Origin of the sequence: Opitutus sp., assembly GCA_024998815.1 — a bacterium.
Classification (GTDB): domain Bacteria; phylum Verrucomicrobiota; class Verrucomicrobiia; order Opitutales; family Opitutaceae; genus Rariglobus.
This window is the reverse complement of sequence record JACEUQ010000002.1, coordinates 976201-1091543: the sequence shown is the minus strand read 5'-3', so window position 1 is coordinate 1091543 and position 115343 is coordinate 976201. Positions and strand designations below refer to the sequence as shown.

Annotated in this window: 102 protein-coding genes and 1 pseudogene (2 of these 103 only partly in view); 55 read left to right on the top strand and 48 right to left on the bottom strand. The window is 60.0% G+C overall.

The features are described from left to right. Window positions 1–735, bottom strand: the 5' end (the start) of a protein-coding gene (locus H2170_12530; protein MCS6300904.1) for a SpoIIE family protein phosphatase. The gene continues 1044 nt to the left of window position 1, outside the view; 735 of the gene's 1779 nt are visible here — the first part of the coding sequence; the start codon lies at window positions 733–735; its stop codon lies beyond the left edge, outside the window. A 323-nt stretch (window positions 736–1058) separates the two neighbouring features. Between H2170_12530 and H2170_12525 the strand changes: the two genes are divergently transcribed. From H2170_12525 to H2170_12445, 17 genes are all read left to right on the top strand, one after another. Then, entirely contained in the window at window positions 1059–1991 is a 933-nt protein-coding gene (locus tag H2170_12525; protein ID MCS6300903.1) for a phosphatase, read from the top strand. Between the two features lie 94 nt (window positions 1992–2085). Beyond that, window positions 2086–3444, top strand: coding sequence for a hypothetical protein (locus H2170_12520; GenBank protein MCS6300902.1), 1359 nt, complete (start codon window positions 2086–2088; stop codon window positions 3442–3444). Next, entirely contained in the window at window positions 3441–4625 is a 1185-nt protein-coding gene (locus H2170_12515) for a GTP-binding protein (protein ID MCS6300901.1), read from the top strand. Before H2170_12520 ends, H2170_12515 begins: the two co-directional genes overlap by 4 nt. Before the next feature lie 69 nt (window positions 4626–4694). Further along, window positions 4695–5036 (top strand): HIT domain-containing protein, encoded by a 342-nt coding sequence (locus tag H2170_12510; GenBank protein MCS6300900.1) that lies wholly within the window; start codon window positions 4695–4697, stop codon window positions 5034–5036. Window positions 5037–6202: 1166 nt separating this feature from the next. Then, the gene (locus H2170_12505) at window positions 6203–6562 is read left to right on the top strand and encodes a hypothetical protein (protein ID MCS6300899.1); all 360 of its coding nucleotides are present in this window, start codon (window positions 6203–6205) and stop codon (window positions 6560–6562) included. After that, complete coding sequence (locus tag H2170_12500) at window positions 6559–8025, top strand: IS21 family transposase (GenBank protein ID MCS6300898.1); 1467 nt, start codon at window positions 6559–6561, stop codon at window positions 8023–8025. Before H2170_12505 ends, H2170_12500 begins: the two co-directional genes overlap by 4 nt. Further along, entirely contained in the window at window positions 8022–8789 is a 768-nt protein-coding gene (locus H2170_12495; protein ID MCS6300897.1) for an ATP-binding protein, read from the top strand. The genes H2170_12500 and H2170_12495 overlap by 4 nt, the downstream gene beginning before the upstream one ends. A 529-nt stretch (window positions 8790–9318) precedes the next feature. Beyond that, entirely contained in the window at window positions 9319–9945 is a 627-nt protein-coding gene (locus H2170_12490; GenBank protein MCS6300896.1) for a hypothetical protein, read from the top strand. 831 nt (window positions 9946–10776) lie between these two features. After that, window positions 10777–11595 (top strand): flagellin, encoded by an 819-nt coding sequence (locus tag H2170_12485; protein MCS6300895.1) that lies wholly within the window; start codon window positions 10777–10779, stop codon window positions 11593–11595. Between the two features lie 223 nt (window positions 11596–11818). Then, complete coding sequence (locus H2170_12480) at window positions 11819–12637, top strand: flagellin (protein MCS6300894.1); 819 nt, start codon at window positions 11819–11821, stop codon at window positions 12635–12637. Between the two features lie 201 nt (window positions 12638–12838). Beyond that, window positions 12839–13657 carry a flagellin gene (locus H2170_12475; GenBank protein ID MCS6300893.1) on the top strand — a complete coding sequence of 273 codons (819 nt, stop codon included), beginning with the start codon at window positions 12839–12841 and terminating at the stop codon, window positions 13655–13657. Window positions 13658–13790: 133 nt separating this feature from the next. Continuing rightward, entirely contained in the window at window positions 13791–14609 is an 819-nt protein-coding gene (locus H2170_12470) for a flagellin (protein MCS6300892.1), read from the top strand. Between the two features lie 261 nt (window positions 14610–14870). Continuing rightward, window positions 14871–15689, top strand: coding sequence for a flagellin (locus tag H2170_12465; protein MCS6300891.1), 819 nt, complete (start codon window positions 14871–14873; stop codon window positions 15687–15689). A gap of 260 nt (window positions 15690–15949) precedes the next feature. After that, window positions 15950–16768: a flagellin gene (locus H2170_12460; protein ID MCS6300890.1), complete on the top strand. Its 819-nt coding sequence runs from the start codon at window positions 15950–15952 to the stop codon at window positions 16766–16768. A gap of 193 nt (window positions 16769–16961) precedes the next feature. Then, entirely contained in the window at window positions 16962–17219 is a 258-nt protein-coding gene (locus H2170_12455; GenBank protein MCS6300889.1) for a hypothetical protein, read from the top strand. Between the two features lie 62 nt (window positions 17220–17281). Continuing rightward, window positions 17282–18628, top strand: a complete 1347-nt coding sequence (locus H2170_12450) for a transposase (GenBank protein MCS6300888.1) — start codon at window positions 17282–17284, stop codon at window positions 18626–18628. A gap of 242 nt (window positions 18629–18870) precedes the next feature. Further along, window positions 18871–19692: a flagellin gene (locus tag H2170_12445; GenBank protein MCS6300887.1), complete on the top strand. Its 822-nt coding sequence runs from the start codon at window positions 18871–18873 to the stop codon at window positions 19690–19692. 196 nt (window positions 19693–19888) lie between these two features. Here the strand turns inward: H2170_12445 and H2170_12440 are convergent, their stop codons facing one another. The 4 genes from H2170_12440 to H2170_12425 all read right to left on the bottom strand — a co-directional run bounded on the left by H2170_12440 (window position 19889) and on the right by H2170_12425 (window position 26433). Further along, window positions 19889–21142 (bottom strand): hypothetical protein, encoded by a 1254-nt coding sequence (locus H2170_12440; GenBank protein MCS6300886.1) that lies wholly within the window; start codon window positions 21140–21142, stop codon window positions 19889–19891. 137 nt (window positions 21143–21279) lie between these two features. Further along, on the bottom strand, window positions 21280–22515 hold the full coding sequence (locus H2170_12435; protein MCS6300885.1) for a proprotein convertase P-domain-containing protein: 1236 nt from the start codon (window positions 22513–22515) through the stop codon (window positions 21280–21282). A 327-nt stretch (window positions 22516–22842) separates the two neighbouring features. Further along, window positions 22843–24537, bottom strand: coding sequence for an iron ABC transporter permease (locus H2170_12430; GenBank protein MCS6300884.1), 1695 nt, complete (start codon window positions 24535–24537; stop codon window positions 22843–22845). A 312-nt stretch (window positions 24538–24849) separates the two neighbouring features. Continuing rightward, window positions 24850–26433 carry a hypothetical protein gene (locus H2170_12425; protein ID MCS6300883.1) on the bottom strand — a complete coding sequence of 528 codons (1584 nt, stop codon included), beginning with the start codon at window positions 26431–26433 and terminating at the stop codon, window positions 24850–24852. A 240-nt stretch (window positions 26434–26673) separates the two neighbouring features. Here H2170_12425 and H2170_12420 point away from each other — a divergent pair, with 240 nt between their 5' ends. Continuing rightward, window positions 26674–27198 carry a hypothetical protein gene (locus tag H2170_12420; protein MCS6300882.1) on the top strand — a complete coding sequence of 175 codons (525 nt, stop codon included), beginning with the start codon at window positions 26674–26676 and terminating at the stop codon, window positions 27196–27198. Window positions 27199–27408: 210 nt separating this feature from the next. On the opposite strand, the gene H2170_12415 is transcribed toward H2170_12420, so the two are convergent. The 6 genes from H2170_12415 to H2170_12390 form a co-directional block, all read right to left on the bottom strand. Beyond that, window positions 27409–28368 carry a group II intron reverse transcriptase/maturase gene (locus H2170_12415; protein MCS6300881.1) on the bottom strand — a complete coding sequence of 320 codons (960 nt, stop codon included), beginning with the start codon at window positions 28366–28368 and terminating at the stop codon, window positions 27409–27411. Further along, window positions 28365–29618 carry an ISL3 family transposase gene (locus H2170_12410; GenBank protein MCS6300880.1) on the bottom strand — a complete coding sequence of 418 codons (1254 nt, stop codon included), beginning with the start codon at window positions 29616–29618 and terminating at the stop codon, window positions 28365–28367. Before H2170_12410 ends, H2170_12415 begins: the two co-directional genes overlap by 4 nt. A 2-nt stretch (window positions 29619–29620) precedes the next feature. Next, window positions 29621–29950: a hypothetical protein gene (locus H2170_12405; protein ID MCS6300879.1), complete on the bottom strand. Its 330-nt coding sequence runs from the start codon at window positions 29948–29950 to the stop codon at window positions 29621–29623. 952 nt (window positions 29951–30902) lie between these two features. Next, window positions 30903–33635 carry a PAS domain-containing protein gene (locus H2170_12400; GenBank protein MCS6300878.1) on the bottom strand — a complete coding sequence of 911 codons (2733 nt, stop codon included), beginning with the start codon at window positions 33633–33635 and terminating at the stop codon, window positions 30903–30905. Window positions 33636–33849: 214 nt separating this feature from the next. Next, entirely contained in the window at window positions 33850–34143 is a 294-nt protein-coding gene (locus H2170_12395; protein MCS6300877.1) for a hypothetical protein, read from the bottom strand. 230 nt (window positions 34144–34373) lie between these two features. Beyond that, window positions 34374–35456: an Mrp/NBP35 family ATP-binding protein gene (locus H2170_12390; protein MCS6300876.1), complete on the bottom strand. Its 1083-nt coding sequence runs from the start codon at window positions 35454–35456 to the stop codon at window positions 34374–34376. A gap of 112 nt (window positions 35457–35568) precedes the next feature. Between H2170_12390 and H2170_12385 the strand changes: the two genes are divergently transcribed. Continuing rightward, a complete protein-coding gene (locus H2170_12385; GenBank protein ID MCS6300875.1) occupies window positions 35569–36762 on the top strand; it encodes a PD40 domain-containing protein in 1194 nt (397 codons plus the stop codon). Window positions 36763–37106: 344 nt separating this feature from the next. Here the strand turns inward: H2170_12385 and H2170_12380 are convergent, their stop codons facing one another. From H2170_12380 to rpiB, 11 genes are all read right to left on the bottom strand, one after another. Then, a complete protein-coding gene (locus H2170_12380) occupies window positions 37107–37739 on the bottom strand; it encodes a superoxide dismutase [Mn] (GenBank protein MCS6300874.1) in 633 nt (210 codons plus the stop codon). Window positions 37740–37846: 107 nt separating this feature from the next. Beyond that, on the bottom strand, window positions 37847–38005 hold the full coding sequence (locus H2170_12375; protein MCS6300873.1) for a hypothetical protein: 159 nt from the start codon (window positions 38003–38005) through the stop codon (window positions 37847–37849). A gap of 20 nt (window positions 38006–38025) precedes the next feature. Next, window positions 38026–38481 carry a GNAT family N-acetyltransferase gene (locus H2170_12370; protein ID MCS6300872.1) on the bottom strand — a complete coding sequence of 152 codons (456 nt, stop codon included), beginning with the start codon at window positions 38479–38481 and terminating at the stop codon, window positions 38026–38028. Window positions 38482–38520: 39 nt separating this feature from the next. Then, window positions 38521–39525, bottom strand: coding sequence for an HPr(Ser) kinase/phosphatase (gene hprK / locus H2170_12365; GenBank protein ID MCS6300871.1), 1005 nt, complete (start codon window positions 39523–39525; stop codon window positions 38521–38523). 24 nt (window positions 39526–39549) lie between these two features. Continuing rightward, entirely contained in the window at window positions 39550–40326 is a 777-nt protein-coding gene (lptB, locus tag H2170_12360; GenBank protein ID MCS6300870.1) for an LPS export ABC transporter ATP-binding protein, read from the bottom strand. Continuing rightward, window positions 40323–40913: a hypothetical protein gene (locus H2170_12355; protein ID MCS6300869.1), complete on the bottom strand. Its 591-nt coding sequence runs from the start codon at window positions 40911–40913 to the stop codon at window positions 40323–40325. The genes lptB and H2170_12355 overlap by 4 nt, the downstream gene beginning before the upstream one ends. After that, a complete protein-coding gene (lptC, locus tag H2170_12350) occupies window positions 40910–41356 on the bottom strand; it encodes an LPS export ABC transporter periplasmic protein LptC (protein ID MCS6300868.1) in 447 nt (148 codons plus the stop codon). The genes H2170_12355 and lptC overlap by 4 nt, the downstream gene beginning before the upstream one ends. Then, complete coding sequence (locus H2170_12345) at window positions 41353–41865, bottom strand: HAD-IIIA family hydrolase (protein ID MCS6300867.1); 513 nt, start codon at window positions 41863–41865, stop codon at window positions 41353–41355. Before H2170_12345 ends, lptC begins: the two co-directional genes overlap by 4 nt. 133 nt (window positions 41866–41998) lie before the next feature. Then, complete coding sequence (locus H2170_12340) at window positions 41999–44074, bottom strand: transketolase (protein MCS6300866.1); 2076 nt, start codon at window positions 44072–44074, stop codon at window positions 41999–42001. Between the two features lie 63 nt (window positions 44075–44137). Then, complete coding sequence (locus tag H2170_12335; GenBank protein ID MCS6300865.1) at window positions 44138–44656, bottom strand: hypothetical protein; 519 nt, start codon at window positions 44654–44656, stop codon at window positions 44138–44140. Between the two features lie 18 nt (window positions 44657–44674). After that, window positions 44675–45115, bottom strand: coding sequence for a ribose 5-phosphate isomerase B (gene rpiB, locus H2170_12330; GenBank protein ID MCS6300864.1), 441 nt, complete (start codon window positions 45113–45115; stop codon window positions 44675–44677). A 234-nt stretch (window positions 45116–45349) separates the two neighbouring features. Here rpiB and H2170_12325 point away from each other — a divergent pair, with 234 nt between their 5' ends. Further along, window positions 45350–46234 (top strand): 5'-3' exonuclease, encoded by an 885-nt coding sequence (locus H2170_12325; GenBank protein ID MCS6300863.1) that lies wholly within the window; start codon window positions 45350–45352, stop codon window positions 46232–46234. Between the two features lie 9 nt (window positions 46235–46243). Here H2170_12325 and H2170_12320 read toward each other — a convergent pair whose 3' ends face one another. Then, complete coding sequence (locus H2170_12320) at window positions 46244–47626, bottom strand: 4Fe-4S dicluster domain-containing protein (protein MCS6300862.1); 1383 nt, start codon at window positions 47624–47626, stop codon at window positions 46244–46246. A gap of 27 nt (window positions 47627–47653) precedes the next feature. Beyond that, a complete protein-coding gene (locus tag H2170_12315) occupies window positions 47654–49027 on the bottom strand; it encodes an FAD-binding protein (GenBank protein ID MCS6300861.1) in 1374 nt (457 codons plus the stop codon). A gap of 303 nt (window positions 49028–49330) precedes the next feature. Between H2170_12315 and clpB the strand changes: the two genes are divergently transcribed. Then, on the top strand, window positions 49331–51922 hold the full coding sequence (clpB, locus tag H2170_12310) for an ATP-dependent chaperone ClpB (protein ID MCS6300860.1): 2592 nt from the start codon (window positions 49331–49333) through the stop codon (window positions 51920–51922). Between the two features lie 196 nt (window positions 51923–52118). Here clpB and H2170_12305 read toward each other — a convergent pair whose 3' ends face one another. Next, entirely contained in the window at window positions 52119–52475 is a 357-nt protein-coding gene (locus tag H2170_12305; protein ID MCS6300859.1) for a hypothetical protein, read from the bottom strand. 387 nt (window positions 52476–52862) lie between these two features. Here H2170_12305 and H2170_12300 point away from each other — a divergent pair, with 387 nt between their 5' ends. The 4 genes from H2170_12300 (at window position 52863) to H2170_12285 (ending at window position 59884) form a co-directional block, all read left to right on the top strand. Beyond that, the gene (locus tag H2170_12300) at window positions 52863–54818 is read left to right on the top strand and encodes a hypothetical protein (protein MCS6300858.1); all 1956 of its coding nucleotides are present in this window, start codon (window positions 52863–52865) and stop codon (window positions 54816–54818) included. Between the two features lie 31 nt (window positions 54819–54849). Further along, entirely contained in the window at window positions 54850–57081 is a 2232-nt protein-coding gene (locus tag H2170_12295; protein MCS6300857.1) for a hypothetical protein, read from the top strand. Window positions 57082–57154: 73 nt separating this feature from the next. Next, window positions 57155–58669, top strand: coding sequence for an ABC-F family ATP-binding cassette domain-containing protein (locus H2170_12290; protein ID MCS6300856.1), 1515 nt, complete (start codon window positions 57155–57157; stop codon window positions 58667–58669). A 222-nt stretch (window positions 58670–58891) separates the two neighbouring features. Further along, the gene (locus H2170_12285; protein ID MCS6300855.1) at window positions 58892–59884 is read left to right on the top strand and encodes an aspartyl protease family protein; all 993 of its coding nucleotides are present in this window, start codon (window positions 58892–58894) and stop codon (window positions 59882–59884) included. Between the two features lie 172 nt (window positions 59885–60056). On the opposite strand, the gene H2170_12280 is transcribed toward H2170_12285, so the two are convergent. The 3 genes from H2170_12280 to H2170_12270 are packed head-to-tail and all read right to left on the bottom strand — an operon-like array spanning window position 60057 to window position 61358. Further along, window positions 60057–60566 (bottom strand): VOC family protein, encoded by a 510-nt coding sequence (locus H2170_12280; GenBank protein MCS6300854.1) that lies wholly within the window; start codon window positions 60564–60566, stop codon window positions 60057–60059. A gap of 45 nt (window positions 60567–60611) precedes the next feature. Further along, window positions 60612–61115, bottom strand: a complete 504-nt coding sequence (locus H2170_12275; GenBank protein ID MCS6300853.1) for a hypothetical protein — start codon at window positions 61113–61115, stop codon at window positions 60612–60614. A 42-nt stretch (window positions 61116–61157) separates the two neighbouring features. Continuing rightward, the gene (locus H2170_12270; protein ID MCS6300852.1) at window positions 61158–61358 is read right to left on the bottom strand and encodes a hypothetical protein; all 201 of its coding nucleotides are present in this window, start codon (window positions 61356–61358) and stop codon (window positions 61158–61160) included. Between the two features lie 243 nt (window positions 61359–61601). On the opposite strand from H2170_12270, the gene H2170_12265 reads away from it, so the two are divergent. Continuing rightward, window positions 61602–62579 (top strand): M48 family metallopeptidase, encoded by a 978-nt coding sequence (locus H2170_12265; GenBank protein ID MCS6300851.1) that lies wholly within the window; start codon window positions 61602–61604, stop codon window positions 62577–62579. A 118-nt stretch (window positions 62580–62697) separates the two neighbouring features. On the opposite strand, the gene H2170_12260 is transcribed toward H2170_12265, so the two are convergent. The 5 genes from H2170_12260 to H2170_12240 form a co-directional block, all read right to left on the bottom strand. Next, window positions 62698–64284, bottom strand: coding sequence for an IS1634 family transposase (locus H2170_12260; GenBank protein MCS6300850.1), 1587 nt, complete (start codon window positions 64282–64284; stop codon window positions 62698–62700). Between the two features lie 9 nt (window positions 64285–64293). Beyond that, window positions 64294–65061 carry an ATP-binding protein gene (locus tag H2170_12255; protein MCS6300849.1) on the bottom strand — a complete coding sequence of 256 codons (768 nt, stop codon included), beginning with the start codon at window positions 65059–65061 and terminating at the stop codon, window positions 64294–64296. Further along, window positions 65058–66524, bottom strand: coding sequence for an IS21 family transposase (locus H2170_12250; protein MCS6300848.1), 1467 nt, complete (start codon window positions 66522–66524; stop codon window positions 65058–65060). Before H2170_12250 ends, H2170_12255 begins: the two co-directional genes overlap by 4 nt. After that, window positions 66521–66880, bottom strand: coding sequence for a hypothetical protein (locus H2170_12245; protein MCS6300847.1), 360 nt, complete (start codon window positions 66878–66880; stop codon window positions 66521–66523). Before H2170_12245 ends, H2170_12250 begins: the two co-directional genes overlap by 4 nt. 556 nt (window positions 66881–67436) lie before the next feature. Beyond that, window positions 67437–67913, bottom strand: a complete 477-nt coding sequence (locus H2170_12240; GenBank protein ID MCS6300846.1) for a hypothetical protein — start codon at window positions 67911–67913, stop codon at window positions 67437–67439. A gap of 208 nt (window positions 67914–68121) precedes the next feature. On the opposite strand from H2170_12240, the gene H2170_12235 reads away from it, so the two are divergent. Next, window positions 68122–69615 carry a hypothetical protein gene (locus tag H2170_12235; GenBank protein MCS6300845.1) on the top strand — a complete coding sequence of 498 codons (1494 nt, stop codon included), beginning with the start codon at window positions 68122–68124 and terminating at the stop codon, window positions 69613–69615. Between the two features lie 439 nt (window positions 69616–70054). Here the strand turns inward: H2170_12235 and H2170_12230 are convergent, their stop codons facing one another. Next, window positions 70055–70756 (bottom strand): hypothetical protein, encoded by a 702-nt coding sequence (locus H2170_12230; GenBank protein ID MCS6300844.1) that lies wholly within the window; start codon window positions 70754–70756, stop codon window positions 70055–70057. A gap of 618 nt (window positions 70757–71374) precedes the next feature. Then, window positions 71375–72271: a LysR family transcriptional regulator gene (locus H2170_12225; protein ID MCS6300843.1), complete on the bottom strand. Its 897-nt coding sequence runs from the start codon at window positions 72269–72271 to the stop codon at window positions 71375–71377. An 87-nt stretch (window positions 72272–72358) separates the two neighbouring features. Here H2170_12225 and H2170_12220 point away from each other — a divergent pair, with 87 nt between their 5' ends. Continuing rightward, window positions 72359–73054: a pirin family protein gene (locus H2170_12220; protein MCS6300842.1), complete on the top strand. Its 696-nt coding sequence runs from the start codon at window positions 72359–72361 to the stop codon at window positions 73052–73054. A 27-nt stretch (window positions 73055–73081) separates the two neighbouring features. After that, the gene (locus H2170_12215) at window positions 73082–73633 is read left to right on the top strand and encodes an NAD(P)H-dependent oxidoreductase (protein MCS6300841.1); all 552 of its coding nucleotides are present in this window, start codon (window positions 73082–73084) and stop codon (window positions 73631–73633) included. A gap of 202 nt (window positions 73634–73835) precedes the next feature. Here H2170_12215 and H2170_12210 read toward each other — a convergent pair whose 3' ends face one another. Then, entirely contained in the window at window positions 73836–74546 is a 711-nt protein-coding gene (locus tag H2170_12210; GenBank protein ID MCS6300840.1) for a helix-turn-helix transcriptional regulator, read from the bottom strand. Window positions 74547–74723: 177 nt separating this feature from the next. Between H2170_12210 and H2170_12205 the strand changes: the two genes are divergently transcribed. Together H2170_12205 and H2170_12200 are read left to right on the top strand one after the other, a co-directional pair. Beyond that, the gene (locus H2170_12205; protein MCS6300839.1) at window positions 74724–75740 is read left to right on the top strand and encodes a phytanoyl-CoA dioxygenase family protein; all 1017 of its coding nucleotides are present in this window, start codon (window positions 74724–74726) and stop codon (window positions 75738–75740) included. Beyond that, window positions 75737–76600, top strand: a complete 864-nt coding sequence (locus H2170_12200; GenBank protein MCS6300838.1) for a xylose isomerase — start codon at window positions 75737–75739, stop codon at window positions 76598–76600. The genes H2170_12205 and H2170_12200 overlap by 4 nt, the downstream gene beginning before the upstream one ends. 601 nt (window positions 76601–77201) lie before the next feature. Here H2170_12200 and H2170_12195 read toward each other — a convergent pair. The 4 genes from H2170_12195 to H2170_12180 form a co-directional block, all read right to left on the bottom strand. Continuing rightward, window positions 77202–77504: a type II toxin-antitoxin system RelB/DinJ family antitoxin gene (locus H2170_12195; GenBank protein MCS6300837.1), complete on the bottom strand. Its 303-nt coding sequence runs from the start codon at window positions 77502–77504 to the stop codon at window positions 77202–77204. 191 nt (window positions 77505–77695) lie between these two features. After that, a complete protein-coding gene (locus tag H2170_12190; protein MCS6300836.1) occupies window positions 77696–79924 on the bottom strand; it encodes an NADP-dependent isocitrate dehydrogenase in 2229 nt (742 codons plus the stop codon). 231 nt (window positions 79925–80155) lie between these two features. Continuing rightward, a complete protein-coding gene (locus tag H2170_12185) occupies window positions 80156–81223 on the bottom strand; it encodes an IS630 family transposase (GenBank protein MCS6300835.1) in 1068 nt (355 codons plus the stop codon). Between the two features lie 538 nt (window positions 81224–81761). Then, the gene (locus H2170_12180; protein ID MCS6300834.1) at window positions 81762–82154 is read right to left on the bottom strand and encodes a response regulator; all 393 of its coding nucleotides are present in this window, start codon (window positions 82152–82154) and stop codon (window positions 81762–81764) included. A gap of 201 nt (window positions 82155–82355) precedes the next feature. On the opposite strand from H2170_12180, the gene H2170_12175 reads away from it, so the two are divergent. From H2170_12175 to H2170_12165, 3 genes are read left to right on the top strand one after another with little or no spacing between them, the layout of a single operon-like run. Beyond that, window positions 82356–83246, top strand: coding sequence for an AAA family ATPase (locus tag H2170_12175; protein ID MCS6300833.1), 891 nt, complete (start codon window positions 82356–82358; stop codon window positions 83244–83246). Further along, a complete protein-coding gene (locus H2170_12170; GenBank protein MCS6300832.1) occupies window positions 83243–84232 on the top strand; it encodes a hypothetical protein in 990 nt (329 codons plus the stop codon). Before H2170_12175 ends, H2170_12170 begins: the two co-directional genes overlap by 4 nt. 3 nt (window positions 84233–84235) lie before the next feature. Beyond that, window positions 84236–84937, top strand: coding sequence for a hypothetical protein (locus H2170_12165; protein MCS6300831.1), 702 nt, complete (start codon window positions 84236–84238; stop codon window positions 84935–84937). Between the two features lie 80 nt (window positions 84938–85017). On the opposite strand, the gene H2170_12160 is transcribed toward H2170_12165, so the two are convergent. Together H2170_12160 and H2170_12155 are read right to left on the bottom strand one after the other, a co-directional pair. Next, window positions 85018–85698, bottom strand: coding sequence for an SAM-dependent methyltransferase (locus tag H2170_12160; protein MCS6300830.1), 681 nt, complete (start codon window positions 85696–85698; stop codon window positions 85018–85020). After that, complete coding sequence (locus H2170_12155) at window positions 85695–85940, bottom strand: hypothetical protein (protein ID MCS6300829.1); 246 nt, start codon at window positions 85938–85940, stop codon at window positions 85695–85697. The genes H2170_12160 and H2170_12155 overlap by 4 nt, the downstream gene beginning before the upstream one ends. A 207-nt stretch (window positions 85941–86147) precedes the next feature. On the opposite strand from H2170_12155, the gene H2170_12150 reads away from it, so the two are divergent. The 8 genes from H2170_12150 (at window position 86148) to H2170_12115 (ending at window position 94056) form a co-directional block, all read left to right on the top strand. Further along, the gene (locus H2170_12150) at window positions 86148–86888 is read left to right on the top strand and encodes a transposase (GenBank protein ID MCS6300828.1); all 741 of its coding nucleotides are present in this window, start codon (window positions 86148–86150) and stop codon (window positions 86886–86888) included. A 60-nt stretch (window positions 86889–86948) separates the two neighbouring features. Then, a complete protein-coding gene (locus tag H2170_12145; GenBank protein MCS6300827.1) occupies window positions 86949–88289 on the top strand; it encodes an ISAs1 family transposase in 1341 nt (446 codons plus the stop codon). 47 nt (window positions 88290–88336) lie between these two features. Beyond that, window positions 88337–88771 carry a hypothetical protein gene (locus H2170_12140; protein MCS6300826.1) on the top strand — a complete coding sequence of 145 codons (435 nt, stop codon included), beginning with the start codon at window positions 88337–88339 and terminating at the stop codon, window positions 88769–88771. A gap of 97 nt (window positions 88772–88868) precedes the next feature. Beyond that, on the top strand, window positions 88869–89372 hold the full coding sequence (locus H2170_12135) for a PEGA domain-containing protein (protein ID MCS6300825.1): 504 nt from the start codon (window positions 88869–88871) through the stop codon (window positions 89370–89372). A 78-nt stretch (window positions 89373–89450) separates the two neighbouring features. Beyond that, window positions 89451–90551 (top strand): glycine cleavage system aminomethyltransferase GcvT, encoded by a 1101-nt coding sequence (gcvT, locus tag H2170_12130; protein ID MCS6300824.1) that lies wholly within the window; start codon window positions 89451–89453, stop codon window positions 90549–90551. Between the two features lies 1 nt (window position 90552). Beyond that, window positions 90553–90936 (top strand): glycine cleavage system protein GcvH, encoded by a 384-nt coding sequence (gene gcvH, locus H2170_12125; protein MCS6300823.1) that lies wholly within the window; start codon window positions 90553–90555, stop codon window positions 90934–90936. Window positions 90937–92389: 1453 nt separating this feature from the next. Further along, window positions 92390–92647 (top strand): hypothetical protein, encoded by a 258-nt coding sequence (locus H2170_12120; protein MCS6300822.1) that lies wholly within the window; start codon window positions 92390–92392, stop codon window positions 92645–92647. Window positions 92648–92709: 62 nt separating this feature from the next. Further along, entirely contained in the window at window positions 92710–94056 is a 1347-nt protein-coding gene (locus H2170_12115) for a transposase (GenBank protein ID MCS6300821.1), read from the top strand. 124 nt (window positions 94057–94180) lie between these two features. Here H2170_12115 and mfd read toward each other — a convergent pair whose 3' ends face one another. The 5 genes from mfd to H2170_12090 form a co-directional block, all read right to left on the bottom strand. Further along, a complete protein-coding gene (gene mfd, locus H2170_12110; GenBank protein ID MCS6300820.1) occupies window positions 94181–97768 on the bottom strand; it encodes a transcription-repair coupling factor in 3588 nt (1195 codons plus the stop codon). Between the two features lie 281 nt (window positions 97769–98049). Further along, a complete protein-coding gene (gene rnc, locus H2170_12105; protein ID MCS6300819.1) occupies window positions 98050–98739 on the bottom strand; it encodes a ribonuclease III in 690 nt (229 codons plus the stop codon). A 926-nt stretch (window positions 98740–99665) separates the two neighbouring features. Next, window positions 99666–100460: an ABC-2 family transporter protein gene (locus tag H2170_12100; GenBank protein ID MCS6300818.1), complete on the bottom strand. Its 795-nt coding sequence runs from the start codon at window positions 100458–100460 to the stop codon at window positions 99666–99668. A 426-nt stretch (window positions 100461–100886) separates the two neighbouring features. Beyond that, window positions 100887–101696 (bottom strand): ABC-2 family transporter protein, encoded by an 810-nt coding sequence (locus tag H2170_12095; GenBank protein ID MCS6300817.1) that lies wholly within the window; start codon window positions 101694–101696, stop codon window positions 100887–100889. Window positions 101697–101873: 177 nt separating this feature from the next. Continuing rightward, the gene (locus H2170_12090) at window positions 101874–102659 is read right to left on the bottom strand and encodes a ParA family protein (protein MCS6300816.1); all 786 of its coding nucleotides are present in this window, start codon (window positions 102657–102659) and stop codon (window positions 101874–101876) included. A gap of 1542 nt (window positions 102660–104201) precedes the next feature. Between H2170_12090 and H2170_12085 the strand changes: the two genes are divergently transcribed. Continuing rightward, window positions 104202–104738, top strand: coding sequence for a transcriptional regulator (locus H2170_12085; protein ID MCS6300815.1), 537 nt, complete (start codon window positions 104202–104204; stop codon window positions 104736–104738). Between the two features lie 437 nt (window positions 104739–105175). Here the strand turns inward: H2170_12085 and H2170_12080 are convergent, their stop codons facing one another. After that, entirely contained in the window at window positions 105176–106759 is a 1584-nt protein-coding gene (locus H2170_12080) for a transposase (GenBank protein MCS6300814.1), read from the bottom strand. Between the two features lie 213 nt (window positions 106760–106972). Here H2170_12080 and H2170_12075 point away from each other — a divergent pair, with 213 nt between their 5' ends. The 12 genes and pseudogenes from H2170_12075 to H2170_12020 form a co-directional block, all read left to right on the top strand. After that, entirely contained in the window at window positions 106973–107122 is a 150-nt protein-coding gene (locus H2170_12075; GenBank protein ID MCS6300813.1) for a DUF2283 domain-containing protein, read from the top strand. Between the two features lie 1316 nt (window positions 107123–108438). Further along, window positions 108439–108657 (top strand): DUF4160 domain-containing protein, encoded by a 219-nt coding sequence (locus H2170_12070; GenBank protein MCS6300812.1) that lies wholly within the window; start codon window positions 108439–108441, stop codon window positions 108655–108657. 2 nt (window positions 108658–108659) lie between these two features. Further along, window positions 108660–108911 carry a DUF2442 domain-containing protein gene (locus tag H2170_12065; protein ID MCS6300811.1) on the top strand — a complete coding sequence of 84 codons (252 nt, stop codon included), beginning with the start codon at window positions 108660–108662 and terminating at the stop codon, window positions 108909–108911. Window positions 108912–109738: 827 nt separating this feature from the next. Then, window positions 109739–109951, top strand: a complete 213-nt coding sequence (locus tag H2170_12060; GenBank protein ID MCS6300810.1) for a hypothetical protein — start codon at window positions 109739–109741, stop codon at window positions 109949–109951. Beyond that, entirely contained in the window at window positions 109948–110205 is a 258-nt protein-coding gene (locus tag H2170_12055; protein ID MCS6300809.1) for a hypothetical protein, read from the top strand. Before H2170_12060 ends, H2170_12055 begins: the two co-directional genes overlap by 4 nt. Before the next feature lie 431 nt (window positions 110206–110636). Further along, window positions 110637–110837 (top strand): annotated as a pseudogene (locus H2170_12050) (hypothetical protein). A gap of 104 nt (window positions 110838–110941) precedes the next feature. Further along, window positions 110942–111199: a hypothetical protein gene (locus H2170_12045; GenBank protein MCS6300808.1), complete on the top strand. Its 258-nt coding sequence runs from the start codon at window positions 110942–110944 to the stop codon at window positions 111197–111199. 62 nt (window positions 111200–111261) lie between these two features. Further along, the gene (locus H2170_12040) at window positions 111262–112608 is read left to right on the top strand and encodes a transposase (GenBank protein MCS6300807.1); all 1347 of its coding nucleotides are present in this window, start codon (window positions 111262–111264) and stop codon (window positions 112606–112608) included. 98 nt (window positions 112609–112706) lie between these two features. Continuing rightward, window positions 112707–112907 carry a DUF2283 domain-containing protein gene (locus H2170_12035; protein MCS6300806.1) on the top strand — a complete coding sequence of 67 codons (201 nt, stop codon included), beginning with the start codon at window positions 112707–112709 and terminating at the stop codon, window positions 112905–112907. Between the two features lie 443 nt (window positions 112908–113350). Then, the gene (locus H2170_12030; protein MCS6300805.1) at window positions 113351–113647 is read left to right on the top strand and encodes a hypothetical protein; all 297 of its coding nucleotides are present in this window, start codon (window positions 113351–113353) and stop codon (window positions 113645–113647) included. Between the two features lie 157 nt (window positions 113648–113804). Continuing rightward, on the top strand, window positions 113805–114077 hold the full coding sequence (locus tag H2170_12025) for a hypothetical protein (protein MCS6300804.1): 273 nt from the start codon (window positions 113805–113807) through the stop codon (window positions 114075–114077). Window positions 114078–114162: 85 nt separating this feature from the next. After that, window positions 114163–115343: the 5' portion of a transposase gene (locus tag H2170_12020; GenBank protein MCS6300803.1), read on the top strand. The gene runs 403 nt beyond the window's last position; only the first 1181 of its 1584 coding nucleotides appear in the window; the start codon lies at window positions 114163–114165; the stop codon falls past the right edge of the window.

Sequence of the window (115343 nt, the reverse complement as noted above, 5' to 3'; positions counted from 1 at the left end):
CAGGGCGCTGCCGACGGGATACAGAACCAGTGCGTCGCCCTCGATGAAGCGCAGGGTTAGCTGGTCGTGGCGTACCATCATGCGCAGGCGTTCATGAACCCGTTCGAGCAGTTGCGCGAAGGTCGCGCTGGTGGCGAGTAATCCGGAAAAATACGTGAGGCCGAGCACGGTTTCGCAACTGTTGGCGAGGTCGGCTGTGAGGTGTTCGAGGGTGTGTTCACTTGCGGCGGCGGCGACCAAGCCGTAGCCGGCTAAGGGCCGTGTTTTCCACCGCAGGGTAAGGGTGTGGCCGGCCGCGGTTCGGGTGTTCGTGAAGTCATCCGTACCGTTTTTTATGAGGAATCCGCCACGCCCGCTTTCGGCCAGTGGATCTTTGGGGAGCAGGGTCCAGTCGGGCGCCGGCGCGAATGTGCCCGGATCCTGGATTTCGGCGAAAACGGCCTCGGCGGTGACGCGTACGGTGAGCCGGACCTGGGGAGTGGTGTGGGCGCCGCAGCCGTGTTCGATGGCGTTATTAAGGGCCTCGACCAAGGGCAGTTCGATACGGTCGCGGGTGGCCTGCGCGACACCTTGCAATGTGCACCAGGCGAGCGCGCGCTCGCTCGCCTTGCGGACGTGGTCCAGCCGGGGCGGCAGCGTAATGATCACTGTCTCCTCAATGTCGCTCAGGCAACAGGCCGCTTCGGGGGTGGGGGGCCGTTCAAGTCCTGATGCGGGGGCTGTGAGGTAAGGCATGGATGTGCGGGTTTACGGTGGTTTATTCCGGGTTAGAGCATTTCAAAAAATGATTTAGCCTAGACCGGCTCGTCCTAGCGCAGGCTTCTAGCCTGCTTTTCTGATGAGCAGACTGGAAGTCTGCGCTACTTCATACGGCTACAGCTTAACTTGAAATGCTCCAGGCGGCTCCCTGTGCACAAAATGGTCCGCCGATTCCGGCTTGGGTTCCGCGCTACTTTCAGCGGGCCGCAGGGGGGGTAATCCCAGCGGTCGCCCGGTTTGCGCGAATCCGTTGAAAAGGCGTCTTCACTTCGCCGAGCGACGCGTATTGCGTGGGTGGCATGTCATCACCCGTCGTCGCGGTCATCGATATTGGCTCCAACTCGATCAAAGTTCTGGTCGCTGCGCGCCGAGCGGACGGTCGCCTTGAGGCGTTAAAAACCCAGACCATAGACGCGCGTATCAGCGCGGGGATCAGCCGCGCCGAGCCTAAATTGAGCGAAGAGGGCATGGTGCGCGGCCTTGCCGCAATCGTTGATTTACTCGCCGTGGCTAAGCCTTTCGCGCCAACGCACACGGTGCTGGTTGCCACCAGTGCGGTGCGCGATGCGCTCAATGGCCCCGAGTTCCAATCGAGGGTGCTGGCTGCGACCGGACACCCCATCCGCATCCTCACCGGGGATGAAGAGGCCGATCTTATTGGGCGCGGGCTGACCTGTGATCCCGAGTTGGCGCATCTGCGTGATTTTTACGTGTTCGATTTGGGCGGGGGGAGTTTGGAGTGCCTCGCCTTCCGCGATCGACGGATCGAGCAGGGCATTAGCCTGCGCCTTGGGTGTGTACGTATGACCGAGGCGTTTATTAAGAATCCGGCCGCCCCGTTGGAGTCGGCTGAATGCGCTGCGCTCGCACGGCATGTTCGCGACACCCTTAAACAGTCAGGTTTTCGCTTTAATCTGCCGGGTGCAGAAGCTGTTTTTACGGGTGGGACAATGACCAGTGTGCGCATGATGAACGGTGCATTGCATGGAGTCGGGTTGGAGGACACCCCAGCGGTGGTTCTCGCTGCCACGTTGCACGCCCTTTTGGACGAAGTCGGCCCGAAGGATTTGGCGGAGCGGCGGAAAATGCCGGGCATGCCGGGGGCCAGGGCCGATGTGTTTCCCGCTGCGTTGGTCACGGCGGTCACATTGGCGGAGTTCGGGCTGTTTGAACGGTTCCACCATTCGCTCTATAACCTGCGCTGGGGCCTGGCGGCGCAGGCGTTGGGCTGAGCGGGGTGTCGGCGTGGGTAACTTTACAGCTGTTGGCGGATGCGTTGATTCAGCCCTTGCCGACGGCTTAAACGCAGGCCCCAATCACCCCACGATGTCGTCGCCTTTACCTCCTTCTCCTGCTGAGTTGCTCGATACGGTTCGTGGTCATGCCGAGGTGGCCGAAGCCGCCTGGCGCTCGGGTGATCCTGCAAAGTTGGGCGATGGGTTACGCGCGTGTGACGAAGCGCTCACGAGTGTGCAGTCAGGGTTGGTTAAATCAGGTCCGGATGAGACGGCTGTGCTGCCGATTGCGCTCGCGGAGGTGGCTCAGCACGTGTGGTTGCAACGCGGGCACATGCTCGACGCGTTGGCCTCAATTCAGGGCGAGACGAAGTGGGTCGTGGAAGCGTTGCGCAGCTATGATCAGGCAATCGGTTTGGGCCAAAAGTTGTCATCCGAGGTTGGCTTTATGGTGGTGGCCTGGATCAGCCGGGGCAAAGGGTTGCAGCGCCTGGGCTCCCCTGAGGCGCTCACTGAGGCGCTGCGGTGTTACGACGAGGCCATCGCGGTGGTCGGCGAGCCCAACGACGCGATGCCCTTTGAGCTGCGGAATAGCTTGGGCGCGGCCCTGATGGGGCGTGCAGGGTTGTTGCAGCGCACGGGTGGTGCAGCCGGTTTGGGCGGCGCGCGGCAGGCGTTGGAGCAGGCGGTCGCTTGCCTGCAAGGATGCGGGGAGCATCCCTTGGCGCGGCGGAACCTCGCCTCGGCTTTGACAAATCTCGGGCTCGTCCGGCAGGAAGCCGGCGAAGTCGCCGCTGCGGTCGATGCGCAGGCGCAGGCACTGGCGATCATCGACGGGTTTTTGGCAACGGAGCCGGAGTCTGTGAGGGTGGAGCGGGCGACGATTTTGCTCAATCTGGGGCAGGCCCAGTGCGCGGCTCACGACACGCAGGCGGGGTTGGCGAGCCTGCGTCTTGCGGTCACCAGTGCGGGTGAGCGCGCGGCGGCCGAACCTGCCGCTGCCGATACGGTTTTGCGCTCGCTGCATGCACTCGCCGTTACCCTTGGCGCTCAGGTAGCCGCTGCGGCCCCTGCAGAGGCCGCCAGGGCCAGTTGGCTGGCGGAGGCCAGCGACGCGGTCGAGGATGGCCTCAAGTTGATCAACGGCTGGGGCGAGCGCGCGGGTTGGTTTACCGCCATCGGTAACCGGCTCTTTGATTTCGGCGCGTGGTTTTATCGCACCCAGCAGCCGCAATTTCTGGGCGAGTTTCTATTGGAGCACCTCGGACAGGATCCGGAGCGTGCGCGGATCGCCACCTCGGCGGTGCAGGCGACGCGGGAGGCGATTACGCAGCGTAGTTTTAGCGGTGTTACCCTCGATGCCATGGAGCGTGCGCTGGAGGTCCTGCAGTCCATGAGTGAGGTCGATGCGCGGATTAAATCCCTCACGGTTCCGGCGGTAGCGGTATGAGCAACCGGCCCGGTGTCACGGTGCTGTGTGGGTTCCTCGGTGCGGGGAAAACGACGTTGCTCAACCACGTGTTGCGCCAGGCCGAGGGCCGTCGTTGGGCAGTGGTGGTTAACGATGTGGGCGCGGTGAATATCGATGCGGCCGTGGTGCGCTCTGGCGCCGAGACGGCTGCCGCGCGCGACATCGTCGAATTGGGCAACGGGTGCGTGTGCTGCTCAAGCAAGGACGACCTTGCGGAGACGGTGGCTGAACTCGCCGGGTCGGGTAGCTACGAGCACATTTGGGTGGAGACCACCGGGGTGGCCGAGCCGCGCGGGGTAGCGAATTTGTTTACGCGCAAAAATCCGTTCGGGCGCACGCTGGGGGAACTCGCGCCGCTGTCGGCGCTGGTCTCTGTGATCGATGCAGCGGGGTTTTTAAACGAGGCGGCGAAGGCCCAGTCGCTCAACTCCGGTGGCGTGCAGGCGGGTGAGCCGCGCGGTGGGCGCCTGGAGCCGGCTACAGGCGATCGCCCGCTGTTCGAGTTAATGCTCGAGCAGGTGGAATGCTCGGATGTTTTGGTGGTTAACAAATGTGATCTGGTGTCTGTCGCGGCGGTTTCCCAGTTGGAGGAGGTGTTGCGCGGCTTAAACACGCGCGCCGAAATCGTTCGCACCGAAAACGGACAGGTGCCGAGCGAATTTTTTCTGAGCCGCGCCCGCTTCGATGCCAAGGAAACCCTCGGTGCTGCAAAATGGGTTCGGGCACTCAATGCCGTGGTTCCGGGGGCGCTCGTTTTGCCCAACCCACTGGCAAAGACGCGGCCGGACTACACGGTTAAGTACGGCATTGGCTCGTTCGTTTATCAGGCGCGATCGGCGTTTGATCAGACGAAGTTCCGCCAACTTCTGGCCTCAGGTATCCCGGGGCTGTTGCGCGCAAAAGGGTTTTATTGGACGCGGGAGCAACCCGACGAAATGGGGTTTGTTTCCATCGCCGGAGGCGTGGTGCGTTATGACGCCTTAAATTATTGGTGGGCTGCATTGATCGAAAACGGCAAGGCGCGCCTGGATGAACGCCCGGAGTCGATCCGTGCGGCTTGGGTCGAGCCTCACGGTGATCGACGGCAGGAGTTGGTCTTCATCGGCATTGGCTTGGACGAACGCGCGATTCGGGCTGCCCTCGCAGCCTGCCTCGTTTGAGTGGGGGTGATTCTGGTGGGCGGATTTTATTCCGTGTCTTCCCCCGTTTTGGCGTTAGACACTCCGGCCATGTCGAAAACCCTTTTTCAGCGCATCATTGCGCGCGAGATTCCAGCTGTCATCGAGCACGAAGACGAACGCTGTATCGTCATTCATGATATTGATCCGCAGGCGCCTGTGCACCTGTTGATCATTCCGAAGCAGGTGATTGCCCGTGTGGGCGATGCCGTTTCCACGGATGGAGCTGTACTGGGGCACTTGCTGCTCATGGCTGGGGTGGTGGCGAAGAAACTCCAGTTGGCGCGCGGGTTTCGGCTCGTCATTAACAACGGCCTGGATGCCTGCGAATCCGTGCCGCACCTACACGTTCACCTCCTGGCGAAACGTCAACTCGCCTGGCCCCCCGGTTAAGTTGCCCCCTTTTCCTCGGTTTCGGGCAGGACTGCCTCTGGAGTTTGGCCCTAAAACGCGTTGTTCCTCCCAGCTCAGCTGGAAGCTTACTGCAAGGTAGCATCGGCATGAGTTGCGATGAGTTTGTAGACGCGAGGGAGTCTGCTGTGAAGCCTGAGAAACGCTCCGGAGTGATCAGCTCAGATCGCCATACATGATGCGCCGCACCTGTGTGGTTCTTGGTACTACTTAAACGGCCAAACTCCAGACCTTGAGCTCACGCTCAAGGCCACGTTCGGGCGGGTGCGGCCTGGAGTGTGCCTTTGCCTGGGTGGCTTTGGCTCGGTGTGGCTTCGTACGTGAGCACGAGGTGTTTTTATCTGGCTGCGGTGCGCCGAATCCTTGAGCTCACGCTCAAGGCCACAAGGAGTGTGTTCGCGAAGAGTGTGGCCTTGAGCGTGAGCTCAAGGATTCGGCTGATCTGCGTTCGACTTGTGAGCGGCGAGCGGGAAAGCGTCTATTTCTGGCGGTTAGGAATGCACTTCTTCTTCGGTGGATCTTCTTCCCCTTAAAAAGAGTAATACTCTTCTTCCGTGGGTGGGTTTTCTTCCCTGTCCGGCTGGGGATATGAGGGGTGCGAATGGGTGGAGATTGAACCGGCGGGACGCTTGGCGGATGCACAGCGATGCATCCAACCGGTTCACGCAAGTGTTTGCACTGTGCCGATTTCTTTCTGCCCGACGCGCATAACCGCGAGCGTCAGCGCTACTGCGGGAAGCCGGGATGCCGACGGGCGAGCCGGGCGGCCAGTCAGGCCAAATGGTTGGCGAAGCCGGAGAACCTCGACCACTGGAAAGGCCCAGAAAATGTCCAACGGGTGCAGGAGTGGCGGAAGGCCAATCCGGGGTACTCAAGGCGGAGGGGGCCGCGACGGCGGGTGGCGTTACAAGACATCCCAACTACGCAATCCGTTGTGCACCAGCCTAAAGCCGAGCCGGTCGCCGAGGTGGCGTTACCGAATCCCTGCGCGGCGTTACAAGACAGCTGGGAGTCGCAAAACCCTGTGCTCGTGGGGCTTATCGCGCAGTTCGCCGGAGTGACGTTACAAGAGGACCTCGAACCCATGCTGCGACACCTGCAATCCCGGGGGCGGGTGATCCTGGGCATCGACGTCCAGCCGCCCGATTATGCAAAAACAACCGATCGATCGCGAACAACTCCGGCGCACGCCGGCCCAGTTTAGCTGGCTGGACCACCGGCTGGTGCGGGGCAATTACCTGGGGCGGGCCAGTGCCCCCGCCTGGGGACTTTATCTGGTCCTGGTAACCGTGGGTGACGCCGACGGGCTGAGTTACTACGCCACGCGCACCCTGGCCCGGCTGCTCACGCTCAGCGAGGACGGCCTGGTCGAGGCGCGTCGGCAGTTAATCGAGGCCGGGGTGATCGCCTACGCCGCGCCACTTTACCAGGTGCTTTCCTTGGACCGGGGCAGGCCATCGCACACGCTGGCGGTAACGCCGTCGCCGAGCCGGGAGGTGGGGGCGTGATCAATTACGAACTGTATTGCCGGATAAAACAGGCGGAGGCTGCCGGTCACAGTGCGCCGCAAATCACCCGCTCGCTCCAGTTGCACGTGCAGACGGTGAGGCGCTGGCAGGCGCAGGAAAAGTACGCGCGCAGCCAGGCCGCGCAGGTGCCTAGGCCAAGCAAGCTCGACGTGCACAAGCCGGCGATCGCGCGGTGGCTGGAGGCCCATCCGTTCACCGCCATGCAGCTCTGGCAAAAGGTGCGCGAGCGGGGGTACACGGGCGGGTATTCAATTTTGAAAGACTACGTGCGGCGGGTGCGGCCGAGGAACCTGGAGGCGTTTCTTACCCTCAAGTTTGCCCCCGGCCAGACCGCGCAGGTGGACTGGGGCAGCTTTGGCTCGGTGGAGGTGGACGGCACCCGGCGGGCTTTAAGTTTTTTCGTCATGGTTTTGGGCTACAGCCGGTTCCTGCATGTGGAATTTACCCTCGGGCAGGGCCAGGAGTGGTGGCTGGGCTGTCACCGGCGCGCCTTTGAAAAACTCGGCGGGGTGCCGCGCGAGGTGATGGTCGATAACTGCAAGACGGCCGTCCTCTCGCATGTGCCCGGGACCGACCCGGTGTACAACGCCCAGTACCTGGACTTTGCCCGGCACTACGGGTTTACGATAAAAGCGTGCGGGCCGGGGCATCCGCAGTCCAAGGGCATGGTGGAAAACGCGGTGGGTTACGTGAAAAAAAGCTTCCTTGGCGGGAGGCAGATGAATGGGTTTACCGAGCTGGGGCCGGCCGCCAGCTTGTGGCTGGAAACGGTGGCCAACGTGCGCGTTCACGCTGAAACCCAGGGCCGGCCGGTGGACCGGCTGCCCGAGGAGCGCGCTGCGCTCCTGCCGCTTAACCCGGTGGCCAGTCCGGCGGTGCGCACCTTAAGCGTGCGGGCGTCGCGGCGGTGCCGGGTGAGTATCGAAACGAACCGCTACTCGGTGCCCACGAAGTTTGCCGGGGCGCTACTCACCGCGCAGATCGAGGGGGCGCAGGTGAGGTTTTATGCGGACCGCACCCTGGTGGCCGAGCACGCCCGCAGTTTTGCCCGCCGCGCCGATGTGGAAAACCCCGAGCACGTGCGCGAACTCGAAGAGCGCAAACGGCAGGGAGCGCGGCAGCGCCTGCGGCTACGGTTTTTGGAACTGAGCCCGGCGGCACCCGCCTACCAACGGGGGCTGGAGGAGCGCCGGCTCAACGCGGGACACCACCTGGCGACTATCGTGGGTTTGGTGGCCCTGTATGGAACGGAGGCAGTCGGCCGGGCGATCGAAAGCGCCCATGAACTCGGCGCCTACTCCAGCGATTACATCCTCAACTTGCTCGAACAACGCGCGCGGGCCTTGCCGCAAGCCGGGCCGATCCACCTCACCCGCGCCGACGCGGTGGCCGCGTTGGAACTCGAACTGTGTCCCCCGGATTTAAGCCCCTACACTCTATGAAAACAGAACCCGAAAAACCCGATTTATTAAAAGACCAGCTTAAGTATCTGAAACTCGGTTACCTGTTGCGTCACCACGGCGAACTGACCGCCGAGGCGGCCAAGGCGCGCTGTTCGCACGCCGAATTTTTACGCCGACTGGTGCAGGCCGAGACCCAGGACCGCCAGATCCGGGCGCTGGAGCGGCGCATCCAGGCAGCGCGCTTCCCGGTCAAGAAAACCGTCGACCAGTTCCAGTGGGACTGGCCCAAGGAGTTGAACGAAGCGCAGGTACGCCACCTCTTCGAACTGGGTTTTGTGAAGGAGCGCACCAACGTGGTGTTTTGCGGTGGTGTGGGGCTTGGGAAGACACATCTCGCGAGCGCGTTGGGCTACGCGGCCTGCCAGGCGGGTTACACGGTGCTGTTTACGACGGCGGTGGACGCGATCAACGCTTTGGTCACCGCCCAGTCCCTGCACCGGTTGCAAGCCGAGTTGAAGCGTTACATGACCCCTGCGGTGCTCGTGCTCGATGAGGTCGGCTACCTGCCGCTCGACAAGTCGGGGGCCGACCTGCTCTTCCAGATCGTCAGCCAACGCTACGAACGCGGCTCGCTGATCGTCACCACCAACAAGGCCTACAAACACTGGGCAGGGATCTTTAACAACGACGCTGGCATCACCGCGGCGATCCTGGACCGCCTGCTGCACCGCGCTCAGACCGTCGTCATCGAGGGCAAATCCTACCGCATGAAAGACCGCCTAGCCGACGAACCTGCAAGCTGACCGGGCCTGATGATCGGCCCCTGGCGGGGCCGGTCATCGGCTTTTACGACAGGTGATTTTGTAACCGCCAGAAATAGACGGTGTTCGCGCCGCCGCTCACATTCGACTAGTCAGAGGCCAAACTCCAGGGGCAGGACTGCCTGCTCGCGAAGGCGTGCTGGTGCAGCTGGGCGGGCCGGTGCCTTTTCGCGGTGGTGAGCGAATGCAGGGGATCCGGCGCTGATCACTGAGAATAATTTTTTTGAGCCTGACTGCTGTGTCGTTGCGGCGTGAATCGGCATCCCAAGGGCAAAGCGTCTTCGCCCCTGAATAGGGTAACTGTACTCAGGCTGGTCGCTTAAGGGACTGGTTTTCGGATTTTTGTATTCAGGGGTTGGATTAAAAAAACAGCCCAATCGGGGTGTGGTTTTTTCAGGCAAAAATAAGCGCTAAAGTTTTGATGGTTTAGGCCGATATTACCTCTCATAGGCGGTAGTTGAAATTTGGTTAAACAGGGCCGATTTTGTAACCAACCGTTTGTTATTAACCTATGAATACGCGCACCAAAAAAACCAACAAAGCGGCCCTGGTTGATCTTCACTGGTCGCATCTGGGTATCCCTCACCGCGTTACGGCCTGGCCCGAGGCTTATTTGGAACGGAATGAGGATACCCACTGGGATTCCACTGAAGCAGGTGAGGATGAACTCGCCTCGGGAATGGTGGAGGTCGATGCAAGTTCGTGGCAGCAGTACCTCGAATATATGCCGACCCCCGAGCGCACCTTTGTTCAACGGTTCAATTACGGACGGCTTGCGGCCCTGGTGATGGTGGCACGTGGACCTCAATTACTTGCGGATTTGGATGAAAATCCAGCGCTGGTGCCTTTTTTGGCGGCCCACGCCAGTTTACGCGGTATGACCTGTTCGCATTGGGCTGAAGTCGCCGCAGTCCATGAACGCGGGGGTATTTATGCGGTGCTGGAGTGGTTGGGGCTGCCTGCCAGTCGTGAGACCTTTTTGATTTTGCACAACATGAGCGATCCCGATGTTCCTCGGCGTTTGTTGGAGCCGTTAAGAATGCTTTTGTGGCACCCCATGGCTCGTTTCATACTTCAGCGCACCCCGCATCTGACCGATCGTCAGTTGTCTCATTATTGCCAAGAACTTGCAGCCTAAGTGGCTGCGATTTTTTTGGTTCCTCGAGGTTTCCAGTGGTTCGCGAGGTAGAAACCAAACCTTCGGCAGGTATCACAGAGGGCACGGAGCCCAGCCCACAGAGTCCAGACATGGGGGGCCTTGACGCCTTCGACTATTCAAAATCAGTCGCACATCCTTGGGTCGCATGGTTTGCCAACTCTTTGTTCATCGACAATCTGATTTCGATGTCGACGTTTGGTTGTCGTTCGACAACTCCCTCCGGATAAAGGGTTAGCTGGCTTTTTTATGGACTTATCGACAATTTCGGTGGGTCGCCCTCAATCCATTGGCCACAAAAAAAACAAATGACACAAAGACGAAGGCATCGATCGGCGGTCGTCTGGTGTCTGATCGGTTTCGGACTCAAACCGTTAACCACTGATGTGCCTTGTCCGTCTCAGCCGACCCGCTGAAACTGTCTAGGAACCATTTCTGGGCACGGAATCCGTGTTTCTTTAGCGTCCATTAGCGTTCATTAGCGGTTAAAAAACAGTTCGTTTGTATTTCTTTGAGTGCGAAATGGTGTTACTCCCGCGTATTCGGGGAGTGTTTAAGCTTTTAGGCGTTTTTTTTATGTGATTTTGTGGTTTATTTAATATATTGATTTATAGTGTTTTAAGTTAAATTTGTCGTGGATTTTTACGCCTTTTCGCGATTATTTTTAAAAATAATTCAACTGCGCGCTAAAGTTTCCGCCGAAAGCGTCGTTATTATAGGCATCTGAGGGAAACCCCTCAGCTGGATCGGCCCGAATCCTTCTTCGGCCCGTCGCCCTACGGACAGGGTCGTTTAATCAAGGAAGAAAACATCATGTCTGTCGTCATTAACACCAATTACGCGGCTACGGTCGCTTCGAATAACTTAGCCACGTCCAATAGCATGCTGCAGAAGAGCCTTAACCGGCTTTCTAGCGGCTCGAAGATCGTTTCCCCTTCTGACGATGCGGGCGGTCTTGCTGTATCCATGAAGCTCAGCGCCACGGCCAAGCGCCAGGGTGCGGTCAACAACAACATCGGCAACGCGGTTTCCCTCCTGCAGACCCAGGACGGCGCGCTGAAAGTCACTGGCAGCGTCCTGGCCCGCATCAGCGAGCTGAAGGTGCTCAACAGCGATGTGACCAAGAGCACGAGCGACAAGGATAACTATAACACCGAATTTATGTCCCTGCGGGCTCAGTTGACTGCGCTCACCAGCGAGAAGTTCAACGGCATCAGCCTGTTCGGCACCAGCACCATGTCGATCGCCACCACCGAGGACGCATCGACCTCCTCCGCCGTGACGGTTGCCGCCCGCGATTTGTCCAGCACTTCAGGTGGCATCGGCGCCATCGCCACCACCGCCACCAGCTTGACCGGCCTGCTGCTGACCGATGTGACCACCGCCCTGGAAAATGTCGCCAACATGCGCGCTTCCAACGGCGCCGAGCAAAGCCGCCTGGGCTTCGCCTCCGAACTGTTGACGATCAACAAGGCCAACCTCGAGGCCGCCACCAGTCGGATCACCGATGTGGATGTGGCTCAAGAATCTACCAATCTCGCCCGGTGGAACACGCTGGTCTCGGCAGGCACCTCGATGCTCTCGCAGGCCAATCAAAGCGCGCAGACCGCGCTCAAGCTGCTACAGGGCTAATCGTAACCACCGCGTCCGCCGCCTTCGCCTCAGGCGCGGGCGGGCCGACGGGGGGATAAAGCGGTGGGTTTCCCACCTGGCCGGTTGCCTCGGGCGGCTCCTCCGCCCTGCACTTTATAAATCCCAACAAAAGGGGCGCTGCCCCTGCATAGCCTGATCCGGACCGCTCCGGATCCGTGACGACACCGGATGTCGTGTAAAAATATCAAGGAAAGATACTCCCATGGCTGTTGTATTAAATACCAACTACTCGGCGACGATGGCGGCCAACAACCTGGCCACGTCGAGTTCGATGTTACAAAAGAGCCTCAACCGGCTCTCCAGCGGTTCAAAAATAGTAAACCCCTCCGACGACGCCGGCGGTCTGGCCGTCGCAATGAAACTCAGCGCCACCGCCAAACGCCAGGGCGCGGTTAATAATAACATCGGCAACGCCGTTTCATTACTCCAAACCCAGGACGGCGCCCTTAAGGTGGCCGGCAATATATTGGCCCGCATCAGCGAGCTGAGAACACTCAATGATGACGTGACCAAGAGCACGGGGGACCGGGCCAATTATAATACAGAGTTCGCCGCCCTGCAGTTGCAGCTCACCGCGATCACCTCGGAAAAGTTCAACGGGGTGTCCATGTTCGGCACCGCCTCAAACATGACGGTCAATGGAACCGAGGATGGTTCAACCGGCAGTCAGATTGCCATCGTAACCCGTGATTTGGGTCACACCAGCACCGGTGTGGGGGCGGTCACGGCAGCCGCTTCTCTCAGTGCAATTACATCGGTTACAACGATTAACACTGCCTTGGAAAATGTGGCCAACATGCGGGCCGCGAACGGCGCCGAGCTCAGCCGGCTCGGGTTCGCCTCGGAACTTTTGATTATCAACAAGGCCAACCTGGAGGCCGCCACCAGCCGCATTACCGATGTGGACGTGGCCCAGGAATCCACCCAGTTGGCAAGATGGAATACGATGGTCTCGGCGGGCACCTCGATGCTCTCGCAGGCCAACCAGAGTGCGCAGACCGCACTCAAGCTGTTGCAGTAATTTTTTATAAAGTAGCGCAGGCTTCCAGCCTGCTGGTTTGTAAATTCGGGCAGACTGGAAGTCTGCGCTACTATAACGCCCCCTCGCGTTCAGCGATGAGCGCACCCCCTTTATATTAGATATTCCAAGGCCTGATCAGGACCCCTCCTGATCCGTGGCGACGACGGATGTCGCGGTTATAAATCAAGGAAAGATACTCCCATGTCTGTTGTATTAAATACCAACTATTCAGCGACGATGGCGGCCAACAATCTGGCCTCCTCCAGTTCCATGCTGCAAAAGAGCCTCAACCGGCTCTCGAGCGGATCCAAAATCGTAAACCCCTCTGACGACGCCGGCGGTCTGGCCGTCTCGATGAAACTCAGCGCCACATCCAAACGCCAGGGCGCGGTTAATAATAACATCGGCAACGCGGTTTCGCTCCTGCAAACGCAGGATGGCGGACTGAAGGTGGCCGGCAATATTCTGGCCCGCATCAGCGAGCTGCGCACCCTCAATGACGACGTCACCAAGAGCACTGGCGACAAGGCAAATTATAATACCGAGTTTTTGGCCCTGCAGAGCCAGTTGACCGCGATTGCCTCGGAGAAGTTCAACGGAGTGGCGCTGTTTGGCACCAGTTCCGCGCAAACGGTCAATGCCACCGAGGATGGCGCGACTAGCAGCCAGATTTCACTGGCATCACGTGATTTGACGCATACGAGCTCGGGTGTGGGGGCGGTCACCGCAGCGACTTCGCTCGGCGCCATCAGCTCGATTTCGACGATTACCACCGCGCTGGAAAACGTGGCTAACATGCGAGCCACCAACGGCGCCGAGCAAAGCCGGCTCAGTTTTGCTTCGGAATTATTGACCATCAACAAGGCCAACCTGGAGGCCGCCACCAGCCGCATTACCGATGTGGACGTGGCAGCGGAATCCACCCAGTTGGCGCGTTGGAATACGATGGTCTCTGCGGGCACCTCGATGCTCTCGCAGGCCAACCAGAGTGCGCAGACGGCACTCAAGTTGTTGCAATAATAAATGAGTATAGGCGCGGGGCCACCCCGGTGGACCCGCTTTCCGTCCCTTTTTCATAACGGCCTGATCGGGGCCTCTCCCGATCCGTGGCGACTCCGGAAGTCGTATAACAAAATCAAGGAAAGATACTCCCATGTCAGTCGTACTTAATACCAATCAGACGGCCACTATGGCCTCGAACAACCTGGCGGCTTCAAGTTCGATGCTGCAAAAGAGCCTGAACCGGCTCTCCAGCGGTTCCAAAATTGTCAATCCCTCGGACGACGCCGGTGGTCTTGCCGTGTCGATGAAACTCAGCGCTACGTCCAAGCGCCAGGGCGCGGTTAATAACAATATAGGCAATGCGGTGTCACTGCTGCAGACCCAGGACGGCGCCCTGAAAGTCACCGGCAAGATCCTGGACCGCATCAGCGAGCTGCGCACGCTCAACGATGACGTCACCAAGAGCACCAGCGACAAGGCAAATTATAATACCGAGTTCCTCGCGTTGAAGAGCCAGTTGACGGCGATCACCTCGGAGAAGTTCAACGGTATTGCGCTGTTCGGAAGCAGCACCAGCACGGTGTATGCGACCGAGGATGCCAGCACCAGCACCCAGATCACGGTCTCGGGGCGCGATTTGGGTAATACCACCAGCGGCGGCGTGGGTGCGATTACCACGGCGGCCTCGCTCAGTGCGATCACCTCGATTGATACGATTAAAACAGCGATCGAAAACGTGGCGACGATGCGCGCGACCAACGGCGCCGAACAGAGCCGGCTCGGCTTCGCCTCGGAGTTGTTGACTATAAACAAGGCGAACCTAGAGGCCGCGACGAGTCGGATAACCGACGTCGACGTGGCCGAGGAGTCCACCCAGTTGGCGCGCTGGAACACGATGGTCTCGGCGGGCACCTCGATGCTCACGCAGGCAAACCAGAGTGCACAGACCGCACTAAAGCTCCTGCAGTAATTAGATTATTTATATAATATAACGGCCGGCACGTAGCGCAGGCTTCCAGCCTGCAGGATTGAGTTACAAGAAGACAGGATGCCTGCGCCACTTGTCGACCGTTCCCTATATAAAATCCCTAAACCCAATTTCATCCCATTCCCAACGGACTAGGGATATCCACTTTAGGGCTTAAGCCCCGAACGGTTTGATCTGAGCCGCTCCTTTTCAGATTCGTGGCGACGACGGACGTCGCAATCAAAATCAAGGAAAGATACTACCATGTCAGTCGTACTAAATACCAATCAGACGGCCACTATAGCCTCCAACAACCTGGCGACCTCCAGTTCGATGCTGCAAAAGAGCCTCAACCGGCTCTCGAGCGGTTCGAAAATCGTCAACCCTTCCGACGACGCCGGCGGCCTTGCTGTGTCGATGAAACTCAGTGCCACGGCCAAGCGTCAGGGTGCTGTTAATAGTAACATCGGCAACGCCGTTTCATTGCTCCAAACCCAGGATGGTGCGCTTAAGGTGGCCGGCAAGATCCTGGACCGTATCAGCGAGCTGCGCACGCTCAACGATGACGTCACCAAGAGCACCGGCGACAAGGCCAACTACAACACCGAGTTTACGGCGTTGCAGAGTCAGCTCACGGCGATCACCTCGGAGAAATTCAACGGCGTGGCCTTGTTCGGCAGCACCACCAGCACGGTGTTCGCTACCGAGGACGCCAGCACCAGCACCCAGATCACGGTCTCGGGTCGCGATTTGGGCAACACCTCCAGCGGCGGGGTGGGGGCGATCACCTCGGCGGCCTCGCTCAGTGCAATCACCTCGATCGACACGGTGAAAACCGCGATCGAAAACGTGGCGACGATGCGTGCGTCCAACGGCGCCGAGCAAAGCCGGCTCGGCTTCGCCTCGGAACTGTTGACGGTGAATAAAGCCAACCTGGAGGCGGCGACGAGTCGGATCACCGACGTGGACGTGGCGGAGGAATCCACGCAGCTGGCGCGTTGGAATACGATGGTCTCGGCGGGCACATCGATGCTTTCGCAGGCCAACCAGAGTGCGCAGACCGCCCTGCGTCTGCTGCAGTAAGTTGGTTCGTTATATAACAGGATCGACCGAGAAGTAGCACAGGCTTCCAGCCTGCAGGTTTGAGGACGGAGCAGACTGGAAGTCTGCGCTACTTTCGGCCGTTTCATAATATAAAAACTCACACCCATTTCCTCCTGTTCCCATCGGAATCGGGATATCCACTTTAGGGCTTAAGCCCCGAACGGTTTGATCTGAGCCGCTCCTTTTCAGATTCGTGGCGACGACGGACGTCGCAATCAAAATCAAGGAAAGATACTACCATGTCAGTCGTACTAAATACCAATCAGACGGCCACTATAGCCTCCAACAACCTGGCGACCTCCAGTTCGATGCTGCAAAAGAGCCTCAACCGGCTCTCGAGCGGTTCGAAAATCGTCAACCCTTCCGACGACGCCGGCGGCCTTGCTGTGTCGATGAAACTCAGTGCCACGGCCAAGCGCCAGGGTGCTGTTAATAGTAACATCGGCAATGCGGTCTCACTGCTGCAAACTCAGGACGGCGCCCTCAAGGTTGCCGGTAAGATCCTCGATCGTATCAGCGAGCTGCGCACGCTCAATGATGACGTGACCAAGAGCACTGGTGATAAGGCTAACTATAACACCGAATTCGTGGCATTATCCAGTCAGTTGACGGCAATTGCCTCGGAGAAGTTTAACGGTGTAGCGATGTTCGGAACCAGCTCTGGTGCCACGGTCAACGCAACCGAAGACGCCTCCACTGCCAGCCAGATATCGATTTCGGCTCGTGACTTGACTAGCACCGCTACGGGTATGGGCGCGGTCACCGCAGCCACCGCGCTGAGTATGATCACGGCGATCTCCACGGTGACAGCCGCGATCGAAAACGTGGCCACCATGCGCGCCTCCAACGGTGCCGAACAAAGCCGTCTCGGCTTCGCCTCGGAACTGTTGACCGTCAACAAGGCCAATCTGGAGGCCGCGACCAGTCGGATCACCGACGTGGATGTGGCCGAGGAATCGACCCAGTTGGCGCGTTGGAATACGATGGTATCGGCGGGTACGTCGATGCTCTCGCAGGCCAATCAGAGTGCGCAGACCGCGTTGCGGCTCCTGCAGTAAGCCGGGTCGTTATATAGTAGGATACGCCGAAAAGTAGCGCAGGCTTCCAGCCTGCATGTTTGAGGACGGAGCAGACTGGAAGTCTGCGCTCTGGAGTTTGGCCTCTGACTAGTTGGCCCGGAGAAGGCCGTAGAGATAAATGGGGCGTCGGGCCCATGGGAAAAAGCGTGGCCATGAACGATGGTGTCGGACCATGAGCACCACCACCAAAGTTCAGCGCATCATCCGCAAAAACAGTGAGCAGTGGTATGTGACATTACCCGCTTCCATCGCCCAGACGATGGGGTTCGCCAAGTCGGAGGCCGTCGAGTGGACCGTCACCGACGCGCATCATTTGGTCCTCTCACGCAGTCTGGTCGCGCCCGTTATGCCGGTCACGCCCGAGCTGGTGGACGTAGGCGTTAAAAAAAAGTCCAGTTGGGTTTATCCGATCGGCTGGGACGACTTATGAAACGGGCTTGTGCTGCGGCTTGCGCCGCCCCCGAGTGCGCCCGGAGACTGCAGGGGCATCTCATGGCGGCACTGGTTTCACCGTGCCGGGGGACTCTTACCAACCTGATTTGTCTGTGCGGGCGTGCCCAGCAGGACTGGACGGCCGACTACCGGTTGTATTCGCGTGACCGGGTGAAGCCGGCGGGGCTTTTCCGCACGGTCCTCCATGAGCTTGAGGTAAACCTGCCGGCGCTTACCCCGTTGGTGGCCGCCATCGATGACACCCTGGTACGCAAAACCGGGGTCAAGATCGACGGCGTCGGCTGGAAACGCGATCCGCTCGGCCCCGCGTTCCAAACCAACCTGGTGCGCGGCCAGCGCTATGTGCAACTCTCTGCGGCCTGGCCTGGTTCCGACGGACACGCCCGGATGATTCCGGTGGATTTCACCCACGCGCCGACGCCGCCAAAGCCGGGTAAAAAAGCCACTACCGACGAGGTTCAGCAGTACACGGAGAAGAAAAAACAGCAGCGGCTTAATGTCGTCGCGCTCGCCCGCATCCAGCAGCTTCGCCAGGCGCTGCCAGACACGCGCAAACTGGTGGTCGCCGGCGATGGCAGTTACACCAATGCGGTCGTACTCAAGGGCCTGCCCGCCAAGACCGTTTATATCGGCCGGATCCGCCGGGACGCCGTGCTCAACGCCCTGCCTGGACCACCCGCGGCCACCGGTCGCCCGCCGGTCTATGGCGCGCCGGTCCAGACCCCGGAAGAGCTGCGCACCGACGACACCGTGGCCTGGCAAAGCGTCGAGGCTTATGCGGCCGGAAAAAAGCACACCTTTAAAATCAAGACCCTCGGGCCGGTGCTGTGGCGTAAAGCCGGGGCGACGCTCCCGTTGCAAGTCATGGTGATCGCCCCGGTGGGCTACCGATTGCGCGCAGGCTCGAAGCTGCTCTATCGCCAGCCTGCCTTCTTGGTTTGCACCGACCCGGATATGCCCGTGGGTGACCAACTCCAGTATTACCTCTGGCGTTGGGGCATCGAGGGAAACTTCCGGGATGAGAAAACCCTGATCGGCACCGGCCAGGCACAACTGCGCACCGCCGCCTCCAACCGCAACCAACCCGCCGCCACCGTCGCCGCCTATGCGCTGTTGTTAATCGCCGCCCTGCTCTTCGGCGATCCTGCGGGGCAAACCCCTGATCCGCCGCCGCATCTTCGCCCGCCCAAATGGCGCACGCACTCTTCGGGCGCCTCGCCTGCGACCAGTTCCACGGGGGACCTCTTGCGCACCCTGCGCAGCGAATGCTGGGCCGACCAGATCGCCCCAGAGAGTTTCTCCGACTTCACGTCGACCGACCCTCCCTCCACGAACTCATCAAAAGCGCCACCCTTCTTGGCTGAAGCACTCTTCCGCGCTGCGTAACCGGGCCTCCGGCCGCTTCGCATCCACCTGCTTTTGGGGCCAAACTCCAGGGAGCAGACTGGAAGTCTGCGCTACTTTCGCCTGTTCTATAATATATAAAACACACCTCATTTCGTCCCATTCCTATCAGAATCGGATTGCCAACTTGGAGTTTATACTCCGAACGGTTTGATCTGAGCCGCTCCCTTTCAGATTCGTGGCGACGACGGACGTCGCATTAATAATCAAGGAAAGATACTACCATGACAGTCGTACTTAATACTAATCAGACGGCCACAATGGCCTCCAACAACTTGGCGACCTCCAGTTCGATGCTGCAAAAGAGCCTGAACCGGCTCTCCAGCGGTTCGAAAATCGTCAATCCTTCGGACGACGCCGGCGGTCTGGCCGTGTCGATGAAACTCAGTGCCACGGCCAAGCGCCAGGGCGCGGTTAATAGTAACATCGGCAATGCCGTTTCATTACTGCAAACACAGGACGGCGCCCTTAAGGTGGCCGGCAAGATCCTCGACCGTATCAGCGAGCTGCGCACGCTCAATGATGACGTCACCAAGAGCACCGGTGACAAGGCTAACTACAATACCGAGTTCGTGGCGTTGAAGACCCAGTTGACCGCCATCACCTCGGAAAAGTTCAACGGGGTGGCCTTGTTCGGCACGGGCTCCAATACGGTGAACGCGACCGAGGATGCCAGCACCAGCAGTCAGATCACGCTGTCGGGAAGAGATTTAGGTTCTACTACCACGACTGTGGGCGTGGGTAACATTAGTGCTGCTGCTTCGCTCAGTGCGATCACCTCGATCGATATTGTGAAAACCGCGATTGAAAACGTGGCGACGATGCGCGCCTCAAACGGCGCCGAACAGAGCCGACTCTGCTTCGCCTCGGAGTTGTTGACAGTGAATAAAGCTAACCTGGAGGCGGCGACCAGTCGGATCACCGACGTGGATGTGGCCGAAGAGTCCACCCAGTTGGCGCGTTGGAATACGATGGTCTCGGCGGGCACCTCGATGTTGTCGCAGGCCAATCAGAGTGCGCAAACCGCGCTGCGGTTGCTTCAGTAATAACAGGATTCGTCCTGGCCGGGTTCAAAGCAACCCCGCCCGCATTATGCGGGTGGGGTTCTTTTTACTTTTATACGGGCGGGGGAGGGACGACCTCCGTGTCGTTCGAAGCGGTACCGAAGAAAAGGCGACGGGCGTGACAACGAGTAGGCGTAAGAGAACGAGACCGATTTTGGCCGACGCGGTAGCTTCCAGCTTAGAGCGCGGGCATCAAACCCACCGGGGGTGCAGCGCTGGCCGGCGGTGTCGCCGTGGGTGGCGATACGCGTTGAAGAATGGTTTCTATAGACGGGGCCACGCCTTTGAAGCCGGGCTCGGCTAGCAGGCCTTCCATTAACTTGCCCGCTGCGGCGTCACGTTCGGGGATGGTTTGCGCCGGGTTAACGGTTTCCCAGTCCGTGACTAAGCGGTTTCCTTCGAAAAAGTTGGCCAAGGGATAAATGGAGGCGAAATACCCCAGCTCCGTTTCCGCATGGGGCGTTTTGAGCAGGTAGTTTCTTAATTGTTCAACGTGCGCCGGATTCGAGGGATCCAGGCGGGCGAGTAACGAGGCGCGCCAGTTGGGTTGGTCGGCCAAAAAGCGCGGGTCGGCCGCGAAGGCGTCGAGAATCGCGTCAGGCGTGCGCAACATGATGCGGTCAAGGGCGATAAAGGTCGTGCGGCTGAGCACGTCATTGGCGAGCTGGGTGCTTTGGTTGGCGAGGAGCGCGCGGACGAGATCGGCGTTGGCCACCGCTACGGCCACGTCAAAGGATTCGAGGTAGCCGGGGGTGGGTTGCGCCGAGAGCGCGGGGTCGGTGAGCAGGGCGAGGACGGACTGCCGAATCAGGGCGGTCTGCGCGCCGTCGGGGTTGAGCCAGGCGAGGTTGCGCAGGGCCAGCGCGTATTCTTCGGGGCCGGGTTTCGCGGCAAGCAGGTCCTGACTGTAGCCGAGGCTGGCCACGGGGTCGGTTTGGCCGAGCAAATCGAGCAAAGCGGTGCGCAACGTGGGAGCTTCGTCCATCACTCCCTCGGCACCGACCACAAAGCCCAGCCGCGTGGGGGCGTCGGCTCCGCTATCGAGCCAGGCAATGAGGGTGGCGGCGGCCACATCGGGCGGCAGGGCGTGGATGCTGGCTTTAAGGGCTTTGAGGCGGGCTAGGAGCGCGGTGCGCTCGATGGGACCTTTTTTGAGGTCGGCCAAGAGTGTGCCGATGACCGCGTAAACGGCCGGGTCGGGTGGGGGCAGGGCGATTTCCCGGCGCGCGGCGGTGGGCGTGGATGCAGGTGAGTTAACTGCAGCAGGGGAGTCGGCAGGAGTGGGTGCAAAGGCCGGATTCTCGGTTGCCGTCGCAACCGACGCCGTGGGTGCGGTCGGGGTGGGGGCGAGGGCAAAAAAAAGACCCAGCGCCACCGCTCCTATCATCAGACCGAGGGTGATGAGGGGGAGTCGGCGGCGCTGGGGTTTCATGAATATGATTCAGCGTGAGGCGAACGCTGGGGGCGAACTTAACCGGGTTGAAAAGTAGCGCAGACTTCCAGTCTGCTCGGGTGGATAAAAGCAGGCTGGAAGCCTGCGCTACTTTTTTCGAATTGGACGTAGCCTGCTTAGAGCTTGGTGATCGTGAGCGCGGTGGAGTTGAAGGTGGACGGGTTGCCCTTGACCACGTCGCGCATGAACAGGCCCCAGGTGCCGACACAGGCGGAACCGGCGAAGGTGGTCGTGAGGTTGGCGTTGGTCAGCACCACGTTGGAGGTTTTGTTCGCGGTACTGTTTTGGCGGATGATCGCGACGCGGCCGTTGGGGGAGCGTAGGAAGACGTCGAGGTCGCCGGCGACCTTGGCGGTGATGTTCAGGCTGAGCGTCACAGTTTTAACGGTGCCGGACAGGGTGGTTACCGGCAGGTTCAGCAGTGAATAGGCCGTGTTACCATCGGGAATCGCGTACTTGCCGTTGTAACTCAGGGTGACGCTCACGGGTCCCTTGGGGGCGGGCGCGGGTGCGGATGGGGTCGAGGGGGTTGACGGCGTGGCTGGGGCGGTACCGGTGACGCCGATGGCGCTCAGGGCGGACTGGGCCATGGTTTCGGCCGTGGCGGTGAGCGCGTAAACGCCGGCGGCGTTGGTGGCGCCGGAGGTGAGCACACCGGCGATTTTTTGCGTGCCGTTGTCGGCGACAAACACCGGGCCGCCGCTGTTGCCGCCACCGGTGGAAACTCCTGAAATGTTCAGGTACGTCGGGTAAACACTAAACATGGCCGCTGTGAAGGGGCCGGTGTAATACTGGAAGGCGCCGCCGGCCGCCCCGGTGAAATCGATCTTGGCGGGGTAGCCGACGATGAGTTTGGAGGTGCCGGCGGTGAGCAGCTTGGACGCACCGTCGACGTAGGTGGGCAGCGGGGTACCGAAAGTGTTGGTGGCGTCGTAACCGACGATGAAGTCCTGGCTAAACGCGAGGTTACCGGTCGGGCCTTGGTAGTCGGCGTACTTTTTGTAGCCGCGCACCGCTTTCATCTGCGAGAGCGCGGGGATCGAACTCGAATTCCATGCGCGCAGGAAATACAGCTCCGAGGCCCACACGCCGTTGGAGGCGATCATGTGGCCGCACGAGTAGATGAGTTGCCCATGGCGGGCGACCGCACCGCTGCCCCGGTAGTAACCGGTGCCGATCTTGGAAACCACAATACCGGTGGACTGGGATGCCGGGGTGGCGAGTTGGGTCGCAGTCTCGGCGATGGGGTGAATTTGGCCGAACGCGGCTGGGGTTAAGGCAAGTCCGGCGAGGAGGGGGAAAACAACGGAACGGGTAAGGTGACAAGGGGCGGGGGTAAGGGGCTTCGTCATGGGGCTTGTGATGAGCGAAAGCGGGATGTTTTCAACCCCGTTCAGGCCGTATCGGGAATCAACCCTAGATGAACGGGGTGATCGCCTAGGGCAGTAACGGGAAAATCATAGCCATACCGGAATCGGATTTTTAGCCGCAAAAGAACGCAAGGAGCGCAAAGAGGAGCCGGAATTGATCTGGTTTTTGCGTTCCTTACGTTCTTTTGCGGCCAAACGGCATTGGTTTTCTTTGAAACTTTAAACGTTTGTTTTGCCGGATGGTTGCGCCCGAAACGGCGTGGGCGACGGTGTGGTTAATGACCACCGGCTTCGCCGCGCACCGCGCTGTTACACGCGGAAGATCGCGCCTAGTTTTTTGCCCAGAATCACACTCAGGCCGACGATCGTCACTCCGAGAAAAACCATCGCCCACATGCCGAGGGCGCTGGCCATGAACTTGCCGTCTCCGAGTAGCTGAAACAGCTCTAAAATGGCTTTGGTGATCGGGTAAAACGCCTGCTTTTGCGCCAGGATCAGCGAGTCGCTCACTTCCAGCATGGCGAAGGCGAAGGCCAGCAGTCCGCCGGCGATCAGGTTGGCGGTGATAAGTGGCAGGGTGATGCGGAAAACCGCCTTGAGCGGGGGGCAGCCGAGGTTTTGCGCGGCTTCTTCGAGGGTTTCACTGGTCTGCTGAAATCCGGCGGCGGCCGAGCGCACCACGTAGGGCAACCGGCGCACCGAGTAGGCGATGATGAGCAAAATTGTCGGGTCGGCGATTGGGTTGAGGAAGGCGAAAAATTTGCCCTCCTGGCTCATCGCGAGGTAACCGAAGGCGAGCACCAGCCCGGGCACGGCCAGCGGGAGCATAGCGAGGGCGTCGAGCACTTGGCGGCCGGCCAATTTCGAGCGCACCACCACGTAGGCGATCGCGATGCCCAAAACCAGGTCGACGAGCGTGGACAGGCTGGCGAATTTGAGGGAGTTGGCGATGGCGGGAACGGTGAGCGGGTGGCCGAGGGCGAGCTCGAAGTTGGCCAACGTGAGGTGCTGCGGAAACACGCTCGCGTACCAGTCGCTGGCGAAGGCCACCAGCACCACGCCCAGGTGCGGCAGCACCGCCAAAAACGTCACTCCGGCAAACGCCGCCGTGCAGCCCCAGGCGGCCAGGCGGGGCAGCTCTCGCGGGCCACCCGAACTGGTGGCCTTGGCCATCATCGCGTGCTGTTGGCGGCCAAAAAGGCCTTTGCCCACAATGTAGATGACGGTGGTGCTCACCAGCATCACCGTGACCAGGGCGTAGGGCGCGGGACTGCCGCCGAGGTCTTTGAGGCCGTAAAAAATCTGCACGGCGATCACCCTCGGGTAGTCAAAAATCAGCGGCACTCCCAGTTCGGTGAACGCCCAGATGAACACGATGGTGCCGCCGGCGAACAGGCCGGATTGGATCAGCGGAAGGGTGATCTTGAAAAAACGCCGCCAGCCGGTGCAGCCGAGGTTTTGCGCGGCCTCTTCCATGGCCGGGTCGATGTTGGCGAGGGCGGCGGTGGCGTTGAGGTAAATGATGGGGTAGAGCGACAGGGCGTTGACCACCGCGATGCCCCAAAACGGGCTGGCCGCAAACCAGTCGTAGGTCCAGCCGGCGGGGCGCAGGCCGAGTTCGAGGATCAGGGCGTTGAGCGCGCCGTACTGCCCAAAAATCTGTTTGATGCCGATCGCGCCCACGAAGGGCGGCAGGATCATCGGTAGGAGCACGACCGATCCGAGCAGGTTTTTAAGCGGGAAGCGGAAGCGGTCGCTCAAAAACGCGAGCGGCAGGGCGATGAGGAAGGTCAGGGTGGTGGAGGCGCAGGCGAGCAGGAAGGAGTTGCCCAAGCCGCGCAGGTAGACCGGGTCGGAGAGCAGCGCGCCGATGTAGGCAAGCGTGAGGTGGCCGTCGGCATCGATGAAGCCGCCCTTGAGGATTTGGCACAGGGGCCAGACGAAGAAGGCGGCGAAGAAAACCGCAGTGACCGCAAAGACGATACGGGCAAACGACTGGGACATCGGCGCGCAGTGTGTTCGCCGCGCGCAAGGCCGGGCAAGGGGGAAGTGGGCGGCGGGGCTTGGCGCCGGGCTAGAGCCTCCTCGAAAAGCCTTTCGCAACGGGCGTATTCCCGCCCCGGCCGGCCACTGGGGGCGCAAACAGCCCTGAACGAACTCGGTTTACGTGTTCACGAAGGGGCGGCGGCCTAAAAACAGCCCCGGCCCCATCACCAAGGTCGCTTTTCCAACGGCGAAGTCCACGGCGGTTCGCTCCGGGGCTTTTGCACCGAACTAATTGAACCGATTTGGGTTAGCCGCGACGAGCGAAGCGACTCAGGCCGCCAAGGGCAGCGGCTTTTCCTGAGACTTCCTCGCGCGCACCAAAATCATCCGGTCAAAGTTGTGCGCGAGGATCTTCAGGGTCAGTTCGCTGCGCACCGCCGCCAACCCGCGACGACCCGGCCGGCCGAACCCGTGGTTGAACTTGAGCGTAAACATCAGCGACTCGATCGCGCTGCGCTCGGCGCGAAGCGTGATATAATCCTGGTGGTTCCACAGTTCCTCGCCGAGCAAGGCGCGCCCCTTGGCGCCGGAGATGCTCACCTTGGCCACCTTCAGCTCGTATGCCTGCGCCAGCCCTTCGGCGCTGGAGTAGCCGTCGTCGACGTTCGCGCTCGCCGGCACCAGGCCCGTGTTGGCGATATTCTGGATCAGCAGGGGCACCAGTTGCTTGCAATCAGCCGCGTTGCCCGCGTCGAGAATCAGCGCGGTGACAAAACCGCCGCGGCTGCGGGCCAATTGCGGCTTGTAGCCAATCACCGGTTCCCGCCCGCCTTTTTCAATAAAAGCAGCACTGCGATCGGCCAGGCTGAGGACCCTTTCCCTCGACTTGGTCTTCACCCCATCATGCACCCGCGCAATGCTTTGCTGGATCGTCGTAATCACCGCGACCACGTCCCCGTGGATGCAGTCCAGTAGGTCTTCCGCGATCCGGCGCTTGGAGGGCCGCAGCTTGGCCAGTTTAACATTTGCTTCGGCCTCTGCGGCTTCTACTTGGGTGAGCAACTTGCCGCCCAACTTGCAGGCGATTTGGTAAAACTGGTCGTAGAGCAGCCGGAGTTTTTGGGCTCGGCGGGGACCACCACCCAGCAGGGCGATGGCGCGGGCGCTCTTTCGCAACTCCTCCAGCCAGTGGTCTTTGAAGCCATCCTGCAGCGAGTTAAGCCCGACCTGGTCGAGCTTGCCGCCCATGCGGTAGGCTCGCTCAAAGAGGCGGTAAATGATACCGGAGTCTGTTGGCCAGCAACTGGATGCCTTGATCGCCGTGCTGTCCAGGGTGATATCGGTAAACGAATCGAGCCCTTCGGCCAAAATATCGGCCAATTGGGCCCGGTGGATCAGGGCGAGAGTACTCTCACTCAGGCGATTTATCAGGGGGCCAACGGTATTAGGTGCAGGCAGCGTGTACCCCAAATCATCGAGCAAGGTGCGCAACGATGCCGATTCAAGCAGCACCATCCGGGGGCAGGCACTGTATTGCGACCCCAAGTAACCGGTGGCCATGGCCGTGATAAAAACCACAACAGCGGGGGTGCGCGGACGCCCTGCGGCGAGGAACTCGGCTTGCGTTTTTTCCGCCGTGCCTGACGCCGGCACGGCGAACAACGCCTCGGTCTGCGCCAGTTCGAACTCCCGGTCCTTCCGCCGTTCGCGCTTTTCCGCCATGGCGTGGGCGTCGAGATCGGCGGTCATGGCCACTTCGATTTCGGGGTGGGACCGCCAAAAGCGCTGTAATTGCAGTAAGAAATCACCAAAATCACTGCGCGCCGGGGTTGAAAAGAAGTCGCCGGAGGGATAAACGATCGATTCGTTACTTGATAATTTAACGCCGCTACTTATTTTGTTTCCTGTTTTCATGCAGTATAATACGGCACTTTTACAGTAAACTTAAATCACATAAGTTGTTTTTACTAGAAAAAACCAAAAACCTTTTCGAGGAGGCTCCAGCTAGGGATGAGCGCATAAAACCGCTTTTTTTGAGAAAAACCAAGGTATTGCGGCCGCCAACAACGCTTCCTTATTTCGCGCCAGCGGCGACTATTTATGCCTCGGCGCCTGTGATGATTTTGTGATCAGCGAGGATTTTTTGGTGATGCGGTGGCCGCCCTGGAAACCCGTCGCGACGTGCCGCTATATTATGGGATTTGTCGGATATATCAGGCGGAAACCCGGAAGTTGACGGGCGGCATGGGCACGGCGGAGGTGGAAGGGTGTAATGCGCCTGAGCAGTGTGCCCGCGGGTTTTTGCGTTACCGGTCGATTATAACCGGTACGAGCACGGTGTTCCGCGCGACCACGTATTACGAAGCGGGAGGCAAAGAAATGGACAAGCTGCTGCCCGTATTAGGGCCGCAAGTGGACTATTGTATTACTCATCGAATGGCGTTTGAAGGCGGTGCTATATATAAAGCAAAACCCTACACTTGCATGCGGGTGTTTGACGCGAATAGTAATTTTTCCGGTAAGCCCCATTTATGGCGTTACACCGAACGGCTGACGCGAATGGAAGCCATGTTACGCGCCACCGGCATGGACTATGTCGGAATCGAGGCGGATTGGGAGTATTGGCGCGCAGCCAATACATTGGACACCATCAAAAAGAGCGGCGTGATTCGGTTCTAATATCATTCACGTTTCGATTTTAGGCGTTAACCTAAATCCGGCAGTTGAAATTAACCACGGATTGCACAGATTGCACGGATTGAGTAGAGTAGAGAGAGCCGCGCGTCGGTAACCCGTCAGCGCGACCCTCCCCCTCGTCAAACCGTGCAAGCGGTTTTCCCGCACACGGCTTACCGAGTCCCCATTCTTTCGGTTTGGTTTCAGCGGAGTTCATTGCTTCCAAGCCGCCGTAAGCGGCCAGTGCCATAGTTTGTATTGACCATGCAAACGGTCGTCGGTGAAGAACTCGAAGAGTCCGTGGGTGCGGCTATACTTTCGCCACAGCCACCGCCGCAACCGGTTGCGCACAAAAGCCTGCTGGTTACTAAACACGTGCGTGCTGTTGCCGTAATGAAACGCCGTCGCCCAACCGCGAGTGATTTGGTTGACCTTGCGGACCACCGCCACCGCCGGTTGGTTGCGCGTTCGCACATCTAGCTCCATCCGCACTTTGTCGCGTAACTTGGCCAGACTTTTCGCACTGGGTTCCACGTGCGGATACCTTCGTTTGCTCTTCATGCCTTGCCGCCATGCGACGGAAAAACCGAGGAACTCAAAGCCTTCCTTTCGTGTATCCACCAGTCGGGTTTTCTCTTCGTTGAGCTTTAACTTACGTGCCTCCAGCCACCGTTTCAGTCGCGTTTGCAGCCCCGCCCCTTGACCCGGTTTGCACAGGATCAGGAGGTCGTCGGCGTAACGCACCATCGTCGGCTTTTGTTCGCACTTCTCATTCACCGCATGATCGAGGTCGTTGAGGTAGAGGTTCGCCAGCAGAGGCGATATAACTCCGCCTTGTGGCGTGCCACACCGGTTCGCGCTCACCTTGCGGCACCCCGTGTCCCGGTCCTCTTCCACGATGGGTGCGCGCAGCCACGTTTTTATTAAACGCAACACGCTCCCATCGCTCACCCGTTTGGCCACCAATTGCAGGAGTTCGCGGTGCGGGATCATATCGAAGTAGCTCGATAAATCCGCGTCCACCACCTCCACCTTTCCGCTCAGCATGGCTTCCTTGACCTTATCCATCGCCTGATGGGTCCGACGTTTCGGCCGGTAGGCGTAGGAATGGTCATGGAAGTCCGCCTCTAGGATTGGCTGCAACACGATCACCGCCGCGCTTTGGTTCTTCACGGAATACTGTGGGTTAGGGCTGGGGGGAAATTAGGCTCGAGGTCGAGTTTACCACAAAAGAAAAGAATACGGGTGCGATAGTTTTCGAACTTACGGAAGCCACGAGCATCGGCTTTAATTGCTTGGATTTTTGAATTAAAACCCTCGGTGAGTGCATTCGAAATACGGTGCTTAAAGTAAGTCAGTAATCCGGCCAGATGGGCTTTTAGTGACTTTGCTACTTTTTTGACTCTGGGCAGGCGGCTACTCATAACCGAGCGATACCACAGCTGGAAGAAAGTATTACCCGCATCGGCGTTGGGTTGTCCCCAAAACTCGACCAGCTGCTCTTTATAAGCCCATGCCTTGGCCGTACGAAGATTGGACTCCAGCAGCGCCTCGAAGTGCTCTTTGCGGTCATCAGGAACGATGCCATGCAGCCAAAGAAAGCGAGTGCGTTTTAAGATGTCATCGCCTTTGGCAGCGAGTTCAGCGGCCTCATCCCGGCGGGTATGATCGACCGCCTCGTTCATAGGCTTTGAAACATGAAAGCGGTCGTGAACGATGTCAGCGTTGGGCGCGGCCTGGTGGGTGGCGGCGATGAAGGATGCACCCATGTCCATCGCGACGGCTTCAATCCCGTCAATTTGCTCCTTTGATAATGATGCCCAAAGCTTTAACCCACTCCCTGTATCCCGGCCTGGAACCACGTCCAGTACCCGCCGACCGGTGAGATCGGTCATCAATGAAACGTAGCTTTGACCGCGCAAAAAACTCTTTTCGTCTAAGCCAACTCGGGTGATGCCGTCGAGGTTTCGCCGCGCCAAGCCTCGCTCAACAGCCTGATCGATTATACGTTGTACACTATCCCAATGAAGTCCCAGCAACTCGGCGGCTTGGCTTAGCGATCGGCTAGAGGCGATCACGGCCACGGCAAAGCTTTCAAAAAGCGAGGTGAACCGCGAGCCTGGTTCGGCCCACGGCACGTGCATCGTTTTAACACCATGCTCCTCGCAATCGCAGCGGGGCACCGCGCACCGCAGTTCGAGTCGATATTGCATCACATCACGGTGACGCCAACTCCGCTCCTTCATTCGGTCGTAAATAGGCATCAACTGACCGCACACTGGGCACGGCACCTTGGCCCCGTCTGGCCATCGTAACCAGACCGTCACGTTTAGTCCGAGAATGTCTTCCTCCACTTTGGTTACTTCCCACGGTTCCGGCAGCAACAGCAACCGCCGGTAATGTTCATGTGCGCTTATGCTCATCTTTACTTTTTAGCTGCTTTTATGCCCGAACCCACAACAAAACGGGAAGAACCCGCGCTTTGCACCACCCGGTCTTTCACCGTAGGGATGCCCAGCGCACGACGTTTGGTCCTGGCCTGATCCTTCCATATATAGACGCGCAGGACCGGACTGGGTCGGTAGGTTTTCGTTCGCATTTCCTCCGCCAGCGCAAGCAGCCATGCCGCCCGATAGGCTTCGTTCTTTGCGAGCGTTTCCACCTCGAACCCGTCCACTCCCGGCACGCCGTCATTGGCGATCACCTGATCGAGCGCATCCGACAGAATGTCCTGCCGATACAGCTCTCCATACAAACTATAGAACCGCCAATGCGGCTCCGCTTTTGCTTTCCGATATAGCACACGTTGCAGCTTCCGAACCTTCGGTGACGTTTTTATCCAGAGTTCATCACCCCAGCCATCGTCGGGTCCTTTGCCGCTCTGTGATGCGTGGGAACAAGTGCCCTCCCTTCGCTCCCCGGCGGTTTTAATGTCCGCTAGATCATCACTACTATGGAGGTCTCCGACTCCTGCCACGGCCCGTCCGGCCTTACGAGGTTTTGCCGCGCTTGTGCCGGTGGTTGAGGCATCGCAAGACGCCCCACCGCCGCAGGTCTCACCACTTAACCTAACGACCTTTCCCACCCCGCCGCCCCCGCTGACTCCGCCGACGTGTTGATCGGAAATCAACGATTTAGGTCCTACGTCTTTGCGAGACTGCCTTTTCCGATCCTTGCAGGCTTCACCGTTCAGGTAGCGGCTGGACTCGTCGGTTGTTTCGGTAACGGAGCTCATTGGATGGGGTTCACCTTCGTTGCGGCTGACTGGTTCGGGCACACGGTCGTGCTTTCCGGCGAGGCCTCGCGGCCTGCGTCCGTGACCGGGCCCTTCGACCGCGAATCGTTAAATTCGGTCGAACAGACTTTCACTGTTATGGTTGTTAGTTTCATGGTCGCACACCCGAACGCCGAAGTTTTAACCACGGAATTCACAGATGAGCACAGATAACAGAGTGTTACTGAATTTGAAGACAGGATGAAAAAAAGGGGATCAAGCTGAGTCCGTTTACCTCCTAAGGGATTGTATCTGTGCAATCTGTGTAATCTGTGGTTGGTTTTAACTTCGGAATTCAGATTGAAATGTTTGCATATTACTACGCGCTAAAATGCAACTCGCCCCTGTGGTGTTCATGAGGAGGGTTTAATGCATTGGTAATCTGTGTATTCCGTGCAATCTGTGGTTCTAATGCTTTTTCTCGGTTCAAAACTCAGGCCTTGCCGAGGGCGACTTTGAGGATGCGGGCCAGGTCGCCTACGCGGTAGGGTTTTGTCAGATACGCCGCAAAGCCCATAGCATGGCAGCGGCGGATCATCTCCTCGCTGTCGTAACCGCTGTTGGCAATGGCTCGGACCTCGGGATGCAGCACCCGGATTTGTTTGAAACACTCCTCGCCGCCCATGCCGCCGATGATATTAAGGTCTAAAATGACGGCGTCGTACGGGCGGCCGATATTCAGGTAGCGACGATAAAAGGTGAGGGCGTCCTCGCCCGTGCGTACGACGTCGTAGGTGTAGTCGAGGCTGGCCAGCATGGCCCCCGTCAGTTCGCCGATCTTGGGGTCGTCATCAAGGAAGAGGATGCGTCCGGTGCCAAACCGCAGCGAAGGAACGGTGCGGGCAACCGCTACGACGGGTCGTTCGGCGCGGGGAAAATAGAGGCTGAACGTCGTGCCGGTGCCCACGGTAGAGGCAACCGTGATCTGGCCCCCTTGTTGGTGCACGATTGAGCGCACGGTAGACAACCCCAGGCCCGTGCCGTGTTTCTTGGTGGTGTAGTAGGAGTCGAAAATCTTTTCCAGGTTCTCCGCTGGGATGCCACTGCCGTTGTCCTGTACCTCGAATTGCACGTAATCGCCGGCAGGCAGAGGCGGCACTGCGTTGGCTTCGAGGCGCACCTCGATGGCGAGCAATTGTACCCGGCCTTTACCCAAATCGGGCATGGCTTGCAGTGCGTTGATGATCAGGTTCTGGAAAACCTGAATGATTTGCCCGCGATCCACTAGGATCGGGGCAACCGCCTCAGCCACATTGACCGAAACCAGGGCGTTGCTGCCCGGGGTGGAAATGCGCACCGCGTCGGCCAAAATGTCGCCGGGGGCGACGATCTGCTGTTCGCTCGCGTTGCCGCCCTTGGCCACGGTGAGCAACTGGCGGGTGAGCGTCTTGGCCGCAAGACAGGCGCTCTCGGCGTCCGCCAGTTTGGTGTAATCGCGGTTGTCTTTTGCGGTGGAAATACCGCCGAGAATCGTGGTGAGTAGGTTGTTGAAATCGTGCGAGATGCCGCTGGCTAACTGGCCGAGGGATTCGAACCGGTTGGCGCGGATGCGCTCCTCGGGGCTGAGCGTCATCGCCTCGGGGTCGCGGAAAACCACGACCACGCCCTCGATTCCTCCTGCGGGTGAGGTGACCTGGCGCGGGCTCCAAGTGATGCCGCGGGGTGTCCCTCCCGTGGCGGCGACCAGTGCGTGTTCGGCGTGGAGTCGTGGCGCGGCGCCGGCGGCGAGCACCAGATCGATTGCGCTGTCGTCGGGGCGAGCGTTGTCGGCTCGCACCAGTTTGAACACCTCGTTGAGCTTAACCGCACGCGCCGCCCTCGATGACCAGCCGGTTAACTGGCTGGCGTTGGAATTCAGGTAGATGACCTGCCCGTGTGCATCGGCGACGATGACGGCCTCGTTGAGCGTATCGAGCACGCCGTTGATCAATGCCTCCGATAGCCGATTCGTGTTGGCCGGGAGCGTTTGGATGAAGCCGATCACCCGGTTGAGCGTGCGTTTGCGCGACCACTGGCGGTGCACGCCGAGCACAGCAGGGATTTGGCGTCCGTCGGCCATGCGCAGTTCGAGCGCGAGGGAGGCGTAGGGCTCGCCGGTGGAGAAGCTGGCGAAAAACAACTCCAGTCCCGACTCCATCGCGTGGGCGGGCAATGCCTGTAAAAGCATTTCGAGTGCGGGGGAAGCTGCGCGGCCTTCGCTGATAAGCGCGGTACAGGCCGGGGAAAACCAGTGCTTGCTGCTGGAGAAATCGAGGTCGAACAGCGCAAGCCCTGCGGTATCGGAAAGTCGCGCGATGCGGTCTTCGCTGGTCAGGCCGATCTCTTCGATTTCTTTGCGTTCATGGATGTCGGCATTCAGGCCGAGCACGCGGATCAGGCTGCGGTCGGGGCCGAAAAGTTGGATGCCCGAAGAGTGCACCCAGATGTAGTGGCCGAGGCGGTGGCGCAGCCGGCATTCAAAACTGAATTCGCGGTGGTTGGTGAGCGGGGGCTTCGCGACCTGGTCGGGCAGGGCGGAGGTGTCGTCGGGGTGGATCAACGCGCGCCATGCCTCGTGCGTTTGTGGTAACGCATCGGTTTCATAGCCGAGCATTCGCTTCCACGCCGGCGAGCTGACGAGCCGACCGGTTTGCAGGTCGAGGTCGAAGAAGCCAAAGGGGCCGAGGGCGGCCAGAAGCCCCGCGCTCTCCACGGCTGGCGCGTTTCCAATCACGTGCTGGGCAGGGGTGGGCTGGGCGGCGGGTTGGGCGGCGGGCTGAGCGGCGGTTAACACCGGAACCGTTGCGTGTGCTGCAGGACGTGCGTCAGCCGTGGCGGGCGGCTGTGCCTCGATGCGGGCAAAATAAACGGTGTCGGGGCCGTGGGCGGCTTGCAGCTCGATGACCACGGGTACGGCGGCGACCGGTTCGAAGGGTTGGGCCAGCAGTCGCAGCGGACGTGCCAGAGCGGTGGCGATGAGCACCTCCCAGTGCGAAGTTCGCAAGCCGGCAGAGTGGACCGAAACGTCGAAGGCGAAGAGGCTGACCACGGGCTGGCCGGCGAGGTCGGCGGGCTGAGTTTGCCAAAGCTTACCGGCGAAATCATTGGCGGCTCGAACCGTACCGCTGGCGTCGAGTACCAGCAGCGCAAGTTCAGTCGGTTGAGGGGTAGAGACGGGGGTATTCACAAAACTACCGGCAAACGTGAGGGGCTGGGCGCTGATTGCACGCACCGTTTATCGGCACACGGGCTAATGGCGGGGTTTAAAGCGGTCTGAGCCGAGTGACCCGCAGCCGAAGCAGCCACGCGGTGGATTCCAATTTTCAGCAAACAAAAGGCGTTTTAGCCGAAAACGGCTCAGTGACGGAGATCGGCACCAAGGGTGGTGCTGATCCGATCCATTACTTGGCGTTACTGGCAATTTTAAAGGGGGCGGTCGAGTATTGAATCGATGCTGCGCCACCGTGGCTGGAGGAAGGCGTCGAACGGCGGGCGACGCGCCAGCTCTCGCGGTGCTTACGAATCCAGTCGAGCAGGGCGCGTTCAAAACCGATGTCGTGTCCAAGACGTTCGGACTCCAGCCATTTATGGCGGAGAACCTCTTCTCGCTCAGCTAGAAACTCTTGATACAGAATCGATTGCTTAACGAACTCACGTGAGGAGGAGTCGGTTGTATTTGGCTGGGATTGATTCATGGCGACCATGGCGAGGGATGGAGTCGGTCAACTAGCTAACACTACTTGTTAAAATCGGCTCTGAATGGATTCCCTTAAGCATAAAAGAGTGCGAAGGCCTAAATAATTTGATTGAAAGGGAGCGTCTCGTTTGTGGTTCGGGCTGACAATAGTTCGGGAAAAATAGGCCGAGCCTACGGCGTGTCAATTGAGAGGAATCAATACGCGTCTTTCGCGTTTTTTTTACAAAATCATGGCGTTGTGGCCATTGGCTTGCGCGAAAGCTGCAGCAGGAGGCGGTCGCCGATTTCGCGGAAAATACCTGCTGAGAGGCTTTCCGGGGCGTTGATGACAATGGGTTTACCCGTATCGCCACCAGCGCGGATCTCACTGATCAGGGGGACTTGGCCGAGCAGAACCGTTGCGAGCGAATCTGCGGTTTTCTGCCCGCCGCCTTCGCCGAAGAGGTGGTGTTTCTGGCCGGCGGGGTCGATGAAGTAGCTCATGTTTTCGGCGACACCGAGCAGGGGCACGTTGACCTTTTGGAACATCAGGCCGCCCTTGCGGGCCACGTTGGTCGCAGCTGGCTGCGGCGTGGTGACGAGTACGGCTCCGTCCAAGGGGAGTGTTTGTACCAGCGAAAGTTGCGCGTCACCGGTACCGGGAGGCAGGTCTACAAGGAGGATGTCCAGTTCGCCCCATTTCACGTTTTGCACGAACTGCTGGATGGTCTTCATGATCATCGGGCCGCGCCACACTACCGGCGTGTTGTCGTCGACGAGGAAGCCCATGCTCATGACCTTCACGCCATAGTTTTCCAGGGGAAGCAGGTTGTCGCCTTCGACTTGGGGGCGGCCGTCGATGCCCATCATCAGCGGCACCGAGGGGCCGTAAATGTCGCAGTCCATCAAGCCCACGCGGCCTGGACGGCCCTGAGCGGTGAGCAGTTGCGCCAGAGCACAGGCCAAATTGACCGCGAAGGTGCTTTTGCCGACGCCGCCTTTGCCTGAGGCAATGGCCACGGCGTATTTGATGGTCTTGGGAGCGGCGGTGTTGCCGCCGAGATTGCCACCGGCTGCGGCAGGGGTGCGCGCGGGGGACACGGCGATGTCGATCACCGTGGCGGTCACTCCAGGGATAGCGCGCAGGCATTTGTCCACCTCCTGTTTGAGGTGCAGGGGGATCTTGGGGTCTGAGGTGGTGAGTGAGAGAGAAACCTTGGCGGTTTCGCCAACCAAGGCGGCCGAGCGCACCAGCCCAAAGGAAACGATGTCACGGCTGAAGCCGGGATATTTTACTTGTTTGAGGGCTTCTTTGATGTCGTCGGGAGTCACGGTAATAATAAGGAAATTTGGGAACGGTGAAGGGTTTTACGTTGTTATAGGTGGCGGTGCTGTAAATAGAAATGGCCTGTCCTCTCGCAACTATCCGTATCACTTTTTTGTCATGAAACACCTGCTCCGATCTCTCGTCGCACTGGCGATCCTCGCGCCAACCGCAGTTTTTGCCCAAGCCAGCCGTAATCTCGGCGATGTTGTCATCTCCGCAGATCTTAAAACCATCGCGGTGAGTGTCTCCGGTTCCACGCCAGAACTCACCAGTCTCGCCAATCTTGCCTTCAAGGCCCACGGCCGCATCCGTCTGGTTCCCAGCGGCGGCAGCTTCGAGATCAAGTTCGCCCCGGTAGCCGCCAACCAAGTACAGGTCACCGTGACCAAGGCCGGCGCAGTGGTGCTCAACCAGGTCGCCCAGGGCACCAGCACGCGCAACGCCTTTTTCCGCGCCGCCGATGCGGCGGTCACCGCCAGCACGGGACTCAAGGGCTTCTTCGCCTCGCGTCTGACGTTCATCAGCGAATATTCCGGCAAGTCCGAGGTCTTCACCAGTGACTTGTTCTTCGGCGAGGTCCGCCAGATCACCAAGGACAACGCCCAAGCCATCACGCCGCGCTGGTCGCCGGACGGCGGTAAGATCCTTTACACCAGCTTCTACAAGTCGGGCTTCCCGGACATTTTCCTGCTCGATTTAAACAGCCTTCAGCGCACCACCTTCGTGAGCTTCAAGGGGACCAACAGCGGCGCACGTTTTAGCCCCAACGGTTCACAGGTTGCGCTGGTGCTTTCCGGCGAGGGCAACCCCGAGATTTATGTGAGTAATGCCCAGGGTCGCGGCGTGGCTCGCCGCACACGCTCGTCCTCGGTCGAGGCCTCGCCGGCCTGGTCGCCAGACAGCTCGCGCCTCATCTTCACTTCGGATGCGGCCGGTGGCCCCCAGCTTTACACGATGTCTGCTGCCGGTGGCACTATGCAGCGCGTGCCAACGAGCATCAGCGGTTACTGCGCCGAGCCGGACTGGAGCGTGGGTGATCCCAACAAGATCGCGTTTACCACCCGCATCGGCAGTGGCTACCAGATCGCCGTCTATGACATGGCTAAACGCGGTCCTGCAAAAGTTGTTTCCAAAGCCCCGGTGGACGGCGTCGAGCCGAGCTGGCTGGCCGACGGCCGCCACTTGGTTTACACCGAGCGCGCCGCCAATAGCCGCAGCATCAGCATTCTCGATACTGAGACCGGTAAGACCACGCGCCTGAGTTCTTCCCAGCTCAAACAGACCTCGCAGGCCAGCGCTTGGCTGCGCTGAGGTGGGCCTAAGTTAACCGGTGCACAAAAAAGCCGTCCCGCATAGTGCGGGACGGCTTTTTTGTGGGTGGACGCTAATCAGCGTTTGAGTTCGAGACGAGTAACGCTCATTCACGTTCAAGCTGCGCCTGCCGAAATCGGCAAGAACCCTGCGCTCACGCGCAAGGCCACAAGGAGCTTGTTCTATCGGCGGGTGGCCCTGAGCGTGAGCTCAGGGAATTGGCGTAGTTGGGCGAAGGCCCACCTTGAGCTCACGCTCAAGGCCACGCCCTTCGGGACCCTATTCCGCGTGGCCCTGAGCGTGAGCTCAGGGATTCTGAAAGCCGCACGGTGGTGGACTACAACTCAGGCGGTGGCCTTGAGGTAGTTGGCCTCGGCGGCGTCCCAATCGACCACGTTCCAGAAGGCGGCGATGTAGTCGGGGCGGCGGTTCTGGTAGTTCAGGTAGTAGGCGTGCTCCCAGACATCGAGGGCTATGACCGGTTTGCCTTCGATACCGGCAACGGCCTTGCCCATCACCGGGCTGTCCTGATTGGCGGTGGAACCGACCGCGAGTTTCTTGTCAGCGGTGACCACCAACCAAGCCCAGCCGGAGCCGAAGCGGGTGGCGCCGGCCTTGGCGAACTCTTCCTTGAGTTTATCGAAGCTGCCAAAGGTGGCGTCGATGGCGGCGGCGAGCTGGCCCTTGGGGGCGCCACCCTTGCCGGGGCCGATGATCTTCCAGAAGAAGGCGTGGTTGGCGTGGCCGCCGCCGTTGTTGCGAACCGCACCACGAATGGCCTCGGGCAGCTTGGAAAGGTCGGCGATCAGGTCACACACACAGGCGGGGGCAGCGACACCCGCGTCGGCCAGAGCCTTGTTCACATTGGTGATGTAGGCTTGGTGATGCTTGGAGTGATGGATTTCCATCGTCTTGGCATCGATGTGGGGAACGAGGGCGTCGTAAGCGTAGGCGAGTTTGGGCAGTTCGTAGGACATGGTTGTAGGTGTTGGGTTAAAAGAAATGGGTCGGGGTGGAACTTGGCACCTCGGGCAAATGCGTCAACTGTACTGACACTTTTGCCGACCGGCGTTCGCGGTTGCACTTACAGGCCGAAGTGGCGCGCGGTTTTCCATCCCAAATAAACGCCCACGAGTGAGGCAACCCCGCTGATGGCAAACGCCCAAAAAAAGCCCAACGGCTCACCCAGCGCCCAGCCAACATAGCTCAGAATGGCCGAAAAAAGCAGGGGCAGGATTTTCATGATATGCCGGGCGTTTCGGGTTAAAGCCAATGGGTCAATAGGTCGCGCTGTTCGTCGCGGAATCCGTTGTTTTGATAAAGCGAGCGGGCTCGAGCGTTGGTCCGGCTGACTTCAAGGCGAAGGGTGGCGACCGTTGTCGTGCGGACCCATGCCTTGATTAACTCCAGTCCGTTCCGGCCAAACCCGTGGCCGCGCTGGGCGGGTACGAGGTAAAACTCGTCGAGCAGGGCCAGGCGGCCGCGGAATTCCAGACTGAATCCAAAGGTAATGACCGCATAGCCGATCACGCTGCCGGTTGACTCGAAGAGTTGGATACTGCCGAGGTCGGGCTGGGCGAGCAGTTCAGCCAGTGCGCGCTGGGCGACGGGTTCATTAAAGACTAGGTGCTCCTCCGCGTAGAAGTCCCGCATGAGGTCGAGGAGCACGCCTGCTTCGGCGAGCGTAGCCGATCGAGCCTGAAGCGGGACTGGTGTCATGGTGCGGCGGGGTTAATGAGGCACCCGACAGGCTTTGGCTTAAAACTCGAAAGGGGGGCGGGAGCGCTCGGTGGGCTTGATGGTGCGCGGCTTTTCCTCGGCCTGTTGAGCCATGAATTTGATCAGGCGATCATTGAAGGTTTTGGCCGGGTCGTGGCCGATCTTCTTAAGCGCCTGCACCAGCGCGGCCACCTCGACCAAGCGTGCGATGTCACGGCCGGGGCGCACAAACAGTTCCACGTGGGGGATGTTCATGCCGAGGATTTCGTAGTGGTTTTCCTCCAACCCGGTGCGCTCCTCGATGGCCTCCGGCGTCCATTCGCGCAGCGAAACGACCAAGTCGATGCGTTGCTCCACGCGCACGCTTTTCACGCCGAACATTTCGGCGATATTGATAATGCCGATACCGCGGCACTCCATGTAACCGCGGTTGAGCGGGCGGCTGGAGGCGATCAGGTCGCGTTCGTCGAGCAGCTTGATGCAGGTCAGGTCGTCCGAGACGAGGGAGTGGCCGCGTTCGATCAGCGCGAGAGCGCACTCGCTTTTACCCACGCCGGAGTCGCCGCGCAGCATCACTCCCACGCCCTTCACATCGAGGGTGGTGGCGTGCTCGGTGGAGGACGGCGCAAACTCGTTGTCGATGCACAGCGTGGCCAGATTCACCCAGTGCATGGTGATCATGGCGGTGCGGAAAATGGGGAGCTTTCGCTCGCGCGAGATCTGCTCCATCGCCGGGGTGGGGTGGAAGTTGCGCGTGAGCACCAAGCAGGGGATGCTGCGGTCCACCATCTCGTTGAGGATGGTGACCTGGGTCTCGTGCGAGAGCGTCTTGAAGAACGTCATCTCAGCGGCACCGAGCACCTGAATTCGCTTGTTCGCGAAGTACTTGAAGAAACCTGTAAGGGCAAGAGCGGGGCGGTTAATGGAGCCTTCCTTGATGAGCCGGTGGCGGCCCTCGGCACCAGAAATGAGGTCCAGCTTGAGCTTGTCGCGGTAGCTTTCTTCGAAGTGGGCGACAGTGATTCCGTGGATGGCCTTTGACATGGGGGAGGGGGCTTTAAAGCGGGGTTAAAGGTTGAAGTCTTTGCCGAGGTAAAACTCGCGGGCTTGCGCGTCGTTGATGAGGAACGCGCCGGTGCCTTCGCTGAGCACGCGTCCTTGGTGGATAAGGTAGGCGCGGTCGACGATACGCAGGGTTTCGCGCACGTTGTGGTCGGTGATGATGACACCAATCCCGCGGGATTTGAGCTGAAGGATGATTTTTTGAACCTCGGAAACCGAGATCGGGTCGATGGCGGCGAAGGGCTCGTCGAGCAGCAGGAATTTCGGGTTGGTGACCAGCGCGCGGGCAATCTCCAAGCGGCGGCGCTCGCCACCCGAGAGGGTGTAGGCGGGCTGCTTAGCCACGTGGGTGAGGTGCAACTCTTCGAGGTGCTGGGTCACCACGGCGGCGCGCTGGGCGCGGGGGATTTTGATGGCCTCGGCGATCGCCAGGATGTTCTCGGTGACCGTGAGTTTGCGGAAGGTGGATGGCTCCTGCGGCAGGTAACCGAGCCCGAGGCGGGCGCGTTCGTGCATGCGCAGGTGGGTGATGTCCTGGCCGTTGAGCAGAACGCGGCCACGGGTGGCCGGAACCAGCCCGACGACCATGTAGAACGTCGTGGTCTTGCCGGCGCCATTGGGCCCGAGCAGGCCGACGATTTCGCCGGCGTGCACCCGCAGGTCGATGCCGTTGACCACGGCGCGTTCACCATAGGTTTTCACCAAGCCATGGGCTTGGATCTCGGAGCGAGAGGATTGCAATTCCGCTGCGGAAGACGGTGCTGGTTGCGCGGTGGAACTCATGGTTTGCTCGTAGGACGGGGCAGTGCTGCGGGGGCCTGGACGGGCTTGTCTTTCTCGAAGCCGAGGTCGCGGATGGGCGGGCCTTGAAGGCGGATGTTGTCGCCAAAAATCCGCCGCTCGCCGCGGAGCAGCACGATGCGATCGCCGGTGGCAACGTACGGGCCGTCGTTGTCGATCACCACCGGCTTTTCGGTGAGCACCACGCGGTCCTCGCCGGGGAAGACCTCGGCTTTTCCGCAGGTGACCTCGCGCTCGCCTTGCACGATGTGGACGTTGCCGGTGGCCACCAGGGTCTTGAACTTTTCCACGGCTGGAATGGCGGCGTTTTTGTCGTCCTTTCCGTGCATGCGCACGACGGTCACATCCAGCTTGTCGCAGGTGAGGCGCAGGTTGTTGCCGGTCACGGTCACGTTTTCTTTGAAAATGGAGCGGGTCTCGGTGTCGGTGCTCCACATCTCCATCGAGGTGCTGGTGATGACGGTGGGCACCGAGGCGGCGGCCGGTTTCTTGTCGGCGGCGCTGAGCAGGGCGGGGGCGGTGAGGAGAGCCAGCAGTAGCGTCGGCAAACGGGGGAAAGGGCGGTTCATTTGATGATATCTTTTAGCTCTTCTTGGAAAATAACGCGGGTGTTCTTGGCGATTATAACCCGTTTCTCGGGGTGATTGTACGACCATTGCTCGCCGGTGACTTCTACATCGAGGCGGATCAGGCGAACCTGGTCTTTGCCACTGACGATCTGCTGGTCGGTTTGAAAGGTCGCGCCTGGGGCCAGCAACACGGTGTCAAAGCCGCCGGTGCCATCCTTGGTGAACAAGGTGAGCTGCAGCTCCTTCACGTCGACCTGCGTGGCGGTGATGAAGAGGGCCTCGGCCGCGCGCATGAACGAGGTCTTTTGGCCGTCTTTGTCGAAGGAGGGCAGGCGGAATTCTTTGATCGGCGCACTGGGCCGGATCTGCGCAGGGGGTTCAGCCGCGATGAGAGCCGATGTCCCTGCCAACAGGGCGATAAAAAGGGGCTTTATTGGGTTCACGCGGCGGTGGCGGAGCGGTGGGCGGCAAGGATGTGATCGCAGACTTCGCGCACGGCTCCGCGACCAGCCGGGCGGCGGGTAACGTAATCAGCGGCGCCGAACGGTTCGGCCATGGCGTCGGGTACGCTCACACCAATACCGGCCCATTGGATGGCTGCGGTATCGATGAGGTCGTCGCCCATGTAAACGATTTGTTCGGCGGTGAGGCCGAGGGTGGCGGCGAGTTCCTGGAGCGCAGTGATCTTGTCGGTACGGCCTTGTACGAGGTGGGGGATTTGCAGCTCGGTGGCGCGCACCGTGGTGGCGCCGGATGCGCGTCCGCTGATCCAAGCGGTGGCAACACCTTGCTTGCGCAGTTGCACCAAGCCCATGCCGTCGAGGATGGAAAACGTCTTGGTTTCGACGCCGTCGGAGGACACGTGGATGGTGCCGTCGGTGAGGACGCCATCGACGTCCATGGCAAACAGGCGAACGGCGGCCCAGCGGGCGGGGGGGATGATGGCTTTCATGTTTTTTAAAAATCCCAAACTCCAAGCGGCCAAATCCCAAGAAGGAATCAACCCAGGGCGCAGTCGGCGTTTTTGCGATTTGGATGTTTTGGTTTTTGGGTTTTTAAGTTTGGGATTTCGCGCGAAGCGCGTTTTAGCCGATCCAGTTGGCGATTTGCTCGATGAGCTTTTCTTTGGTCGGGCGGTAGACTGCCTCCAGCTCGGGGGCGAAGGGCACGGGCATGTCGGCGGCGGCAATGCGCAGCGGGGCGGCTTCCATGGAGAAAAAATGCTCCTCGGTCAGGCGCGCCACCAGTTCGGCGCCGAAGCCGTGCGTGCGGCGGCCTTCGTGTAACACGATCAGGCGGTGGGTACGCTCCAGCGAAGCCTTGATGGCGTCGAGCTTGAGCGGCGCCAGCCCGCGCAGGTCGAACAGGTCGAAGGTCATTTCGTATTCGCTCTCGAAGTAGTCGCAGACTTCGGCCGCCGGAATCGTCATCTCGCCGTAGGTGACAAAGGTCGCGTAGCTGCCGGCGCGCAGGTGCTTGGGCTGCCAGACGTCGCGGTAGTTGGCGTCCCAGCTCACCGCGTGTTTGCCGCGCCGATACAGGCCCTTGTGCTCAAAGATTAGCACCGGGTTGTTGTCTTCGTAGGCGGCGAGGATGGCGTTGAACGCATCCTGCGGGGTGCTCGGGTAAATCGCCTTGAGGCCGGGCATCGAGAGGAACAGCGACTCGAGCTCCTGCGAATGGAACGAGCCCATGGTGAGCCCGCCGCCGCAGGGCAGACGGAAGACGATCGGCACCGCCGCGCCGGAGCGGAAGTGGTAGGTCGCCGCGTTGAGCGTGATCTGGGTAACCGCCTCCGTGGAGAAGTCCGCAAACTGGAACTCCTCGATCGGCCGGTGGCCGTTGAGGGCGAGGCCGATCGCCCAGCCCGTGCAGGCGCTCTCGGCCAGCGGAGTGTTGAAAACGCGGGCACGGCCGAAGTCTTTTAACAGGCCGTCGGTGACCTTGAACGCGCCGCCGTAGGTGCCGATGTCCTGCCCGAGCAGGAGCGACTCGGCGCGTTCGGCCAAAACCTTGCGCAGGGCGGCGTTGATCGCCTGCGCGAAATTGAGCTGGGCGGTGGGAGCTTTGAGCTCAGAGCTAGGAGCTGGGAGCTCAGAGTTGACGGAGGGATGCCAAGGCAGCGCCGGGGCGGCGGGCGCGAAGACGTCCGCCAGCATTTGGGCGTCAGGTGCGGGGCGCGGTACCGCCAGCGAAATCTGGATACAGGCCTCCAGGTAGGCGTGGAGCTCGGTCTCGATTTTTTCGATGGCGGCGGTGTGGCCGGCGGCGACGAGTTGGTCGCGGAACTTGGGCAGCGGGTCCTGGATGAGAATGGTTTCGAGTTCACCCGGTGCGAGGTAGTCGCAGGTGTCGTAGGCGGCGTGGCCGCGCATGCGGATCGTGTGGGCCTCGATGAGGACGGGGCGCGAGGTGATGCGAACTTTGTCGATGGCGGCCGCGAGGGTACGGGTGACCGTCTCGATGTCGCCGGTGGCGTCGATTTCGAAGCCCTCCATGCCGTAGCCGGCGGCGCGTTTATAGAGCTGGGTGCCGGCGGTGAACTGTTCGCTGATCGGGGTCGAGTAGGCGTACTTGTTGTTCTCGATGACGAAGACGATCGGCAGGGAGAGCAACGAGGCCAAGTTGAGCGACTCGTGGATGTCGCCGGTGCTGGAGCTACCGTCGCCAAAAAACGTGAAGCCAACGGCGGTCTTGCCGTGGCGGCGCTGGGAGTCGGTCACACCGAGCACGTGCGAGAGCATTGAACCGAGGTGCGAGATCATCGGCAGCGAGCGGTTTTTGACGTCGCCGTGGTGCACGTTCCCTTCGCGGGCCTTTGTCGGGCTGAGCGCGTTGGCGAAATACTGATTGAGGTGCTCGCAGAGGTGGTCGCTCCAGATCAGGTGGCCGCCGAAATCGCGGTGGGTAAACGAGACCGCGTCGATGGTTTTGTCGGCGAGCAGGATGAGCGGGATGATCAGCCCCTCGTTGCCCTGGCCGCCGGTGACGGTGCCCTTGATCAGGCCCTGGCGAAACAGGTCGAGGATGCGGTTGTCGCCGGTGCGGGCGAGATGCATCCAAGCGTACAGGCGCAGGAGGGCGGCTGGGCGGTTCTGATCGAGTTCGCCGGCGCTCAGGTTGCGCTCAGTAAGGATGGCGGGAGGTGTAGGAAAAGCCATGTCGAGTCCGCCGAAGGTGAGGAGCGTAGGGGTGGTGGGCAAGCGATAGATTTGCCGTCTCACTCAGTAGCGATCCATTACGAAAAACAGGACCCAGACCAAGCTGATGTTATAGATTACGACGAATGCGACCAAGTAGACGAAGGTGACTGGATTGCCGGGCAAATAGATAAAGCCGAGTGCCGCCAGCAGATTTCCCGCAATGGCCGAGATCAAGTAGTCGTTGCGTCGGCGGTTGGAGCGGGGCGGCATGGGTTTGAGCAACTCGCCCTCCGCCTTCTGCTGGCGCGCGAGGTTGGCCCGGAGCATTTCTTCAACCGAGGGCGGGGCGGGGGTGTCGGCGCGGTTAACGTGCTCTACTTCCCGTTTGCCCAGGGTGTAGTGCGGTCGGGCGGGGATGAGTTCTTCGCAAAGCACCTGCGATTCGCGCAATGCCGCCCACGCTTCGGGCTCGGTCTCGGGGGCCAGCAGGCTGTCGGCGCTGAGCAGGCCCAGCTCGGCCTTTTGTTTAAGTACCGACAGACTGTGCGGACCGGTGCGCCGGCCGTCCTCGCGGAGGAAATAACGCGGGGCGGTCGGCATCGGGACGTTACGATAGGCTCAGGCCTGCTCGATTTTTTGGATGCGGGCCACGTGGCGGCCGCCTTCGAACTCGGTGGCCAGCCAGACGCGGGCGATCTGGATCGCCTGGGCCTCGGTCACAGTGCGTTCGCCGATCGAGAGCACATTGCCGTCGTTGTGGGAGCGGTTCCAGATAGCGATCTGTTCGTTCCAGCACAGGCCGCAGCGGACGCCTTTAACCTTGTTGGCGACGATGGCCTCGCCGTTACCCGAGCCGCCCAGCACGATGCCGCGTTCAAATTCGCCGCGGGCGACTGCTTCCGCGGTGGGGCGGATAAAATCAGGGTAATCGCAGGAGGCGTTCGAGTAGGTGCCGAAATCGCGCACGGTGTGGCCGTCGGCCAGGAGCGCAGCTTTGATGGCTTCTTTATAGGCGTAGCCGGCGTGGTCGGAGCCGATTGCGATCGAGTAGGTCTTCATGGTGGTGGCGGTAAAAGGGCGGCGAGGTGGGCGTTAAAAAGCCCGTGGTTATTCTCTCGGAGGAGTTCGGCGGCAAACCAAAACGCCGGTTGGGGTGCGTGGGTTTAAAGTAGCGCAGACTTCCATTCTGCCTAGGGCTGCTTTTCTCAGCTCAAAGCAGATTGGAAGTCTGCGCTACTTTTTTATCCGGCTTTCGCTTTGCCATGGGCAGTCGAGGTCCCCTTGGTTTCCCGAATGGCAAAATGGCTCCTCATCGACGGTTACAATCTGGCTTACCGCTGCTTTCACGCCGTTCCGGAGCTCACCCGCGCCGATGGCTTTCCGACCAACGCCCTCCACGGTTGGGTCAAGTCGCTGTGGAAGCTGGCCGATCAGGAAAAGCCCCTCGGTACCTTGGTGTTTTTTGACCTCGATGGTTCCCACGAACGCCAGGCGTTGCTGCCTGAATACAAGGCGCAACGCTCCGAAATGCCCGAGGCCCTGCGCCAACAAATCGAGCCGATCAAGGCCCTCACCCGCGCCATGGGCTACATCGGCATTGAGCAACACGGGGTCGAGAGCGACGACGTGCTGGCGTCCCAAGCCGTCGCCTTGGCTAATCAGGGCCACGAGGTGCTGATCGTCAGTTCCGACAAGGATTTCGCCCAGATCGTCGACGACCGCATCAAAATCCTCCTGCCTCCGCCCTCGGCCAACCCCAAGCTCGGCTGGCAGTTTCGCGATACCGCCGCCGTGCTGGCGAAATTCGGCGTCCCTCCCAACCAAATCGCGGCCTACCTGGCCTTGGTCGGGGACACTTCCGACAACATCCCGGGAATCTCCGGGGTGGGGCCCAAAACCGCGGTCAAATGGCTCCAGCGTTTTGGCAACATCGAGGGAGTCATCGCCAACGCGGACAAACTAGAGCCGGAGCGTTTCCGCGCGGTGGTGCGCGAACGTGCCGACGACCTGCGGCGCAATTTGAAGCTGACCACGCTGAACTTGGCGTTGCCCACGGTGGCCGCTCAAGCGCCCATCGTCGATTCGGCCCAATTGTTTTCCCTTTTGGAGGGCTTTGAAATGAAGGGCGGGCTCAACGAGGCGCGCACCCGCTACAGCCAGCCCGAGTTTTTATTTTAACCTGCCGCGTTAGCCGAGTTTTTCCGCAGCGTAGGCGCGGGCCAGTAACACCACGGGATGCGTCACCTCGATTGCCGGGGCGCCCGAATTGCCCGCGTGTTGGGCCAAGCCGTTGGCCAATTGCAAGTGGCAGCCGGGATTGGCCGTGGCGACGATGTGCGCTCCGGTGGCCAGCACGTGGCCGACTTTGCGCTCCTGCAAGCGCGCGGCGGTTTCGGGCTGGGTGATGTTATAAATACCCGCGCTGCCACAGCACCACTGCGACTCGGCGCATTCGCGCAGCTTTACTCCCGGCAGCGCACGCAGGATGGCGCGCGGTTGGGCGCTCACCTTCTGGCCATGGCATAGGTGGCAACTCTCGTGGTAGGTCACCGTCGTCGTGGGCGCGGTGGCTGTCGGCGGGCGGAAGCCGATTTCGACTAGGTATTCGTGGATATCGCGCAGTTTGGCCGACCAGGCGGCGGCTTTTTGCGCGTAGGCGGGGTCGTCGTGCAGCAGGTGGCCGTAGGCGCGCAAATGCGAACCGCAGCCGCCGGCGTTGCTGATGATGGCGTCGAAGTCGGCGGGGTTAATTAAATCGAGTTGCCGGCGGGCGAGGTCGCGGGCGGTGACGTTGTCGCCGTTGTGGGCGTGGAGCGAACCGCAGCAGGGTTGCACGGGCGGGGTGTGGACTTCGCAGCCGTTGGCTAGCAACACGTCGACGGTGGCGCGGTTGATGTCGGCAAAGGCGAGGTCTTGCACGCATCCGGTGAGCACGACCACGCGGCGGAGGCGGACGGTGGACGGAGGCGGAGCCGGGCAACGTTCAACATCCAACATTGAACGTCCAACATCCAACGCGGCGCGGGGGGCGACGGGGCTCTCTATGGGTTGGATCAGTTGGTGGGAGAATTTCTCCAGGATCTTCGGGGCCTGTGGTTCGAGCCGGCGTAGGTTGGACGGCAGCAGGTTCATCAAACCGGCGCGGCGGGCCAGGGTTTGCAATCCGCTGGTTTGCCACAGCCAGAGTAGCCGACCGATGGCGCGCAGCAGTCGTGGGCGAGTGAATACCACGCGCAGCATGGCCGTGCGGATAAAACTGCGGGTGGGCGTGGCGAGCACGCCGGATTGCTCGACCTCGGAGCGGGCGGTTTCCAGCAGCTCGGCGTAGTTGACCCCAGCCGGACAGGCGCTGGTGCAGGCCAGGCAACCCAGGCAGTAATACATTTCCTCTCCGAAGGTTTTGGTGAGTTCGAGTTCGCCGTCGGCGATAGCGCGCATCAGGGCGATGCGTCCGCGCGGACTGTGGCGTTCGCGTTTAGTTTCCTCGTAGGTCGGGCAGCTCGGCAGGCACAGGCCACAGTGCATGCACTGCTGGAGCACGGAGTAATCGAGGTCGCGGAGGGATTTCATCGGGTGAATCGGGCGGGGTGGTTTCGCTCAGTCGAAGATTTTACCCGGATTGAGGCGGCCGTCCGGGTCCAGCGCGCGTTTCACCAGCCGCAGCAACTCGAAGGAGGCGTCGCCCAACTGGCGGCGCAGGAAGGCTTTTTTGGCCAAGCCGACGCCGTGTTCGCCGGTGATCGTGCCGCCTCGTTCGAGGGTGGCGGTGACGATGTCGGCGATGGCCAACTCCACGCGGTGCATCTCGGCGTGGTCGCGTTCGTCGGTGAGGATCGTCGGGTGCAAATTGCCGTCTCCAAAATGGCCAAACGTGGCGATGGCCAGGGCGTGTTTTTGGGCAATGGCGTCGATCGCGCGGATCATGCCGGCGAGTTCGCTGCGCGGCACGGTGACGTCCTCCAAAATCGTGGTCGGGCGCAGGCGCGCGAGGGCCGAAAACGCGCTGCGCCGTGCGGTGGCCAACTGGGTGGCTTCGGTGGCGTTGGCCGCGCGGCGCACCGAGCTCGCGCCGTGGTCGCGGCAGAGTTTTTCGATGTGCGCGGCTTCCTCGGCCACGGCGGCGGGGTGGCCGTCGGTCTCGATCAATAAAATCGCGGCGGCCTCGCGCGGCAGGCCGACTTTGGCGAAATCCTCAACGCAGCGCAGGGTGGTCTGGTCGATGAACTCCAGCGTGCAGGGGATGATGCGCGCGGCGATGATCGCCGATACGGTTTCGGCGGCGGACTCCATCGACAAAAAGGCGGCGAGCAGCGTCTGGCGGGCGGCGGGGCGGGGCAGGAGTTTTAACAACACCTGGGTGACCACCCCGAGGGTGCCCTCGCTTCCGATGAACAGGTCGCGCAGGTTGTAGCCGGCGACGTCTTTCACGCACTTCGAGCCGAGCCAGCAGATCGAGCCGTCGGCCAAGACGACCTCCAGGCCCATGACATAGTCGCGGGTGACGCCGTATTTGAGACCGCGCAGGCCGCCGGAGTTTTCCGCCACGTTACCGCCGATGGTGCTGATTTTCATCGAGCCGGGATCGGGCGGGTAAAACAGGCCGGCGGCGTCGGCAGCTTCGTAGATCTTTTGGGTGATGGCTCCCGCTTCGGCGCGCAGGGTGAGGTTGGCCGTATCGACTTCGAGGATGCGGTCCATCTGGGCGAGGCAGAGCACGATGCAGCCGGGCAGTGGCACGCTGCCACCAGACAACCCCGTGCCGCTGCCGCGGGTGACCACGGGTGCGCCGTGTTCGCGGGCGAGGATCAGGGCGAAGGACACATCGGCGGCGTCGCGCGGGAAGATCACGCAGGCCGGGAGTTGTTTGAGCGTCGCGGTGCCGTCGAAGCCGTAGGGCAGGATGTCTTCGCGGGCGGTGAGCACGCGGTGCGTGCCCAAGCGTTGAGTGAGTTGATCAATGAGGTCGGCCACGGGGATGTGAACGTGGTGAGGCGCACGCACGGAAGCAAAGCCGAGTTTTTTTTGGGGGGTGGGGTAGGAGTAGCGCGGACTTCCAGTCTGCCTCTGGGGATGGTGGCTGTTCACCCGGAGCAGACTGGACGTCTGCGCTACTTTTCGCGGCGTTTTTTTGGATGGAGCCGTTGCCGGTTTGGCGCAGGACTGCGACAGCGCTGACGCAAGTTGACCCACCGCCGCTGATGACTTCGACCCCGCTTTCCCTCGGGCGAAGGCCCCATGGTGATTTGGCCCGCGGCGTGCGATAGGTGGCCCACTATGGATTTTAACCAACTCACCCAAATGTCCCGCCAGGCCGTCACCGATGCCCAGTCCGAGGCGCGTCGTCGCAGCCACAACGAGGTGGAAACCTGGCACTTGCTCCACGCCCTGCTCGCCCAGGAAAGCGGCATCGTGCCCACCCTGGTTGAAAAAGTCGGCCTTACGATCAGCGCCTTGCAACTGGCCGCCGAGCGAGAGCTCGACCGCCTGCCCACGGTAACCGGCAGTGTCGACTCCTCCAAGGTCTACGTGACCCAGTCGATGAACGAAGTTTTTACCCGCGCCGAGGAGGAGGCTAAATCGCTCAAGGATGACTTTGTCTCCGTTGAGCACCTGTTCCTCGGCTTGATCGACGTGGCCAAACCCGACGCCCTCGCGAAGTTTTTCAAATCCTTCGGCATCGAGCGCAGTAAAACCCTCAAGGCGCTCAAGGAGTTGCGCGGCTCCCAGCGTGTCACCACCGACAACCCCGAGACCACTTACGCCGCGTTGGAGAAGTACGGCATCGATTTGGTCAAACTCGCCACCTTGGGGAAAATGGACCCGGTGATCGGCCGCGACGACGAGATCCGGCGCACCGTGCGCATCCTCTCGCGCAAAACCAAAAACAACCCGGTGCTGATTGGCGAACCCGGCGTGGGCAAAACGGCCATCGTCGAGGGCTTGGCCCAGCGCATCGTGCGCGGCGACGTTCCCGAAGGACTTAAGGACAAGACGATCTTTTCGCTCGATATGGGAGCGCTGATCGCCGGTGCCAAATACCGCGGTGAATTCGAAGAGCGGCTCAAGGCCGTGCTCACCGAGATCAAGCAGAGCGAGGGGCGCATCATCCTTTTCATCGACGAGTTGCACACCATCGTCGGCGCGGGGAAAAGCGAGGGAGCGATGGATGCGGGCAACCTGCTCAAGCCCATGCTCGCCCGCGGTGAGTTACACTGCATCGGTGCGACTACGCTCGATGAGTACCGCAAACACATCGAAAAGGACGCCGCGCTCGAGCGCCGCTTTCAGCCGGTGCTTGTCGAGCCGCCGTCGGTCGAGGACGCCATTTCCATCCTGCGCGGCATTCGCGAGCGCTTTGAGCTCCACCACGGCGTGCGCATTCAGGACAACGCGTTGGTCGCTGCCGTCACTCTGTCGAACCGCTACATCAGCGACCGCTTTTTGCCCGACAAGGCCATCGACCTAGTGGACGAGGCCTGCGCGATGATCCGCACCGAGATGGATTCCGCGCCGCAGGAACTCGACGCGCTCCAGCGCCGCGTGCTTCAGCTGGAGATCGAGGAAGCCGCCCTGAAGTTGGAAAAAGACGAGGCATCCAAGCAGCGGCTCGACGTGTTGCGCAAGGAGTTGGGCGACGCCCGTTCCCAGGCTATCGCGCTCAAAGCACGCTGGGAGAAGGAGAAGGCCTCGGTGGATCGGGTGCGCAAGGTGCGCGAGGAACTCGACGCTGCCCGCATCGAGTTGGAAAAAGCCGAACGCGCCTACGACCTCAACAAGCTGGCCGAACTGCGCCATGGCAAGATCCCGCAGCTGGAAGCGGAGTTGAAGAAAACCGAGACCAGCGCAGCCAAAACCGAGTTGTTTAAGGAGGAGGTTTCGGCCGAGGAAATTGCCGAGGTGGTGTCGAAGTGGAGCGGCGTGCCGGTTTCTCGTATGGTCGAGGGCGAAAAGGAGAAGCTTTTGAGGCTGGCTGATGCTCTGCACGAGCGCGTGATCGGGCAGGACGAAGCGGTGCAATTGGCGACCGACGCCATTTTACGGGCGCGCGCCGGTATCAAAGACCCGCGCCGTCCGGTTGGCAGCTTTCTGTTTCTCGGGCCGACGGGAGTCGGCAAGACCGAGCTGGCGAAAACCTTGGCCGAAACGCTGTTCGACAGCGAAGCGGCCTTGGTGCGCATCGATATGTCGGAATACATGGAAAAGCACAGTGTAGCCCGACTCATCGGGGCTCCTCCCGGTTACATAGGTTACGACGAGGGCGGCCAACTCACCGAGGTTGTGCGGCGTAAGCCTTACGCAGTTATCCTGTTCGACGAGATCGAGAAGGCGCATCCCGACGTGTTTAACGTGCTCCTGCAGGTCTTGGACGACGGGCGCATCACGGATTCGCAGGGGCGCACCGTGGATTTTAAAAACACGGTGATTATCCTCACGTCCAACATCGGCTCACGCTTTCTGTTGGAGGGCGTGACCGGCGATATTATTCCCGAAACGGTACGCGAGTCGGTGATGGCGGAGTTGCGCCACACCTTCCGCCCTGAGTTTCTCAACCGCATCGACGAGACGGTGTTGTTCAAGCCGCTTACGTTGGAAGAGATTACGCGCATCGTTGACCTGTTGTTGGCCGATCTGAACCGACGGCTGGTCGAGCGTCGGGTGACGGTGAAGCTCGACAAAAAGGCGCGCGATTGGGCCGCCGAGAAAGGCTACGATCCGGTGTTTGGTGCGCGCCCGCTCAAGCGTTTTCTGCAGCGTCAGATCGAGACGAAACTGGCGCGGGCGCTCATCGGCGGGACGGTGGCGGAGGGCACCGAGGTGGTCTTTATTGTCAAAGGTGACGAGCTGGTGCTGGTTCCCGCGAAGTGAATGGCGGCCCCAGACCGGGGCTAATATCGAGCAAGATGAGGCAAATTGGCCGGACACGTCCAAAGCTGCACGGGATTGGGAAATATACTAGCGTTGGCCGTCTCTGGCCAATTCAGCTCACCTTGAAGAGGAATTGGTAATCTTGCGTTCCCTTGCGGCGAATTTGCCTCGATAAAACCGTCCTGGTGGCGCCCGGCTAGGCGTTGCGCCAGATTTTAGGCAGCAGGGATGCCGCTCCGTGATTACAGAGCAGGTAATAGCCCCAGAAAACCGCCGCACCGAGCACCAGTAAGGCAAGCGTTTCACCGAGTTGACCGCCGTTGCGGCGGCTGCTTCGCAACAGGGTGTTGACCGCCAAGCCAATCGCAGGCGCCAGCACGAAAGCCACCAGCGATGAGCCGCAGAGCACGATGAAGATCACCACCAGTGTGCGCAGCAGCGGCTCCTCAATCAGCTCGGCTTTGTAGCCCACCAAACTGTTGGCCAAGTTGAGTAACAATAAGCAGCACGGGAGGATGTAGTAGTTTTTAACTGCGGAGGACGACTTCTTCATGATGTGCGGGTGGCGGCCCAGTCCTTCATATCAGCCGCGCTTCGGTGTCAAACCGGAGGGGAAACTCAGGTGGATTTAGCGGTCCCGTTTTTGCGTCAATTTTGGACGAGGGGCGATTAACTTCATGCTAGGGTTTTGGTTGCCGAATTATCCAACGAACAGTCGTGCTGGCAGATGGGGTATGGGCGATGTTTTATAGGCGGGGTGGCGACTGCAAATGGCTGTCAGGAATCGTGGTTTGTTCGCTCGTGAGCGGTAAAAATTATTTAAACGGCCCGATGCGCAGATTTAGCTGTTGCGAGCGAGCTCCATAGCTTGTGGGTTCACCCACCCCCTTTCACTGCCCAGCTCCTTTTAGTCGGGCAGTTAACTCATCCTTGTAACACCATGTCGGCCAAAATTCTTTTAATCCGGACCGGATCGAATGCGTTTCATGCCCAAGCCTTAGTGGTGACGGAGGGCGGGTTGTATCATCGCCCCTTGGCCAGCGAGGCTGAGTTTTCGGCGGTCTATCAATCCGAGAAATTTAACCTCATCGTGTGTGATGGGCGGGGCAAGGAAACCGCATTGATCGAGTTGACGGAGAAAATTGGGGGTTATCAGCCCGACGCCCACATCGTGCTCGTCTGCGAGAAGCCGCCGTTGGATTTTGTGGTGAAAGCGATCCGCCTTGGGGTACGTGACCTCTTTCCTGTTCCCGTGAACTTGGGCGGGGTGCTGACGCGGGTGGATGAGCTCATTAAGCCTTTTTTCACCGGTGGGGGAGCGACGGCGCTAGCCAATTGCCGCTCAAGCCTAACGCTGTTTTTGACCGCCGACGGGGCGCCGTCCTTGCCTGCCGCTACCAAGGGGGCGAGCGCTGCCGACGTGAAGGAACTAAACACGTTACGGCTGGAGTGTGACCGACTGGGACGCGAGCTTCAGACCGCGCAGGAGGCACAAAATTTAGCCGCGACCACCGTTGTTTCACGAGGCCAAGATATCGAGGCGCGCGAGCAGGCGTTGGCTGAAATGGAATCGGCATTTACGCTGGTTAAAAATAAGCAGACTGCTGAACAAGAGTCGCTTAACGTAGCCCGTGCCGCGCTTGCTCAAGCCCAGTTGGCCGCCAGCCAAGCCTCCGCAGCAATGGCCGAACGGGAGCAACAATTAGCCCAACAGGTCGCCAGTCAGACTCAAGCGGGCCAGGCGCATGAAGAAGCGCTCGCCGAGTTTGAGGTGAGCGAGCAGATGCTGGCCGCGCGGGAAAAATCCCTCGCTGCAGAGAAGACTAAATTTGAAGAAGCCGGGAAAAACTTGCCGCAGGCTCAGGCGCGCCTCGCCCAAGAGACCGCTGAGCTCGCAGCCCAGCGCCAAGCCCTCCAGGATGAGTTGGCTTCGGTGACCAAGGCACGCACCGAACTGGAGGCTCAGCAGGCCAAGTTAAGTAAGGAAGCCGCGCGCATCGAGGCGGAGGCCAACGAGTTGACGGGCGAGCAGGCTGCGTTGAAGAAACAAGTTTCCGAGTTGGCGGCGCGTGAAAAGGAGATCGGAAAACAGGCTGAAAAGTATGCCGATCGCGAGCGCACCTTGGGCGAGGCGGAGGCGGAAATCGGCGTGGCCAAAGCCGCCGTGTTGGCTGAGCAAAGGAGCTTGGCCCAAGAACTCGCGGCCGTGGAAAAGATTAAGGCCGAGCAGGCAAAGGCGCAGGCTCAGACCCAGGCCGAGCGGGCGGAAGTGAAGGCGAGCCAGACGAAACTGGCTGCGGAAGCCGCGCGTATCGATGCCGATGCAGCTGGGCTGGATGAGTCGCTTGCGGAACAGGCGCTAAAGGTTGGCGAGTTGGCCAAGCGGTCGCAGGCCATTATTGATCAAGAGCGGGTCCTTGGCGCGCGTGCTGCGGCCTTGGCTGAGGCGGAAAGTCGGGTGGCGGAGGTCGAGCGCAATGCCCGCGCTGCTGTCGCTCCGTTGCTGGCGCAAGCCGAAGAACGCGCCGCCGCCGTTGCTGCGCGCGAATTGGCTTTGTTGGCCAAGGAGAAGGAGGTCGCCAAATTACTGGCTCGGCTGGAGGCCGATGCAGATGCCGCCGCCGAAGAACATGCGAACCTCGATGCGGCCAAGGTTGCGTTCGATAAAACTTCAGCCGGGCTCTCGGCTCGCGAGGCCAAGCTGGCTACCACGGAAAAACTCCACGCCGAGCAGGCCGTTCAGATCAAAAAAGAACAGACGGCCGTTACAAATCAGCAGCAGCTCGTGGAAGCAGAGCGACAGGCCCTCGAACAGGAAAATGCCGCGCTTGCCGAAAAAATTGCGATATTAGAGAAGAAGCGACAGACCATGCAGGCGCTGATGAGTTCAGTTTGATTTTATCGCAGTAGCTGCTTTTTTTCCACCCATGGCTACCCCCTCATCTCCGCGTCTGTTAGTCGAGTTGGCGACCCATTCCGTGCAACTATTGGCCGTGGATGCAGCTGGCCAGATAACGGGTTATGTGGAGTGTGCACCCGAGTCCGGTGCCGTCACGGCCGCGCTCTCGCAAATCGGTGCCACGGTCGCGAGCAGCCATGTGCAGGCGCTGATTGCGCCGTCGCCAAGTTTTGTGCTTCGCGCGAGTGCTGAGGAATCGGCCTCGATTCGCACCGCCAAGCGCTTGCTTGCCCGCGCCGAGACTGCGGCGCAGGTCGGTGCCGGTGGATTTAAAGCCGTCGCGTTCGACGGGGCCACCGGAGCTCGGGTGGATACGGTGGGTTCGGCGCCTTGGGTCATTGCGGGCTGCATCAGTTCGCAACTCGACGACGCTACCGCGCGCCTCGATTCATTGGGATTATCTGCGGCCGCGCGCAACCTCGCCTTCCCTGCGCGTATCGGCGCGGTCGCGCTCACGCTGCAGGACTTGCCTGAGTCGTCCCGTGTGTTGATCTGGCAAATCGCCGAAACGGACGCCCTGGTTGCATGCGTTTCGGCTGCTGGCTGTGAGGCGGTTGCGTCGATTCCGGCCGGTTTCGCCCAACTCTTCGATGCCGTGCAAGCCGGACTGGGGCTGCGGTTCCGCGCTGCGGCGAGCAAGTTGTTTTTTAACGCCAGTTACGATTTTACGGACGCTGCGGGCCCGATCGCGGAGCGTCTGGCTGCGCTTTTAAGGCCTTCAATCACTGCGCTGGGCGTGGTGCCGACAACGCTCCATGTGGTCGGCTTGCCGAGCGGCCAGGCTTGGCTGCCCAAGGCCTTGGCTTCGGCCCTTGAGCTCGATTTGCTCGCCCCCGACCTTTCTGCCTTTTGCGCTCAGCGCAACGTGACCGGTCCGGCCCTTGATTCGGGTTTGCCGGTTTCGGCGCTTGGTTTGCTTTTGCACGCTTCCCAGCGTGGCTCGAGCGACGCGCCTTGGGCCCCGGGTTGGTTGGATGAGGCTACGGCGGTTGTTACTGCGCCCGCGCCAACGCCGGCACCTGCCGTTGCACCTGCACCCGTGATCACGCCAACGCCAGCGCCGGTGAAAACGGCCTCCTCCGCACCCGCGCCTGCATCCGCCGCCGCGCCCGTGAGCGCCAAGCCGGTGCCAGTCACCGTGTCGGCCGGCGCAACGCCTAAACCGAATGCCGCTCAGAAGTCGGCCGTGGCCGCAAAACCTGCCGCAGCGGTAGCAGCCAAAGCGGCGGCACCTGCTCCAGCGGTGAAGCCCAGCGTTCCTGTGCGCGCGGCCAGAGCCGCTCCCGCAGCCAAAGCGGCTAAGGCAGCTCAGCCGGTTCCAGTCGTCACGGAATCCGCGGCGTCGCTCGCCGGTGAAGCAGAGATTACGGCTGAGGAGTCAGCAGTTGAAACGGTTGTGGCGCCCAAGAAGAAGCCGGTGGCGCTTTTAGCGGCGGTGGCCGCTGTGGTCGTTTTGGGCGGACTTGGAGCGGTGCTGTTCACTCGCGGCGGTGGCGGCAGCGCTGAGGTTGTACCAGCGGTGGCCACGGTTTCCGCCGAGGAGTTACAGCGCCAAGAGCAGAAAAATGCCCTTTTCTTGGCTGAGGAGATGGCTTCGCCCCGGAGTTTCCGTAACGAAAAATATAGCCTGGAGGTTTCCGATCGCGGCTATCTGCGTAAGCTCACCGACAGCAGCAAACGGGTGCTTGTTGACGAGCTTGGCTGGATCGAACTTCAGGGGGCTTACGTAGGGACGGGTAAACCCTTCACCGCCGGAACAATGTCGGATTCCGATTTCACTCCTTCCGTCACCAAGGCGGTGCGCGAGGGCAAGGTGGTCTTCGAGATCAGCGGCACCCATGCGCGGTTTGCCCTCAAGACCTTGATCACTTGTCTGCCGACCTCGGTGAAGATGGAAACGGTGTTCACGCCGATTCAGATGACCGAGTACCGCGGCCCGCTTTCATTGGTGTATTCGGTCAAGATGAACCGCGCGTCGCTGGCGCTTGGCCAGCGAGGTGTTATCGCGCCGGGCAAGGCGTCCTTTACGACGCAGGCTGGGCCGGTAGAACTGAAGTTTGACCCGGCCGTTTGGGGCCCTGTCGGCGAGGCGAACAAGCAGACGGTCACCCTCGGTGGCAACCTGGTGTTGTTTAACTTTGCCGGAGCCTCGACTGAGCCGAAGAACAACGTGCTCAACGCCGAACTCGTGCTGCCGTAAGCGAACTTGGGCAGCGAGGGTGCTTGTTTAACTTGGCATTGCCGGGTTCTAACGCGCCATCACCATGCCCGCTATGGCTTCCGCCCAGCTGGCCCTTCAATCCGTCGAGTTCGCCCATCCGGGCATGACCGCGCCTCTCTTCACCGACCTTACGGTGCAGTTTCCTCTCGGCTGGACGGGCATCGTCGGGCCTAACGGCGCGGGTAAAACCACCTTGTTGAAAGTCGTCACCGGTGAACTCGCCGCGCAGAGCGGGGCGGTGCACACGCAAGGGCTGGCGCTCTATGTCGCCCAACGCACCGACGAGCCTCCCGCGATGTTTGAAGATTTTATTTGGGCGCCCGACGCCACCGTGCTTAAGGCGCGCCTGCGCGTGGTCGAGGACTGGCCGGAGCGTTGGTCCACCCTGAGCCACGGCGAACGCAAGCGGGCACAAATCGCCGTCGCGCTTTGGCGCGAGCCGGCCGTTCTCGCGCTCGACGAGCCGAGCAACCACATCGACGCCGATGCGCGCCGCTTGTTGCTGATGGCGCTCACGGAGTTTGGCGGCATCGGCCTGCTGGTGAGCCACGACCGCGCGCTGTTAGACGAGTTGTGCACCCAATGTTTGATCATCGATCCACCCGACGCCGTGCTGCGGCCCGGTGGCGTGACCGAGGCGATGGAGCAACAGGACAACGAGGAAAAATCCGCCCGCAGCGCCGACGATGCCCTCCGCCGCACCGAAAACCGACTCCACGTCGAGGCACAGCGCCGGCGAGTGGTTGCCGATCAGAAGTCGGCCGCCTCGCGCGGCTCCAAACAAATCAAAATTCCCGCCCACGACCACGATGGCCGTGCTCAGCGCAACTTGGCCAAGATGTCCGGCAAGGACGCCTATGCCGGTAAAATGGTCGCGCAGATGAACCAGAAGGCGGGCAAGGTCGCCACGCAGCGCGCCGAGACCACGCTCAAAAAACGTTATGAAACCGGCATTTGGGTAGATGGGGCCTCCTACATGCCGCGCGACTTTTTACTGCGCTTACCAACGGGCAGCTTGCCGCTGGGTGGCGGGCGCCAGTTGTACTTTCCCGATCTGGAAATCGGCGGCACCAGTCGTATCGCACTGACCGGTTCCAACGGTCTCGGTAAAAGCACGCTCATTCGCCACTTGCTTGGGCACCTGCAGTTACCAGCGGAGAAGTTGGTCAGCGTGCCGCAGGAAATCTCCGCCGGGGATTCCTGCGCGCTGCTGGAGGCAATCAAGCGCCTGCCGAACGACGAACGCGGCCGGGTGATGACCACGATCAGCCGACTCGGCTCGCGGCCAGGGCGGTTGTTGGAAAGTGCACTGCCAAGTCCGGGCGAAGTGAGGAAACTCCTGCTCGCCATCGGCATCGTGCGCGGTCCTCACCTGATCATCATGGACGAGCCGACCAACCACATGGATTTGCCGGGGATTCGTTGCTTGGAAGATGCTCTGGCGGATTGCCCGTGCGCAATGCTGCTGGTGAGTCACGACGAGGCGTTTTTGGCGGAGATCACCGCTAGCGATTGGAAACTCGTGCGCGATGACGCCGGCGACACGCGGCTGGAGATTCAGAGGTGATACCAACGGATAGATGCTTTTAGGATTTACGATCTCGGATCAAAATCGCTCCGCGATATGGCTACGTTAGGAATGTAGAACGCGTAGAGGTACGATGGAGTGTAGAGCGCGTAGAGGTACGACGGAGTCGTTTCGATCGGGGAGCGTATAATTCCAAGCAGGCGGTGGTTTTAGGAACCGCCGGTTGACTGCGCCTTAGAAGCGGAAGGTAATGGGCCGATCATGACCCTCTTGGCGTGGATTCCTTCGGTTTGGATTTTGCTAGTGCTTTTGGTTCAGGGGGCCTGCTTAGGCGTAGCCGAGGCTGCCCCATCGCGTCCGGACTTGTCCGGCTACCTCAACGTGCCGCTCAAGAGAACCAGCCATAACCAATTGCTGGTCGCCGTTCTGGTTAACGGCCATCAGGCTACCTTTTTGGTGGACACCGGCGCGCCACACGTCGGCATCGAGCAGGCCCGCCTTGCCGCGCTAGGCATCGAGCCGCTGGGTGGGCACGGCCCACAGGCGCCCACGGTGCAATCCAACGGCCAAGCGCATCGCCTAGCCGTGATCAACTCGCTTCAGGTGGGCGGCATCACGTTGGCTCAGGTTCCCGGGGTGCTTTTCGACCTTGCGGCGGTCACGACCCAAGGAGGCTCGTCTGGGGCGAAAGCTATCGACGGAATCCTTGGACTCGACGTGCTCACCGCGCTCAATGCCGTGGTTGATTGCAACCAGCCTGCGTTGCTCATTGCCCCGATTTCCGGCGCCGCGCCGAACCTCAGCCAACGCTTGACGAAAACCGGTTGGCCCGAGGTGACTTTGCTCCGCGCCGGCGAACACCTGATCGTGGGCACACGTTTGGGCGAGTTCCCCGCATCGCTGGTTGTCGATACCGGCGCTGGATCGTCCCTTCTCGATAACCGCTTCATTGCCACCAACCCCAGATCGCTCTCCTCCCGCACCTACACTGCGGTAGGGATTCATTTTAAAACCACCTCAGCCCGGTCAATCCGACTAAACCACCTGAGCATCGGTGGTCACGAGGTGAACTCCAGTTACGCGCTGGTTTGCAATTTCGCCGACCTGATCGGCAGCGATCCTGAGTTGCGGACAGCGGACGTCAGGGGCCTGCTCGGGGTGCAAACCCTGGTGGCCGCCGAGGCCTTCATCGACTGCCAGAGCGACAAGCTTTATGTCCGAAAAAGGCGGCTGAAACTCACCTTCGGCCACTGAAATAGTGCCGAATTGCAGCGTGGCGATGGCGCAGATTGGCCCACGAAACACACGAATTGCACGAAAGTTTGAATAATAGGACTTCAGCCGACTCCAGGGTTTTCCTTTCGTTTCATTTCGTGTGTTTCGTGGGCAACCGGATCGGAGGCTTTTCGGTTACTACAGTGGGGGCTTATTTGGCGACCGGTGCCTCGCGGAGCAGGGCTTCCAGGTTTAGCGCCCGCGAGTGCATCGCGAAACCACCCTCGGGGGTGCGGGGCCACTGATCCTCCGGTCGGTCACGGTAAAGCTCTACGCCGTTGCCGTCGGGATCACGCAGATAAAGCGCCTCGCCAACCCCGTGGTTTGCAGCTTCATCGAGCCTCAGGCCCGCCCGGAGTACGCGCTGCAGGGCATCGGCGAGTTCGGCGCGGCTCGGGTAAAGCAAAGCGAGGTGGTACAGTCCTGTTGTTCCGGGTGCTGGCGGCGAACCGCCAGCGCTTTCCCAGGTGTTCAGGCCGATATGATGGTGGTAACCACCTGCGGACAAAAATACTGCCTGGTCCCCGTAGCGCTGGGTGACCGTGAAGCCGAGCACGTCGCGGTAAAACCCCAACGAACGCTGCAGGTCGGCGACCTTGAGGTGAACGTGGCCGATGCTGACCTGTGAATTAGCCGGTAATGAATGAGAGCGGGAAAGCATGGGCGGAGGTGGTGGCGGCGATATGAAACGAAGCTGCCGTATTTTTCAGGGTGTGTTTTTTGGATAAACTGGGCGGGCCGGGAATTTTCGGAGCAGCTTTTGATAGGCTTCGAAATTCTGGGCGGAGAGATTGCGCGCGGCGTCGGCTGTCACCGGTTCGACCCCGCGCCCCTGGGCCACTTCCAACAGGGCGCGGAGGTGATAGAGGCCGGGATTTGGTTTATAGGCGGCGAACAGGCCCGTAAGTTGTTTTTCGACCGACTCGAATTCGCGTCCTGAAATACGGATGCGCAATTTTAGAAGCAGATCATCGGGTGGAGCGGTGAAGCGTTGCTGCGGATAAAAAAACCCACCGATCAACGAGTTCAGAGGGTAAGTCAAAACGCTGACAAGGCGCGGAGCGGCTAGGCATGCAGCGATGATTAGGCAGATAACCCCTAACAATGCAGGCGAGGCCGCGCTCCAACCTGAACCCTGCGAGGCGCGGAAGAGTAGTCGAAAGCCCTGCACCGCGAAAGCGGTGGAGGCGACCAGCGTGGTGAGGGTCAAGGCACGGCGCATGGAACGAGGAGTTGTGTCGGCCGACGAAGATCAGTACCCTCCGCTGGGCCCTGCCCAGTTGCGGGGGTTGCGGTCGCCCGGGGCGCACCTTGCACCACCGTCGTCTTTGCCGTCCGAGCCGAAGGCGCAGAGGTTGTAACTCGCGCCCTCGGGAGCGGCGCGGTAGGTGAAGGATTGGCCGGTAATGCCAAAGCGGTCAGGGCGAGTTTTATCAATTCCACTGGTTCGCATTCCGAAAACAATTCAATAACAACTAAAAACACTCCACTTCTGAAGCGAGAACGTCACAAAAACGACAAAACTCGCCCCGTCTGCTTTGGCTTTAGCTCCACAAAGAGAAAAAGTTACAGCGTCGAGCGATAGCTCTATCCACTACACTCCTATGACACCAATAAATCCTCCCTCGCCCCCCTCGGGCTGACTGAATCAAACCTCACCGTAAAAAAAGAAGGCACCTACCATGCGCTGGTGCTCGTGCTTTCAATCCTCTTCTGGATTGCGATTACCGTGAGGATCATCGGCATTTTCTACGCCGTTTTTATTGGATTTTTCCTTTGGCTCGGCAACGGCTTGCTCGTCGCGCACGTGCGATCGGAGTCAATTCGCGTCGATGAACGACAACTCCCTGAACTAGACAAAGCCTTCCGTGAAGTCTGTCAGCAACTCGGGGTCAGGCAGCCTCCGGGCCTTTATGTGATCCAGGCCGGCGGAATGCTGAATGCGTTCGCCACCCGGTTTTCGGGTCGGAATTTTGTCGTGGTCTACTCTGACTTACTCGAAGCCCTCGGGCCGACGTCGACCGAGATGAAATTTATTCTCGGCCATGAACTGGGGCACATTAAGAGCCGCCACATCCTCAAGCAAATCTTCCTAGGACCCGGTATGTTCTTCCCGTTGATCGGCCCCGCCTATCGTCGCGCTTGGGTAACTTCCTGCGATCGCTACGGCGCATTTGCCGCTCAAGATGTCGATGGCTCGGTGCGGGCAATGATGATTCTCAGCGGCGGCAAAGAACACGGCCGCACCCTCAGCTCCAATGCCTTTGCCGGACAACACGGTGACGAACGGGGCTTTTTTGTCTCGCTGCATGAAATCACCTCGACCTACCCCACGCTCTCACGGCGCGTGTCGGATTTGCTCAACTTGAAAACAGGGCAACCGGCGACCAAGCCGCAGCGCAACCCCCTCGCCTATGTTGTCGGCCTTTTCATGCCGGGTGGAAACCTCGGCGGTGGTGGAGGAGGCCCACTCATTGCCGCAATGATGATGGTTATGATGATCGGCCTATTGGCCGCCATGGCGATTCCCGCATTCCAAAAAGTACGGCAAGCGTCTCAGGAAAAATTCTGCGAGAACAATTTGCGTCAGTATTCCGCCGCGTTCGATCAATACACTTTGGAAAACAATCATCCGCCGAAAGACCTGCGTGAACTGGTCGGGGCAAGTAAATAGAGCCTGTCCCGAAAGCATAAAAACCTAGCAGTGAACTATTAGCATAAGTTTAATGATGCCTAACCCGAGTTCCGCAGTTCGAAAGATGGTTTTGTTGTATTTGAGGCACTTGCGTAATTTAAGGGGCGATTTTCGGCACTACATTGCTGATTTCGCGGGTGCCTTTGGGCAGACGCAGGCCGAGGTGGGTGAGAAGCTGGGCGGTGGCCGGTTCTGGCTTGGTGACTACACGCAAGCGTAGTTCGGTCGTGATTTCGGCCCGGCGCACGGGCACGACAACATCGACGCTTTTGATTCCGCCCATTTCCTTGACCAATTGCCGTGCACAGGTGCCCAGCCCCTTCGAGTGCATCCACTGCTCAAGCGTGCGCCACAGCGCCAACGCTAGGAAGCAAACCAGGATATGCGCCTGGACGCGGTCCTCTTTATGGTGAAACACCGGTCGCAGTCCCAGGTCGCTTTTGGCTGTGCGGAACGCCGCCTCGGCCTGCGTGAGCTGGATATACCACTTCCACAACAAGACCGGATCGGTCTCCTCGCAGTTGGTGCGCAACAGATACGCGCCTTTTTGGCGGTGCGCCTTTTGTCCGGCGTCGAGCCGGCTGCTGATGCACAGGGCGCCGGCACGGCCTTCCCCATCGCGTAATACCTCCGCCATTACAATCGCGGCGGCGGCGGGATATTTACCCAGGTGCCGGCCGATCCGCCGGCCCACGGCTTCCTGATCGGCCTGCGGCGTGCGGCTGAGCCAGGCGTCGATCTTGATCAACTCTGCCGTCAGTCGCTCGCTCTGACGTTGGAGCATCGCGCGCTCCTTCTCGGCCCGCGCGCCGCTGCGACATAACACGTAACGCTCGCCCGGCTCGCCGTCGGGCTGTTCGACCAGGCGCACCTCCAGCCCGTCTTGCACGGTTTTCCAGTCGGATTGTTCGAGCAAAGTCTGCTCGTGGGCGCGCAGCCAGCTTTTCGGCGTGCCGACCAGGTAGCGCGCCTTGCGTTCGCGCAGGAAAGTAATGTTCGCCTCGGAGACCATGCCCCGGTCCATCACCCAGATCCGTTCGGCCTGGCCGTATTTGGTTTCCATTGCACGCACGATGTCCTCGACCGTGCTCACATCGGCGCGGTTGCCCGCAAACACCTCGAAGCTCAGCGGCAGGCCCTCGGGGGTGCAGACCAGGCCGATGCAAACCTGTTTATTGCCGCTGCGTTGATCTCGCGAGTAACCGCGTTGGGCCTGCGGATTGCGCTCCGCCTCGCCCTCGAAGTAGGTGCTCGTCACATCGTAGAGCAAAAACTCGAAGCGCACGCCAAACCACTCCCGGTAACGCGTCATCAGGTGGGCGCACAGAGCGTCCTTGTGCTCGCCGAGCTGATCGAGCGCGCGGTAGAGCCGGTCATCGTTGACCAGCCGGTTGTCCACACCGAGCAGATCATCGAGCGCGGTGGTGTCATACCAGTGCTCGGCCACTCCGAGTTCAGAGCGTTGCGCGCAAAACCGCGCGACGGTAAGCAGAGCGGCGGTATGCGCCCAGCCCACCGACTCGCGGCCCTCGGGCAAAAGCTCGCCGAGCAGCTCATTGAGCTTGAGACGGTGCCAAAGCGAGAGGGCGAGGTGTGAGCGGCGGCGCGAACACCGTCTATTTCTGGCGGTTACAAAATCACCTGTCGTAAAAGCCGATGACCGGCCCCGCCAGGGGCCGATCATCAGGCCCGGTCAGCTTGCAGGTTCGTCGGCCAGGCGGTCTTTCATGCGGTAGGATTTGCCCTCGATGACGACGGTCTGGGCCCGGTGCAGTAGGCGGTCCAGGATCGCCGCGGTGATGCCAGCGTCGTTGTTAAAGATCCCTGCCCAGTGTTTGTAGGCCTTGTTGGTGGTGACGATCAGCGAGCCGCGTTCGTAGCGTTGGCTGACGATCTGGAAGAGCAGGTCGGCCCCCGACTTGTCGAGCGGCAGGTAGCCGACCTCATCGAGCACGAGCACCGCAGGGGTCATGTAACGCTTCAACTCGGCTTGCAACCGGTGCAGGGACTGGGCGGTGACCAGGGCGTTGATCGCGTCCACCGCCGTCGTAAACAGCACCGTGTAGCCCGCCTGGCACGCCGCGTAGCCCAACGCGCTCGCGAGATGTGTCTTCCCAAGCCCCACACCACCGCAAAACACCGCGTTGGTGCGCTCCTTGACAAAGCCCAGTTCGAAGAGGTGCCGCACCTGCGCTTCGTTCAACTCCTTGGGCCAGTCCCACTGGAACTGGTCGACGGTTTTCTTGACCGGGAAGCGCGCTGCCTGGATGCGCCGCTCCAGCGCCCGGATCTGGCGGTCCTGGGTCTCGGCCTGCACCAGTCGGCGTAAAAATTCGGCGTGCGAACAGCGCGCCTTGGCCGCCTCGGCCGTGAGTTCGCCGTGGTGGCGCAGCAGGTAACCGAGTTTCAGGTACTTGAGTTGATCTTTTAATAAATCGGTTTTTTCGGGTTCTGTTTTCATTGGGTATAGGGGCTTAAATCCGGGGGACGCAGTTCGAGTTCCAGTGCGGCCAACGCGTCGGCGCGGGTGAGGTGGATCGGCCCGGCTTGCGGCAAGGCCCGCGCGCGTTGTTCGAGCAAGTTGAGGATGTAATCGCTGGAGTAGGCGCCGAGTTCATGGGCGCTTTCGATCGCCCGGCCGACTGCCTCCGTTCCATACAGGGCCACCAAACCCACGATAGTCGCCAGGTGGTGTCCCGCGTTGAGCCGGCGCTCCTCCAGCCCCCGTTGGTAGGCGGGTGCCGCCGGGCTCAGTTCCAAAAACCGTAGCCGCAGGCGCTGCCGCGCCCCCTGCCGTTTGCGCTCCTCGAGTTCGCGCACATGCTCGGGGTTTTCCACATCGGCGCGGCGGGCAAAACTGCGGGCATGCTCGGCCACCAGGGTGCGGTCCGCATAAAACCTCACCTGCGCCCCCTCGATCTGCGCGGTGAGTAGCGCCCCGGCAAACTTCGTGGGCACCGAGTAGCGGTTCGTTTCGATACTCACCCGGCACCGCCGCGACGCCCGCACGCTTAAGGTGCGCACCGCCGGACTGGCCACCGGGTTAAGCGGCAGGAGCGCAGCGCGCTCCTCGGGCAGCCGGTCCACCGGCCGGCCCTGGGTTTCAGCGTGAACGCGCACGTTGGCCACCGTTTCCAGCCACAAGCTGGCGGCCGGCCCCAGCTCGGTAAACCCGTTCATCTGCCGCCCGCCAAGGAAGCTTTTTTTCACGTAACCCACCGCGTTTTCCACCATGCCCTTGGACTGCGGATGCCCCGGCCCGCACGCTTTTATCGTAAACCCGTAGTGCCGGGCAAAGTCCAGGTACTGGGCGTTGTACACCGGGTCGGTCCCGGGCACATGCGAGAGGACGGCCGTCTTGCAGTTGTCCACCATCACCTCGCGCGGCACCCCGCCGAGTTTTTCAAAGGCGCGCCGGTGACAGCCCAGCCACCACTCCTGGCCCTGCCCGAGGGTAAATTCCACATGCAGGAACCGGCTGTACCCCAAAACCATGACGAAAAAACTTAAAGCCCGCCGGGTGCCGTCCACCTCCACCGCGCCAAAACTGCCCCAGTCCACCTGCGCGGTCTGGCCGGGGGCAAACTTGAGGGTAAGAAACGCCTCCAGGTTCCTCGGCCGCACCCGCCGCACGTAGTCTTTCAAAATTGAATACCCGCCCGTGTACCCCCGCTCGCGCACCTTTTGCCAGAGCTGCATGGCGGTGAACGGATGGGCCTCCAGCCAGCGCGCGATCGCCGGCTTGTGCACGTCGAGCTTGCTTGGCCTAGGCACCTGCGCGGCCTGGCTGCGCACGTACTTTTCCTGCGCCTGCCAGCGCCTCACCGTCTGCACGTGCAACTGGAGCGAGCGGGCGATTTGCGGCGCACTGTGACCGGCCGCCTCCGCCTGTTTTATCCGGCAATACAGTTCGTAATCGATCACGCGCCCACCTCCCGGCTCGGCGGCGGCGTTGCCGCCAGCGTGTGCGTTGGCCTGCCCCGGTCCAAGGAGAGCACCTGGTAAAGTGGCGCGGCGTAGGCGATCACCCCGGCCTCGATTAACTGCCGGCGCGCCTCGACCAGGCCGTCCTCGCTGAGCGTGAGCAGCCGGGCCAGGGTGCGCGTGGCGTAGTAACTCAGCCCGTCGGCGTCGCCCACGGTGACCAGGACCAGATAGAGGCCCCAGGCGGGGGCACTGGCCCGCCCCAGGTAATTGCCCCGCACCAGCCGGTGGTCCAGCCAGCTAAACTGGGCCGGCGTGCGCCGGAGTTGTTCGCGATCGATCGGTTGTTTTTGCATAATCGGGCGGCTGGACGTCGATGCCCAGGATCACCCGCCCCCGGGATTGCAGGTGTCGCAGCATGGGTTCGAGGTCCTCTTGTAACGTCACTCCGGCGAACTGCGCGATAAGCCCCACGAGCACAGGGTTTTGCGACTCCCATCTGTCTTGTAACGGCACGCAGGGATTCGGTAACGCCACCTCGGCGACCGGCTCGGCTTTAGGCTGGTGCACAACGGATTGCGTAGTTGGGATGTCTTGTAACGCCACCCGCCGTCGCGGCCCCCTCCGCCTTGAGTACCCCGGATTGGCCTTCCGCCACTCCTGCACCCGTTGGACATTTTCTGGGCCTTTCCAGTGGTCGAGGTTCTCCGGCTTCGCCAACCATTTGGCCTGACTGGCCGCCCGGCTCGCCCGTCGGCATCCCGGCTTCCCGCAGTAGCGCTGACGCTCGCGGTTATGCGCGTCGGGCAGAAAGAAATCGACACAGTGCAAACACTTGCGTGAACCGGTTGGATGCATCGCTGTGCATCCGCCAAGCGTCCCGCCGGTTCAATCTCCACCCATTCGCACCCCTCATATCCCCAGCCGGACAGGGAAGAAAACCCACCCACGGAAGAAGAGTATTACTCTTTTTAAGGGGAAGAAGATCCACCGAAGAAGAAGTGCATTCCTAACCGCCAGAAATAGACGCTTTCCCGCTCGCCGCTCACAGGCGAGGTAACACTCGCCGAAGTCGCGGCTGCGTTCTACTCTCAGAGCGCGCAGATCAGCCGGCTCCCAACGCGGTGCGGTGTCACCTTCGGTCTGGCCCGGCAAACCGAGCCCGGGCAGAGGTGCGGTGTCCGGCTTGGGGATCGGAGTTTCCCCGCGCAACAATGCGGGTAAATCATCCCAGCCCCCGCGCAAGCCCGCCAGTTGCGCGTCGTCGAGTTTGCCCAGCGAGGCGACGACCTGCTGACGCGGCCCACGCGCGGTGCGCACCGTCCGGCACAAGTGCCAATAACTGTAACCGACCCCGCGCGCCGACTTGGTCTTACGTCGTAGGAACATGCCCGGCAGTATCGCAGAAATCCGAGCGCTCCTCAACGGGGTGTTCGGCACTACATGCCTCCAAAACCTCGTCTTCCCTCGTAGGCGCCCGCCGCCAAAAATCTGCTCTCCTCTGAAACTTTTTTTGCCGACTACGCCAACTGCGGAACTCGGGCTAAAGAGGGGTAATTCCCTGGTTTTGGTCAAAAAAAAGCCGCTATAATCGGCCATGAAGTCAAAACCCGTATCCGCCACCTCGGCCATTGCCCTGCAACGCTGGTTGCGTCCGGCGCTAACGCCAGTCGGTGCCAATAAAGATTACGCCGAGTTTCGCCAGCAATTGGAAGGACTCGACGCGTTGTTGCGTGGCAGCCACTTGGAGACGATGGCGATGGACTTTGCCAAGGCGGGGGCAGGCCAAGCCAGTGTCGCACAACTACGCCAGCGTATGGAGTTTGCGCTCAAAGCGTTACGCTTTGAAGTGTTGCGGGTGCATTTGGGCAACATATCCTTTCGCGAGCTTTCCCGTAGCATTGCCTCAAGTGATTTACTGGCGGATTTTTGCGGTGTTCGCACGCTTGAGGGAATCAAGGGGGCGTCCAAAAGTGTGCTGGAGCGGGCCTCGAAGTTTTTCACCGCCGAACAGGTGCGCTGGATGGGGCAAGTGTTGGTGGAGATGTGCGGCGAGAAGGATCGCGCCACTGAACTCGGGTTGAGCGCGCCGCTGGACATGGATGTTTGCCTCATCGACGGCACGTGCTTGGAGACCAACATCCACTTCCCGGTGGACTGGGTGCTGTTGCGTGATGTGTCCAAGACTTTGCTCAAGGCCATGATTTTAATCCGCCGCGCTGGACTGCTCCACCGTATGCCTGAAGAGCCGGAGTGCTTTGCCAAGCAGATGAACAAGTTGTGCATGTCAATGACCCACGCAGGCCGCCGCAACGACGCCAAGCGCGCGCGTAAACAGATCCTGCGCAAGATGAAGACGCTGTTACGCACGATCGGAGAACATGCCCGCCGCCACCGCGACCTGTTGGCGCAGAAGTATAGCCAAACCCATTACAGCCAACGCCAAACCAAGCGGATAACCACCCGCATCGACGCTATGCTCGGCCAACTGCCCGCCGTCATCAAGCAGGCCCACGAGCGCATCATCGGCGGACGCCCGGTGCCCAACGACCAAAAGATCCTCAGCGTGCATGAACTTGATGTGAACGTACTGGTTCGCGGCAAAGCAGGGAGCCAAGTCGAGTTTGGCAACTCGTTGCTGTTGAGCGAGGCGCTCTCCGGTTTAATCACCGACTGGCAACTCTACCAGGGCGCGGCTCCGGCAGAATGGTGCCAACTCGAGGAAAGCCTGGCGCGGCAGAACCGCTTTGACCTGAGTGCGCCGATTAGCGCGGTCGGCACCGACCGCGGCTTCGCCACCAAAAAAACTTCCGCAATGCTCAAGCAACAAGACGTTTACGATGCGGTATGCCCGCGTGATCCGCACGCGCTCAAGGAGCGTTTGAGCGAAAAACGCTTCGCCCAATTGCAGCGGCGCCGTTCGGCGACCGAAGCGCGCATTGCGATCCTCAAACAACGCCTCGGCGGACGCTTGCGCTGTAAAGGGTTTGCCAACCGCTACCGTTCGGTGGGTTGGAGTGTACTCGGTCACAACCTCTGGCTGGTGTCACGAATCCTTGCCGAGGAAATAACACTTCCGCTGGCCGCTTAATTCAATTTTCCGGCAAAAATGTGAATAACCCTGGGGCTCGCCCCGGCTTTGCCGTACCTTACTACCGCGCTTGGGGGCGGGAAAAATCGATTCGGGCCGCCGTTTAACGTCGCTGGGGTGATTCGTGCCACCTCGTTCGCCCGCAATCCCAATGGACCTCTGCGCACTTTTTAAAAATCCGGAAATTTGGGACAGGCTCTAAATACATCCGCACCACTCTCACCTGCTTAATGGGCGGAACCTATCTCATTCCTGACGGCGCCACGAGCAGCAAGGAAATCGCCTGATCCATCCATGGCACAATCGAGGAAATGAGAACCACCCACGCGTCGCCGGTCCTACGCCGATAAAGAGGTCCGGTAACTCGGAAACGGTCGGTTGCACTGTAACCGGAGGCAAAAAAGCGGCCCCGCTCAGGGCCGCCGTGGTGGGAATAACTTTACAAATCCAGTTGGGCGCGGAGTTCGGGAAACTTGCGCAGATCGGCCTTGGCCTGCTTGCGAAAGGACCCAATCCACTTACGCAGGTCCGTGCCAGCTTCGTCCCGCATCTGGGTGGCGGCGATCGCGCCCTGGTCTGCTGCCTTCGCCTTGCCATCGAGTACAACAAGTTCGTCGACTTGGGCGATATAGGAGGTGAGCACCGCCTGGGTGAGCTTACGTTTGGCGAGCACCGCCGCGTAGGGTGCTTGCTGGGCGGTTGCATAAGCGCTGCGGACAAGGGTGATAAACTTTTGCAGGTCGGCGGGCACGCGACCGCCGGCACCCAGCGCGGTGCGCACCTCCTCGGGGAAGTTGGCCTGCACGGTGGCGCGGTAGGCCGAGAAATCTTCACGCACGCTCGTCAGCAACTGGTCGCGGTTCTTGTTGGCGGTACTGGAGGTGCTTACCGCTTGTTGACGGGCATTAAAAGCCTGCTGGGCGGCGACGTGCAGGGCGCGCCCTTCTTCGATTTCGGTGATACTGTAGCTGAGTTCAGCCATAACCTCCGGACGGTTCAGCGCGGCGCTGATGAGGGATGCGGTCACCGTCAATTCGTTGGCTAAGTGTTGGTCGAAGTCGGCCCTTGGGGCGGAGGTGGGCGTGGAGGGTAGAGCGGAGTTCGCGGTACCGGTGGGTTCGGGCAAGAGGGCTGGAGTCATGGGTGTGTAATCGGGCAAGGCCGCGAGCCCACCGACGCAGGGGCGAAGGTTGTTGGGACTCAGGGCGTGCACGAGTGGACCCAGAAATCGGCCGTTGGTCTTTAACCTGGACGGCTATTTTGCAAAACCGGTCCTCCGGTAGGCAAACCGCAGCCTCCGGGCTTCAGTCTGTGGCCTCCGGTTGCCAAACCTGAGCCTCCGGGCCTGAGTCGTGTGCCTCCGGTCTTAAAACGTGTGCCTCCGACCGACAAACCCGAGCCTTCGGGCTTCAATAACCTTGGTCCGAGCGTTAAAACCCGGCTCCGAGACCGAAAAACCGTCCGCCGGGCACGCGCCGTTGCCGGAGAACCATGAAAAAAGCGGCCCTATCCCCGTTTGGGGTTCGCCGTGGTGCTCAGGTAATCTGCCAAACGAGTAGGCAGTAACATTTAAAGTGTCGGATTTAACCAAGTCAGTTTAGCCGCAAAAGAACGCAGGGAACGCAAAGAACAAGCCCGGTATTTCTATGCGATCTCTGCGTTCTTTCGCGGCTAAAAGGTTCGATGGTTTCTGTTGATTTTGTGTTACCTCAGATCTCCCCCGACAAAATCCATGCTGCTGCCAAACGAGGAGCGCATTTTAGGTTTCGTTCACAGCTGCTCTCTGAGCGCAGTGGAAAAACTGTTCGGCGGCGGGGGGTATCCGGTCACGTAACCAGGCCGCTCCAATGATCAGGGGTGCCGGTGCGGGCGAAAGCGGGAGGAGTTTGAGGCGCGGGCCGATCGAGCACGCCAATGATTGAGGCACCAGCGCGAGGCCGGTTCCGGCTTCGACAGCAGTCACCAATCCGCCCGCTCCTTCGTGCTCTTCAACGATGCGTGGCTGTTGTTTGAGGCCGCTAAACACCGTGGCGAGCATCTCGTGGTAATCGGGATATTCTTTGCGCGGGTAACTGATCAGCGGCTCGTTCGCCAACCGCGCGATGGGAATGGTGCGAAGCCGAGCGAAGGGGTGACCGGGCGGAACGGCGAGCCGGATCGCGATTCGCGAAAGCTCTTCAAAGCGCAGCCCTCGCAACATGGCTACGGAGGGTCGTACCAGAATGGCGATGTGCAGGGTGGCTTTTCTTAACCCCGCAAGCAGTTCCTCAGTCGATAGGTCATGGAGTTTTACGCGCAGCTCCGGTCGCTCGACTTTGAACGCCCGTAACGTTGGCGGTAGGATGTGCACGGTGGGCGTGGGCGCATAACCCACATTGAGTTCGCCTTGAAGCCCGGTGGCGACTGCCCGTGACGCCTGCACCGCTTCTTCAGTGCGCGCCAACACCGCCTGAGTTTCACTCAAAAAAACGCGCCCCGCCTCGGTGAGGCGCACGGATTTGGCGCTGCGTTCGAACAGCAGAAAGCCAATCTCCGTCTCTAGGTCTCGGATCTGCCGACTCAGGGCCGGCTGGGAAACATGGAGTTTCAAGGCGGCACGGGACACGTTTTCGCTTTTAGCAACAGCGAGGAAGTAACGGAGGTGGCGGAGTTCCATGCGAGTTCGCGACTATGCTTTTGGGTTATGCTGAGGCAAGAATCTTGGTCTTTCCCAAAACGCACCGAGGTGTGGCATACTCTTGGCATGATCAACATCCGCAAAGCCAACGACCGGGGCCACGCCAACCATGGCTGGCTCGATTCCTACCACACCTTCAGTTTCGCTGATTATCATGACCCGCGTTGGATGGGGTTTCGCAGTCTGCGCGTGATCAACGACGATCTCGTTTTACCTTCTCACGGTTTCGGCACCCATTCGCACCGCGACATGGAGATCATTACCTACATCCTCAGCGGGCAGCTTGAGCATAAGGACTCGATGAACAATGGCCGGGTTATCCGCCCGGGTGATGTGCAATATATGGCCGCCGGGACTGGGGTGCGCCACAGCGAGTTTAATCCTTCGGATTCAGAAGCGGTCCGTTTGCTGCAAATCTGGATTCAGCCCGACCACCGGGGGGCCACGCCGCGATATGCCGAAAAGTCTTTCGCCTCCGCAGCCAAGGGCGTCCTGCATTTGGTGGTGAGCAAGACCGGCCGCGATGAGTCCATCGCGATTAATCAGGACGCCGATTTGTGGTTGGCTAAACTCGATGCGGGTCAACGAGTCGGTCATCCACTCACTCAAGGCCGGCAGGCGTGGGTTCACGTGGCCGAGGGCGAGGTGACGCTCAACGGCCATACATTAAATGGTGGCGATGCGGCTGCCATCACCGAGGGCACAACACTGGAGCTCACCGGTCATAAGCCTGCGCAAGTTCTCCTTTTCGACCTCAACTAATCAAATCCATCAGCCCGCTAAAACATCATGAGTATTGTATCTATAATCTACTTCTCCGGCACCGGTAACACCGCCAAACTCGCCCAAGCTGTTGCGGACGGTGCGGCTGCCGTGGCCGGAATCCAAACCCAGCTGATCGCCATCGCCGGTGCCGATATTAAGGAAGGGCGTTACGAAAACGAGGCGGTGCTCGCCCAGCTCGACGCAAGCGATGCGATTATCTTCGGCACGCCCACCTACATGGGCGGACCTGCCGCACAGTTTAAGGCCTTCGCCGATGCAACCGGCGGACGTTGGTATCATGCCAAGTGGCGCGACAAAATCGCGTCCGGCTTCACGATTTCCAATAGTCCCAGCGGCGACAAGCAGGTGACGCTGCAATACCTGTCCACGCTGGCCATGCAGCATGGCATGATCTGGGCCGGCTTGGGTGAGCTACCGATGCAGGCCACCGGCATCAACCGCCTCGGCAGCTCTTTGGGCGTGATGGCGCAGGCCGCGCTTGTCGAAGACGACAAAGCTACAGGCGAACGCCTCGGTCACCGCATCGCCAGCCTTGTTGCCCAACGGAAAACCTAAATTCTCCGCACTTAAAAAAATGTCGTTTATGCGGGCCAGAGCTTAACGGGCCCGGGCCGTTGGTTATATTCAAAGTAATCTCGATTGCTGGGCTATAGCAGCTTGTATCCATGTAACGGCCCGACCCCGTTCGGCGCTAGCGCGACAACCTTCGCCGTAGGCTCGGACGCTGATACTCCTTTGCCAACTCGGACGCCGCCCCTCAACGCCAAGCCGCCTGCAGCCGCACAGCCCGAGGACTCGCACCGGTCAATGCCTTCACCCACCGCGAAAAATGAAACGGCGTCTGAAACCCGCAGCGAAACGCCACCTCCGCTACCGGCAAGCCCGTGTCCCGCAAGAGCCGCACCCCCTGCCGCGTCCGCGCCTCCCATAATGCCCGCACCGGCGTCACCCCCAGGTGCCGTTTGCAAACCTTGACGAGTTGTGCGGCCGAAACCCCCGCGACCTTGGCCAACCTCGGCAGATCGACCGGCTCGGCCGCATGCAAGCCGAACCACTCCAACAAGCGCCGCAACGCTTCCGGCTTTTCGCCCGCTCCCGACTTGTGCTGCGCCGCATACACATACTCCCGCAACACCGCTAAACCCAAGGCCTCGACCAGCCCAGACGCCTCCGTTCCCGTCACCTCGGGCAGCCCCAACCCCAGTTCCATCAATCGTGCCAGTCGATGGGTCTCCCGTATCACCGCCGGCGCCCTGCCGCAGGCTTGAGCCAGCTCCGGCGCCACCAACACTGGATTCACCGCACACCATGTGTGATGCGTCCTCACCTGCTGCGAAAACAAAAAATGCTCCCGCCTCCCTGGACAAAACAACCCCGCGTCCCCCTTGGCCAGATGCACCGTATCCTCCCCCACTGTCACCCGCGCCTCCCCGGCCTCGATCACCACCAATTGAAAATCCCCCTGCATTCGCGGACCGCAACTACCGCCTTGCTTATAGACCACATCCCCAAAAAAAGCCCGCTCCGCTTCCGCCATTCGTAGCTTAATGGATATATTATTTCCTCCCCTAGAGCTGTTCGGGTCACTCATGACGTGTTATAGATAATCTGCTCCTAAACGCCGCAACTCTAATCCCTCCCTATCATGTCCATCATCCCCTCCACCCGCCGCAGTCGTTTCCCCGCCGTTCGTCCGCCCGGCTACTTCTCCCCCGATGCCGATCCGGCCGACATTCAGACCTTCTTTGCAGACAACGGCTACCTCGTCATGGAAGACGCCTTTTCCCCCGACGAAGTCGCCGCCCTCATTGACGAGACCACCCAGATCTGCCGCGGCCGTCGCGGCGACATCCATAACGCCAAGCCGCTCCCCGACGCCCTAACCGACAACGAGGTGTTGAAACAGTTTCTCTGCATCCATTTTCCCCATAAAATCTCCGCGCCGCTAAAGGCAACGCTCTTCAACCCGGCCACGCTCAAGGTCCTCACCGGCGTCGTCGGCCCCAACGTGAAATGCATGCAGTCGATGCTCTTCATCAAGGCCTCCGGCAAACCCGGCCAAGCCTGGCACCAGGACGAAGACTACATCCCCACCCGCGACCGCTCGCTCATCGGCGCCTGGATCGCCCTCGACCGCGCCACAGTCGAAAACGGCGGCCTCTGGGTAATACCCGGCTCCCACAAACACGGCATCCTCTGGGACCAGGCATGGCACGGCGACCGCCGCTTCGACTGCTCCGAGGAAAGCCGCGGCTTTCCCTACACCGACGCCGACGCGGTCCCCGTCGAAGTCGAAGCCGGCTCCGTCGTGTTTTTCAACGGTTACCTCCTCCACCGCTCCCTCCCCAACCGCGCGCCCGAGGGCCGCTACCGCCGCTCTCTCGTCAACCACTTCATGAGCTGCGAGAGCTTCCTCCCGTGGAACAAGCCCGAGGACGGCACGCCCATGGCCAAGACCGATTACCGCGACGTGCTCGTCGTCGCCGGCACCGACCCCTACGCCCACCGCGGCTACGCCGACCTCGCCACGCCGATGCTGCGCGACGACGGCCGCAGTGGTTGCGTGAGCTGGAGCCTCGCCAACCAAAAACACCTTTACGAAGACGAAGCCGCCCCCGGCCAACCCCTAGTGCAAAAACTGGAGCCCGCCGCCCGCCCATGAGCGCCTCCAAAAAAAACCCGCCCTCCTCCGCCAACCCGCAGCTTCGTCCGGTCGCTACGCTGTGGACGCTCGTGGAGCACCCCGGCCCCGGTCGCCGCGAATGGACCCTCGCCCGCAAACTCCGCGCCATGCGTGAGGCGGGCTTCGCGGCCGTCTGCACCGTCTTCGATGAAACCCTCGCCGCCACCGTGCGCGCCGAGGGCCTCGAACCCGTCGCGTTGATCTTCGGCCGCGACCCTGCGGACTACCCCGCTTTGATCGCCTCGGTCGTGCGCAGCGGCGCCACGCTCGCCAACGTCCAGCTCATGGGCCACGACCTGCCCGCCGCCGAGTCCCTGCGCCGCTGGCTCGCCCTCGAACGCCGTGCCACCGACTCCGGCTTCGAGCTCTCCCTCGAAACCCACCGCGACACCATCACCGAGACCCCCGAAAAAATTTTCGCCCTCGCCGAACGCTACGAACAAAAGACCGGGCGCCTGCTCCGCCTCACTTGGGACTTCTCCCACCTCGCCGTCGTGAAGCACATCGACCCCGCCACGGTTGCCGAGCGCTACCTGAAACGCACCGACCTCATCGCGCACGCCACGCAGTTTCATTTCCGCCCCTTCAACGCCCACCACGTCCAAATCCCCGTGACCCGCCGCGGCGCACGCACCCCCGAAATCGTCCCCTATCTGGATTTCGCCACCACCGTCATGCAGCTTTGGAAAACCGCCCCGGCCAATCGCACGCGCACCTGCTATGCCTGTCCCGAACTCGGCCCGGTCCTGGGAGGCTACGGGCTTTCTACGTTTCCTTCCTCCTGGCCCGATGCCATTCGCCTGCAGCGTGAATTGGAAGCCCGCTGGCAAGCAATCTAACCACCCAACTCCCTGGCCCCCTCACTATCCTTCAACGCCACGCCGCTCACTCCGACCCGCGCGCTCTCGATCAACAGGTGTTCCAGCTTCCGCGCAGCCGCTGACAGAGTAGGGCCAGGGGATCGGGCCGTTACATGGATACAGAGCGTTAAAAACGTGCCAGGCCGTTACATAATATTAAAAACGGTGTGAACGGTCGGCTATTGTGGTTAGCAAGGCGCTAAAGATCCCAATCGGCACGGCGGCGGGCTTCACGCGCAAGGCCCGCAGCGCCGGTTTTTCAGAAACGACTTCACCTCGTCATGCGTACCGCACCAATGGAAAACCAAGGCATCTCCTTCGCGCTGAAAAATCAGTCGTAGATCGATGCCGCAACGGCACTCCATAAATGGAGGGATGCGCCGCCGATTTGGGCCGTGCCCTCCACGGCGGTCTTTTATGCCGCAACGGCACTCCATAAATGGAGGGATGCGCCGCAGCCCAATACCGGCGTGCAGGTGCGGCGAGCCCAACACCACGAGCGCTCCGCGCATCACTTGAAACACGTGAACCCAACGATCCGCCGGGACGCTTTTCAAAAAGCGCGGCGTGGTAAGCAGTCTCACGGGGCGAGATCGGCGGCGCTGTTCACTTCACGGAGTTTTCCGGAGCGGCGAGCTCGCACGGTTTCCCCTCGCAGTTTACGGCCAACTTGGGCGGCTTGCGCAGCTGTCACCCCATATTCTGCTGCGAAGTAATCAGCATCCGCCTCCGTCACCGCGAAGGGCAACCCGCGCCGGTTGACCAGTTGGGCCATCGACATGGCAACAAAGGTCGATGCGTCAAGGCCGAGGGCTTTCAACACAGCGTCACTCTTGAGCTTTAAGTCACGATCCAAGCGAGTGCGGAGCTGAACGGTGGGCATGACTCAAATGGCTTCAGGTGTGCCTAAGTGTCAAACGGCGTGACGACTCCGGGACTTGCCTGGGCGCCAAGGCTGAACGGGGGCGGGATGAAGACGGAGGTTTTGCCCACGGAACACACGGACTACACGGAAGAATCGGAGGGGCTTTCTTTCCGTGTGTTTCGTGGGCAACCGGATCGCGCTCGTGGGCTTTAGAGCGTCGCTAGGATCGCGTTGAACGTTGCGCTCGGGCGCAGCGCAACGGAGGCCTTGGCGTCATCCGGCTTGTAGTAACCACCGATGTCGACCGGCTTGCCTTGCACGGAGTTCAGCTCGGCGACGATCTGATTCTCGCTGGCGGTCAGCTTTTCGGCGACGGGCGCAAAAACAGCTCTTAGCTCTGAGCTCTTAGCTTGGCTCGCCAGAGCCTGCGCCCAATATAGCCCGAGATAAAAATGCGAACCGCGGTTGTCGATACCGGCACCGACTTTGCGCGCGGGGCTCCTGTCGAATTCCAAGAACTTGCCATTGGCCTCGTCGAGGGTCTCGGCCAACACCTTGGCTTTGGCGTGGTTTTGGGAAATTCCGAGGTGTTCGAAGCTGGCCGCCAAGGCGAAGAACTCGCCCAAGCTGTCCCAGCGCAGGAAGTTTTCCTCGGTGAACTGCTGCACGTGCTTCGGCGCGGAACCGCCGGCGCCGGTTTCAAACAGGCCGCCGCCGTTCATCAGCGGGACGATCGAGAGCATCTTGGCCGAGGTGCCGACTTCGAGAATCGGAAATAAGTCGGTCAAATAGTCGCGCAGCACGTTGCCGGTGACGCTGATCGTATCGAGTCCCTTGACCAGGCGCTCCAGGGTGAATTGGCAGGCGGCGGCGGGTTCGAGGATGCGCAGGTCCAGACCGGTGAGGTCGTGGTCCTTCAGGTACTTTTGGACCTTGGCGATGATTTGGGCGTCATGGGCGCGGGAGGCGTCGAGCCAGAACACCGCTGGCGTGGCGGAGAGACGGGCACGGTTAACCGCGAGTTTTACCCAGTCCTGAATGGGGGCGTCCTTGGCTTGGCAGGCGCGCCAGATGTCGCCGGCAGCCACTGAGTGAGCGGTGAGTACGTTGCCGGCTTCGTCCACCACGCGGACGATACCGACGGCGGGGATTTCAAAGGTCTTGTTGTGCGAGCCGTACTCTTCGGCCGCTTGGGCCATCAGGCCGACGTTGGGCACGCTGCCCATGGTCTTCGGGTCGAGGGCGCCGTTCTTTTTGCAGAAATCGATGACGGTCTGGTACACGCCGGCGTAGCAACGGTCGGGGATCAGCGCGAGGGTGTCCTGTTCCTTGCCGGCGGCATTCCACATGCGGCCGGAGGTGCGGATCATCGCGGGCATGGAGGCGTCAACGATGACGTCGGAGGGGACGTTGAGGTTGGTGATGCCCTTGTCGGAGTTGACCATGGCGAGGGCCGGGCCGGCGGCGTAGGTGGCGGCGATGTCGGCCTCGATCGCGGCTTTGTCGGCGGCGGGGAGTTTTTCGATCTTGGCGAGCAGGTCGCCGAAACCGTTGTTCAAGTCGATGCCGAGGGGCGCGAGGGTGGCGGCGTGTTTGCTAAGAACGTCCTTAAAGAAGACCTTCACGGCGTGACCGAAGAGGATGGGGTCGGAGACCTTCATCATGGTGGCCTTGAGGTGCAGCGAGAGCAGCACGCCCTCGGAGCGGGCGCGGGCGATCTGCTGCTGGTAGAAGGCAACCAGTGCGGTTTTGCGCATCACGGTGGCGTCGAGGATTTCGCCGGCCTTGAGCGGGGTCTTGTCCTTGAGGACCTGCACGCTGCCGTCGGCTTTAACCAACTCGATGCGCACGGTGGTGGCGGCGGCGGTGGTCAGCGATTGTTCGTTACCAAAGAAATCGCCCTCAATCATGGCGGCGACGTTGGTCTTGGAGGTGGTCGACCAGGCACCCATGGAGTGCGGGTGGGCGCGGGCGTAGGCCTTCACGGCCTTGGGCGCGCGGCGGTCGGAGTTGCCTTCGCGCAGGACCGGATTGACGGCGGAACCGAGGACCTTGGCGTAGCGGGCGCGGGCGTCTTTCTCGGCGTCGGTCGAAGGGGTTTCGGGGAAAGCGGGGAGGGCGTAACCCTTGGCCTGGAGCTCGGCGATGGCGGCCTTGAGCTGGGGGATGGAGGCGGAGACGTTGGGCAACTTGATGATGTTGGCCTCGGGCTTGAGGGTGAGCGCGCCGAGTTCGGCGAGGGCATCGTGGGTTTTTTGCGCTGCGGGAAGCAGATCGGAAAAAACGGCGAGGATGCGGGCGGCCACCGAGATGTCGCGGGTTTCCACGTTGATACCGGCGTGCTTGGAGTAGGCCTGCACGATCGGCAGGAACGAGTAGGTAGCGAGTGCGGGAGCCTCGTCGGTGATGGTGTAGATGATGGAGGGAGCGGCGGACATGGTGTGTGCTTTTAGGGAATTAAGGTCCGTGAGCTAAGGACGGGCCAAATGGTCGGTCAAAAGCAATTACCAGATTGAGCGAGGGAATATCCGCCGCAGCGGTGGGGCAACGGGAAGGGGCAAACCTACCAACCGAAAGTAGCGCAGACTTCCAGTCTGCTCCGGCGGAGTGGCTTTCGAGATTCTAAGGCAGACTGGAAGTCTGCCTGGAGTTTGGCCTCTGACTAGTGCTTAATTGCGTAGATTAATGATAGTATTTCTGAGTTGGCTTCCCTTGACCTCGCGCTTGCGCCACTTGAACGGCTTGGCATTGGGCAGGTAGGCGGCGACGAAAGCGTCAATGGCCTGACTAAGTTCGGCGACGCTTCTGAAGTTCGCGCCCCGTAGCGCCTTCCTTGTTAGTATGCCGAACCAGATTTCAACTTGATTGAGCCAACTCGCCGAGGTTGGGGTAAAGTGGAAGTGGACATTGGGGTGCCGAGCGAGCCAAGCGTCGCACTTTTTGTGGGTGCAATAATTATCCAAAATCACGTGGAGTTCTCTCTCGGGCGGGTGATCCGCCACCACTTGGTCCATGAACAGCAGGAACTCCTCCCGGCGCTTAAGGGTGGTTTTCTGCGTCTTGATCAAGCCCGTGGCCACATCAAGGGCAGCGAACAAGTTGAGTGTACCGTGGCGCTTGTAGGTGCTTTTGAGTCCCTGGACGATTTTACCATTGTCGGTCTCCACGTAACCGGTGGCGCGCTCTAGGGCTTGGATGCCAGGCTTTTCATCCACACTTATCACCAATGCCTTTTCCGGTGGGCTCAGGTAGAGCCCGACGATATCGGCTGCCTTGGCTGCGAACTGCTTGTCAGTGCTCACGCACCACGAGCGCTGGCGCTGCAGGCAAATGCCCTCCTTGCGCAGCACTCGCCAGACCGCGTGCACCGAGCCGCCGAGCACACGGGCCACCGCTGGACCATCCCAGCGCGCCTGCCCCGGAGGGGGTGGCCCTTCCAATAAAGCCAGCACCCGATCTCGAAAGTCCTCACCGTAGGTGCGCTTCGCGCCCGGCCGTGCCGCATCATCCAGCCCCTTCATGCCAAGCAGCACAAAGCGATCCCTCCACTTTATTACGGTGTTCGGCCTGGTGTTGCAGCGGCGCGCCACCTCTTGCACCTGCTCGCCACTCACGCACCCAAGGATCATCCGGGCGCGCTCAACTCGCTGCCTCGACTCAATCCGGCTGGTTGCCCGTTTTTCTAGGGATTGCTGATCCCCCTCGCTACAAGTGATTCGCACGGCTTTTCGTCCCATCTACAAAGCGGATACAATATCACTTATTATTGCAAGTAAGCACTAGTTGAACGCAGATCAGCCGAATCCTTGAGCTCACGTTCAAGGCCACACTCTTCGCGAACACACTCCTTGTGGCCTTGAGCGTGAGCTCAAGGATTCGGCGCACCGCAGCCAGAAAAAACACCTCGTGCTCACGCACGAAGCCACACCGAGCCAAAGCCACCCAGGCAAAGGCACACTCCAGGCCGCACCCGCCCGAACGTGGCCTTGAGCGTGAGCTCAAGGTCTGGAGTTTGGCCGTTTAACTCGTGCCAAGAACCACACAGGTGCTGCGCATCATGTATGGCGATCTGAGCTGATCACTCCGGAGAGTTTCGCAGACTTCGCAACTGCCACCCGCACGTCAACGAACGCATCGAAACCCATGCCGTTGCTACATGCGGTACGCTTCTACCTTAGCTGGGGGGACGGATCTCAACTCGTTTTGGGGCCAAACTCCAGGCAGACTGGAAGTCTGCGCTACTTGGCTGTGCGGCCGGCGCAGCCCCCGCGCCGTTTAAGCGCTCGATTTCAGCTCTCCGCGCAGGCTGAGGATCCACTGGACGCGCAGCGTTAATTCCTTCGGGCTGAATGGCTTGGTGAGGTAGTCGAGCGCACCCAGCTCCAGGCCGAATTTACGCGCGTCGGCGGTCGCCCAGGCCGTGAGTAGCAGAATCGGTATAGTCGCCGTGGCGGGGTCGCGGCGCAGGATCTCGCACACCCCAAAGCCGTCGATGTCGGGCAGCATCAGGTCGAGCAGGATCAGATCGGGGCGGCGGCGGGCGACCGCCTGCAGAGCATCGCGACCATTGGCCGCCGTCACGACATCGCACCCCGCACGGGTGAGGTGAAATTCAACGAGCTCGGTCACATCCTGCTCGTCATCGACACTGAGAATCAAGGGGCGCATGCCTCCATCCTGACAGGCTCAGGTGTCGATAGGGTGACGGTCGGGTGACAACTGGGTGAAATTCCGGCGTTTCCCCGCCCAGGTCTCCCGGTTTTTGGTAAAATTCAATAAAAAGGTTGGTTTTCTTTGGGGGATGCTCGCCCCGTGTCGATATTGGCGCATGCTTGGCATTCCAATTGCGTAGGTGGCCCCAGACCAGCGATGTCGCGAAAAATAAGTTTTTTAAATTACAAGGGTGGCGTGGGTAAAACCTCACTCGTCGTCAACACAGCCGCCTGCTTGGCGGCGAAGGGCCGCCGCGTGCTGCTGTGTGATTTCGACACCCAGTCCAACGCGAGCATCTGGCTGATGCGACTGGATCGCTGGAACAAACTCAACGCCGGTGGGCACGGCTCGGTTTACTCGTTTTTTGAGCCAGGCGGTGTGCGCTTGAGCGATTTGGTGGTGCGCGACGTGGTCCAGGACAAGAGCGGTCACGCCGTGTTGCCCGGCCTGGATCTGTTGCCCACGACGTTTAACCTCGTTGACCTCGAAAACGAGTTCACCGGTGACCCCAAAAAGCCCGCCTACCTGCTCTTCCAGGAACAACTCGCCGAGGTGGCCCGCGACTATGATTTCGTCCTGTTCGACTGCCCGCCCAACCTGCTGCGCGCCTCCCAGTGCGGCGTGTTCAGCTCCAACGAGATTTACGTGCCGTCCAATCCCGATGCGCTCAGCCTGATCGGCTTCACTTTGCTCGTCGAAAAACTCGGCCGCTTTCAGCAGCTCTCCGCCGGATTCCGCACCGCCGCCATGGGACCGGCGACCCAGATCCGCGGCATCATCTTTAACTCGATTAAAACCGGCGTGGACATCGAGGTTCCAAAGATGCGCATGCAGCTGCGCCTTAACCAATTCAAGACCGCCAAACGCGCTGCCCCCGACGCCAAGATTTTAACCACCCAGATTCGCGACGCCATGGTGGTGCGCCGTGCGGTCACCCTCGGCTTGCCCGTGAATCTCATCGGTCAGGAAAACACCGATCCGACCCGCGACAATGTCGTGAGTGACTACCATGCCCTCGCCGAAGAAATCGACCAACACCGCCCATGAACACCCTCGATGCCTCCTCGGTTCCGCCTCAGCCCGCCGCGCCGGTTAAAGCCCCCCGCTACACCGCCCAGCAGTGGGACGAAATCCGCAGCGCGTTTTGCTCGTCGATTTTGGCCGATACCTCGTTGAACAGCCTGGCGCAAAACCTGGAGGGCCCGGGCTGGCCGTTGACCGGCGCGCGCGAGCTGCCCTCCGCCTACCTCGACTTGTCCTGGATCGAACTGCGCGAGTCGCTGGCGCTGCGTGGTCAACCCCCCAGCGTGGCCGATCTGCTGTTGTCGATTCTGGAGGAAACCCTCGCGTTTGATACCCCGTTTGGCGACATGCTGGCGCCGTCGGCAACCCTTACAGCGGAAGAAAATCCCGTGGTCAAAAATCTGGCAAAACTGAAGATCGATGCCGGCTTTCCGGTGGGTCTCACCGCGCTTTCGGCCGACACCCAGATGTTCTGCGAGTTGGAGCGCATCAAGACGGTGGGCGAACTGGCGCTGGCTGCGCAGCGCATGGCCGGGGCGGTGATTGTGGGCGGGGATTTTCGCGCGTTACTCAACGCACTGTCGAACATCGACGAGGCCGAAATCGCCCGCTACCTGCCGTTTCGGCGCGGGGCAACGGGGGTGCATTACCTCGAAGGCTTGGCGCAAGCAGTGCGTGCGCAACCGGCGGCGATTCAAGCGGCGCTTCTGTTGCGGGTGCGCTATCCGCAGACCGCTGCCGAAACCGCACTGGCCCGCACGGTCACTGCGGATCGCCTTGGCCAAGCCCGCGAGTCGCTCCTGTTGCACGGCGGGGCGCTGCGCGGGTTTTGCGCGGAAGACTACGCCGGGTTGCAGCGCGAGCTTTACGCCGGAGTCCTGCCTCGCCGCCTCGTTGCGGTGCTCGGCGACCCGATGGTAGAGGCGGTGGTGGCCGACCTGATCGCCCCGCAGGCCAGCGTCGCGGCGGCGGGTTTCTGGAAACGCCTTTTAACTTGGTGGAGGTCCTGAGTTATGATCGAAAAACCCATGTCGAGTCCGTCCTTCGTGCGCCCGGTTGGCAGTCCGATTTTTGGGCCCAAGGGGCCCGCGCTGGCTTTGCCCCGGCGTGGGCCGCAGACGCGAACCCAGCGCGGCGCTCCGGCCATTAAGGTCTCGGAGGCCGCGGGACAGCAGTCGGGGGCGCAGCCGCAGTACAAACCGGGGGATGCCGAGGGAGATGTGACGCTGTCGAACCGGCGCGAGGCGGGGCCAGAGCGTGAGGTGGCGCTTGCGTTGCAGGCCATAGAGCAGGTGTTGAACGAGCGGGAGCAGGTGCTGAACGAGCGCGAGGCGGAAATCGCGGAACGTGAGCGGGATTTGGCGGAGGCCGAGGTGCTCTTGCAACATCACGAAGCCCTGATGCGGGCATCCCGAAAAGTGGCTCCGACCGGCGGCCGGTTGTCGGAGGAGGAGAAGGCGGCACAAACGGCCCTGAAGGCCGAATTGGACCGGCAGGAGGAGTTGCTCAAGGAGGCTCGCGAGGCTCTGCGGGAGCGGGAAAAATTTATCGAGGAGAGCGAGGCGCGGCTGTTTGAAAAAGTGCAGGATCAGCAGGAGAAGGAGACCGAACTCGAACAGCGCGAAGAGGAACTGCGGGAGCGCACCAGCGCCAGTGGCCAGTCCGTCGCGGGCGCCCCGGCGATCAAGCGCACGTTTGACGAATTTAACGAGTAGGGCGTGCCACGCCGACGGCAGCAATTTCGTGCGGCTGACTCAGGCTTAGCGCCTGCGCGATTGGGCGGGGTGCGCGTGGCTCAGAGCTCGTCCGGTTTGATCGCTAAAGCGCGCGCCTGTTCGCAGCGCTTGCGCGACAGCTCCACGCCCAGCGCGTTCAGCCCGAGGGCGTTGGCCACCGCCAGCACCGTGCCGACTCCGCAGAAGGGATCGAAAATCGTTTGCGCACCCACCTGGTCGCGGGCGAAACGCACCGCTTGCCCGGCCGCCCGCACCCCCATTGCACGAACCCAGGGCAGCCGGCCGGCGTCGGTGATAATGTCAGGGAGTGGCAACACATCGGGGCACTTCATCGCTCGCGACACCGCGATCAGGTGGGTATAACCAGGTCGGCCATAGGTGAGCATTCCCGGCGGACGACGGCAGACGATTTTGTGAAACAGGATATGCGCTCCCGCATCCTCGGCGGCGCGGATCACCATCGAACCCTTGTCCACCCACACGCCATCGCGTTTGATATCGGACTGGAAAAACAGCGCGGCACTCGTTTCGGGCACCGCATCCACGACCAGTCCGACCGCACCCAGAAACCAGGCGCGCCAAGCGGGCAACGACAGGTTTACCTCGGAGACGTCGGGCAGCGATGTGACCGCGCAGGCGCCCTCGATCCGGCCTCGCTCGCGCATCCAGCCGATCGCCTCGGCGCAATGGACCTCCCGCTGGGCCGACGCCTGTGCGGGGGCACCGTTCTTCGGGGTCATGGGCTGGCCGGGGCCTTGGGGGCGTAATGCGGAACCAGTTGTTTGAGGTGACCTTGGATAACCGAAGCAATGGTGGCGGCCGGCACGGTTTCCTTGTGCAACTCGAAGATGGCGACCAGCAAGGCCAGTTCGATGTCCACCTTGTTGGCGCTGGCCAGCTTCATTGCAGCCACGATTTCAAGGGCCTTTTTCTCGGCCTGTTTATATTGGAGGAAACTAGGATCTGGTGCCGGTGCGCTCATGATCAAAGGGGTTTCGGCATTGCGGGCATTCGTCAAGCCTGCGGCACCCGCCAGGGCGGCCCAGAAGCGCGTGTCGCCAGCACTTCGGCCACCAGCGGCCGGTTCCGCCAAGCGTTCATCCCGTCGGGAGCCAACGACGACATTCCCGACGCCCTGGTGATCCTCAAACTGTTGCGTTAGCACCGCGATGAACTCTGCGCATTGGGGTTGGACTCCGCGGAGCTTCGCGAGCTGGCAGCCTTGGTCGCCGACCGGCGGGGCGCGGTGGATGCACGCACCCGGTTGGTCAACCAGCTCTCCGGGGTGCTCAAACACTATTACCCGCAGGCGCTCACGCTCGCCGGCGAGGATCTGGCCGCCCCGCTCGCTATCGCCTTCCTGCGGCGCTTCCCCGAACTCGCCGCCGTCCAAAAGGCCGGGGCAAACCGGCTGCGTGCGTTTTACACCAAGCACAACGTGCGCTCAGAGCAGCGTATCGACGAGCGGCTGGCTCTGCTTGGCCGCGCCCGAGCCTTGAGCGAGGAACGGGCGGTGATCGAGCCATCGCTCTTAGCGCTGGCTCGGCTGCTCGATCTGCTCGTGGTGGAAGCCCGCCACATCGCCGCGTACGACACGCGCATCGCCTCGGTGTTCGCCGTTCATCCCAACGCCGAAGTGTTCGCCGCGTTGCCAGGGGCCGGCCCCGCCTTGGCCCCGCGTTTGTTGGTGGCCTTCGGCGACGTGACGGCGCGTTACCCCAATGCGCAGGCCCTGCAAAAGTATGCCGGGCTCGCTCCGGTGCGCGAAAAAAGCCAGAAACGGGTCTGGGTAGAATGGCACTTAGTTAAATGGATCGAGGGCTTCGATTTTGTGTCATTTTGTGGTTTTTGTGGCCAATCGATTGGGGGTTACCCACCGGCAACGTCGAAGAACCTCCACCGCCGATTCATTGAACAGCTAAACACCTGAATACTAACAAAGGAGCGGAATAAGCGGGACAAGCCCCAGGAATTCATTTTGGCTGGGTGAATGATGCCGGCCGAAACGAACCCGTCGAACCCCCAAGGGGAGGTGATTTCGCTGCGCCACTTGCAGGTGCAGGTGCTAGACAGCCCCGAGTTAAACGCCCGAGCGCAGGGGCTGCTTGAGGAGCATCACTATCTGGGCGCGGTGAAACCGGTGGGCGAGCGGCTGCTGTACGCGGTGAGCGATGCGCAGGGCACCTGGGTGGCGGTGCTGGTGTTTGCGGCGGCGGCGCTGCACCTGCGCGGCCGGGAGGCGTGGATTGGCTGGAGTGGCGAACAGCGCCGACGCCGATTGGCGCTGGTGGTCAACAACGTGCGGTTCCTGCTGCTGCCCAAGCCGGCGGTGTCCAACTTGGGCTCGGCGGTTTTGAGCCGGGTGCTCGGCCGGCTCAGTGCCGACTGGCAGTCGCGTTACGAGCACCCCGTGCTCGTCGTGGAAACCTTCGTCGACCCCGAGCGTTTTACGGGAAGTGTATACAAGGCATCCGGGTGGACCGAGTTGGGCCAGACCAAGGGCAACACGCGTAAGTCGCGCGATTACTACGAGCACCACGCCAAGCCCAAGCGCTTGTTCGTGCGCGAGCTGGAGCCCCGGGCCCGGAGAGCTCTTCAGGCAGGGCAAATCAAGCCCTCGCTGGCTGCGGTGGAGGCGAAAGTTCCGGTGCGAAGTACCCTGAAGGCCCCCGATTTAATCAGCCTGGCGGAGGCCTTCCGGCAAGTGCCTGAATACCGCGCCTACATCGGGGCCTATCCCTTGCACGCGCTGCTGGCGATCACGGCGGCGGCCTATCTGGCCGGAGCCCCCCGCGGCCAACGTGACCTGGCCGCTTTCGCCCGCCGGCTCTCCCCGGTCCAACGCCAAGCCCTCGGGGTGATCCGCCGCCGCGGCAAATACGGCGCTCCCAGCCAGCCCACCTTCAGCCGTCTGTTCGCCCGTGTGCAGGCCGCGCGCATCGAGGAGGTTTTACTCGCCCACCAACGCCAGGTGCGAGGCGCGCCTCCCGCCACCGAGATCGTGGTCATCGACGGCAAAGTCCCCAAGCACAGCGGCGGGCAAAACGTGGTAACCGCAGTGAGCTCGCCGGGCCTGTTCTATCTCGGCAGCGAGGTCGTCGCCGAAAAAAGTAACGAGATCCCCGCCGCCCGCGCGCTGTGTGAGAGACTCGATTTGGTCGATAAACTCGTGAGCCTTGATGCCCTGCATACCCAGGCCGACACCGCGCGGGCGATCGTACTGGAGCATGGCGGCGACTACCTGTTCACCGTCAAAGGCAATCAGCCCGGCCTGCAGAAAATCGTAGCAGCGCAAGTGCCCGATCCGGGCGCCCCTTTTTTGACCCGTTAAAAGATCCCGCTGCCGAGCAACGTACCACCCAGGAAAAGAAGCACTCCGTGACGCGCACCCTGGTGGCGCGCGAGTTGAGCGCGGAAAGCGCCTGCTTCCCCCTAGTGGCGCAAGCCGCGAGAATCTGCCGAAAACGCCACGGCAAGCCCACCGAGACCGTGGCGCTGATCACCAGTCGCCCCGCCGCCGAGTTGACTCCCGCCCAATGGCTGGAGGTCAACATTGCGCACTGGGGAATCGAGACCGGTTTGCATGCCCGCCTCGACGCCTCGCGCCAGGATGATCGCTGCCGATTACGCCGCCCGAACGCGGTGCGCATCCACGGCATGTTCAACCGCTGGGCCAACAGCCTGTTCATGCACTGGCGCGGTCAACGAACTAAAAAACGCCACCTTTATACCTCCGACTTTATCGCCCACATGTCCGAAAATCATGACCGTCGCGCGCTCCGCGCACTTACCTCGGTAAACTTCCCGCTATGAATCGGCGCTGAAGAACCTCGGTGCGGGGGTTATTCCCCTTGACCGCAGCTCAATACGAAAAATAGGGTGTGCGCTTCTTCGCCCCCTTTCTTACCCTATGAAAATTCGATCCCTTATTCAGGTCGCTTTGGTCGGCTCTTTTCTCATTACCGCTTCCGGTTGCGCGGTTTTCAGCAAAGGGCGCACGCAATCCGTCACGGTCCGGTCTAATCCGGAGGGCGCCACGGCTCTGATTAACGGCGAAGAAGTCGGCAAAACCCCGCTGCGCGTCACCTTGAAGCGCGCCTCCTCCTACAACATCGAGCTGCGCAAGCCCGGCTTTGAAAACGCCCCCACGGTGATGCTGCCGGTTGAAAACGAGTACTCAAAGCGCTTCCTGCGCTGGGGCATCGATTATGACCTCGGCGCGATGACCGATCTCACCCCCGGCGAGCTGGTCGTCGATCTGCGTCCGGCGCTTCCCCCCGGCACCGAGGAAGATCGCTACCTCGCCTTGACCTATGCCGTATTGCAGGCCGATGCGTTGTTCTCGGCCAATGAAATTTCCTCGACCGACCACAAATTTTTGGTCGCCGCCATCGTGAAATCCTACGCGAACTGAGGGTTCGTTTTTTAAGTAGCCAGGCTGCGTTGAAGAGACTTGCCCCATGACGGGGCGGTGGGCCTAGTTGCCCGCCTCATGAGTGACCTAAAACGCACGCCTCTCCGCGATTTTCACGCCGCCAACGGTGCCCGCTTGGTGGACTTCGCCGGCTGGGAAATGCCAGTCCAGTACCGCTCCATCCTCGAGGAGCACAAGGCCGTACGCCGTTCCGCCGGCCTGTTCGACGTCAGCCACATGGGCGAGGTCGAGGTCAAGGGCCCCGACGCCCTGCGGTTTTTAAATTACGTCGTCACCAACGACGTCACTAAACTGTTCCCCGGCCGAGTGCTGTATTCGCCGATGTGTTACCCGACCGGTGGCGTCGTCGACGACTTGCTCGTCTACATGCGCGGTCCCGACGACTACTTCCTGTGCATCAACGCCGGTAACATCGACAAGGACGTCGCCTGGCTGCTCGAGCAGGCCAAGGCCTTTGCCGTCACCGTCACCAACCGTTCGGCCGACTACGCCCTCATCGCGATCCAGGGCCCGACCGCCGCCGCCATCGTGCAATCGCTCACCGCGACCCCGCTTCAAAATGTCGGCTACTACCACTTCGTTGACGGCACCGTGGCCGGAATCCCCTGCATCATCAGCCGCACCGGCTATACCGGTGAAGATGGTTTTGAGCTCTACTACTCCGCCGCCGACGCTGTCGCCCTAGCCGAGGCCGTGGTCAAGGCCGGCGCCGCCCACGGGCTTGAGTTCACCGGTTTGGGCGCACGTGACAGCCTTCGTCTTGAAGCGGGGTATCCGCTCTACGGGCACGAGATCACCGCGGATATTTCCCCGCTCACCGCCGGCCTCGGCTGGACGGTGAAACTGGACAAGGGCTGCGACTTTATCGGACGCGCTGCGCTGCTGGCCGAAAAGACCAACGGTGCCGCCAATAAAGTCGTGTTCTTCAAAACCGGCGATCGCCGCATCGTTCGCGCCGATACGCCTGTGCTGGGTGCCGATGGTGCCGTGGTCGGCAAGGTGCTCTCCGGCACCCTTTCGCCCATCCTCAACGAGGCCATCGGCTCCGCCCTGGTGACCACCGCCGCTGCCAGCGCTCCGCTCACGGTCGATATCCGTGGTACTTTGATCAACTTGCAGCTGGTAAAACCTCCCTTCGTCCAATTAAAAAAATCCTAACATGAGCAACGTTCCCGCTGATCTCCGTTACGCCAAATCCCACGAATGGTTGCAGCTGGCTGCTGACGGCACCGCCACCGTTGGTATCACCGACTACGCCCAAAACAGCCTGGGCGACATCACCTACGTGCAGCTGCCCAAGGTGGGCGCCACGCTGACCGCCGGCCAAGTTTACGGCGTGGTCGAGTCGGTCAAAGCCGCCTCCGACCTCTATTCCCCTGTCGCCGGCACCGTCATTGCGATCAATCCGGCGCTGGATTCCGCTCCTGAGACGGTGAATTCGGACGCCTACCAAGGCGGCTGGATGCTCAAACTCAAGCTAGCCAATCCGGCCGAGGCAGACGCGTTGTTGGACGCGGCCGCCTACACCAAGCTGATTGGTTAAGTGATTGGGTGGGGTTCGAAAAGTAGCGCAGACTTCCAGTCTGCGCCTGGAGTTTGGCCCTAAAACGCGTTGTTCCTCCCAGCTCAGCTGGAAGCTTACTGCAAGGTAGCATCGGCATGAGTTGCGATGAGTTTGTAGACGCGAGGGAGTCTGCTGTGAAGCCTGCGAAACTCTCCGGAGTGATCAGCTCAGATCGCCATACATGATGCGCCGCACCTGTGTGGTTCTTGGCACGAGTTAAACGGCCAAACTCCAGACCTTGAGCTCACGCTCAAGGCCACGTTCGGGCGGGTGCGGCCTGGAGTGTGCCTTTGCCTGGGTGGCTTTGGCTCGGTGTGGCTTCGTGCGTGAGCACGAGGTGTTTTTTCTGGCTGCGGTGCGCCGAATCCTTGAGCTCACGCTCAAGGCCACAAGGAGTGTGTTCGCGAAGAGTGTGGCCTTGAGCGTGAGCTCAAGGATTCGGCTGATCTGCGTTCGACTAGTCAGAGGCCAAACTCCAGGGCGCAGACTTCCAGTCTGCGCCTGGAGTTTGGCCCTAAAACGCGTTGTTCCTCCCAGCTCAGCTGGAAGCTTACTGCAAGGTAGCATCGGCATGAGTTGCGATGAGTTTGTAGACGCGAGGGAGTCTGCTGTGAAGCCTGAGAAACGCTCCGGAGTGATCAGCTCAGATCGCCATACATGATGCGCCGCACCTGTGTGGTTCTTGGTACTACTTAAACGGCCAAACTCCAGACCTTGAGCTCACGCTCAAGGCTACGTTCGGGCGGGTGCGGCCTGGAGTGTGCCTTTGCCTGGGTGGCTTTGGCTCGGTGTGGCTTCGTGCGTGAGCACGAGGTGTTTTTTCTGGCTGCGGTGCGCCGAATCCTTGAGCTCACGCTCAAGGCCACAAGGAGTGTGTTCGCGAAGAGTGTGGCCTTGAGCGTGAGCTCAAGGATTCGGCTGATCTGCGTTCGACTAGTCAGAGGCCAAACTCCAGGCGCAGACTTCCAGTCTGCGCGACCTGGAGTTTGGCCCTAAAACGCGTTGTTCCTCCCAGCTCAGCTGGAAGCTTACTGCAAGGTAGCATCGGCATGAGTTGCGATGAGTTTGTAGACGCGAGGGAGTCTGCTGTGAAGCCTGAGAAACGCTCCGGAGTGATCAGCTCAGATCGCCATACATGATGCGCCGTACCTGTGTGGTTCTTGGTACTACTTAAACGGCCAAACTCCAGACCCAAAGTGTCACCTATAAGGTGACACTACGTATCCAACCGAACCTAACTAACCAACCAACCGCTCAGCGCGTGTCCGTTTTTTCGAGGGAATCCCACTCCAGAACCAAAGTGTCACCTAATAGGTGACACTTTGGTTCCTGGAGTTTGGCCTCTGACTAGTTGGCCCGGAGAAGGCCGTAGAGATAAATGGGGCGTCGGGCCCATGGGAAAAAGCGTGGCCATGAACGATGGTGTCGGACCATGAGCACCACCACCAAAGTTCAGCGCATCATCCGCAAAAACAGTGAGCAGTGGTATGTGACATTACCCGCTTCCATCGCCCAGACGATGGGGTTCGCCAAGTCGGAGGCCGTCGAGTGGACCGTCACCGACGCGCATCATTTGGTCCTCTCACGCAGTCTGGTCGCGCCCGTTATGCCGGTCACGCCCGAGCTGGTGGACGTAGGCGTTAAAAAAAAGTCCAGTTGGGTTTATCCGATCGGCTGGGACGACTTATGAAACGGGCTTGTGCTGCGGCTTGCGCCGCCCCCGAGTGCGCCCGGAGACTGCAGGGGCATCTCATGGCGGCACTGGTTTCACCGTGCCGGGGGACTCTTACCAACCTGATTTGTCTGTGCGGGCGTGCCCAGCAGGACTGGACGGCCGACTACCGGTTGTATTCGCGTGACCGGGTGAAGCCGGCGGGGCTTTTCCGCACGGTCCTCCATGAGCTTGAGGTAAACCTGCCGGCGCTTACCCCGTTGGTGGCCGCCATCGATGACACCCTGGTACGCAAAACCGGGGTCAAGATCGACGGCGTCGGCTGGAAACGCGATCCGCTCGGCCCCGCGTTCCAAACCAACCTGGTGCGCGGCCAGCGCTATGTGCAACTCTCTGCGGCCTGGCCTGGTTCCGACGGACACGCCCGGATGATTCCGGTGGATTTCACCCACGCGCCGACGCCGCCAAAGCCGGGTAAAAAAGCCACTACCGACGAGGTTCAGCAGTACACGGAGAAGAAAAAACAGCAGCGGCTTAATGTCGTCGCGCTCGCCCGCATCCAGCAGCTTCGCCAGGCGCTGCCAGACACGCGCAAACTGGTGGTCGCCGGCGATGGCAGTTACACCAATGCGGTCGTACTCAAGGGCCTGCCCGCCAAGACCGTTTATATCGGCCGGATCCGCCGGGACGCCGTGCTCAACGCCCTGCCTGGACCACCCGCGGCCACCGGTCGCCCGCCGGTCTATGGCGCGCCGGTCCAGACCCCGGAAGAGCTGCGCACCGACGACACCGTGGCCTGGCAAAGCGTCGAGGCTTATGCGGCCGGAAAAAAGCACACCTTTAAAATCAAGACCCTCGGGCCGGTGCTGTGGCGTAAAGCCGGGGCGACGCTCCCGTTGCAAGTCATGGTGATCGCCCCGGTGGGCTACCGATTGCGCGCAGGCTCGAAGCTGCTCTATCGCCAGCCTGCCTTCTTGGTTTGCACCGACCCGGATATGCCCGTGGGTGACCAACTCCAGTATTACCTCTGGCGTTGGGGCATCGAGGGAAACTTCCGGGATGAGAAAACCCTGATCGGCACCGGCCAGGCACAACTGCGCACCGCCGCCTCCAACCGCAACCAACCCGCCGCCACCGTCGCCGCCTATGCGCTGTTGTTAATCGCCGCCCTGCTCTTCGGCGATCCTGCGGGGCAAACCCCTGATCCGCCGCCGCATCTTCGCCCGCCCAAATGGCGCACGCACTCTTCGGGCGCCTCGCCTGCGACCAGTTCCACGGGGGACCTCTTGCGCACCCTGCGCAGCGAATGCTGGGCCGACCAGATCGCCCCAGAGAGTTTCTCCGACTTCACGTCGACCGACCCTCCCTCCACGAACTCATCAAAAGCGCCACCCTTCTTGGCTGAAGCACTCTTCCGCGCTGCGTAACCGGGCCTCCGGCCGCTTCGCATCCACCTGCTTTTGGGGCCAAACTCCAGGAACCAAAGTGTCACCTAATAGGTGACACTTTGGTTCGCCCATACAGGGAAGTCTGCGCTCATTTTTTACGACCTCACGGTGAGGGCAGGTTGTTGAGGAAGGTGATGATCTCCTTCATCCGCGCCAACGCCTTGGGCGCGGTCAGCCGGGGAAAACGCGCGCCCACCATCACAAAATCATCCCGCACCCCGCTGCCTCGCGCACACTTCAGGCGCGACGACTCCGTCTCCACCGTGATGATCCGCTTCGACTCCGCCCGGATGCGAATGTCGGTGATCAACAACAACGCGCGGACTTCGTCTCCAAAGGGACCAAAGCGGTCGCGTAGGTCGCTCTCGATTTCCTTTAATTGATTCCCGTTTCCCGCCATCGCCAAGCGACGGTAGAAGTCGATGCGCAGACGGGTTTCCGCGATGTAAACCGAGGGAATGCGCGCCTGAATCTTGGTCACCTCGACGGCACCGTCGTCGGCCTGCTCGGCGAATTTGATCGCCTGATACGAGGTGCGCGCGGCGGCCGGTGACGGACCCGACGCGGACGCTGGTCCGCTTGTGGGTAGCGCTGATTCGCCCACGAACACGAAGTCGAGCTTCACGGCAGCGCGGATCGCGGAGGCGTTTTTCTCGCCCTTCAGGCGCGCGACCGACTGGCGTAGGAGTTGGCAATACAGCTCGAAGCCCACGCCGATGATGTGGCCGCTCTGCTGCGACCCCAACAGGTTGCCCGCACCGCGCAGTTCCAAGTCGCGCATGGCGATACGGAACCCCGCCCCGAGCTGGTTGTGGGTGCGCAGCGCGTTGAGCCGCTCGCGGGTGATTTCCACCAGCCGGGTGTGCCGGTGCAGCAGCAGGTAGGCGTAGGCTTGGTGCTTAAACCGGCCGACGCGTCCGCGTAACTGGTAGAGTTGTGACAACCCAAAGCGGTCCGCGCCTTCGATTATGATCGTATTGCAGTTGGGGATATCCAGGCCGGTCTCGATGATGGTCGTGCAGACGAGGACCTGGTATTTGCCGGCGACGAACTCGGTCATCACGCGCTCCAAATCGTGTTCGTCCATCTGGCCGTGGCCGACGCCGACGGTGATGTCGGGCATCAGCTCGGTGAGGCGCGCGGCGACCAGGTTGATCGTCTGCACCCGATTGTGCAGGTAAAACACCTGGCCTCCGCGCCGCAGTTCGTGGCGGACCGCCTCGACCACGAGTTTGTCGTCGTAGGTTTTGACGATGGTTTGAATCGGGTGGCGGTTGACCGGCGGGGTCTCGATCACGCTCATGTCTCGCGCGCCCGTCATCGCCATGTAAAGCGTGCGCGGAATCGGCGTCGCCGACATCGACAAGATGTCCACCGTGGCGCGCATAGATTTGAGGCGCTCCTTGTGCTTCACGCCGAAGCGCTGCTCCTCGTCGACGATGACCAGACCAAGGTTTTTAAACGCGACGTCGGCTCCGAGGATGCGATGCGTGCCGATGAGGATGTCGACTTGGCCCACCGCAGTGGCGGCGAGGATACGCGTGGATTCGGCCTTGGTGCGGAAGCGGCTGACCATTTCCACGGCAATCGGGTAACCCGCCATACGTTCGCGAAACGTGTTGAGGTGCTGCTGGGCGAGGATCGTCGTGGGCACCAAAATCGCGACCTGCCGCCCGTCCTGCACCGCCTTAAACGCGGCTCGAATCGCCACCTCGGTTTTGCCAAAACCCACGTCGCCGCAGATCAGCCGGTCCATCGGCCGGGCGCGTTCCATATCAGCTTTGGTTTCCTCGATGGCTTTGAGCTGATCCTTGGTTTCGGTGAACGGGAACGATCCCTCGAACTCCTTTTGCCAGTCGTTGTCCGGCAGGCAGGCGTGGCCGGGCTGGGCCTCGCGCTGGGCCTGGATTTTCAACAGATCGGCGGCGAGGTCGATGGTGGCGCGCTCGGCGGCCTGCCGCGTTTTTTCCCAGCGACCCGAGCCGACTTTGCCCAGTTGCGGTTTGGTTTTCCCGAGGCCGACGTAGCGGCTGATGAGGTGCGATTCCTGCAAGGGCACGTGCAACGTCACGCCGTCGTCGAATTCCAACGAGATGACCTCGCGCAGGCCGTCGCGCATTTCGAGTTTGGTTAACCCGCGGTAGAGGGCGATGCCGTGCTGGAGGTGGACGACAAAATCGCCTTCGACCAGCTCGGAGAAGTCGAGCAACTGGTCGACTTGGGCGCGGTTCACTTGGGCGCGTTGCGGGCCGTTGACGCGGCGAGTGCGCTGGCGGCCGAACAGCTCGGTCTCGGTGACCAGCACGAGTCCGCCGATTTCGCCCAGCTTGCGCTTGGGCAAGGTCGACCAGAGCAGGCCGGCGCCGGCGCGGTAGGTGCAGCGAAACCCCTCGTTGAGCGTGCCGCGCACCCAGAGCGGTTGCAGGCCCTTGAAGCGGGAATCCTCGGCGAGAATCTCCTTCACGCGCTGTTCCTCGCCCTCTTTGGAAACGACGAAGGCCAGACCGTAGCCGTCCTTTTTCCAGGCGACGAGTTGCTGGAGGAAATTGCGCCGCGCCTCCTCCTCGGCACACAGGCGCTCCTGGGCCACGAGCTCGTCGGAGGGGTAACTGCGGTGGTGGACGAGGCTCTCGGTGTCCCAGGTGGTTTCGCTCACCTCCTCGCCGTCGAAAAGCGCGGAGGCCTCGTCGATGTCGGCCAACCCGAAGGCGGCGGCGGATTTCTTTAAAATCGGGGTGAGTCCGTCAAACCCCTCGTCGGCGAAACCGGCGAACTCGGCGTCGAGGATGGCGGGTTCGATGAAGACCAGTTGGGTGCGCGGCGAGAGGTAGTCGGCGAGGCCGGTTTTGGAGGCGTCGAGTTTGAGACGCGGCGAGGCGGACAGGGTGATCGACTGGACCTGTTCGCCGGAGCGCTGGGTAACGGGATCGAAGGCACGGATGTCCTCGATTTCGTCGCCAAAAAAATCGAGACGGTAGGGCTCGGTCGCGGTGATGGGGTAAACATCAATAATGCCGCCGCGCACCGCGTAGTGGCCGGGCGATTCGCAAACCGCCTCGGAGTCGTAGTCGAGCCCGTGGAGGGTTTCGAGCAGGGCTTGGAACGGCTGGGTTTGGCCGCGGGTGAGGGTGAGTTCGCGGTTGGCAAACGCCTCGATGGCCGGCACCGGCTGGATGAGCGCCGCAGGCGTGGTGACGATAATGAGCTGTGAGCTGGGAGCTAAGAGCTGTGAGCTTTGAGCTGGGAGCTCCGAGCTCCCAGCTCCCAGCTCCGAGCTCCCAGCTCCCAGCTCCAAGCTCTTAGCTCCCAGCTCCAAGCTCTTAGCTCTGAGCTCCAAGCTCTTAGCTCTGAGCTCCAAGCTCCTAGCTCCCAGCTCCCAGCTCCGCGAGGCGCGCAGGCGGGAGAGCACGGTGGTGCGGTCGGCGGAGGCGGCGAAGGCCTCGCGCATGTCACGGCTGTCGGGAATCGACTCGGGGAAAAGGAGCGTAGTGACGGCCGCCGGGTTCCCGCCTGCGGAGCGGTAAAAAAACGCGATGTCCTCAGCGAGTTGCTCGGCCAGTTTTAGGTTTTCTGCGACGACCAGCCAGACGGGCGCGGGGTGGCCGCGCATGAGCTCGGCGATGACCGCGCCCCGGGCGGGCGGGCAAACACCGGTGAGTTTTAGGCGGGCGAGGGAGGCGGGGACGGGCATCAGGAACGGACGAGGGGAGATGGGGGGTGGTTTGGTAATCGTTCTCGTTCTCTTACTCCTACTCGTTCTCTTCGGCTGGATTAGCCGTGGGAAGCACTGTCAGCGCCAAAATCGAGAACGATTAAGAGTAGGAGAACGAGAACGAGTCGGAGTAGGAGAACGAGAACGAGTCGGAGTGGGAGGGACGACCTCCGTGTCGTCCGTGTTAGCGAGAGCGGGAGGGCAAAGGGCGAGAGAACGATTAAGAGTAGGAGAATGAGAACGATTCTGCGGTGCGGAGCTCAGGCAGCCAGTGCCGAGCGGGCTGCAGACTCCTCGGCTAGTTTTTTGGAGGTGCCGTGGCCGCTGCCGAGCAGGCGATCTCCCAAAAAAACCCGTGAGGTGTACTCCTTGGCGTGGTCCGCGCCGCCACTGGCCTCGGTTTCATAACGCAAGGCGCCGCTGCCGTGGACAGGCTGGAACCGCTCTTGAAGGCGCCCCTTGGGGTTGGCGTTTTCAATCTGCAAACTCGCAAGGCGTTCTTCGAGAGCGCCATAGATGCGCAGGATAAACGCCTGCGCGATGGGCAGGCCGGCATCCAAAAGGATCGCGCCGACCACGGCTTCGTAGGCGTCGCCGGCGGCGGTGGGCGATCCGCCGGTTTTTTGCTCGGCGGTGCACAGGCGCAGCAATGGCGGAATCCCCAGTTCGCGCGCCAGCATACCCAGGAAAATCCCGTTGGTCAGGGCCACCCGCAGCCTGCTCAGTTCGCCTTCACGTTCTTGCGGACGCAGGTGAAACAGCGCCTCGGTAACGACAAACTGGATGACCGCGTCGCCCAAAAATTCGAGCCGTTGGTAATGTTCACCGTCCTCGGGGTGCTCATTGGCGTAACCGGGGTGGGTGAGCGCCTGCAGCAGCAAAGCCGGTTTTTTAAACGTGTATCCAAGGCGGGCCTGTAAGGCGGTTAAAGGGGAGGGTGCGGTGATCACGGTTAGAAACTCGCATCACAAAGGCTCAAACACCCAAAAAAGCAGAGCCAAATCGGTTGGGCGAATCGGGCCGCAATCCGGATCCCTCAACCCCGGATGATTTAGCCGCAAAGAGGCGCAAACGGCGCAAAAAACGGAGTGGCTTCAGGTCCCCCCCCCCCCCCCCTTTTTTTTGCGGCTTCTGCGCCCTTTTGCGGCTAAATCTCCGATCCCCCTTTTGGTGAGGCTTGGTGGTCGTGGGTCGTTTTTGTGTCCTGTCGTGCTTTTCGTGGCCAACGGATCGGGTATCCCCACCGAAAACATCGCCCCAACTTGGATTTAACTCTTAGATGCAATGCCGGTAAGACTGGTTAACGGTGAAACCAAGCCACGAACTCGAATCCACCCAACCGGTTAACCGCAAAAGGCGCGAAATTACGGAAAAAACGAACCACCTGACTTCTGATGCCTCCGACTTCGCGATATTTCGCGTTTTTTGTGGTTAAAAATGCTGATTCCGGGGTTGATCCCCTTTTTTCGACTCCTGCGCTTTTTTGCGGCTAACTCATCGTTTCGCCCAGCAGTTGCGTTTTTCTTCGCGCTACTTTGCGAGCCTTCGCGGTTAAATGGATCGGGGCCTTCGTTTTTGAGTCACGTCGTGCTTTTCGTGGCCAACGGATCGCGTGCTTACCTCCCCCTCTGCGGACTCAAATGTTCCGTCTATCACACTAAAAATTAGATGCTTTCGGGGTGGTTCCCTTTTGCGGCTTCTGCGCCCTTTTGCGGCTAAATCTCCGATCCCCCTTTTGGTGAGGCTTGGTGGTCGTGGGTCGTTTTTGTGTCCTATCGTGCTTTTCGTGGCCAATAATCTGTCGCTTACCCCGCGCGCCTCCCCTTTGGGATTTGTCCCCTTGGGATTTGAGATTTACCGCGCCGCGCGGTTGATGTCACGACGACGCGCTCGCGTAGCGGCGCAGCCCCCGGTTGAACACCCAAACCGCCAAACCCATCCACGCGATCGTCACGGCGAGCAGCCACAGCGTGTTCAGCGGCTCAAAGCCGTGAATCAGCGTGTTGGCCGGCACATTGCTCACCACCACCGCCGGCAATATCCACACAAAGACGATGCTGCTGACCCCCTTGAAGGCCTGCCGTGGCAGACGGGAAAACTCCATTAAGGTGAAATAACTCCCCTCAATTCCCTGCGCCGACCCGAGCCAAAAGGTGAGCGATACGGTGATCAGCAAAATGGCGTAATTGATCAAAAATCCGCACAGTAGCATCAAAGCGTAGAGCGCCACTTCCACGAATGAGGGCGACAGCCCCAACTGGCGCGCCGCATAAATCACAACGGCGGCGGCGACCACCGCGTTGGCCAAGCCGTCGAGATCGACTTTGCGCGTCGAAACCATAACCAGCGGCTTACCCGGCTGGGCCAGAAAGAAGTCGAAGTGCCCGCTGCGGATGTTGCGGGCCATCTCGAAGAGGTTACTCCACACGAAGCCCATGATGAAGCGCTGCACCAGCATCGAACTGCCGACCAGCAGGAGCATCTCATAACGTTTCCAACCGGCGATCGACTCGGTGTGTTCATAGATGACCGCGACGAGCAGCACGTTGACCACCATCCAGAACAACTCTACGAGCGACCACATGATGAAGTCGAAGCGAAACATCAGCGTGCGCACGATGGAATAGCGCGCTCCGGCCAGCCATATACGCAGGTAATCGAGAATCGTCATCGGGTGGGGTGGGGGGCTGACTGGCTTTATACCATTTATGTTTCGATTTTAGGCTCTAACGCAAAGGCGCAAGGAACCGAAGAAAAGGCTCTTCGACAGTTTCAGTGGATAGGTAATCGCGAAACCAAGACACCGAATTTTTAACCGCGAAGACGAACCAGAGATACGCGAAGCGGATAAATTCAATTGATTAACAAGTGATTGCGTTATTCTTCGCGCACCTTCGCGAGCCTTCGCGGTTAAACGGATTAGGGGCCGTTTTTGTGTCATTTTGTGTTTTTTGTGGCCAATGGATTGAGCGGCGACCCACTGGAATCGTCGAGGATGCGGAGAAGCGCGGGAAATCATTTCTTTGTAACACTTCGCGAACTTTGCGTCTTGGCGGCTTTGCGTTAAAAATAGGCTCGTTCGTTTAAGCTGCCGGCTTTAGCCGCCGACGGCGGTGTGGCGGCGCAGGCCGCGCGTCCAGAGCAGTTGTGCAAGCCCCAGCAGGGCCACGACCCAGAAGGCCTGAATACACAGGCCGGACAGCGCTTGGGCTTGATCCAGCCGCCCCGTGAAAATCGCGGTCGGGAAATACATCTGGTAATAGTACGGCAGCCACTGCGAGACGCGGAATATCCACGCCGGCAGCAGATCGAGCGGGAACATTTGCCCACCTAGAATCGTCTCGATCGCCAGCGACAGGATGATGAACGACTGAATCTCCATGAACCAAAACGTCAGCAGCCCGAAGATGTAGGCGATGGTGAACTGAATGAGTGCGGCCATGACCATGGCCGGTAGTCCGAGGGCGATTCGCCACGCCCCATCAGGTAGAACCAGATGATCTTTAAGGAAGGGAAGGGCGACCAAAATGGGCAGCAGGGCCAGCGCTCCTGAGACGAGGCGGGCGGCCCCAAAAATACTTAACCGGTAAAGGTAATAGTTGATCGGCTTGAGCAGGAACTGGTTGATCAGGCCGTTGCGGATATCCTCGCTGATCTGGTAGTCCTCGTTGAACGCGCCGATGAAAAACTGCATCAGCAGGATGGCGATGAAGTAGGTGAGCGTCTGGTTCAGGTCGAAGCCCCCGATGGTCGTTTGGCCCTGGTAAGCCGCGCCCCACAGGATGAATACGAAGGCGAGGTGAAACAGGGAGAACAACGCACGCACCGCAAAGCCCCACCGGTAAACAATGTTACTTTGCAGACCGATCAGGAAGGCGTGCCGGTATTTAGCGAAGACGGACATGATGCGAATCGAAGGGGGCGGAGGACGGAGGCGGAGGGGAGTTTGTTGCCGAAAGAAGTAGCGCAGACTTCCAGTCTGCTCCGCACTCTACGGCAGGCTGGAAACCTGCGCTACCTCGGGCGATTAACAGCTATGTTTTATCTTAAAACCGCTCCAGCTTTAGGCGCCCGAACCACCGCCCTATTTCCCGTTCAAGCCGAAGCGCGCGATGAGCTCCTTGGAAAGGTTCTTGTACGCGGTGGCGCCCGGCGAAAGCGGATCGTAGTCGAAGATGGTTTTGCCGAAGCTGGGCGCTTCGCTCAGGCGCACCGTACGCGGGATAACCGTCTTGAAAATCTTATCGGCAAGGTGGGTTTTAACCTCCTCGACGACCTGCCGCGACAGATTGGTGCGCGTGTCGAACATCGTCATCACGACTCCACCCAGCTCCAATTTGTTGTTAAGCCCCGCGTTTTTAATACGGTCGAGGTTGCGCAGGATTTGGCCGAGACCCTCCAGCGCCATGTATTCGCATTGCAGGGCGATGAGCAGAAAGTCGGCTGCCGCCAGGCTGTTCATGGACAGCACGCCCATGGCGGGCGGGCAGTCGATGATGATGACGCGGAATTTTCCCGAGGCTTTCACCGGTGCGATGACGTCGCGCAGACGCGCCAAGTAGTTTTCGGTCTGCGCCAACTCGATTTCGGCCGCCGCCAGGTCCTCCTCCGACGGGATGAGCGATAGGTTCGGGTAGGCGGTCGGGGTGATCATCGCCAGGGCGGTACCCTCGCCACTGAGCGGACCGTAAAGGCTGCGCCCCGCCTTCTTTTCCACTCCCACCGCGCTGGTGGCGTTGGCCTGCGGATCGAGATCGATGAGCAGGGTGGGAATTTTCTTTTCGGCCAGAGCGGCCGCGAGGTTGACGGCGGTGGTGGTTTTGCCGACGCCGCCCTTCTGATTGGCGATGGTGAAGACGAGAGTGGACATTTTTAGAGTAAATAATGCCCACGGACCAAAGTCCAATGGGCAAGACCGGAAGACCGTCCGGCTGCGTCGCGCTTCCTGCAAGGCCAAATAAAAAAAGCTAGGTTCCTCGACGTTTTCTCAGGCTTAGCTCATTCCGCAGATTCGCACAATCGATTGATGCAGCGTTGGCCGTCCCCGGCAAATTCCTTCGTCCCTTCGCGGCTAAAGGGGGGGCATTATACCATTCACTTCCAGTAGGTCGGTAAACGTGAAACCAGGTCACCGGATGTTTAACCGCGAAGACGAACCAGAGACTCGCGAAGTGGTTCCTCGACGTTTCCGGTGGGTTGTGGGGTATTAAACCAGACCTTCGGAGTGTATCACAGAGCCGAGCCAAAGCGCCGACACCGAGTTTAAAGACAGGGAGTCCCCATAGACTTCGTTGGTTTTGGCGCACGCAAACTCCCTTTATACTGGATTCCTTACTCCTTCCTGGTTTTGATATTACAATATTTAAATCGGTTCTTCGGCAATTTCAGTGGCTAAATGATGAGCAGCGAAGTGCGCATTAAGAATGGGTGCCGTCGGATTTTAACCCGAACTCCTGAGTTGGCGGCGATGAGTTGGCGCAAGATGCTGGAGCAGATGATCGTGAGTGAATCCCCGAGGTGCACTAAATAGCGCTTCGAGTGGGTGAATGAACGGTCAGATGCCCAGCAGGTTGCACCAGATCGCGCCGACCAACTCAGGCGTTCGGGTTTAATGCAAAGACCACCAATCCCTCGCAAGGGTCCGAAAAGCCGAGGAGGCAACACCCACCCTACGCGGAAGACGGAGGGTGGCCGCAAAGAGACGCAAACGGCGCAAAAACCGGAGTTCTTTCGATCGAAGACTGTTTTTTGCGACTTCTGCGATTTTTTGCGGCTAAATCATCCGTTTTTTTAACCCTGAAGGTGTGGGCGTGGTTAGAGATCTTTTTGTGTCATTTTGTGGTTTTCGTGGCCAATGGGTTGCGGCTTACCCACCGGAAACGACGAAGAACCCTTAAATCGCTGCTGCGGATCGAACTCTGTGTGCTCTGTGTCTGGGCTCCGGCTCGGCTCTGTGATACCCCTCCGAATGTCCGTCAGTTCGATTTTTCGCCCACCGGAACTATCGAAGAACCCGCGAAGTGAATGAAGTTAATTGAAAAACAATGGTTTGCGTTGTTCTTCGCGTGCCTTTGCGAGCCTTCGCGGTTAAACCCGAACTCCTGAGTTGGCGGCGATGAGTTGGCGCAAGATGCTGGAGCAGATGATCGTGAGTGAATCCCCGAGGTGCACTAAATAGCGCTTCGAGTGGGTGAATGAACGGTCAGATGCCCAGCAGGTTGCACCAGATCGCGCCGACCAACTCAGGCGTTCGGGTTAAATGGATCGCTGCATTGGTTTCGTGTCATTTCGTGTCTTTCGCAGCCCAAACGCCGCACCTCACCTTCGCGCCTACGTCAAATACGCGTTCCTAATTCAAATTAATTTGAACTCAGCGGAGGGTTCCCCTCTGCTTGCCCCCATGGCCGCCACGATGTCACAACCCGCACTAGATAGCCCCCCGGTGGCGCCGATTGAACTCAATCGCCTCACCACCGGCGAACGCGAATTGATCGCCGTGTTTGTGCAAATGACGCAAACCCTCGGCCTTCCCCGCTCCCTCGGTGAAATTTACGGCCTACTCTTTGCCTCGCCCCAACCCCTGGCTCAGCAAGACATCGTCGCTCGCCTAGGTATTAGCAAAGGTTCGGTTAGCCAAGGCCTGCGCTTTTTGCGCACGATTGGTGCCATTCAACCCTGCCCCGACGCTAACGACCGCCGCGAATGTTTTGTCCCCGTGGTTGAACTCCGCGCCCTGGTGGGCGGCTTTATCCGTGAGCGCATCACCCCGCAACTCTCCGAATGGACCGACCGCACGCAAAAAATCAGTTTGCATGATTTTAAGATGGCTGAGCACCCCGCGCCGAGCCCCGCTGAACTCAGTTTAATTAATAATCGCCTAGAAAAGCTCAAGACCTGGCACCAACGAGCCGAATTGGTATTACCGCTGATGGGCAAACTCATCGGCTAGTGGTTCGGTTAGTATCTATAGTCAGTCGGGTTCACATTTTTGATTAATCCTTCCCGCTTCGGGAAGTGACGGGGCGAAGCTGGGTCTGTTCGTTTAAATCAACAAACAACGACACGACCACATAGGCCATTGTACTATCTAATTATTCGAATACTGAAGGCCTAACCCCGTTCGAATTATCTCTGAAGGGGCGAGCTAGAGCCTCCTCGAAAAGCCTTTCGCAACGGGCGTATTCCCGCCCCGGCCGGCCACTGGGGGCGCAAACAGCCCTGAACGGACTCGATTTACGTGTTCACGAAGGGGCGGCGGCCTAAAAACAGCCCCGGCCCCATCACTAAGGTCGCTTTTCCAACGGCGAAGTCCACGGCGGTTCGCTCCGGGGCTTTTACACCGAACTAATTGAACCGATTTGGGTTAGCCGCGACGAGCGAAGCGACTCAGGCCGCCAAGGGCAGCGGCTTTTCCTGAGACCTTCTGGCGCGCACCAAAATCATCCGGTCAAAGTTGTGCGCGAGGATCTTCAGGGTCAGTTCGCTGCGCACCGCCGCCAACCCGCGACGACCCGGCCGGCCGAACCCGTGGTTGAACTTGAGCGTAAACATCAGCGACTCGATCGCGCTGCGCTCGGCGCGAAGCGTGATATAATCCTGGTGGTTCCACAGTTCCTCGCCGAGCAAGGCGCGCCCCTTGGCGCCGGAGATGCTCACCTTGGCCACCTTCAGCTCGTATGCCTGCGCCAGCCCTTCGGCGCTGGAGTAGCCGTCGTCGACGTTCGCGCTCGCCGGCACCAGGCCCGTGTTGGCGATATTCTGGATCAGCAGGGGCACCAGTTGCTTGCAATCAGCCACGTTGCCCGCGTCGAGAATCAGCGCGGTGACAAAACCGCCGCGGCTGCGGGCCAATTGCGGCTTGTAGCCAATCACCGGTTCCCGCCCGCCTTTTTCAATAAAAGCAGCACTGCGATCGGCCAGGCTGAGGACCCTTTCCCTCGACTTGGTCTTCACCCCATCATGCACCCGCGCAATGCTTTGCTGGATCGTCGTAATCACCGCGACCACGTCCCCGTGGATGCAGTCCAGTAGGTCTTCCGCGATCCGGCGCTTGGAGGGCCGCAGCTTGGCCAGTTTAACATTTGCTTCGGCCTCTGCGGCTTCTACTTGGGTGAGCAACTTGCCGCCCAACTTGCAGGCGATTTGGTAAAACTGGTCGTAGAGCAGCCGGAGTTTTTGGGCTCGGCGGGGACCACCACCCAGCAGGGCGATGGCGCGGGCGCTCTTTCGCAACTCCTCCAGCCAGTGGTCTTTGAAGCCATCCTGCAGCGAGTTAAGCCCGACCTGGTCGAGCTTGCCGCCCATGCGGTAGGCTCGCTCAAAGAGGCGGTAAATGATACCGGAGTCTGTTGGCCAGCAACTGGATGCCTTGATCGCCGTGCTGTCCAGGGTGATATCGGTAAACGAATCGAGCCCTTCGGCCAAAATATCGGCCAATTGGGCCCGGTGGATCAGGGCGAGAGTACTCTCACTCAGGCGATTTATCAGGGGGCCAACGGTATTAGGTGCAGGCAGCGTGTACCCCAAATCATCGAGCAAGGTGCGCAACGATGCCGATTCAAGCAGCACCATCCGGGGGCAGGCACTGTATTGCGACCCCAAGTAACCGGTGGCCATGGCCGTGATAAAAACCACAACAGCGGGGGTGCGCGGACGCCCTGCGGCGAGGAACTCGGCTTGCGTTTTTTCCGCCGTGCCTGACGCCGGCACGGCGAACAACGCCTCGGTCTGCGCCAGTTCGAACTCCCGGTCCTTCCGCCGTTCGCGCTTTTCCGCCATGGCGTGGGCGTCGAGATCGGCGGTCATGGCCACTTCGATTTCGGGGTGGGACCGCCAAAAGCGCTGTAATTGCAGTAAGAAATCACCAAAATCACTGCGCGCCGGGGTTGAAAAGAAGTCGCCGGAGGGATAAACGATCGATTCGTTACTTGATAATTTAACGCCGCTACTTATTTTGTTTCCTGTTTTCATGCAGTATAATACGGCACTTTTACAGTAAACTTAAATCACATAAGTTGTTTTTACTAGAAAAAACCAAAAACCTTTTCGAGGAGGCTCGAGCTAACCTGGTCTGACGATACCCCCACCTTAACTAAGCGCCATTCCCCCAGACCACTTTGGGTTTATTTTCTTTGGGTTATCTCTTTGCCGCTGATGTATCCATGTAACGCCCCGACCCCTTTTGTGACCCCTCCTATCCCCTCCGCTTTTTCGTGTCCTTTCGTCTTTGTGGACCTCGATGCCTCGGGACGTTTGGTCAGCATGACCATTGAGCATGCCAAGACATCCGCTTCGATTCGGGATTTTAGCTTTGAGGAACTCCTTGCCTCCTAACTTGCCTAAGACGGTCATTTTATTGCGGCAGCAGAGATGTGTAGTTAAGGCGTAGCTTTCGTGTCATTTCGTACCTTTCGTGGGCAACAATCAGCTGGGAGCTAAGAGCTAACAGCTAGGAGCTATGAGCTATGAGCTCATTTGAGTTAGTATGGTTTTTTGCATGTTGCTCCAATTCTTCCGTGTATTCCGTGTGTTCCGTGGACAAATCCTCGGCCTTTCGTGTTAGTTCATGACTTACGGGAGTAAAATAGTAGCGAGTATCGAGTAGTGAGTAGCGGGTAGTCGGATTAGAGCCTCCTTAATTTCCGAATCTTCCGTGTATTCCGTGTGTTCCGTGGGAGAAAAATGCTGCGGCTCGACAGGTTTAGCTTTCGTGTCATTTCGTGCCTTTCGTGGGCAAAAATCCCTGGTTTGTGACTTTCCTGAAACGCCGGTTCATTTTTCCTTGAACTCAGCCGTTCATCCTCCACAACCCTCCTCCACACCACCGAAATGAGTGGGACGTGACGGGGCGAAGCTGGGTCGATTCATTTAAAATCAACAAACAACGCCCCGACCCGAATGGCACTGAGTTAGGCCCGACCGCCCCAAAGGGGGCACTCTACCACAACCTAGGGCAACACCCTAGGAATCATGAGGTAAAGTGCACAAGCCCTGAAGGGGCGATCTAACCAGGTCTGCCGATAATACCCCTTAACTAAGTGCCATTCAGGACTGACCCATTACGCCTGACCTCGGTTGAAATTCAATAAGTTGAGGCCTGACCCCTTAGGCCTGACCGCTTGAGCGTTGGATGTTGAATGTTGGATGTTGGATGTTGGATGTTGAGCGTTTGATCGGGTGTCTTCCTCATTCATGTATCCATGTAACGTCCCGACCCCTTTTTTAGTGTCCGCAGCTTTCCAAGCCGAAATCGAAAAATCCCATTTAGTATTAGCTTAAAATTGCGACTTTAGCGCAATCGGAGTTCATTGATTTTGGTTTCCGGGATCGATCTCCACCTTTCCTGTGATTACGTGTCATTCGTGGGAAACAATCAGCTGGGAGCTAAGAGCTAATATTGGAACGTTGGATTTTCAATGTTGGACGTTACGCTGAATGCCTTTGCATCCAATGTGTCCATGTAACGCCCCGCCCCCTTTTTAAGTGGCTTGGGCAACTTAATTCTTCCGTGTATTCCGTGTGTTCCGTGGGCAACTCCTCCGTTTTTCGCGTCATTTCGTGACTTTCGTGGGCAGATAATATTTTTTTGTCTTTTTTAATATAATCCAGCCATTCCTGAACTTTCTCGATTTTATGGTTTAGTCATTTACATGAACTACCGGGAACATGATCCGGCGCATTTCCATGCACGGTATCAAGGTTTCGAAGTGAGTATCGAGCTTGAATCAGGTCGGGTGACTGGCGAGATGCCTAGAAGAGCATTACAGTTGATTTTTGAGTGGATGGACTTGCATAGAACCGAACTCTTTGAGAACTGGAGCCGGGTTAAGGCACTCGCTCCTTTAAATAAAATTGAACCATTACCCTAATCATGAATAAATTCCTACATGTGACTAAAGTATCCTATCTGCGTGATTATATACTTGAACTCACTTTCAACGATGGAGTCACGGGTGAGCTAGATTTACGGGGTGAGTTAAACGGAGAAATTTTCATGCCGTTGACCGATAAAAACTTTTTTTGTAAAGTTTACCTAAATCCGGATACAGAAACTATCGAATGGCCGAATGGGGCTGATTTCGCACCTGAGTACCTCCATGCCAAAGTTCGCGTGCTGGTATAGGGCCGTACCGCCGTTCGGGTCATGTCGCGATTTTCGTGGGCAATATTCAGCTGGGAGCTAGGAGCTAGGAGCTAGGAGCTAATAGCTATCAGCTCTTAGCTCATATGTGGACGTTAAATGTTGAATGTTGGATGTTGAACGTTGCTCCGACTGCCTTAGCCAAAAGTGGATCCCTGTAACGTCCCGCTTCCTTTTCGGTCGCTCTCTCTATAATCCGATTCTTCCGTGTATTCCGTGTGTTCCGTGGGAGAAAAATGCTGCGGCTCGACAGGTTTAGCTTTCGTGTCATTTGGTGCCTTTCGTGGGCAAAAATCCCCGGTTTGTGACTTTCCTGTATCGCCGGTTCATTTTTCCTTGAACTCCACCTTCTACCCACCACAAACCTCCTCCACGCCACCGAAATGAGTGGGACGTGACGGGGCGAAGCTGGGTCGATTCATTTAAAATCAACAAACAACGCCCCGACCCGAATGGCACTGAGTTAGGCCCGACCGCCCCAACGGGGCACTCTACCCCAGCCTAGGGCAACGCCCTAGGAATCATGAGGTAAAGTGCACAAGCCCTGAAGGGGCGATCTAACCAGGTCTGACGATAATACCCCTTAACCAAGTGCCATTCAGGCCAGACCCATTACGCCTGACCTCCGTTGAAATTCAATAAGTTGAGGCCTGATCTCTTAGGCCTGACCGTTTGAGCGTTGGATGTTCAATGTTGGATGTTGAACGTTGATCCGAATGCCTTTGCGTTAATGTATCCATGTAACGTCCCGACCCCTTTTTTAGTGGCCTGCTCGTAAATTATACCAGAAACCCGAAAATCGTACCATTATGTCGATCAGCGAACTTAAGAAAACTGCCGATAGTCTGAGTGCTAAAGAGCGTCAATGGTTACGTGCTTATCTATTTGTAAATGAAAGGGCTAGTTCCCCGGAATGGAAATCCGAGATCGTAAAAAAACGACGTAAACTGCAGGCAGGAATGGGGGTGACGGCTAATCAATTTAAACGCCGTACAGCAGGCGTTACATCCGTTATTAAATGAGCCTCGAATATCGCTGGATGTTGGATGCTGAGCCTTACGGCTTCCTTCGACGTTTACCGCGAGGACGTCGGGTGGTGATTGAACGTGCATTGGATCGTTTGGGGCATAATCCATTCACGGAGCCATCATTTATCGGCTTTGATGCGGAGGGTGAAGAAGTTTTTCACTTATTCATTTCCAGTCACGTTATCGTATATCATGTAGATCATGCAGTTCGCCGGGTTTTCGTGTTTGAGATTTATAGGGTTCGTTAGACTCTTCCGAGTAATCCGTGTGTTCCGAGGGCAATAATACAGTAGTGCGTAGTGAGTGGTTTGTTTCCGTCATTAGTGCTAATCAGTGCCCATTAGTGGTTAAAATGGATCGAATCCGCCTTTCATTTCGTGGGCAATAGCCAGCTGGGAGCTCTTAGCTCATACGAGAACGTTGAATGTTGAGCGTTTGATCGAGTGTTTTCCTGGTTCATGTATCCATGTAACGTCCCGACCCCTTTTTCTGTTTTGCCATTCGTGTGATTTCGTGGCTTTTCGTGGGCAACAATCAGCTGGGAGCTAAGAGCTCATATGGGAGCGTTGGATATTCAATGTTGGATGTTGAACGTTACGCCGAATGCCTTTCACTTTAATGTATCCATGTAACGTCCCGACCCCTTTTTTAGTCGTCCGTTTGAATTGCTTTCATCAGAATGAAGACCACGCAATACTTTCTCTATACCCGAAACCGGCCAGACCGGATTTTGATCAAGGACGAATGGATACTTCGGGTGATCCAACTTCCCGAGCGGGAACAAATTCAGTCCGATGGTCGCATTCGCCGCTGGGGCAAAATTGCAGAAAATGATTGGCGGGTTTTACGTGTAGTGCTACTTGAAGATGGTGAAACCATCCCTGGAGTTTGGCCTCTGACTAGTTGGCCCGGAGAAGGCCGTAGAGATAAATGGGGCGTCGGGCCCATGGGAAAAAGCGTGGCCATGAACGATGGTGTCGGACCATGAGCACCACCACCAAAGTTCAGCGCATCATCCGCAAAAACAGTGAGCAGTGGTATGTGACATTACCCGCTTCCATCGCCCAGACGATGGGGTTCGCCAAGTCGGAGGCCGTCGAGTGGACCGTCACCGACGCGCATCATTTGGTCCTCTCACGCAGTCTGGTCGCGCCCGTTATGCCGGTCACGCCCGAGCTGGTGGACGTAGGCGTTAAAAAAAAGTCCAGTTGGGTTTATCCGATCGGCTGGGACGACTTATGAAACGGGCTTGTGCTGCGGCTTGCGCCGCCCCCGAGTGCGCCCGGAGACTGCAGGGGCATCTCATGGCGGCACTGGTTTCACCGTGCCGGGGGACTCTTACCAACCTGATTTGTCTGTGCGGGCGTGCCCAGCAGGACTGGACGGCCGACTACCGGTTGTATTCGCGTGACCGGGTGAAGCCGGCGGGGCTTTTCCGCACGGTCCTCCATGAGCTTGAGGTAAACCTGCCGGCGCTTACCCCGTTGGTGGCCGCCATCGATGACACCCTGGTACGCAAAACCGGGGTCAAGATCGACGGCGTCGGCTGGAAACGCGATCCGCTCGGCCCCGCGTTCCAAACCAACCTGGTGCGCGGCCAGCGCTATGTGCAACTCTCTGCGGCCTGGCCTGGTTCCGACGGACACGCCCGGATGATTCCGGTGGATTTCACCCACGCGCCGACGCCGCCAAAGCCGGGTAAAAAAGCCACTACCGACGAGGTTCAGCAGTACACGGAGAAGAAAAAACAGCAGCGGCTTAATGTCGTCGCGCTCGCCCGCATCCAGCAGCTTCGCCAGGCGCTGCCAGACACGCGCAAACTGGTGGTCGCCGGCGATGGCAGTTACACCAATGCGGTCGTACTCAAGGGCCTGCCCGCCAAGACCGTTTATATCGGCCGGATCCGCCGGGACGCCGTGCTCAACGCCCTGCCTGGACCACCCGCGGCCACCGGTCGCCCGCCGGTCTATGGCGCGCCGGTCCAGACCCCGGAAGAGCTGCGCACCGACGACACCGTGGCCTGGCAAAGCGTCGAGGCTTATGCGGCCGGAAAAAAGCACACCTTTAAAATCAAGACCCTCGGGCCGGTGCTGTGGCGTAAAGCCGGGGCGACGCTCCCGTTGCAAGTCATGGTGATCGCCCCGGTGGGCTACCGATTGCGCGCAGGCTCGAAGCTGCTCTATCGCCAGCCTGCCTTCTTGGTTTGCACCGACCCGGATATGCCCGTGGGTGACCAACTCCAGTATTACCTCTGGCGTTGGGGCATCGAGGGAAACTTCCGGGATGAGAAAACCCTGATCGGCACCGGCCAGGCACAACTGCGCACCGCCGCCTCCAACCGCAACCAACCCGCCGCCACCGTCGCCGCCTATGCGCTGTTGTTAATCGCCGCCCTGCTCTTCGGCGATCCTGCGGGGCAAACCCCTGATCCGCCGCCGCATCTTCGCCCGCCCAAATGGCGCACGCACTCTTCGGGCGCCTCGCCTGCGACCAGTTCCACGGGGGACCTCTTGCGCACCCTGCGCAGCGAATGCTGGGCCGACCAGATCGCCCCAGAGAGTTTCTCCGACTTCACGTCGACCGACCCTCCCTCCACGAACTCATCAAAAGCGCCACCCTTCTTGGCTGAAGCACTCTTCCGCGCTGCGTAACCGGGCCTCCGGCCGCTTCGCATCCACCTGCTTTTGGGGCCAAACTCCAGAGATGGTGAAACCATCCACAATGCTTTTTTTGACCGTGGAGCAAATTTATGAAAATCAAATACTTCCCCGATACTGATACTGCCCTCGTCGAGTTTACTAGTTACCCTGTGGCTGAAACCAAAGAGATCAGTGAAGATGTCTTTGTGGACCTCGATGCCTCTGGACGCCTGGTCAGCATGACAATTGAGCATGCCAAGACATCCGCTTCGATTCGGGATTTTAGCTTTGAAGAACTGCTTGCATCCTAACTTGCCTAAGGCGGTCGTTTTATTGTGGCCGCAGAGATTTGCAGTTAAGGCGTAGCGTCTTCTCATTTAGTGCCTTTCGTGGGCAACAATCAGAGGGAGCTAAGAACTCATATGGGAGCCTTGAATGTTGAACGTTGCCGAACTAAAATGAACAATCAGCGGCCCCCCTTATTTTTTTCCGAGGTTCAGTAACGGGACTGAATCTTCTCCGGAATCCGATTCTTCCGTGTGTTCCGTGGGCAAAATTCAGGAGTGGATCGTTATTAGTGATAATCAGTGCCCATTAGTGGTTAAAATGATAGAATTCCGTTTTTCGTGTAATTTCGTGCTTTTCGTGGGCAACAATCAGCTGGGAGCTAAGAGCTCATTTGGAAGCGGTGGATGTTGAATGTTGGATGTTGGAAGTTGGATGTTGAGCGTTTGATCGGGTGTCTTCCTCATTCATGTATCCATGTAACGTCCCGACCCCTTTTTCGATCCTGCGTCGCTTGCTTAAAGCCACCGCCGAACCGCAGACCCGCAAGGACATGGACGTGGAAGATGAAATCGTAACCCACCTCGACAGCCTGGTTCGCAAAATCCAAGAACGCGACGAAGCGCTCCAGCAAAAGGAGTCAGCGCTCCAGCAACAGAACGAAGCGCTCCAGCAAAAGGACTCAGCCCTGCAAAAGGCGCTGGCTTTGCTGATTAGTGCAGGGGTTTCAGAAACAGTAGCCCGCCAGCAACTCGGGCTCAGCTAAAATTTCAACCTGTAGTCTTTGCCGCCTTTGTATCCATGTAACGTCTCGACCCCTTTTTCTGTTTCCGCTTTTCGTGAGTAAAAAGTCAGGGGCTCCTCTTGAACGTTGGATGTTCAATGTTGGATGTTGAACGTTACGCCGAATGCCTTTCACTTCAATGTATCCATGTAACGTCCCGACCCCTTTTCGATCCTCCGAAGGGTATCATCTCTACGTCGAGTTTGGCCTCAACCTAAAGATTGCCGCACCGGAAGACGATGCCTCGGCGATCAAGTATCTACGCATTATTGAGATGTTCGCCGCAATGGCCGAACAAGCCGCCCAGCTCTGCAGCGCACGTATTCTCGAAATTCACTCTGAGCGTATCCACTTCCTCGTTGAGGGACCTGATCATCATGAGGGCATGCGTCGGTTGCTAACGTTAGCGTGAGCCTCCTCGAAAAGGTTTTTGGTTTTTTCTAGTAAAAACAACTTATGTGATTTAAGTTTACTGTAAAAGTGCCGTATTATACTGCATGAAAACAGGAAACAAAATAAGTAGCGGCGTTAAATTATCAAGTAACGAATCGATCGTTTATCCCTCCGGCGACTTCTTTTCAACCCCGGCGCGCAGTGATTTTGGTGATTTTTTATTGGAATTGAAGCGCTTTTGGCGGTCCCACCCCGAAATCCAAGTGGCCATGACCGCCGATCTCGACGCCCACGCCATGGCGGAAAAGCTCGAACGGCGGAAAAACCGTGAGTTCGATCTGGCGCAGACCGAGGCGTTGTTCGCCGTGCCGGCGTCAGGCACGGCGGAAAAAACGCAAGCCGAGTTCCTCGCCGCAGGGCGTCCGCGCACCCCCGCTGTTGTGGTTTTTATCACGGCCATGGCCACCGGTTACCTGGGGTCGCAATACGGTGCCTGCCCCCGGATGGTGCTGCTTGAATCGGCATCGTTGCGCACCTTGCTCGATGATTTGGGGTACACGCTGCCTGCACCTAATACCGTTGGCCCCCTGATAAATCGCCTGAGTGAAAGTACTCTCGCCCTGATCCACCGGGCCCAATTGGCCGGTATTTTGTCCGAAGGGCTCGATTCGTTTACCGATATCACCCTGGACAGCACGGCGATCAAGGCATCCAGTTGCTGGCCAACAGACTCCGGTATCATTTATCGACTCTTTGAGCGAGCCTACCGCTTGGGCGGCAAGCTCGACCAGGTCGGGCTTACCTCGCTGCAGGCTGGCTGCAAAGACCACTGGCTGGAGGAGTTGCGAAAGAGCGCCCGCGCCATCGCCCTGCTGGGTGGTGGTCCCCGCCGAGCCCAAAAACTCCGGCTGCTCTACGACCAGTTTTACCAAATCGCCTGCAAGTTGGGCGGCAGGTTGCTCACCCAAGTAGAAGCCGCAGAGGCCGAAGCAAATGTTAAACTGGCCAAGCTGCGGCCCTCCAAGCGCCGGATCGCGGAAGACCTACTGGACTGCATCCACGGGGACGTGGTCGCGGTGATTACGACGATCCAGCAAAGCATTGCGCGGGTGCATGATGGGGTGAAGACCAGGTCGAGGGAAAGGGTCCTCAGCCTGGCCGATCGCAGTGCTGCTTTTATTGAAAAAGGCGGGCGGGAACCGGTGATTGGCTACAAGCCGCAATTGGCCCGCAGCCGCGGCGGTTTTGTCACCGCGCTGATTCTCGACGCGGGCAACGTGGCTGA

What these genes read in the sequence shown, in the direction of transcription:
- H2170_12525 (MCS6300903.1), top strand. Translation starts at nt 1,059, where the DNA reads ATGTCATCACCCGTCGTCGCGGTCATCGATATTGGCTCCAACTCGATC.
- H2170_12520 (MCS6300902.1), top strand. Translation starts at nt 2,086, where the DNA reads ATGTCGTCGCCTTTACCTCCTTCTCCTGCTGAGTTGCTCGATACGGTT.
- H2170_12515 (MCS6300901.1), top strand. Translation starts at nt 3,441, where the DNA reads ATGAGCAACCGGCCCGGTGTCACGGTGCTGTGTGGGTTCCTCGGTGCG.
- H2170_12510 (MCS6300900.1), top strand. Translation starts at nt 4,695, where the DNA reads ATGTCGAAAACCCTTTTTCAGCGCATCATTGCGCGCGAGATTCCAGCT.
- H2170_12505 (MCS6300899.1), top strand. Translation starts at nt 6,203, where the DNA reads ATGCAAAAACAACCGATCGATCGCGAACAACTCCGGCGCACGCCGGCC.
- H2170_12495 (MCS6300897.1), top strand. Translation starts at nt 8,022, where the DNA reads ATGAAAACAGAACCCGAAAAACCCGATTTATTAAAAGACCAGCTTAAG.
- H2170_12490 (MCS6300896.1), top strand. Translation starts at nt 9,319, where the DNA reads ATGAATACGCGCACCAAAAAAACCAACAAAGCGGCCCTGGTTGATCTT.
- H2170_12485 (MCS6300895.1), top strand. Translation starts at nt 10,777, where the DNA reads ATGTCTGTCGTCATTAACACCAATTACGCGGCTACGGTCGCTTCGAAT.
- H2170_12480 (MCS6300894.1), top strand. Translation starts at nt 11,819, where the DNA reads ATGGCTGTTGTATTAAATACCAACTACTCGGCGACGATGGCGGCCAAC.
- H2170_12475 (MCS6300893.1), top strand. Translation starts at nt 12,839, where the DNA reads ATGTCTGTTGTATTAAATACCAACTATTCAGCGACGATGGCGGCCAAC.
- H2170_12470 (MCS6300892.1), top strand. Translation starts at nt 13,791, where the DNA reads ATGTCAGTCGTACTTAATACCAATCAGACGGCCACTATGGCCTCGAAC.
- H2170_12465 (MCS6300891.1), top strand. Translation starts at nt 14,871, where the DNA reads ATGTCAGTCGTACTAAATACCAATCAGACGGCCACTATAGCCTCCAAC.
- H2170_12460 (MCS6300890.1), top strand. Translation starts at nt 15,950, where the DNA reads ATGTCAGTCGTACTAAATACCAATCAGACGGCCACTATAGCCTCCAAC.
- H2170_12455 (MCS6300889.1), top strand. Translation starts at nt 16,962, where the DNA reads ATGAGCACCACCACCAAAGTTCAGCGCATCATCCGCAAAAACAGTGAG.
- H2170_12450 (MCS6300888.1), top strand. Translation starts at nt 17,282, where the DNA reads ATGGCGGCACTGGTTTCACCGTGCCGGGGGACTCTTACCAACCTGATT.
- H2170_12445 (MCS6300887.1), top strand. Translation starts at nt 18,871, where the DNA reads ATGACAGTCGTACTTAATACTAATCAGACGGCCACAATGGCCTCCAAC.
- H2170_12440 (MCS6300886.1), bottom strand. Translation starts at nt 21,142, where the DNA reads ATGAAACCCCAGCGCCGCCGACTCCCCCTCATCACCCTCGGTCTGATG.
- H2170_12435 (MCS6300885.1), bottom strand. Translation starts at nt 22,515, where the DNA reads ATGACGAAGCCCCTTACCCCCGCCCCTTGTCACCTTACCCGTTCCGTT.
- H2170_12430 (MCS6300884.1), bottom strand. Translation starts at nt 24,537, where the DNA reads ATGTCCCAGTCGTTTGCCCGTATCGTCTTTGCGGTCACTGCGGTTTTC.
- H2170_12425 (MCS6300883.1), bottom strand. Translation starts at nt 26,433, where the DNA reads ATGAAAACAGGAAACAAAATAAGTAGCGGCGTTAAATTATCAAGTAAC.
- H2170_12410 (MCS6300880.1), bottom strand. Translation starts at nt 29,618, where the DNA reads ATGAGCATAAGCGCACATGAACATTACCGGCGGTTGCTGTTGCTGCCG.
- H2170_12395 (MCS6300877.1), bottom strand. Translation starts at nt 34,143, where the DNA reads ATGAATCAATCCCAGCCAAATACAACCGACTCCTCCTCACGTGAGTTC.
- H2170_12385 (MCS6300875.1), top strand. Translation starts at nt 35,569, where the DNA reads ATGAAACACCTGCTCCGATCTCTCGTCGCACTGGCGATCCTCGCGCCA.
- H2170_12380 (MCS6300874.1), bottom strand. Translation starts at nt 37,739, where the DNA reads ATGTCCTACGAACTGCCCAAACTCGCCTACGCTTACGACGCCCTCGTT.
- H2170_12375 (MCS6300873.1), bottom strand. Translation starts at nt 38,005, where the DNA reads ATGAAAATCCTGCCCCTGCTTTTTTCGGCCATTCTGAGCTATGTTGGC.
- H2170_12370 (MCS6300872.1), bottom strand. Translation starts at nt 38,481, where the DNA reads ATGACACCAGTCCCGCTTCAGGCTCGATCGGCTACGCTCGCCGAAGCA.
- hprK (MCS6300871.1), bottom strand. Translation starts at nt 39,525, where the DNA reads ATGTCAAAGGCCATCCACGGAATCACTGTCGCCCACTTCGAAGAAAGC.
- lptB (MCS6300870.1), bottom strand. Translation starts at nt 40,326, where the DNA reads ATGAGTTCCACCGCGCAACCAGCACCGTCTTCCGCAGCGGAATTGCAA.
- H2170_12355 (MCS6300869.1), bottom strand. Translation starts at nt 40,913, where the DNA reads ATGAACCGCCCTTTCCCCCGTTTGCCGACGCTACTGCTGGCTCTCCTC.
- H2170_12345 (MCS6300867.1), bottom strand. Translation starts at nt 41,865, where the DNA reads ATGAAAGCCATCATCCCCCCCGCCCGCTGGGCCGCCGTTCGCCTGTTT.
- H2170_12340 (MCS6300866.1), bottom strand. Translation starts at nt 44,074, where the DNA reads ATGGCTTTTCCTACACCTCCCGCCATCCTTACTGAGCGCAACCTGAGC.
- H2170_12335 (MCS6300865.1), bottom strand. Translation starts at nt 44,656, where the DNA reads ATGCCGACCGCCCCGCGTTATTTCCTCCGCGAGGACGGCCGGCGCACC.
- rpiB (MCS6300864.1), bottom strand. Translation starts at nt 45,115, where the DNA reads ATGAAGACCTACTCGATCGCAATCGGCTCCGACCACGCCGGCTACGCC.
- H2170_12325 (MCS6300863.1), top strand. Translation starts at nt 45,350, where the DNA reads ATGGCAAAATGGCTCCTCATCGACGGTTACAATCTGGCTTACCGCTGC.
- H2170_12320 (MCS6300862.1), bottom strand. Translation starts at nt 47,626, where the DNA reads ATGAAATCCCTCCGCGACCTCGATTACTCCGTGCTCCAGCAGTGCATG.
- clpB (MCS6300860.1), top strand. Translation starts at nt 49,331, where the DNA reads ATGGATTTTAACCAACTCACCCAAATGTCCCGCCAGGCCGTCACCGAT.
- H2170_12305 (MCS6300859.1), bottom strand. Translation starts at nt 52,475, where the DNA reads ATGAAGAAGTCGTCCTCCGCAGTTAAAAACTACTACATCCTCCCGTGC.
- H2170_12300 (MCS6300858.1), top strand. Translation starts at nt 52,863, where the DNA reads ATGTCGGCCAAAATTCTTTTAATCCGGACCGGATCGAATGCGTTTCAT.
- H2170_12295 (MCS6300857.1), top strand. Translation starts at nt 54,850, where the DNA reads ATGGCTACCCCCTCATCTCCGCGTCTGTTAGTCGAGTTGGCGACCCAT.
- H2170_12290 (MCS6300856.1), top strand. Translation starts at nt 57,155, where the DNA reads ATGGCTTCCGCCCAGCTGGCCCTTCAATCCGTCGAGTTCGCCCATCCG.
- H2170_12285 (MCS6300855.1), top strand. Translation starts at nt 58,892, where the DNA reads ATGACCCTCTTGGCGTGGATTCCTTCGGTTTGGATTTTGCTAGTGCTT.
- H2170_12280 (MCS6300854.1), bottom strand. Translation starts at nt 60,566, where the DNA reads ATGCTTTCCCGCTCTCATTCATTACCGGCTAATTCACAGGTCAGCATC.
- H2170_12270 (MCS6300852.1), bottom strand. Translation starts at nt 61,358, where the DNA reads ATGCGAACCAGTGGAATTGATAAAACTCGCCCTGACCGCTTTGGCATT.
- H2170_12260 (MCS6300850.1), bottom strand. Translation starts at nt 64,284, where the DNA reads ATGATCGGCCCCTGGCGGGGCCGGTCATCGGCTTTTACGACAGGTGAT.
- H2170_12255 (MCS6300849.1), bottom strand. Translation starts at nt 65,061, where the DNA reads ATGAAAACAGAACCCGAAAAAACCGATTTATTAAAAGATCAACTCAAG.
- H2170_12245 (MCS6300847.1), bottom strand. Translation starts at nt 66,880, where the DNA reads ATGCAAAAACAACCGATCGATCGCGAACAACTCCGGCGCACGCCGGCC.
- H2170_12240 (MCS6300846.1), bottom strand. Translation starts at nt 67,913, where the DNA reads ATGTTCCTACGACGTAAGACCAAGTCGGCGCGCGGGGTCGGTTACAGT.
- H2170_12235 (MCS6300845.1), top strand. Translation starts at nt 68,122, where the DNA reads ATGAAGTCAAAACCCGTATCCGCCACCTCGGCCATTGCCCTGCAACGC.
- H2170_12230 (MCS6300844.1), bottom strand. Translation starts at nt 70,756, where the DNA reads ATGACTCCAGCCCTCTTGCCCGAACCCACCGGTACCGCGAACTCCGCT.
- H2170_12225 (MCS6300843.1), bottom strand. Translation starts at nt 72,271, where the DNA reads ATGGAACTCCGCCACCTCCGTTACTTCCTCGCTGTTGCTAAAAGCGAA.
- H2170_12220 (MCS6300842.1), top strand. Translation starts at nt 72,359, where the DNA reads ATGATCAACATCCGCAAAGCCAACGACCGGGGCCACGCCAACCATGGC.
- H2170_12215 (MCS6300841.1), top strand. Translation starts at nt 73,082, where the DNA reads ATGAGTATTGTATCTATAATCTACTTCTCCGGCACCGGTAACACCGCC.
- H2170_12210 (MCS6300840.1), bottom strand. Translation starts at nt 74,546, where the DNA reads ATGCAGGGGGATTTTCAATTGGTGGTGATCGAGGCCGGGGAGGCGCGG.
- H2170_12205 (MCS6300839.1), top strand. Translation starts at nt 74,724, where the DNA reads ATGTCCATCATCCCCTCCACCCGCCGCAGTCGTTTCCCCGCCGTTCGT.
- H2170_12200 (MCS6300838.1), top strand. Translation starts at nt 75,737, where the DNA reads ATGAGCGCCTCCAAAAAAAACCCGCCCTCCTCCGCCAACCCGCAGCTT.
- H2170_12195 (MCS6300837.1), bottom strand. Translation starts at nt 77,504, where the DNA reads ATGCCCACCGTTCAGCTCCGCACTCGCTTGGATCGTGACTTAAAGCTC.
- H2170_12190 (MCS6300836.1), bottom strand. Translation starts at nt 79,924, where the DNA reads ATGTCCGCCGCTCCCTCCATCATCTACACCATCACCGACGAGGCTCCC.
- H2170_12185 (MCS6300835.1), bottom strand. Translation starts at nt 81,223, where the DNA reads ATGGGACGAAAAGCCGTGCGAATCACTTGTAGCGAGGGGGATCAGCAA.
- H2170_12180 (MCS6300834.1), bottom strand. Translation starts at nt 82,154, where the DNA reads ATGCGCCCCTTGATTCTCAGTGTCGATGACGAGCAGGATGTGACCGAG.
- H2170_12175 (MCS6300833.1), top strand. Translation starts at nt 82,356, where the DNA reads ATGTCGCGAAAAATAAGTTTTTTAAATTACAAGGGTGGCGTGGGTAAA.
- H2170_12170 (MCS6300832.1), top strand. Translation starts at nt 83,243, where the DNA reads ATGAACACCCTCGATGCCTCCTCGGTTCCGCCTCAGCCCGCCGCGCCG.
- H2170_12165 (MCS6300831.1), top strand. Translation starts at nt 84,236, where the DNA reads ATGATCGAAAAACCCATGTCGAGTCCGTCCTTCGTGCGCCCGGTTGGC.
- H2170_12160 (MCS6300830.1), bottom strand. Translation starts at nt 85,698, where the DNA reads ATGACCCCGAAGAACGGTGCCCCCGCACAGGCGTCGGCCCAGCGGGAG.
- H2170_12155 (MCS6300829.1), bottom strand. Translation starts at nt 85,940, where the DNA reads ATGAGCGCACCGGCACCAGATCCTAGTTTCCTCCAATATAAACAGGCC.
- H2170_12145 (MCS6300827.1), top strand. Translation starts at nt 86,949, where the DNA reads ATGATGCCGGCCGAAACGAACCCGTCGAACCCCCAAGGGGAGGTGATT.
- H2170_12135 (MCS6300825.1), top strand. Translation starts at nt 88,869, where the DNA reads ATGAAAATTCGATCCCTTATTCAGGTCGCTTTGGTCGGCTCTTTTCTC.
- gcvT (MCS6300824.1), top strand. Translation starts at nt 89,451, where the DNA reads ATGAGTGACCTAAAACGCACGCCTCTCCGCGATTTTCACGCCGCCAAC.
- gcvH (MCS6300823.1), top strand. Translation starts at nt 90,553, where the DNA reads ATGAGCAACGTTCCCGCTGATCTCCGTTACGCCAAATCCCACGAATGG.
- H2170_12120 (MCS6300822.1), top strand. Translation starts at nt 92,390, where the DNA reads ATGAGCACCACCACCAAAGTTCAGCGCATCATCCGCAAAAACAGTGAG.
- H2170_12115 (MCS6300821.1), top strand. Translation starts at nt 92,710, where the DNA reads ATGGCGGCACTGGTTTCACCGTGCCGGGGGACTCTTACCAACCTGATT.
- mfd (MCS6300820.1), bottom strand. Translation starts at nt 97,768, where the DNA reads ATGCCCGTCCCCGCCTCCCTCGCCCGCCTAAAACTCACCGGTGTTTGC.
- H2170_12100 (MCS6300818.1), bottom strand. Translation starts at nt 100,460, where the DNA reads ATGACGATTCTCGATTACCTGCGTATATGGCTGGCCGGAGCGCGCTAT.
- H2170_12090 (MCS6300816.1), bottom strand. Translation starts at nt 102,659, where the DNA reads ATGTCCACTCTCGTCTTCACCATCGCCAATCAGAAGGGCGGCGTCGGC.
- H2170_12085 (MCS6300815.1), top strand. Translation starts at nt 104,202, where the DNA reads ATGTCACAACCCGCACTAGATAGCCCCCCGGTGGCGCCGATTGAACTC.
- H2170_12080 (MCS6300814.1), bottom strand. Translation starts at nt 106,759, where the DNA reads ATGAAAACAGGAAACAAAATAAGTAGCGGCGTTAAATTATCAAGTAAC.
- H2170_12070 (MCS6300812.1), top strand. Translation starts at nt 108,439, where the DNA reads ATGAACTACCGGGAACATGATCCGGCGCATTTCCATGCACGGTATCAA.
- H2170_12065 (MCS6300811.1), top strand. Translation starts at nt 108,660, where the DNA reads ATGAATAAATTCCTACATGTGACTAAAGTATCCTATCTGCGTGATTAT.
- H2170_12060 (MCS6300810.1), top strand. Translation starts at nt 109,739, where the DNA reads ATGTCGATCAGCGAACTTAAGAAAACTGCCGATAGTCTGAGTGCTAAA.
- H2170_12055 (MCS6300809.1), top strand. Translation starts at nt 109,948, where the DNA reads ATGAGCCTCGAATATCGCTGGATGTTGGATGCTGAGCCTTACGGCTTC.
- H2170_12045 (MCS6300808.1), top strand. Translation starts at nt 110,942, where the DNA reads ATGAGCACCACCACCAAAGTTCAGCGCATCATCCGCAAAAACAGTGAG.
- H2170_12040 (MCS6300807.1), top strand. Translation starts at nt 111,262, where the DNA reads ATGGCGGCACTGGTTTCACCGTGCCGGGGGACTCTTACCAACCTGATT.
- H2170_12035 (MCS6300806.1), top strand. Translation starts at nt 112,707, where the DNA reads ATGAAAATCAAATACTTCCCCGATACTGATACTGCCCTCGTCGAGTTT.
- H2170_12030 (MCS6300805.1), top strand. Translation starts at nt 113,351, where the DNA reads ATGTATCCATGTAACGTCCCGACCCCTTTTTCGATCCTGCGTCGCTTG.
- H2170_12025 (MCS6300804.1), top strand. Translation starts at nt 113,805, where the DNA reads ATGTATCCATGTAACGTCCCGACCCCTTTTCGATCCTCCGAAGGGTAT.